This window comes from Janthinobacterium sp. J1-1 (assembly GCF_030944405.1).
Lineage (GTDB): Bacteria > Pseudomonadota > Gammaproteobacteria > Burkholderiales > Burkholderiaceae_D > Janthinobacterium.
The window spans coordinates 401958-517300 of record NZ_CP132339.1; the positions used below are offsets into that span (position 1 = coordinate 401958).

Annotated in this window: 99 protein-coding genes, 2 tRNA genes and 3 pseudogenes (2 of these 104 cut by a window edge); 56 read left to right on the plus strand and 48 right to left on the minus strand. The window is 61.5% G+C overall.

Annotated elements, in window-relative coordinates:
• Positions 1–228 carry the 3' portion of a CoA-binding protein gene (locus tag Q8L25_RS01765; RefSeq protein ID WP_308923282.1) on the plus strand. Its footprint begins 195 nt before the window's first position, so the window shows 228 of its 423 coding nt (coding positions 196–423); its start codon lies off the left edge, out of view; it ends in the stop codon at positions 226–228.
• A complete protein-coding gene (locus tag Q8L25_RS01770) occupies positions 225–1067 on the plus strand; it encodes a PPK2 family polyphosphate kinase (RefSeq protein ID WP_308923283.1) in 843 nt (280 codons plus the stop codon). The genes Q8L25_RS01765 and Q8L25_RS01770 overlap by 4 nt, the downstream gene beginning before the upstream one ends.
• Positions 1068–1071: 4 nt before the next feature.
• Here Q8L25_RS01770 and Q8L25_RS01775 read toward each other — a convergent pair whose 3' ends face one another.
• Complete coding sequence (locus Q8L25_RS01775) at positions 1072–2175, minus strand: poly(3-hydroxybutyrate) depolymerase (RefSeq protein WP_308923284.1); 1104 nt, start codon at positions 2173–2175, stop codon at positions 1072–1074.
• A gap of 169 nt (positions 2176–2344) precedes the next feature.
• On the opposite strand from Q8L25_RS01775, the gene Q8L25_RS01780 reads away from it, so the two are divergent.
• Complete coding sequence (locus Q8L25_RS01780) at positions 2345–2944, plus strand: glutathione peroxidase (protein WP_308923285.1); 600 nt, start codon at positions 2345–2347, stop codon at positions 2942–2944.
• Between the two features lie 111 nt (positions 2945–3055).
• On the plus strand, positions 3056–3415 hold the full coding sequence (locus Q8L25_RS01785; RefSeq protein WP_308923286.1) for a DUF1428 domain-containing protein: 360 nt from the start codon (positions 3056–3058) through the stop codon (positions 3413–3415).
• Here the strand turns inward: Q8L25_RS01785 and pabB are convergent.
• The 3 genes from pabB to Q8L25_RS01800 all read right to left on the minus strand — a co-directional run bounded on the left by pabB (position 3412) and on the right by Q8L25_RS01800 (position 6682).
• Positions 3412–5250, minus strand: coding sequence for an aminodeoxychorismate synthase component I (pabB, locus tag Q8L25_RS01790; protein ID WP_308923287.1), 1839 nt, complete (start codon positions 5248–5250; stop codon positions 3412–3414). The genes Q8L25_RS01785 and pabB overlap by 4 nt on opposite strands.
• Before the next feature lie 19 nt (positions 5251–5269).
• Positions 5270–5845 (minus strand): nucleoid occlusion factor SlmA, encoded by a 576-nt coding sequence (slmA, locus tag Q8L25_RS01795; RefSeq protein ID WP_308923288.1) that lies wholly within the window; start codon positions 5843–5845, stop codon positions 5270–5272.
• Between the two features lie 102 nt (positions 5846–5947).
• The gene (locus Q8L25_RS01800) at positions 5948–6682 is read right to left on the minus strand and encodes an HAD-IA family hydrolase (protein ID WP_308923289.1); all 735 of its coding nucleotides are present in this window, start codon (positions 6680–6682) and stop codon (positions 5948–5950) included.
• A 92-nt stretch (positions 6683–6774) separates the two neighbouring features.
• Between Q8L25_RS01800 and Q8L25_RS01805 the strand changes: the two genes are divergently transcribed.
• The gene (locus Q8L25_RS01805) at positions 6775–7644 is read left to right on the plus strand and encodes a TraB/GumN family protein (protein ID WP_308923290.1); all 870 of its coding nucleotides are present in this window, start codon (positions 6775–6777) and stop codon (positions 7642–7644) included.
• Positions 7645–7807: 163 nt separating this feature from the next.
• Here Q8L25_RS01805 and Q8L25_RS01810 read toward each other — a convergent pair.
• Together Q8L25_RS01810 and argB are read right to left on the minus strand one after the other, a co-directional pair.
• Positions 7808–7882 (minus strand) — tRNA-Thr (locus Q8L25_RS01810).
• A 61-nt stretch (positions 7883–7943) separates the two neighbouring features.
• Complete coding sequence (argB, locus tag Q8L25_RS01815) at positions 7944–8837, minus strand: acetylglutamate kinase (RefSeq protein ID WP_065307827.1); 894 nt, start codon at positions 8835–8837, stop codon at positions 7944–7946.
• Between the two features lie 231 nt (positions 8838–9068).
• Here argB and Q8L25_RS01820 point away from each other — a divergent pair, with 231 nt between their 5' ends.
• The 3 genes from Q8L25_RS01820 to Q8L25_RS01830 all read left to right on the plus strand — a co-directional run bounded on the left by Q8L25_RS01820 (position 9069) and on the right by Q8L25_RS01830 (position 13579).
• Entirely contained in the window at positions 9069–9272 is a 204-nt protein-coding gene (locus Q8L25_RS01820; protein ID WP_308923291.1) for a cysteine-rich CWC family protein, read from the plus strand.
• Positions 9273–9368: 96 nt separating this feature from the next.
• Positions 9369–12434, plus strand: coding sequence for a response regulator (locus tag Q8L25_RS01825; protein WP_308923292.1), 3066 nt, complete (start codon positions 9369–9371; stop codon positions 12432–12434).
• Positions 12431–13579, plus strand: coding sequence for a two-component system response regulator (locus tag Q8L25_RS01830; RefSeq protein WP_308923293.1), 1149 nt, complete (start codon positions 12431–12433; stop codon positions 13577–13579). The genes Q8L25_RS01825 and Q8L25_RS01830 overlap by 4 nt, the downstream gene beginning before the upstream one ends.
• On the opposite strand, the gene Q8L25_RS01835 is transcribed toward Q8L25_RS01830, so the two are convergent.
• Entirely contained in the window at positions 13563–14855 is a 1293-nt protein-coding gene (locus Q8L25_RS01835; protein WP_308923294.1) for a PHB depolymerase family esterase, read from the minus strand. The genes Q8L25_RS01830 and Q8L25_RS01835 overlap by 17 nt on opposite strands.
• Before the next feature lie 62 nt (positions 14856–14917).
• Positions 14918–15331: a CopG family transcriptional regulator gene (locus Q8L25_RS01840; protein WP_308923295.1), complete on the minus strand. Its 414-nt coding sequence runs from the start codon at positions 15329–15331 to the stop codon at positions 14918–14920.
• A 240-nt stretch (positions 15332–15571) separates the two neighbouring features.
• Here Q8L25_RS01840 and Q8L25_RS01845 point away from each other — a divergent pair, with 240 nt between their 5' ends.
• Positions 15572–15796: a DUF1289 domain-containing protein gene (locus Q8L25_RS01845; protein WP_308923296.1), complete on the plus strand. Its 225-nt coding sequence runs from the start codon at positions 15572–15574 to the stop codon at positions 15794–15796.
• Between the two features lie 7 nt (positions 15797–15803).
• Entirely contained in the window at positions 15804–16709 is a 906-nt protein-coding gene (locus Q8L25_RS01850; protein WP_308923297.1) for an MBL fold metallo-hydrolase, read from the plus strand.
• Between the two features lie 6 nt (positions 16710–16715).
• Here Q8L25_RS01850 and Q8L25_RS01855 read toward each other — a convergent pair whose 3' ends face one another.
• Positions 16716–17393, minus strand: a complete 678-nt coding sequence (locus tag Q8L25_RS01855) for a hypothetical protein (protein WP_308923298.1) — start codon at positions 17391–17393, stop codon at positions 16716–16718.
• Positions 17394–17620: 227 nt separating this feature from the next.
• Between Q8L25_RS01855 and Q8L25_RS01860 the strand changes: the two genes are divergently transcribed.
• Positions 17621–18574 (plus strand): nitronate monooxygenase family protein, encoded by a 954-nt coding sequence (locus Q8L25_RS01860; protein WP_308923299.1) that lies wholly within the window; start codon positions 17621–17623, stop codon positions 18572–18574.
• A gap of 306 nt (positions 18575–18880) precedes the next feature.
• Here the strand turns inward: Q8L25_RS01860 and Q8L25_RS01865 are convergent, their stop codons facing one another.
• From Q8L25_RS01865 to Q8L25_RS01900, 8 genes are all read right to left on the minus strand, one after another.
• The gene (locus tag Q8L25_RS01865) at positions 18881–19462 is read right to left on the minus strand and encodes a hypoxanthine-guanine phosphoribosyltransferase (protein WP_308923300.1); all 582 of its coding nucleotides are present in this window, start codon (positions 19460–19462) and stop codon (positions 18881–18883) included.
• A gap of 79 nt (positions 19463–19541) precedes the next feature.
• Positions 19542–20798 (minus strand): AMP-binding protein, encoded by a 1257-nt coding sequence (locus tag Q8L25_RS01870; protein ID WP_308923301.1) that lies wholly within the window; start codon positions 20796–20798, stop codon positions 19542–19544.
• Between the two features lie 87 nt (positions 20799–20885).
• Entirely contained in the window at positions 20886–21731 is an 846-nt protein-coding gene (locus Q8L25_RS01875; RefSeq protein ID WP_308923302.1) for an ABC transporter ATP-binding protein, read from the minus strand.
• 126 nt (positions 21732–21857) lie between these two features.
• Complete coding sequence (locus tag Q8L25_RS01880; protein WP_308923303.1) at positions 21858–23177, minus strand: ABC transporter substrate-binding protein; 1320 nt, start codon at positions 23175–23177, stop codon at positions 21858–21860.
• A 55-nt stretch (positions 23178–23232) separates the two neighbouring features.
• Positions 23233–24291, minus strand: a complete 1059-nt coding sequence (locus Q8L25_RS01885) for a branched-chain amino acid ABC transporter permease (protein ID WP_308923304.1) — start codon at positions 24289–24291, stop codon at positions 23233–23235.
• Between the two features lie 94 nt (positions 24292–24385).
• Complete coding sequence (locus tag Q8L25_RS01890; RefSeq protein WP_308925631.1) at positions 24386–25282, minus strand: branched-chain amino acid ABC transporter permease; 897 nt, start codon at positions 25280–25282, stop codon at positions 24386–24388.
• Between the two features lie 41 nt (positions 25283–25323).
• On the minus strand, positions 25324–26202 hold the full coding sequence (locus Q8L25_RS01895; RefSeq protein ID WP_374694225.1) for an ABC transporter ATP-binding protein: 879 nt from the start codon (positions 26200–26202) through the stop codon (positions 25324–25326).
• Positions 26199–28130: an AMP-binding protein gene (locus Q8L25_RS01900; protein WP_308925632.1), complete on the minus strand. Its 1932-nt coding sequence runs from the start codon at positions 28128–28130 to the stop codon at positions 26199–26201. Before Q8L25_RS01900 ends, Q8L25_RS01895 begins: the two co-directional genes overlap by 4 nt.
• A 173-nt stretch (positions 28131–28303) precedes the next feature.
• Between Q8L25_RS01900 and Q8L25_RS01905 the strand changes: the two genes are divergently transcribed.
• From Q8L25_RS01905 to Q8L25_RS01940, 8 genes are all read left to right on the plus strand, one after another.
• A complete protein-coding gene (locus Q8L25_RS01905) occupies positions 28304–29002 on the plus strand; it encodes a Crp/Fnr family transcriptional regulator (RefSeq protein ID WP_308923306.1) in 699 nt (232 codons plus the stop codon).
• The gene (locus Q8L25_RS01910; protein WP_308923307.1) at positions 28992–31064 is read left to right on the plus strand and encodes a DUF4132 domain-containing protein; all 2073 of its coding nucleotides are present in this window, start codon (positions 28992–28994) and stop codon (positions 31062–31064) included. The genes Q8L25_RS01905 and Q8L25_RS01910 overlap by 11 nt, the downstream gene beginning before the upstream one ends.
• Positions 31061–32311: a glycosyltransferase gene (locus tag Q8L25_RS01915; RefSeq protein ID WP_308923308.1), complete on the plus strand. Its 1251-nt coding sequence runs from the start codon at positions 31061–31063 to the stop codon at positions 32309–32311. Before Q8L25_RS01910 ends, Q8L25_RS01915 begins: the two co-directional genes overlap by 4 nt.
• A gap of 63 nt (positions 32312–32374) precedes the next feature.
• Positions 32375–34186: an aminopeptidase P family protein gene (locus Q8L25_RS01920; protein ID WP_308923309.1), complete on the plus strand. Its 1812-nt coding sequence runs from the start codon at positions 32375–32377 to the stop codon at positions 34184–34186.
• Positions 34186–34434, plus strand: a complete 249-nt coding sequence (locus Q8L25_RS01925) for a hypothetical protein (protein WP_308923310.1) — start codon at positions 34186–34188, stop codon at positions 34432–34434. Before Q8L25_RS01920 ends, Q8L25_RS01925 begins: the two co-directional genes overlap by 1 nt.
• A 3-nt stretch (positions 34435–34437) precedes the next feature.
• Positions 34438–35178: an MgtC/SapB family protein gene (locus Q8L25_RS01930; protein WP_065307809.1), complete on the plus strand. Its 741-nt coding sequence runs from the start codon at positions 34438–34440 to the stop codon at positions 35176–35178.
• A gap of 14 nt (positions 35179–35192) precedes the next feature.
• The gene (locus Q8L25_RS01935) at positions 35193–35780 is read left to right on the plus strand and encodes a DUF924 family protein (protein WP_308923311.1); all 588 of its coding nucleotides are present in this window, start codon (positions 35193–35195) and stop codon (positions 35778–35780) included.
• A 5-nt stretch (positions 35781–35785) separates the two neighbouring features.
• Positions 35786–36613 carry a DUF2520 domain-containing protein gene (locus Q8L25_RS01940; RefSeq protein WP_308923312.1) on the plus strand — a complete coding sequence of 276 codons (828 nt, stop codon included), beginning with the start codon at positions 35786–35788 and terminating at the stop codon, positions 36611–36613.
• On the opposite strand, the gene Q8L25_RS01945 is transcribed toward Q8L25_RS01940, so the two are convergent.
• The gene (locus Q8L25_RS01945; protein ID WP_308923313.1) at positions 36614–38077 is read right to left on the minus strand and encodes a sensor domain-containing diguanylate cyclase; all 1464 of its coding nucleotides are present in this window, start codon (positions 38075–38077) and stop codon (positions 36614–36616) included.
• A 257-nt stretch (positions 38078–38334) separates the two neighbouring features.
• On the opposite strand from Q8L25_RS01945, the gene Q8L25_RS01950 reads away from it, so the two are divergent.
• Together Q8L25_RS01950 and Q8L25_RS01955 are read left to right on the plus strand one after the other, a co-directional pair.
• On the plus strand, positions 38335–38697 hold the full coding sequence (locus tag Q8L25_RS01950) for a hypothetical protein (protein WP_308923314.1): 363 nt from the start codon (positions 38335–38337) through the stop codon (positions 38695–38697).
• A 210-nt stretch (positions 38698–38907) separates the two neighbouring features.
• A complete protein-coding gene (locus Q8L25_RS01955) occupies positions 38908–39489 on the plus strand; it encodes a porin family protein (protein WP_308923315.1) in 582 nt (193 codons plus the stop codon).
• 70 nt (positions 39490–39559) lie between these two features.
• On the opposite strand, the gene ettA is transcribed toward Q8L25_RS01955, so the two are convergent.
• Together ettA and rarD are read right to left on the minus strand one after the other, a co-directional pair.
• Positions 39560–41230: an energy-dependent translational throttle protein EttA gene (ettA, locus tag Q8L25_RS01960; protein ID WP_308923316.1), complete on the minus strand. Its 1671-nt coding sequence runs from the start codon at positions 41228–41230 to the stop codon at positions 39560–39562.
• 78 nt (positions 41231–41308) lie between these two features.
• Positions 41309–42193 (minus strand): EamA family transporter RarD, encoded by an 885-nt coding sequence (gene rarD / locus Q8L25_RS01965; RefSeq protein ID WP_308923317.1) that lies wholly within the window; start codon positions 42191–42193, stop codon positions 41309–41311.
• Between the two features lie 239 nt (positions 42194–42432).
• Between rarD and Q8L25_RS01970 the strand changes: the two genes are divergently transcribed.
• Positions 42433–44316: a potassium transporter Kup gene (locus tag Q8L25_RS01970; RefSeq protein WP_308923318.1), complete on the plus strand. Its 1884-nt coding sequence runs from the start codon at positions 42433–42435 to the stop codon at positions 44314–44316.
• A gap of 163 nt (positions 44317–44479) precedes the next feature.
• Positions 44480–44941 (plus strand): FKBP-type peptidyl-prolyl cis-trans isomerase, encoded by a 462-nt coding sequence (locus Q8L25_RS01975; protein WP_308923319.1) that lies wholly within the window; start codon positions 44480–44482, stop codon positions 44939–44941.
• A 73-nt stretch (positions 44942–45014) separates the two neighbouring features.
• Here Q8L25_RS01975 and Q8L25_RS01980 read toward each other — a convergent pair whose 3' ends face one another.
• The 8 genes from Q8L25_RS01980 to Q8L25_RS02015 all read right to left on the minus strand — a co-directional run bounded on the left by Q8L25_RS01980 (position 45015) and on the right by Q8L25_RS02015 (position 53098).
• On the minus strand, positions 45015–45689 hold the full coding sequence (locus Q8L25_RS01980) for a diphthine--ammonia ligase (protein ID WP_308923320.1): 675 nt from the start codon (positions 45687–45689) through the stop codon (positions 45015–45017).
• Positions 45686–46153 carry a GNAT family N-acetyltransferase gene (locus Q8L25_RS01985; protein WP_308923321.1) on the minus strand — a complete coding sequence of 156 codons (468 nt, stop codon included), beginning with the start codon at positions 46151–46153 and terminating at the stop codon, positions 45686–45688. The genes Q8L25_RS01980 and Q8L25_RS01985 overlap by 4 nt, the downstream gene beginning before the upstream one ends.
• A gap of 117 nt (positions 46154–46270) precedes the next feature.
• Entirely contained in the window at positions 46271–46696 is a 426-nt protein-coding gene (locus Q8L25_RS01990) for an organic hydroperoxide resistance protein (RefSeq protein WP_308923322.1), read from the minus strand.
• Positions 46697–46902: 206 nt separating this feature from the next.
• Positions 46903–48882: a beta-galactosidase gene (locus Q8L25_RS01995; protein ID WP_308923323.1), complete on the minus strand. Its 1980-nt coding sequence runs from the start codon at positions 48880–48882 to the stop codon at positions 46903–46905.
• 30 nt (positions 48883–48912) lie between these two features.
• On the minus strand, positions 48913–49764 hold the full coding sequence (locus Q8L25_RS02000; protein ID WP_308923324.1) for a carbohydrate ABC transporter permease: 852 nt from the start codon (positions 49762–49764) through the stop codon (positions 48913–48915).
• A gap of 12 nt (positions 49765–49776) precedes the next feature.
• Positions 49777–50649: a sugar ABC transporter permease gene (locus Q8L25_RS02005; protein WP_308923325.1), complete on the minus strand. Its 873-nt coding sequence runs from the start codon at positions 50647–50649 to the stop codon at positions 49777–49779.
• A 53-nt stretch (positions 50650–50702) separates the two neighbouring features.
• The gene (locus Q8L25_RS02010) at positions 50703–51944 is read right to left on the minus strand and encodes an ABC transporter substrate-binding protein (protein WP_374694226.1); all 1242 of its coding nucleotides are present in this window, start codon (positions 51942–51944) and stop codon (positions 50703–50705) included.
• A complete protein-coding gene (locus Q8L25_RS02015; RefSeq protein ID WP_308923326.1) occupies positions 51941–53098 on the minus strand; it encodes a sn-glycerol-3-phosphate ABC transporter ATP-binding protein UgpC in 1158 nt (385 codons plus the stop codon). The genes Q8L25_RS02010 and Q8L25_RS02015 overlap by 4 nt, the downstream gene beginning before the upstream one ends.
• Before the next feature lie 187 nt (positions 53099–53285).
• Between Q8L25_RS02015 and Q8L25_RS02020 the strand changes: the two genes are divergently transcribed.
• From Q8L25_RS02020 to Q8L25_RS02030, 3 genes are all read left to right on the plus strand, one after another.
• The gene (locus Q8L25_RS02020; protein WP_308923327.1) at positions 53286–54323 is read left to right on the plus strand and encodes a LacI family DNA-binding transcriptional regulator; all 1038 of its coding nucleotides are present in this window, start codon (positions 53286–53288) and stop codon (positions 54321–54323) included.
• Positions 54324–54441: 118 nt separating this feature from the next.
• A complete protein-coding gene (locus tag Q8L25_RS02025; RefSeq protein ID WP_308923328.1) occupies positions 54442–55698 on the plus strand; it encodes a histidine kinase in 1257 nt (418 codons plus the stop codon).
• Positions 55691–56482 (plus strand): LytTR family DNA-binding domain-containing protein, encoded by a 792-nt coding sequence (locus Q8L25_RS02030; protein ID WP_308923329.1) that lies wholly within the window; start codon positions 55691–55693, stop codon positions 56480–56482. Before Q8L25_RS02025 ends, Q8L25_RS02030 begins: the two co-directional genes overlap by 8 nt.
• A gap of 78 nt (positions 56483–56560) precedes the next feature.
• Here Q8L25_RS02030 and Q8L25_RS02035 read toward each other — a convergent pair.
• The 8 genes and pseudogenes from Q8L25_RS02035 to Q8L25_RS02070 form a co-directional block, all read right to left on the minus strand.
• Positions 56561–57521: pseudogene (locus tag Q8L25_RS02035) on the minus strand (IS110 family transposase).
• A gap of 280 nt (positions 57522–57801) precedes the next feature.
• Positions 57802–58845, minus strand: a complete 1044-nt coding sequence (locus tag Q8L25_RS02040; RefSeq protein ID WP_308923330.1) for a histone deacetylase family protein — start codon at positions 58843–58845, stop codon at positions 57802–57804.
• A gap of 26 nt (positions 58846–58871) precedes the next feature.
• Positions 58872–60464 (minus strand): glutamate--cysteine ligase, encoded by a 1593-nt coding sequence (gene gshA, locus Q8L25_RS02045; RefSeq protein ID WP_308923331.1) that lies wholly within the window; start codon positions 60462–60464, stop codon positions 58872–58874.
• Positions 60465–60682: 218 nt separating this feature from the next.
• The gene (gene prmC / locus Q8L25_RS02050; protein WP_308923332.1) at positions 60683–61513 is read right to left on the minus strand and encodes a peptide chain release factor N(5)-glutamine methyltransferase; all 831 of its coding nucleotides are present in this window, start codon (positions 61511–61513) and stop codon (positions 60683–60685) included.
• Positions 61514–61524: 11 nt separating this feature from the next.
• Positions 61525–61995, minus strand: a complete 471-nt coding sequence (locus Q8L25_RS02055; protein WP_308923333.1) for a disulfide bond formation protein B — start codon at positions 61993–61995, stop codon at positions 61525–61527.
• Between the two features lie 179 nt (positions 61996–62174).
• On the minus strand, positions 62175–63251 hold the full coding sequence (gene prfA / locus Q8L25_RS02060; protein ID WP_308923334.1) for a peptide chain release factor 1: 1077 nt from the start codon (positions 63249–63251) through the stop codon (positions 62175–62177).
• An 83-nt stretch (positions 63252–63334) separates the two neighbouring features.
• Positions 63335–64609 (minus strand): glutamyl-tRNA reductase, encoded by a 1275-nt coding sequence (hemA, locus tag Q8L25_RS02065; RefSeq protein WP_308923335.1) that lies wholly within the window; start codon positions 64607–64609, stop codon positions 63335–63337.
• Between the two features lie 73 nt (positions 64610–64682).
• Positions 64683–65387: a response regulator transcription factor gene (locus Q8L25_RS02070; protein WP_308923336.1), complete on the minus strand. Its 705-nt coding sequence runs from the start codon at positions 65385–65387 to the stop codon at positions 64683–64685.
• 166 nt (positions 65388–65553) lie between these two features.
• Between Q8L25_RS02070 and Q8L25_RS02075 the strand changes: the two genes are divergently transcribed.
• Positions 65554–66057 carry a hypothetical protein gene (locus Q8L25_RS02075; RefSeq protein ID WP_308923337.1) on the plus strand — a complete coding sequence of 168 codons (504 nt, stop codon included), beginning with the start codon at positions 65554–65556 and terminating at the stop codon, positions 66055–66057.
• Between the two features lie 15 nt (positions 66058–66072).
• On the opposite strand, the gene minE is transcribed toward Q8L25_RS02075, so the two are convergent.
• The 4 genes and pseudogenes from minE to Q8L25_RS02095 form a co-directional block, all read right to left on the minus strand.
• Positions 66073–66324 (minus strand): cell division topological specificity factor MinE, encoded by a 252-nt coding sequence (minE, locus tag Q8L25_RS02080; protein ID WP_065307788.1) that lies wholly within the window; start codon positions 66322–66324, stop codon positions 66073–66075.
• A 1-nt stretch (position 66325) separates the two neighbouring features.
• Entirely contained in the window at positions 66326–67141 is an 816-nt protein-coding gene (gene minD / locus Q8L25_RS02085) for a septum site-determining protein MinD (protein ID WP_308923338.1), read from the minus strand.
• Positions 67142–67179: 38 nt separating this feature from the next.
• The gene (minC, locus tag Q8L25_RS02090) at positions 67180–67917 is read right to left on the minus strand and encodes a septum site-determining protein MinC (RefSeq protein WP_308923339.1); all 738 of its coding nucleotides are present in this window, start codon (positions 67915–67917) and stop codon (positions 67180–67182) included.
• A 312-nt stretch (positions 67918–68229) separates the two neighbouring features.
• A pseudogene (locus Q8L25_RS02095) lies at positions 68230–69524 on the minus strand (hypothetical protein); the annotation flags it as partial.
• Positions 69525–69636: 112 nt separating this feature from the next.
• Between Q8L25_RS02095 and Q8L25_RS02100 the strand changes: the two are divergent.
• The 4 genes from Q8L25_RS02100 (at position 69637) to phbB (ending at position 73342) form a co-directional block, all read left to right on the plus strand.
• Positions 69637–70545 (plus strand): LysR family transcriptional regulator, encoded by a 909-nt coding sequence (locus Q8L25_RS02100; protein ID WP_308923340.1) that lies wholly within the window; start codon positions 69637–69639, stop codon positions 70543–70545.
• Between the two features lie 126 nt (positions 70546–70671).
• Complete coding sequence (locus tag Q8L25_RS02105; protein WP_308923341.1) at positions 70672–71145, plus strand: phasin family protein; 474 nt, start codon at positions 70672–70674, stop codon at positions 71143–71145.
• Positions 71146–71338: 193 nt separating this feature from the next.
• A complete protein-coding gene (locus Q8L25_RS02110) occupies positions 71339–72517 on the plus strand; it encodes an acetyl-CoA C-acetyltransferase (protein WP_308923342.1) in 1179 nt (392 codons plus the stop codon).
• An 84-nt stretch (positions 72518–72601) separates the two neighbouring features.
• A complete protein-coding gene (gene phbB / locus Q8L25_RS02115) occupies positions 72602–73342 on the plus strand; it encodes an acetoacetyl-CoA reductase (RefSeq protein ID WP_308923343.1) in 741 nt (246 codons plus the stop codon).
• A gap of 55 nt (positions 73343–73397) precedes the next feature.
• Here the strand turns inward: phbB and Q8L25_RS02120 are convergent, their stop codons facing one another.
• The gene (locus Q8L25_RS02120; RefSeq protein ID WP_308923344.1) at positions 73398–74021 is read right to left on the minus strand and encodes a LysE family translocator; all 624 of its coding nucleotides are present in this window, start codon (positions 74019–74021) and stop codon (positions 73398–73400) included.
• A 156-nt stretch (positions 74022–74177) separates the two neighbouring features.
• Here Q8L25_RS02120 and Q8L25_RS02125 point away from each other — a divergent pair, with 156 nt between their 5' ends.
• The 4 genes from Q8L25_RS02125 to Q8L25_RS02140 all read left to right on the plus strand — a co-directional run bounded on the left by Q8L25_RS02125 (position 74178) and on the right by Q8L25_RS02140 (position 76690).
• Complete coding sequence (locus Q8L25_RS02125; RefSeq protein ID WP_308923345.1) at positions 74178–74660, plus strand: Lrp/AsnC family transcriptional regulator; 483 nt, start codon at positions 74178–74180, stop codon at positions 74658–74660.
• Between the two features lie 27 nt (positions 74661–74687).
• Positions 74688–75644, plus strand: coding sequence for a prolyl aminopeptidase (gene pip, locus Q8L25_RS02130; protein ID WP_308923346.1), 957 nt, complete (start codon positions 74688–74690; stop codon positions 75642–75644).
• Positions 75645–75746: 102 nt separating this feature from the next.
• Complete coding sequence (locus tag Q8L25_RS02135) at positions 75747–76187, plus strand: DUF2721 domain-containing protein (protein WP_094442761.1); 441 nt, start codon at positions 75747–75749, stop codon at positions 76185–76187.
• A 47-nt stretch (positions 76188–76234) separates the two neighbouring features.
• Positions 76235–76690 carry a hypothetical protein gene (locus tag Q8L25_RS02140; protein ID WP_308923347.1) on the plus strand — a complete coding sequence of 152 codons (456 nt, stop codon included), beginning with the start codon at positions 76235–76237 and terminating at the stop codon, positions 76688–76690.
• 15 nt (positions 76691–76705) lie between these two features.
• Here the strand turns inward: Q8L25_RS02140 and Q8L25_RS02145 are convergent, their stop codons facing one another.
• Positions 76706–77302, minus strand: a complete 597-nt coding sequence (locus Q8L25_RS02145; protein WP_308923348.1) for an SRPBCC family protein — start codon at positions 77300–77302, stop codon at positions 76706–76708.
• 176 nt (positions 77303–77478) lie between these two features.
• On the opposite strand from Q8L25_RS02145, the gene Q8L25_RS02150 reads away from it, so the two are divergent.
• Entirely contained in the window at positions 77479–79506 is a 2028-nt protein-coding gene (locus tag Q8L25_RS02150) for an NADPH-dependent 2,4-dienoyl-CoA reductase (RefSeq protein ID WP_308923349.1), read from the plus strand.
• A 22-nt stretch (positions 79507–79528) separates the two neighbouring features.
• Here the strand turns inward: Q8L25_RS02150 and ybaL are convergent, their stop codons facing one another.
• A complete protein-coding gene (gene ybaL / locus Q8L25_RS02155; RefSeq protein ID WP_308923350.1) occupies positions 79529–81232 on the minus strand; it encodes a YbaL family putative K(+) efflux transporter in 1704 nt (567 codons plus the stop codon).
• A gap of 27 nt (positions 81233–81259) precedes the next feature.
• Here ybaL and Q8L25_RS02160 point away from each other — a divergent pair, with 27 nt between their 5' ends.
• Positions 81260–81478 (plus strand): hypothetical protein, encoded by a 219-nt coding sequence (locus tag Q8L25_RS02160; protein WP_308923351.1) that lies wholly within the window; start codon positions 81260–81262, stop codon positions 81476–81478.
• Here the strand turns inward: Q8L25_RS02160 and Q8L25_RS02165 are convergent.
• Positions 81442–82563, minus strand: coding sequence for a beta-ketoacyl-ACP synthase III (locus tag Q8L25_RS02165; protein WP_308923352.1), 1122 nt, complete (start codon positions 82561–82563; stop codon positions 81442–81444). The two genes, Q8L25_RS02160 and Q8L25_RS02165, sit on opposite strands and share 37 nt — an antisense overlap.
• 178 nt (positions 82564–82741) lie before the next feature.
• On the minus strand, positions 82742–84181 hold the full coding sequence (locus Q8L25_RS02170) for a S41 family peptidase (protein WP_308923353.1): 1440 nt from the start codon (positions 84179–84181) through the stop codon (positions 82742–82744).
• A gap of 339 nt (positions 84182–84520) precedes the next feature.
• Here Q8L25_RS02170 and Q8L25_RS02175 point away from each other — a divergent pair, with 339 nt between their 5' ends.
• The 4 genes from Q8L25_RS02175 to Q8L25_RS02190 all read left to right on the plus strand — a co-directional run bounded on the left by Q8L25_RS02175 (position 84521) and on the right by Q8L25_RS02190 (position 91751).
• On the plus strand, positions 84521–85093 hold the full coding sequence (locus tag Q8L25_RS02175; RefSeq protein ID WP_308923354.1) for a hypothetical protein: 573 nt from the start codon (positions 84521–84523) through the stop codon (positions 85091–85093).
• 116 nt (positions 85094–85209) lie between these two features.
• The gene (locus tag Q8L25_RS02180; RefSeq protein WP_308923355.1) at positions 85210–87252 is read left to right on the plus strand and encodes a M13-type metalloendopeptidase; all 2043 of its coding nucleotides are present in this window, start codon (positions 85210–85212) and stop codon (positions 87250–87252) included.
• 369 nt (positions 87253–87621) lie between these two features.
• On the plus strand, positions 87622–89634 hold the full coding sequence (locus Q8L25_RS02185) for a M13 family metallopeptidase (RefSeq protein ID WP_374694285.1): 2013 nt from the start codon (positions 87622–87624) through the stop codon (positions 89632–89634).
• A gap of 203 nt (positions 89635–89837) precedes the next feature.
• Positions 89838–91751 (plus strand): methyl-accepting chemotaxis protein, encoded by a 1914-nt coding sequence (locus Q8L25_RS02190; protein WP_308923357.1) that lies wholly within the window; start codon positions 89838–89840, stop codon positions 91749–91751.
• Positions 91752–91802: 51 nt separating this feature from the next.
• On the opposite strand, the gene Q8L25_RS02195 is transcribed toward Q8L25_RS02190, so the two are convergent.
• Entirely contained in the window at positions 91803–92375 is a 573-nt protein-coding gene (locus Q8L25_RS02195; RefSeq protein WP_308923358.1) for a c-type cytochrome, read from the minus strand.
• A 199-nt stretch (positions 92376–92574) separates the two neighbouring features.
• Between Q8L25_RS02195 and Q8L25_RS02200 the strand changes: the two genes are divergently transcribed.
• The 5 genes and pseudogenes from Q8L25_RS02200 to istA all read left to right on the plus strand — a co-directional run.
• A tRNA-Arg gene (locus Q8L25_RS02200) sits at positions 92575–92650 on the plus strand.
• Between the two features lie 163 nt (positions 92651–92813).
• Positions 92814–94085, plus strand: coding sequence for a site-specific integrase (locus Q8L25_RS02205; RefSeq protein WP_308923359.1), 1272 nt, complete (start codon positions 92814–92816; stop codon positions 94083–94085).
• A gap of 46 nt (positions 94086–94131) precedes the next feature.
• Positions 94132–94353, plus strand: a complete 222-nt coding sequence (locus tag Q8L25_RS02210; RefSeq protein ID WP_308923360.1) for a helix-turn-helix domain-containing protein — start codon at positions 94132–94134, stop codon at positions 94351–94353.
• A 470-nt stretch (positions 94354–94823) separates the two neighbouring features.
• The gene (gene repC / locus Q8L25_RS02215; RefSeq protein ID WP_308923361.1) at positions 94824–95681 is read left to right on the plus strand and encodes a replication protein C, IncQ-type; all 858 of its coding nucleotides are present in this window, start codon (positions 94824–94826) and stop codon (positions 95679–95681) included.
• A gap of 162 nt (positions 95682–95843) precedes the next feature.
• Positions 95844–96393, plus strand: a pseudogene (istA, locus tag Q8L25_RS02220) (IS21 family transposase); the annotation flags it as partial.
• 1046 nt (positions 96394–97439) lie between these two features.
• Here the strand turns inward: istA and Q8L25_RS02225 are convergent.
• Positions 97440–97766, minus strand: a complete 327-nt coding sequence (locus Q8L25_RS02225; RefSeq protein WP_308923362.1) for a helix-turn-helix transcriptional regulator — start codon at positions 97764–97766, stop codon at positions 97440–97442.
• A 128-nt stretch (positions 97767–97894) separates the two neighbouring features.
• Here Q8L25_RS02225 and Q8L25_RS02230 point away from each other — a divergent pair, with 128 nt between their 5' ends.
• The 3 genes from Q8L25_RS02230 (at position 97895) to Q8L25_RS02240 (ending at position 100888) form a co-directional block, all read left to right on the plus strand.
• Entirely contained in the window at positions 97895–98833 is a 939-nt protein-coding gene (locus Q8L25_RS02230; RefSeq protein ID WP_308923363.1) for a hypothetical protein, read from the plus strand.
• A 70-nt stretch (positions 98834–98903) separates the two neighbouring features.
• Positions 98904–100094: a hypothetical protein gene (locus Q8L25_RS02235; RefSeq protein WP_308923364.1), complete on the plus strand. Its 1191-nt coding sequence runs from the start codon at positions 98904–98906 to the stop codon at positions 100092–100094.
• A 164-nt stretch (positions 100095–100258) separates the two neighbouring features.
• Positions 100259–100888 carry a hypothetical protein gene (locus Q8L25_RS02240; RefSeq protein ID WP_308923365.1) on the plus strand — a complete coding sequence of 210 codons (630 nt, stop codon included), beginning with the start codon at positions 100259–100261 and terminating at the stop codon, positions 100886–100888.
• A 33-nt stretch (positions 100889–100921) separates the two neighbouring features.
• On the opposite strand, the gene Q8L25_RS02245 is transcribed toward Q8L25_RS02240, so the two are convergent.
• Positions 100922–101731 carry a hypothetical protein gene (locus Q8L25_RS02245; protein ID WP_308923366.1) on the minus strand — a complete coding sequence of 270 codons (810 nt, stop codon included), beginning with the start codon at positions 101729–101731 and terminating at the stop codon, positions 100922–100924.
• Positions 101732–102881: 1150 nt separating this feature from the next.
• Here Q8L25_RS02245 and Q8L25_RS02250 point away from each other — a divergent pair.
• The 7 genes from Q8L25_RS02250 to Q8L25_RS02280 all read left to right on the plus strand — a co-directional run.
• Complete coding sequence (locus Q8L25_RS02250; protein WP_308923367.1) at positions 102882–103088, plus strand: helix-turn-helix domain-containing protein; 207 nt, start codon at positions 102882–102884, stop codon at positions 103086–103088.
• Entirely contained in the window at positions 103085–106279 is a 3195-nt protein-coding gene (locus tag Q8L25_RS02255; protein WP_308923368.1) for a helicase-related protein, read from the plus strand. The genes Q8L25_RS02250 and Q8L25_RS02255 overlap by 4 nt, the downstream gene beginning before the upstream one ends.
• Positions 106276–107091, plus strand: coding sequence for a DUF4391 domain-containing protein (locus Q8L25_RS02260; RefSeq protein ID WP_308923369.1), 816 nt, complete (start codon positions 106276–106278; stop codon positions 107089–107091). The genes Q8L25_RS02255 and Q8L25_RS02260 overlap by 4 nt, the downstream gene beginning before the upstream one ends.
• 26 nt (positions 107092–107117) lie before the next feature.
• Entirely contained in the window at positions 107118–109121 is a 2004-nt protein-coding gene (locus tag Q8L25_RS02265; protein ID WP_308923370.1) for a site-specific DNA-methyltransferase, read from the plus strand.
• A 10-nt stretch (positions 109122–109131) separates the two neighbouring features.
• On the plus strand, positions 109132–112125 hold the full coding sequence (locus Q8L25_RS02270) for a DEAD/DEAH box helicase family protein (protein ID WP_308923371.1): 2994 nt from the start codon (positions 109132–109134) through the stop codon (positions 112123–112125).
• A 571-nt stretch (positions 112126–112696) separates the two neighbouring features.
• Positions 112697–113770, plus strand: a complete 1074-nt coding sequence (locus Q8L25_RS02275) for an aldose epimerase family protein (RefSeq protein WP_308923372.1) — start codon at positions 112697–112699, stop codon at positions 113768–113770.
• 185 nt (positions 113771–113955) lie between these two features.
• On the plus strand, positions 113956–115343 hold the 5' portion of the coding sequence (locus Q8L25_RS02280; protein ID WP_308923373.1) for an IlvD/Edd family dehydratase. Its footprint extends 355 nt past the window's final position; only the first 1388 of its 1743 coding nucleotides appear in the window; its start codon is at positions 113956–113958; the stop codon falls past the right edge of the window.

The following is a 115343-nucleotide window of genomic DNA, read 5'->3' on the forward strand; positions in this document are numbered from 1 at the left end:
GCCAGCGCACTGGCCCCGCAGCGCATCGATATCGTTGATGTTTTCCGCAAGTCCGAAGACATTGTGCCGATCGCGCAGGAAGCCGTCGCCATCGCGGCCGGCTGCCTGTGGCTGCAGCTCGATGTCGTCAACGAAGAAGCGGCGGCGATTGCGCGCGCCGCCGGTCTCGAGGTGGTGATGGATCACTGCACGAAGATCGAGCACCGCAACCTGGCGGTGACGGCATGAAGGCGCGCACGCAGTTCCGCGCCGGCAAAGGGTTTGACCTGAACGAGGATTTCGCTGGCAAGCGCTTGCTGGGCGCCGCCACCAAGGCCGCCAACAAGAAGCTGACGGCCGCCCAGTGCAAGGCGCTGGACCGCGAGGAAACCGTGGCCCTGACGGCGCAGATCGCCGAGTGCCAGAGCATGCTGTACGCCCAGCGCAAGCAGAAAGTGCTGCTGGTATTGCAGGGCATGGACACCTCGGGCAAGGATGGCACGGTAAAAGCCATCTTCAGCAATATCAACCCGATGGGCATCCGCGCCGTGGCCTTCAAGGGGCCGACCGATATCGAACTGGCGCACGACTACCTGTGGCGCGTGCACCAGCATGTGCCCGTCAAAGGCGAGATCGCGATCTTCAACCGCAGCCATTATGAAGACGTGCTGATCACGCGCGTGCAGGACATGATCACCAAGCCCGAATGCGAGCGCCGCTACGCGCAGATCCGCGATTTCGAGCGCATGCTGAGCGAGACCGGTACCGTCATCCTGAAGATCTTTTTGCATATCTCCAAGGATGAACAGCGCGGCCGCCTGCAGGAGCGGCTGGACGATCCCGACCGCCAGTGGAAGTTCGACCCGAACGATATTGCGCAGCGCAAGAAATGGGACGACTACCAGCGCGCCTACCAGACGGCGCTGCGCGAGACCGACGCCGACCACGCGCCCTGGTATGTGGTGCCGGCCAATTCCAAGACCCAGCGCAACCTGGTGGTGGCGTCCCTGCTGCTGGAAACCCTGCAGGCGATGAAGCTCGGCTACCCGGCGCCGGACCCGAAACTATCGTCCTACAAGGTCGAGTAAAAACCTAGCGCGACCCTCTGCGCGCGGCCAGGCGGTCGAGCATGGCCTTGACCGCTTCCATTTGCGTGCCGCTCTGGCGGTAAAAGTCCGGCTCGAGCGGGTTGATGCTGGTGTAGCCCCAGAAGTCCCAGCAGCCTTTCGGGTTGTAGGGGTAGATCGGGCTCGGTTCCACCTGCGGGTACAGCACGATAATCTTGTTGGTATCGGCGACCTGGTTGTAGCCGGTGCGCGTATAAAACTGGTCGCCGATCGCCTGCGTGGTTTGCAGGCAGCCGTGGAACACCACATGCACGCGGCAGCTTTCGCTGTTGCAGGCGGCGGGAATATAGGCGTAGCCGGTATTGCCCATGCTGGAATACGAACTCTTGATAAAGCCGCGCTGGTTGAAAGCGATCAGCTTGCCCTTCAAGGTGGTCGATGACGGCTGCAGGTCCTGGTACAGATGCTGCAAGATGTCGCGCGCCTGGATAAAACCGCAGTTGTTGATGAACGGCGGCTGGGTGCTGGCGCAGGCCGCGTCCTGCAGGCTGTCGGTGATGATGGCGTGGCCGGCGGCCACCGTGTCGGCAAAGCGGATTTGTGCGGCCGGGGTGCCGGCCAACTGGTAGAACCTGGCCACCTGCTCCACCACCGGCCGCGTCACGGTCTGGTCCCTGGTGCCGCTGAACAGGTAGATGCGCTGGCGCTGCAAATTGCCGGTGTCGTCGATCAGCCGGTCGCGCGCAAAGTCCTGCGCCGCGCGCAGCAGGCCGGCCGCGTCGGGCGGTGATACTTGCGCGTCGCCCGGGTTCATGCAGGTGGTCAGGGCATTGTTCAGGTAGGCGATATATGGAAAACGGCCCGGCTGGCTGGCGCAGTAATACGGCCCGCCGGCGATGATGCCGGCGCCGCTGACGGTGGCCGAATAGGCGACGGCGAACTGCGCCGCCATATAGCCGCCCGACGACAGGCCGGACACCGTGGTCTGGCGCAAGTCCACCTGCAGCGCGGGCAGGGCGGCGGCCTCGCTTTTCGGGACCGTCGGCTTGACGGGGCTGGTAATCGCGTAGGCTTGCGGCGCCAGCAGCACGCTGGCGGCAAGCAGGGCATGGATGGCTGGACGGTTCATGGCATTTCCTGGCAATGGGGTAGGCCGAGCATAGGCAAAAATAATGTGCGGTGGGCAAGCACTGTCCTGGGCTTGATATCGCTCAATCGCCGCAGTGGTATCGGTGCCGCACACGCGCGCGCAAGGATTGGCATAGAATGCTTTTTTATCCTTTCATCATGGTGCCCGCATGTCCAAGACTATTGCCCAGCTGTTCGCGTTGACCGCCCTGTGTGCGGGCCTGCCCGCTGTTGCCGCCCAGCCGGTCGTCGCTGCCGCTGCCGCCCCGGCCGCCGCCGCGCCAGTTGCCTGCCCGGCCATTCTCAAGCAGACCTTCAACCGCCTGCAGGATGAAGCGCCGCAGAACCTGTGCCAGTACGCGGGCAAGGTCGTGTTGGTCGTCAATACCGCCAGCTATTGCGGCTTTACCAAGCAGTACGAAGGCCTCGAAGCGCTGTATGCCAAGTACGGCAGCAAGGGCCTGGTGGTGCTGGGCTTCCCGTCGAACGACTTCGGCAACCAGGAACCGGGCAACAGCAAGGATATCGCCGACCTGTGCTACAACACCTATGGCGTGAAATTCCCCATGTTCGCCAAGTCGGTGGTGTCCGGCTCCACGCCGAACCCCTTCTATGCGGACCTGATCAAGCAGACCGGCAAGACGCCGGCCTGGAACTTCCATAAATACCTGATCGACCGCAACGGCAAGGTGCTGGAAAGCTTCCCCAGCAAGGTCACGCCGGAAGACAAGAAACTGGTGGGCGCCGTCGAAAAGGCGCTGGCGATGTAAGAACAAACCGGCCCGGGCGCCGGTTTTTTTGTAACGCCGGGCTTGTCAATCTGGCATCGCTGTCCTAAGCTGGCTGCTGGAGTCTCTACAACAGCTGACAAGGAGATCATCATGGCGTATGTCGATGGATTCGTGGTGCCGGTGCCCAAGGACCGGCTGGAAGATTACCTGGCCATGTCGCGTGCCTGCGGCGCCATCTGGCGCGACCTGGGCGCGCTCGAGTTTCGCGAATGCGTGGCCGACGATGTCAAGCCGGGCAAGTGGACCTCGTTCCCGCAGGCGGTCGACCTGCAGGACGGCGAAGTGGTGATCTTTTCCTGGATCGTCTACGAATCGCGCGCCAGGCGTGACGAGATCAATGACAAGGTGATGAAAGATCCGCGCATGAAGGAATACATGGATCCGGAAAAATTGCCGTTTGACGGCAAGCGCATGGTCTACGGCGGTTACGAAATGAAAATCGATCTCTAAACGAGTTGTGCTGGCATCGCCCCGCGCAGCGCATTGCACACCACAATCTGCTGTGCGCTGGTCAGCATGGCGCGCGTGATCACGCTTTCCCGGGCATCCCAGGCCGGGTCGGCCAGCATGGCCGCGCGCTGCACGCCGGGCAGCAAGCCGCAAGATAGCGGCGGCGTATGCCAGCGCCCGTCCAGCTGGACGAACACATTGCTGCGCCCACCCTCGGTCAGTTCATCGCGCTCGTTAAAGAACAGCATGTCGAAGCAGCCCTGCGCCTCGGCGGCACGCCAGGCGGCGTCGTAGCGGGCGCGCACGCTGCTTTTATGGCGCAGGAACAGGTCGCCACTGTCCGTTGCATCGGACGCCAGCATCACCGTGACGGTGGCGGGCAGGGGCGCCAGCGCGCCGCTCTGCACGCTGAACCCGCCATCGTATGCCAGGGCCAGGCGCAGGCGGAAGGGCGTATCGTCCGGCCGCTCCGCGCAAGCGGCCTGCAGCGCGGCGATCGCCAGGCTTTCATCCCATGCAAAGCCGAAGTAGCGGGCCGATGCGCTCAAGCGCGCCAGGTGGCGCGCCTGCTGGCGGCAGCCGTCCGCGCGGCTGGCATGCAGGGTCTCGAACAGTTCGAAGTCGTTGCTCAAACCTGTCAGGAAACGCGCCTTGAGCCGGCATTCGGCAAATTCCTCGTCCGCCACGCTGTCGTAAACGATGCCGGCGCCCACGCCCAGTTCACCGCGGCGGGTGCCGCTGGCGGCATCAACAGGCTGCAGGGCCAGCGTGCGGATCGGCACCGACATGCAGAAGTCGCCCACCGCGTGCGCTGAATCTGGCGCGGGCGGATCGAACCAGCCGATCGCCCCGGTATAAATGCCGCGCGGGTCCGGTTCCAGTTCGGCGATGATTTCCATGGTGCGCCGCTTGGGTGCGCCCGTGATCGAGCCGCACGGATACAGCGCCTGGAAGATATCGGCCAGGCTGGCGTCCTGGCGCAGCCTGGCCTGCACGGTGGAGGTCATCTGCAGCACGCTGCTGTAGCGTTTGACGTCGAACAGGGCCGGCACCTGCACCGTGCCGGTGTCGGCGATGCGGCCGATATCGTTGCGCAGCAGGTCGACGATCATCAGGTTTTCGGCGCGGTTTTTCGGATCCTGCGCCAGTGCCAGCGCGCGGCGCGTGTTTTCCTCTTCCTGATCCGCCGGTGCCGCAGGCGCCGTGCCTTTCATCGGCCGCGCCGTCAATTCACCGTGCGCATGGCGCACGAACAGTTCGGGCGACAGCGACAGCAGGGCGCCGCCATCGGGCAGCATGACCAGCGCGCCATACGGCACCGGCTGGCGCGCGCGCAGCCGCGCATACAGGGCGGCGGGCGCGCCAAACGCGTCGAAGCGCAGCCGATATGTGTAATTGACCTGGTAGGTGTCGCCGGCGGCGATATAGTCGTGGATGCGGGCCAAGGCCTGCGTGAACTGCCGCTGGTCGATATTGGCATTGACCCCGGCGATACCGGCCGGTGTCTCGCCAGCCGGCGCCTGGGCTGCCAGCCAATGCGCCACGTCATCCTGCGACAAATGCGCGCAGTGCTTGAACAGCAGCACCTGTGCCAGCGGTGGCGCGTCGCCATCAGCCGCGCGCGGCGGCGTCGCCAGCAGATGCGCGCCCAGTTCGTAGCTGCATACCGTGACGGCATGCAGGCCGCGTTGTAAGGCCGCTTCCAGGCCGTCCAGCAGTGCCGGCCACTGCTCGATGGCATCGCAGCGCAGCACGCCCGCCACGCCCGTGTACAGCCGCGAGCCGGCGCCCGGGCTGGCGGCGTCGTCAAGCAGGGCGTAGCAGTCGGCACTCATGGCAACAGCGGCGATGGAATCAGCCCAGCAGCATGGCGATTTGCAGCGCCGCTTCCTGGGACGGATTGATCTTGAAGCCGCTCTTGGCGTAGCGGTGCCAGCGGCCGATGACGAAGCTGACCAGCAGGGTGGCGCGCGCCGACACTTCGCTTTCCTTGCCATGGCCTTCGGCGGCCGCCACGCGCAAGGCCTGCTTGAGCGACAGTTCGACGCGGTCGTAGAACTGGTTCATGCGCACTTGCAGACGCTCGTCTTCATTGACCAGCGCGTCGCCGATCAGCACGCGCGTCATGCCCGGATTGCTGATGGCGAAATTGAGCAGCATGCCGACGATGTCGCGCGTCTGCGACAGGCCGTCGCTGTGCTTTTCCGTGATCTGGTTGATCAGGCCGAAGACGCTCGACTCGATGAATTCGATCAGCCCTTCGAACATCTGCGCCTTGCTGGCGAAATGGCGGTACAGCGCCGCTTCGGAGACGGCCAGCCTGGCGGCCAGTGCGGCCGTGGTGATCTTTTCGCCTTTCGGCTGCTCCAGCATTGCGGCGAGGGCCTGAAGAATTTGTAGCCTGCGTTGGCCCGGCGGTGTGCTTGCCATGTTTTCTCTTATAGTTAAAAAAAATGCTGCCTTGAGGGGAGTTCGAAACCGCCGCTAGCGGCCCGCGATCCGGGATCAACCGGACGGCGGAGAAGGTCCCCTTCAGCGCAGGCGATGAAGGCGGCGTGCCAAATGCCGGACAGATTTTACTTTGACATCGACGTAAGCGGGGCGATTTAACGCTTTGGGCAGCCGCGCCATGCCGATGGGATCGGCCATTTTCAGGTATTGCGTGACCCACGCCGTGCGCAAACCGATCTTTTTGGCGCCCTTCAGATTGGCCAGCGTATCTTCAACCAAAATACAACGGCTGGCCTGGATATGGTGCTTGCGCAGCAACTTGCGCAGCATCAGGGTCGACGGTTTCGGACGCAGCTGGCGGTGCACATGCATCGCTTCGATCGCCACATGATGGGTAAAATGCCGGCGCAGCCGCAAATGGCGCATCACGTCGCTCGAATAGCGCAGCGGCGCATTCGTCAGCAAAATTTTACGGCCAGGCAGGCGCCGCAGCAAGGCACCCAGGCCCCGCTCGGCGCGTATCATCGACGGCAAATCCGTAAAGGCATGCGTCTCGCTGAGAAAATGCGCGGCCGGCACCTGGTGGTGCTTGACCATGCCCAGCAAGGTGGCGCCATAGCGGCGCCAGTAGGCCGCGCGCGCCGCGTTGACGATGGCGTCGTCGGCCGGCGTCACGCCATCGCCGAGCACGCGCGCAATATAGGTGTTCATATTGGCCGTGATGAGCGGGAAGATGGCGTGCGAGGCGTTGTGCAGGGTGTTGTCGAGGTCGAACAGCCAGACGGGCGAGGAGCGATTAAGATGGAGCACGGGCACGAGAGTCTCTAGCAATCAAAATGAACGACGAAAATTTAACGATCAGGAAAACCATGCGACGCCAGATTATAGTGATGTTCTGCGGATTATTCTTGCTGCCCCTTCCGGCGGCCTTTGCCGAAGCGCCGCCTGCGGCCGTCAACCGGGGCGCGCTGTTCAAGGTGCAGGACGCCAGCCACACCCTGTATTTGTTCGGGACCATCCACGTCGGCGCGCCCGATTTTTATCCGCTGGAGCCCACCGTCACGCGCGCCCTGCACGAGGCCGGCGCGCTGGCGCTGGAGATCGATCCCACCGCCGACCCGCGCCTGGCCGCCAGCGCCGTGCTGAAATACGGCATGGATGCGCCGGGCGGCAAGGCACCTGCCGACTGCCGCCAGGCGCTGGCGCCGCGCGTGGCCCCGCTGTTGCAGAAATACGGGATTCCCGCCGAGGCGGCGGCGCCGATGAAACCGTGGATGCTGGCCAGTGTCTTGGCCATCAGCGAATTTTCCACCCTCGGCTACCGCGCCGACCTGGCCGTCGACAGCTATCTGTCGCAGCAGGCCAAGCAGCGCCGCATTCCGGTGCTGGAACTCGAATCGATGGAAAGCCAACTGGCGCTGTTCGGCGGCATGACCCCGGACGAGCAATGCCGCTTCCTGGAAGACAGCGTCGCCTCGATCGAAGACAAGGATCAAAAAGAAGAAGCGCGCGAAATCGCCCAGGCCTGGCGCACGGCCGATGCCGCCGCCTTCGAGCGCCTGGCCACCAAAGCCGCCACCGACCCCTCCTTCGCCGCCCGATTCGTGCAAAAAGTGTTGCTCGATGGCCGCAACCCCGCCCTCGCCGACGGCATCGCCAACCTGCTCAAGCAAGAAAAATCCAGCCTCGCCGCCATCGGCGTGCTGCACCTGGTCGGCCAGCAAAGCGTCCCCGACCTCTTGCGCAAGAAGGGCCTGAAGGTAGAACGGATTTATTGAACAACAAAGAAATAAGCTGAAGGCAGCCCAGCCGCGCAACACAGGCGGCCAAGTAGATGGAAAAACGTTCAGGACAAGGCGTCGAGCCGAAGACAGTACGCATGTACGGCGAGGCGAGGCAACGCAGTCATGGACGTTTTTTCAGCTACGGGGTATAAATAGTTGGTGCCCTTGACGTGGATCGAACACGTGGCCTCTCCCTTACCAAGGGAGTGCTCTACCACTGAGCTACAAGGGCAAATTGAAAGCGGCGCCAGGTGAGTGCGCCGCCGTGCTGCTCGCGATGTGCTGCGAATTTTTTAGTGCGAACGGATCATAGTACCAAAAGCCTGCTCGGTCAACACTTCCAGCAACAAAGAGTGTTCGATGCGGCCATCAATGATGTGCACGGTGTTCACGCCGGACTTGGCGGCGTCCAGCGCGGACGAGATTTTTGGCAGCATGCCGCCTGAAATCGTGCCGTCGGCGAACATCTCGTCGATCTCGCGCGCCGACAGATCGGTCACCAGGTTGCCCTGCTTGTCCTGCACGCCGGCGATATTGGTCATCATGATCAGCTTTTCCGCTTTCAGGATTTCCGCGATCTTGCCGGCCACCACATCGGCGTTGATGTTGTAGGCCTGGCCGTCCTGGCCGAAACCGATCGGCGAAATGATGGGAATGAAGGCGTCGTCCTGCAGCGCCTTGACGACGGCCGGATTGATGGCGTCGATCTCGCCGACAAAACCGATGTCGAGGAATTCACCCGGCTTTTCGCGGTCCGGCATCTGCATGCGGCGCGCGCGGATCAAGCCGCCGTCCTTGCCGGTCAGGCCGACAGCCTGGCCGCCGTAGTGGTTGATCAGCATGACGATGTCCTGCTGCACTTCGCCGCCCAGCACCCACTCCACCACTTCCATGGTTTCTTCGTCGGTGATGCGCATGCCTTGCACGAAGGTGCCTTGCTTGCCGATTTTTTTCAGCGCGTTGTCGATCTGCGGTCCGCCGCCGTGGACCACGACGGGGTTCATGCCGACCAGCTTGAGCAGGATCACGTCGCGCGCGAAGCCGTGCTTGAGGCGCTCGTCGGTCATGGCATTGCCGCCGTATTTGATGACGATGGTCTTGCCGTGGAAGTTACGGATATAGGGCAGGGCCTCGGCCAGAATCTGCGCCTTGATTTGCGGCGATACGGCCGTCAAGTCGTCATTCATGTCCAGGTTCAATTTAGCGAGTTGATTCATGGCGAGTCCGGAAAATAGATAGGTGGGATTTTACAGGGAAGACGAAAATCTTGGAGGCATTATAGGACGATCCTGTTGTATTTTCCCTGGCGATCCTATAGTCTGGCCCGATATGCACGTCAACCAGCCTTTTTACCGCCAGTTACACCTGCTTCGCGCCCGACAGGCGTGTGTCACACAGTTGTCAATTCATTAGTACTCATGAGCCTCTGCACGCTTTGCGGCGCCCCCTTCAGCTGCGGCCAGGTTGACCCAGCGGCCAGCGGACCATGCTGGTGCGCGGCCCTGCCAGCGGCCGTGCCGCTGCCTGGCAACAGCGCCACCGGCTGCTGGTGCCCGGCCTGCCTGCGCGCGCATATCGCCGGCCTGCCGCTGTCCTCATCGACGTCCGCGCCATCGAAATAAGCGCGGCCACTGGCGGTTTCCTTTGCATTTGATCTTGCTACGGCCGGGGCAATCCCGTCAGACTGTGCTTTTGAGAGTTACCGTAAGGAAATAGTCATGCGTTTCAAGGATATCCGCATCGGCGTGCGCATCAATGCGGGCTACGCCATTCTGATCGTGCTGATGCTGGTGGTGATCGTGCTGTCGGGCAGCCGCATCTACGCCATCCGCGCCGAGACCGACGATATCCTGCAGCGCGACTGGGTCGCCTCCAAGGCGACCAGCAAGATCCATGCGATGGCGCGCGAGGCGGCCACGCGCATCGTCAGCCTGCCGATCCTGCAAAGCGAGGTGCTGCGGCAGGAAAACCAGGCCCGCCTGGAAGCGATCAAGGAGGGCATCGATGGCCAGATGCGCATCCTCGAAAGCCTCGATGCGCGTGCCGAAGAGCGGCACCTGCTGCAGCAGATCCGCCGCGCGCGCGCCGATTATTTTGTCGCGCTGCGCCGGATCTTCGCGCAAGTGGAGGATGGCGAGCATGCGGGCGCCGAAAACACCTTGCAGACGAGCGCCCTGCCGATGCTGGAGCAAGTGCTGCTGTACGTGGGCCAGCTCGACGGCTTGCAGCAGCAGCAGATCAGCGACAGCGCGGCGCGCATCCGCAGCGACATCGACACATCCTTGCTGCTGATGGGCGGCATCGGCCTGGCCGCGCTGCTGGTGGGGCTGGCGTTTGCCTGGTCGGCCCGTTCGATCACGCGCCCGCTGGGCCAGGCGGTGGCGATCGCCACGCGCGTGGCCAATGGCGACCTCAGTTCCGTGATCGACGTCGATTCGCGCGACGAGACGGGCGAATTGATGCAGGCGCTGAAAAACATGAGCATCAGCCTGGCGCTGGAACAGGACCTGCGCCATGCGGTGGAGGTGGCCGAAGACGCGACCAAGATGAAGTCCGATTTCCTCGCCAATATGTCGCATGAAATCCGCACGCCGATGAACGGCATTATCGGCATGACCCACCTGGCCCTGCAGACGGAGCTGACGCCGACCCAGCGCAACTACCTCGACAAGGTCGAATCGGCGTCGAAGAATCTGTTGGCCATCATCGACGACATCCTCGATTTTTCCAAGATCGAGGCCGGCAAGATGACGTTTGAAAAAGTCGATTTTTTCCTCGAAGACGTGCTGGCGCAGATCGCCGACCTGTCCGTGATGCGGGCCCAGGACAAGGGCCTGGAGCTGCTGTTCGACGTAGCCGCCGACGTGCCCAATGCGCTGCAGGGCGACCCGCTGCGCCTGGGACAGGTGCTGATCAACCTCACCAACAACGCCATCAAGTTTACCGACAAGGGCGAGATCGTCGTCACCATCCGCCTGCAGACATTGGAGGACCATGCGGCCGTGCTGCGCGTCGACGTGCGCGACACCGGCATTGGCCTCACGCCGCCCCAGCGCAGCAAGTTGTTCCAGGCGTTTACCCAGGCCGATACCTCGACCACGCGCCACCACGGCGGCACGGGCCTGGGGCTGACCATCAGCAAGCGCCTGGTGGAGATGATGGAAGGCGAGATAGGTCTCGACAGTGTCGCGGGCGTGGGCAGCACCTTCTTCTTTACGGCGCGCTTCGGCCTGGCCGCCGTGCGCCGCGATCAGCTGCCGCACTTGCAGCCACTGCCGCAATTTGCGGGCTTGCGCGTACTGGTGGTCGACGACAACGCCAGCGCGCGCGAGATCTTTGTCAGCATGCTGGCCAGCCTCGGTTTCGACGCGCGTGCGGTGCCCGGCGGCGCGCTGGCGATCGCCTCGGTGGCGCAGGCGCGTGGCGAAGGCCGCCCGTTCGGCCTGGTGCTGATGGACTGGAAAATGCCGGGCATGAACGGCCTTGACGCCCTGGCCGCGATCCGTACCGAGTCGCCCGGCATCGACGCGACGCCGGCCTGCATCATGGTCACCGCGTATCACCGCGAAGCGCTGCTGGAAGCGGCGCGCCAGCGCGAGCTGCCGCTCGACGGCGTGTTGAACAAGCCGGTCAGCGCATCGAGCCTGCTTGACCAGATATCCTTTGTGTTTGGCGGCGTCACCGGACAAAGCCGCAAGACGCAGCGCCAGAGCAGCTACAAGGAAGACGAACGGGCCTTGCGCGGCGCCTGGCTGCTGCTGGTGGAGGACAACGAGGTGAACCAGGAAGTGGCGCAGCAGATATTGAGCGACGCCGGCATCCGCGTCGACATCGCCGGCAATGGCGCCATCGCGCTGGCGAAAATCGCCGAGAACCACTACGACGGCGTGCTGATGGATTGCCAGATGCCGGTGATGGACGGCTACCAGGCCACGCGCAAGCTGCGCCAGGACGCCCGCTATTCCAGCTTGCCGGTGATCGCCATGACGGCCAACGCCATGGTCGGCGACAAGGAAAAATGCCTGGACGCTGGCATGAATGATTTTATCGCCAAGCCGATCGACGTGGCGCAGCTGTTCGGTACCCTGGCGCGCTGGGTGGCGCCTAGCGTGCCGCAGGCCGTGGCCGTCACGGTGGCGCAACCGGAAGCGGCTTTGCCGGTGGTGCCGGGCCTGATGATGGCCGAAGCGCTGCGCCGTGTGGGCGGCAATGCCGGTTTGATGCGAAAATTGCTGGACCGTTTCGTGGAAACCCAGTTCGACGCCATGCTGCGCATCGCCACCGCGATCGAGAACAACCAGCTGGAAACGGCGATCCGCGAGGCCCATACCCTGAAGGGCTTGGCCGGCAATATCGGCGCCGGCGGCCTGGCCGACAGCGCGGCGCGGGTCGAGCATCTGCTCAGCCTCGGTTCGCACGATGGCTTGCCGCAGGCCCTGGAGGCGTGCACCCTGGCGCTCGATGAACTGGTGCCGAAGATCGCGCAGGCGATGCAGGGCAGGAGCACACCAAGGCAAGGTCCGGCGGTGGCGGCGGTGGACCGCGCGCAGCTGGAAGCGCGCTTGCGCGAGCTGTCGCAGCTGCTGTTGCAGGATGATGCGCAGGCGGTCAAGCATCTCGACGGCATTGCCTCCATGCTGGTGGCGGCCGGCCAGGCCGAACATGCGCGCCAGTTGAAACGCATGCTGGGACAATACGATTTTGAAGGTGCGCTGGCGCAGCTGGGCGAAACGGCCGCCGCGCTTGACATGACGCTACCTTCACTGCAGACAGGACAATCATGAAGGCATTGAACAGCAAGCCGACCATCCTGGTGGTCGACGATACCCCCGACAATATCGACCTGCTGCGCGCGGTGCTCGAGGACGATTACCGCACCAAGATCGCCGTCAACGGCGAGCGCGCCCTGAAGATCGCCGCCGGTGGCGACCAGCCCGATCTGATCCTGCTCGATATCATGATGCCCGGCATGAGCGGCTACGACGTGTGCCGCGCGCTGAAAGCCGATCCGGCCACCGTCAACATTCCCGTCATCTTCGTCACCGCCATGAGCGAGGTGGCCGACGAGCAGCTGGGACTGGCGCTGGGCGCTGTCGATTACATCACCAAGCCGATTTCGGCGCCGCTGGTGCTGGCGCGCATCAAGACCCAGCTGGGCATGAAGCGCATGCAGGATTTTTTGCGCGACCAGAACCATTACCTGGAAAGCGAAGTGGAGCGCCGGGTGCAGGAAGTGGCCGCACTGCAGGACGTCACCATCCACGCCATGGCCTCATTGGCCGAAACGCGCGACAGCGAAACGGGCAACCATATCCGCCGCACCTCGCACTACCTGAAGGCGCTGGCCGAGCAGGTGCGCCACTTGCCGCGCTTCCGCGACTTCTTGACCGACAAGACCATCGAACTGCTGTTCAAGACGGCGCCCCTGCATGACATCGGCAAGGTCGGCATCCCCGACCATATCCTGCTGAAACCCGGGCGCTTCGAGCCGCATGAAATGGCCATCATGAAGACCCATACCACGCTGGGCCGCGACGCCATCCTGGCGGCCGAGCGCGAGCTGGGCATCGAGGTCGATTTCTTGAAATATGCGAAAGAGATCGCCTACAGCCACCATGAAAAATGGGACGGCACCGGTTATCCGCAAGGGCTGGCCGGCGAACAGATCCCCATCTCGGCGCGCCTGATGGCGCTGGCCGACGTCTACGACGCCCTGATCAGCTGCCGCATCTACAAGGACGGCATGCGCCACGAAGACGCCGTGAAGATCATCGCGGAAGGGCGCGGCACGCATTTCGACGCCGACATCGTCGACGCCTTCCTGCGCATCCAGCACCAGTTCCAGGCCATTTCCAGCCGCTACGCCGACGGCGTGCGCGAGGTGGCGGACAAGCGGCGCCAGGTGGCGGCGTTCAGCCCAGTGTCGTAAAGAAGCGCATCATTTCGCGGCTGGCGTCCGGCCCCTTGCCGTCGGTATAGCTGCCGCTGTCGCTGCCGCCAGACCAGGCGTGGCCGGCGCCGTGGATGACCCAGTATTCGCCGAGCGGCGAGCCGTCCGCCTGGCTGTGCGTGGTGCGCGTGTAGCGGTGGCCATTCGGCACGCTGCCGTCGATGGAATCGGCGCGCGCATCCTGGCCCCGCACCGCCTGCGCAATCACTTCTTCGCCATTGCGCAGGTTGACGGTGGTGTCGCGGTCGCCGTGGAAAACGATGATGGGCACGCCGCCTTCCGGCGCCTGGCGTCTGGACATGGCGCCGCCCTTCATCGCCGACAGCGCCGACGGCAAGTCCTGCGCCGAGGCAAAGGGCAGGCCCGAATGGACGCCGACGCCGGCAAACAGTTCCGGATACAGGGTGCCTACGATGACGGCCATGGCGCCGCCCGCCGACAGGCCGGCGACAAACACTTCGCGTTCATTGACGGGATACTCGTCGATGATCTGCTGGGTGATACCGGCGATCAGCGACGGTTCGCCCTGGCCGCGCTGCTGGTCGATCGCATTGAACCAGTTCCAGCAGCGCGAGCTGTTGGCGCCCTGGGCTTGCGCCGGATAGACGACAAAGCACTGTTTTTCCTCGGCCACCGCATTCATCTGCGTGCCGGCCGCGAAGTCGTCCGGGTTCTGCGTACAGCCGTGCAGCATCACGATCAGCGGCATGGCCTGGCCATGGTAGCCGCTCGGAATATACAGTTTATAGGAGCGCGTGCCCGCATGGTTGGCATAGCTGCCGTCGATGAACTGCGCACCTTCGGGCAGCGGCGCGCGGGTTGCGGCAGCGCCGCCAAAGCCGGGAATGCCGGACGGCTGGAAATTCGGCAGCTCGAAGCTGGGCATGTCGAAGCTGTGCTGGCCCAGGCCGGCCGGCACGCCCAGGCGCGCCATGAAGTCCTGGGCGAATTCCTGCGCCACCTGCGCGGGGGTAGGCGGCAGCGGGGCAGTCTGGGTTTGCGCCTGGCTCGCTTCGGGCTCGGGCCGGGCTGTTTTGGCCTGGCTGTTGGCCGGCGGCGGATTGATGTCCTGCATCGGTCGCGGTTGCGGCGTGCCGGCCGTGTGCGGCGCCGGCGTTGCTGCACCGGCGGCCGGCATCAGGCCGGCCGCCGACAGCGCTTTCTGGATCGTTTCGGTGGCGGTGTGCGGGCCGTTTTTCAACAGCTTGCTGGTCGCGGCGCGCATTTGCGCCATCATGTCGTGCGGAAGTTTCATGGCAGTCCTTAACTGTTGCATGGTTTGCGCAACGGGTCCGGCAGCTCGCCGCGACCGTCGCGCTAGTGAATTCGCCCTGCGAGCGCCGTCTTGACGACGGTGCTGGCGTGCAGGGCACCTAATACAAAAATCGATTCGATGGTGGCCAATGCCAGTTCCACCGACACGTCGCTGGCAATGCTGGCCAGCCCCAGTACCTGTATCTGCAGGCGCTGGCCGGCCGCCTGGATCGCCTCGAGGTCGGCGCGTGAATAATGCTGCATGCCCAACACCAGGCTGCGCCGCGCCACCGTCTGCTTCACCACGTCGGCATGCGTGCCCAGCTGGTTGCGTATCGCCGTACGGATCAGATCCGTGCGGTTGGAATAAAATCCCTCCTGCACCAGCAGATCAATCTGGCCCAGGTCGATCAGGCCCAGGTTGATGGTAATTTTTTCTGATTCCCCAATTTTGGGCTTGCTTTCTTGCGTGGCCATAGCGCTCCATAAACTCCATGTGGCATCCAATTGCCATCTGTATGGATGGTAGTATAGGCCTGAAATAATACCAGTCAAGTCCTTCCCGTCTGATTTTGGTACTGGGTCTTGTCCTACAGAATGTGAAATCAGTCTCAAAAAGTGCGCACTCTTGCCACTCTGTCAGTGTTTTTGCGACGGTCCCACCCTGCGGGCGTTTCGCGGCATAATGAATGCCTCTCCTGATAGAAGCACTACACGATGGCCCAGACTTCACCCGCACTTTCCGCCGACCTGCCCGCACCGGTGCCATCGCCTTGCGTCAGCCTGTGCAAGATGAACCGCGACAGCGGCTTGTGCGAAGGCTGTCTGCGCACGCTCGACGAGATCATCGCCTGGGGCAAGGCCGACGACGACTTCAAGCGCGCCGTCTGGGCCCAGCTTCCCGGGCGCGAGTCCTTGCTCGATTTCGAGCCCGATTACTGAGCACACCATGACGCTGCTGCCCGACTCTGTGGAGGTGTTCGAGCGCGGCTGGCTGTCGTCGAACAATATCGTGCTGCACGGCCGCGACGAGGTGGCGTTGATCGACAGCGGCTATGTCACGCATGCGCCGCAAACGCTGGCGCTGCTGCGCCACAGCCTGCGGGGCCGGCCTCTGGACCGGCTGTTCAATACCCATCTGCATTCGGACCATTGCGGCGGCAACGCGCTGCTGCAGGCCGAATACGGCTGCCATACGGCGATTCCCGTCTCGGAAGCGGCCAAGGTGCGCGCCTGGGATGTCGATGCGCTCAGCTTCAGGGCCACCGGCCAGCAATGCCCGCGCTTCGGCTTCGACGCCACCACCGCGCCGGGCGACACCCTCATCCTGGCCGACCTGTCCTGGCAGGCGCTGGGCGCGCCGGGCCACGATCCCCATTCCTTGATCTTTTACTGCGCCGAAGAAGGCATTTTGGTGTCGGCCGACGCGCTGTGGGAGCACGGCTTTGGCGTGATCTTTCCGGAGCTGGAAGGCGAATCGGGCTTTGCCGAGGCGCGCGCCACGCTGGAGTTGATTGCCACGCTCGACGTGCGGGTGGTGATACCCGGCCACGGCAGGCCGTTCACGGATATCGACGGGGCCTTGGCGCGGGCCTTTTCGCGCCTCGATTATTTGTCGTCCGAGCCGGCGCGCAATGCGCAAAATGCGATCAAGGTGCTGTTGAAATTCCTGCTGCTGGAACGCCAGCGCATCGCCCTGGCCGACGTATGCGCGCTATTGCAGGCGATGCCGCTGTTCCGCGAGGCGAACCGCCGCTTCCTGCGCCAGGAAACCGCGGCGCTGGCCGAGTGGGCGGTGGCGCAACTGGTGAAGGCTGGCGCGGCGCGGGTGGATGGCGCTGATTTGACCAACTAGGCGCCATCAGCCCTTGGTCGGCACTTTTTCAGCCCAGGCACGTCCTTGTGCATCGAGCGCCTGGCGCCGCGCGGGCGCCACCAGCGGCAGCAGCTGCGCGCGCGTGGTGCGGTCGATGGTGCACGAGATGGCCGTGACGCGCTTGCCGAATGACCGTTTCAGCACGCAGTCAAACTCATACGCGCCAGCCGCGTCCTCATAGCCCTGTTCCAGCAATGCGGGCAGCGCGCTGGCATAGCGCGCCACGGTCTGCGCCGAGATGCTCTTGTAGCCTGGATCGAAGGCGCCCGCCTGGTGGCTGTAGCGCACGGCGTCCTTCAGGCTCTTGAACGCTGCGGCATGCTTCTCGATATTGGCGATCCCGGGTGGCAGCGTGCTTTGCGTGTCGCCGGCGTTCTTGCCGCTGGCGGTCGTGTCGATCACGCTCCAGCCACTGTCGCCGGTCAGTTTTTCTTCATGGCAGGCCAGCAGGTTGCTGGCGGCGGCGGCGCGGTTGCGGATCGCCTCGCGGTCGCCGCCGTCCGCTTCGCGGCCATTGGTTTGCAGCCAGCTCTTGTAGGTGGCGGCGGCCTTGCCGCCGGTCAGGATGTCGCAATCGCCGAGATCGAGGTCGGCGGCATGTGTCAATGGTGCCAGCGCAGACAGCAGCAGGGTGCAGAGCAAGGTTTTGTACAAGGTGGTCATGGAGAATCCCGAAAAAGAACCGAAAGCGGATGGCTGCAAATCATACCTCCATGAAATACCAAAATGGCAATATGTTTCAATCGTGCGCATAGCCTGCGCGATGCTGGCAAGGGCGGACAGTGGAAGAGCGCCTCTAGTCTGGCGGTTAAAAACCAGCACGCTCGTACTTTTTTCGTCTTATAATCGACCGGTGCATCTCCGATCCATCCACTTTCAGCGAGTCCGCCATGGCATTGCCTGTAGCGTTGCAAAACCTGTCCCTTCCCGTTATCGCGTCGCCGATGTTCATCGCCAGCGGCCCGGCCCTAGTCGCGGCGCAGTGCAAGGCCGGCATCGTCGGCTCGTTCCCGGCGCTGAACGCGCGCCCGGCCGAATTGCTCGACACCTGGCTGACCGACCTGCAAGCCGAACTGGCCGCCTTCCAGGCCGCCAACCCCGATAAAAAAGTGGGGCCGATCGCCGTCAACCAGATCGTGCACCAGTCGAACGACCGCCTCGCGCATGACGTGGAAGTGTGCGTCAAGCATAAAATCCCCATCATCATTTCCTCGCTGCGCGCGCCGCCGAAGGAAATGCTCGACGCCATCCACAGCTATGGCGGCATCGTGCTGCACGACGTGATTTCGATCCGCCATGCGAAAAAGGCGCTGGAAGCGGGCGTCGATGGCCTGATCTTGGTGGCGACCGGCGCCGGCGGCCATGCGGGCACCCTGTCACCGTTCGCGCTGGTCGGCGAAGTGCGCAAATTCTTCGACGGCCCGCTGGCGCTGTCCGGTGCTATCGCCACCGGCGACGCCGTGCTGGCCGCGCAGGCGATGGGCGCCGACTTCGCGTATATCGGTTCGCGCTGGCTGGCGACGAAAGAGTCGAACGTCAGCGACGGCTACCGCGACGCCATCGTCGATTCCGCCGCGGCCGACATCGTCTACACGAACCTGTTTACGGGCGTGCACGGCAACTACCTGAAAAAATCGATCGAGGCGGCCGGGCTGGACCCGGAAGCGCTGCCGGAAGCGGACAAGACCGCGATGAATTTCGGCTCGGGCAGCGCCAAGGCCTGGCGCGATATCTGGGGCGCAGGGCAGGGCGTGGGCCTGATGGATGATGTGCCAACGGTGGCCGAGATGGTAGAGCGCTTGACGGCCGAATACGAGGCGGCGCGCGCAAGGTTGAAGTTGTAAAAACCTGATGCCGTCAAATTAAGCTGGTCCACGCATTAAAAGCACAAGGCGTAACAACGGCGGGCAGAAACGCGGGCCTGAGAAAATGCCGATGGCGGCGTTGCAACTCCTTGCCGTACATGCGTACTGTCTGCGTCGCTGCGCCTTGCCCTCGACATTTTTCAGACCCGCTTGGCCCGGGGACCCTGTGCGGGCGACCGGGATTTCAAGACTTTTTGCTGGTGTGCTTGTGGAGCAGGAATGCTCACTTGACGGTTCAGTTCGTAGGTCGGATTAGCGCCTTGCGCGTAATCCGACAACACCCAATCACTCCTGCTTCAGATCCTCGGGCTTGATCGCCCACAGCCCCGGCAGGTTGCGCCAGTAGCCGTACGCATCCATGCCGAAGCCGACCACGAAGCGGTTCGGGATCACCAGGCCGACGATATCGGCCTGCACCGGTTTTTTCTTGCCGATGGCTTTATCGGCAAACACGGCCAGGATGACTTCGGCGGCGCCCATGTCGAGCAGGCGCTGCTTGACGTGGGCCAGCGTTTCGCCTTCGTCGAGGATATCGTCGAGCACGATCACGGTGCGGCCCGCCACGTTCGAGCGCGGGATGACTTTCCACACCACTTCGCCACCCTTGTCGTCGTCGCCGTAGCGGCTCACATGAATGTAGTCGAACTCCAGCGGAAAGCTCAGCTGTGGCAGCAGGTTGCCGGTAAATACGACCGCGCCGCCCATCACGCCCAGCACCAGCGGGAAGTCCTTGGTGCCCTCGGCGTTGTAGCGCGCGTTGAGCACCTCGGCCATGCGCGTGATCGACGCCTGCACGGCGTCCTGGTCGAACAGCAGCTCCGCGTTCTTGAGCAGATCGCGGGCACGGTTGTGATGAAATTCTTGCATGGACTCTTGCATGGCGAGGAACAGGGCTGATGGTTAATGCCGATATTATCCCGCAATTTGGCCCATGCGTGCTATGGCGCTATGTGTAGTCGCGCACGTCGTCGATGATTTTCCCGTCCAGCGGCAAACTGCCCCGGGCCACCAGCCGCACCTCGCCGCGCAGCTTGGTCAGTTCGCGGATCGAGGCGATGATCGCCTCCACCCCCGCGCCATCGTCCAGCTGATCCACTTCGCAATGCAGGGTCATCTCGTCGTTGGCCATGCGGCCCGACACCACCAGCCGCGCCTTGATGATCTGCGGATGGCGGCGCGCTATTTCATGCACCTGCGACGGATGGACGAACATGGCGCGCACTTTGGTGGTCTGGTCGGCGCGGCCCATCCAGCCCCTGATGCGGGTATTGGTGCGCCCGCACGGCGAGGCGGGCGCGTCGACCAGCACGGCCGACAGGTCGCCGGTGGCAAAGCGGATCAGCGGATAGTCGGCATTGAACACGGTGACCACCACTTCGCCCACTTCGCCAGGCACCACTGGCGTGCCGCTGCCCGGATGGACGATTTCCAGCAGCACGTTTTCATCGACCACCATGCCGGGATTGAGCTTGCCGTTGCTGGCCGTTTCATAGGCGATGCTGCCGATATCGGCCGAGGCATAGGTCTGGAACACATGCGGCACGCCGTTGGCGGCGAACCAGTTGCGCAGGGATTCGGGCAGCGCTTCGGCGCCCATCACGGCCTGTCTGACGCTGCTGATATCGGCGCCCATTTCGCGCGCCTTTTCGATGATCAGTTTCAAAAATGACGGCGTGCCGATATAGGTGTCGGGTTTGAGGTCCACCATCGCCTGCACCTGCATTTCCGTCTGGCCGATGCCGGCCGGGATCACGGTGCAGCCGATGCGCGCGGCCCCGCCTTCGACCATGAAGGCGGCCGGCGTGAAATGATACGAAAAGCAGTTCTGCAGCAGGCCGCCGGCGCGCACGCCGGCCGCATACATGGGCCGCGCAAAGCGCCACCAGTCGGCGCCGCGCCCTTCGGGATCGAAGATGGGGCCGGGCGAGACGAACACGCGCGCCAGGGCGTTTTTCGGCGTCGTATTGAGTCCGCCGAACGGCAGTTCTTGCTGCTGCAATTGCTTGAGGTCGGACTTGCGCGTGACGGGCAGCCGCGCCAGCGCCTCGCGGCTGCTGATGTCGCTGGCGTTGACGCCGGCCAGGATGCGCGCCCAGCCGGGGGCCGCTTGCGCGCGCGCGATCAGCTGCGGCAGGCCGGCCATCAATTCGCTTTCGCGCGCCTCGAAGGTGCGCGTTTCCAGGCTGTCGAGCGTATCGGTCATGTCGGTACTTCTCCAATGTCAGTGCGTGTCGGTCCGCACGCCGGCGATCCGTGATGGCCGGGCGCGTTGCAGGTGAGGGTTTTTTGTTCAGGCCAGCCAGCGTTTCCTGCGGCGGTAGAACTTCATGTCGCGAAAGCTCTTGCGCCCGGCGCTGGACACGCCCAGGTAGAATTCCTTGACGTCTTCATTGCTGGCCAGGTCCTGGGCATGGCCTTCCATCACCACGCGGCCGTTTTCCAGGATGTAGCCGAAGTCCGCATAGCGCAGCGCCACGTTGGTGTTCTGCTCGGCCAGCAAAAACGACACGTTTTCCTTGTGGTTCAGGTCCTTGACGATGCCGAAGATCTCTTCGACGATCTGCGGCGCGATGCCCATCGACGGCTCATCCAGTAAAATCATCGACGGCTTGGCCATCAGCGCGCGGCCGATCGCGCACATCTGCTGCTCGCCGCCCGAGGTGTAGCCGGCCTGGCTGCCGCGCCGCGTTTTCAGGCGTGGAAAATAGTGGTACACCTTGTCCAGCGCATCCTTGAGCTCCGCGCGCGAAATGCTGCGCGTGTAGGCGCCCGTCAGCAGGTTTTCCTCGATGGTCAAATGGCCGAAACAGTGGCGTCCTTCCATCACCTGCGACAGGCCCCGTTTCACCAGTTCATTCGGCGTCAGCTGGTCGACCCGCTCGCCCTTGAACTGCACTTCGCCCTTGGTGACGTCGCCGCGTTCGCCGCGCAACAAGGTCGAGATGGTTTTCAGGGTAGTCGACTTGCCGGCGCCATTCGCGCCCAGCAGGGCGACGATCTTGCCCTGCGGGACCTGCAGCGACACGCCCTTCAGGACCAGGATCACATGGTCGTAGATGACTTCGATATTGTTGACCGACAGGTAGGGCGGCGGAATGTCCGCCTTGACCGGGGCTTGCGTGGCAGTGGGTGTCATGGCTGCTTCGTTTTCATAGGGTGTTGGCATGTCGGATTACGGCCTGCGGCCTAATCCGACCTACGATGTATCCAGGTAGGTCGGATTAGCGCGCAGCGCGTAATCCGACACCACCGCGACACCTGCTTACTTCATGCAAGCCGGCGTGATCTTCTTCTCGTCCGCGTATTTGCCGGACGATTCCTCGACCAGTTTGCGCACCAGGGCCTTGTCGCCGACGATCCACTTCGGCGTGATGGCGGTCCATTTCTTGCCGTCCCACTGCTGTACCTTGACGGCGCCCGACCCTTCATGGTCGTCGCAGCTGGTCTTCACGGTGGGGAACATGCCCAGCGCGCCGACGGCTTTCTGGCGCGCGTCGTCGACGTTCAGGTTTTCCAGGCCCCAGCGCAGCTGCTCGCCGGTGACCGGCTTGCCCTTGCCGAACTTGTCCTGCGCCGTGCGGATCGCTTCGACCCACAGGATGGCGGCCGTCACGCCGCGCATGTGATACACGGAACCGATGCGCGACTGGTCGGCCAGGTTGCCCTTGCCGGACGCGTAGAGTTTTTTACGGATATCGTCGAGCACGGGGTAGTTGCCAGGCGTGTTGAAGCTCATGGCGCTATAGCCCTTGGCCGCGTCACCCGACGGGATCGTGTCTTCCTCGGAACCGGCCCACCACACGCCGAGCATTTTCTCGCGCGGGAAGCCGTTGCGCTGCGCCGTCTTGATGGCCACCGAATTCATCACGCCCCAGCCCCACAAGATCACGTGATCGGGCTTGGCCTGGCGGATCTGCAGCCATTGCGACTGCTGTTCGCTGCCTGGCGGCGCGACCGGAATCTTGATCAGTTCGAAGCCGTACTGTTTCGACAGCGCGTCGAGCACCGGCATCGGCTCCTTGCCGAAAGCCGAGTCGTGGTACAGGTGGACGATTTTCTTGCCTTTCAGCTTGTCCATGCCGCCTTCCTTGTCGCCCAGGTATTTGATCATGGCGGCGGCCTGGCTCCAGTAGCTGGAGATGAGCGGATACACATACGGGAAGACCTTGCCGTTGGCCGCATCCGAGCGCCCGTAGCCGATCATGGTCATCGGGATCTTGTCCTGCGCCACGCGGTCGAGGATGCCGTAGGCGACGCCGGTCGACAGGGTTTCGACCAGGGTGGCGCCGCCCTGCTTGGTTTTCAGGCGCTCATAGCATTCCACGCCGCGCGAGGGGTTGTATTCGGTTTCGCATTCTTCCCAGCTGATCTTGACGCCGTTGACGCCGCCGGCCTGGTTGACCAGGTTGAAGTAATCGATGATGCCGCCGTAAAAGCCCGAGCCGCCGGCCGCATACGGCCCCACGCGGTAGGACGGCAGGGCGATGTACTGCTCCTGCACTTGCGCTTGCGCGGTGCCGGCAATGGTCAATGCGGCGGTGGCAAAGGCGGTGGCCAGCATGAGCGATTTGATGTGTTTCATTGTGTCTCCTCTTGTTTTATTGGTTTTCAATTCAAGCGACATCGACTGCAAAAAGTTAGTGCGGGAACGGCCATAAGCGAAGCTTTTCTTTCGCGATCTGCCACAGCCTGGCCAGGCCGTGCGGCTCGACGATCAGGAAGAAGATGATCAGCGCGCCGAACACCATCAGTTCCAGGTTCGAGGCCACGCTGGTGGGCAGCGCCAGGCCGTGCGCGACGATGTTCAGGAACACCGGCAGCAGCACGATAAAGGCGGCGCCGAGGAAGGAACCGAGGATCGAGCCCACGCCGCCGATAATGATCATAAACAGGATGCGGAACGACAGGTCCAGGTTGTACGCTTCCGGCTCCACCGTGCCCAGGTAGGCATAGGCATACAGGGCGCCGGCCACGCCGCAGTAGAACGAGCTGACGGCGAACGCCAGCAGCTTGGTGCGCATCAACCGGAAACCGATCACTTCGGCCGCCATGTCCATGTCGCGCACCGCCATCCACGAGCGGCCCACGTTCGAGCGGATCATGTTCTTGGCCAGCAGCGCCATGCCCGCCACGATGGCCAGCACCAGCAGGTATTTGCTTTGCGGCGTGTCGAACTGGTAGCCGAGGATCTGCATGCCCTGCACCGTCACCACGCCCGAGGAGCTGTAGTTGGTCAGGTACGGGATCTTGGTCAGGCACCAGACGACAAAGAACTGTGTCGCCAGGGTGGAGGCGGCCAGGTAGAAGCCGCGGATGCGCAGGGACGGCAGGCCGAAGGCGATGCCGACCATGGCCGCGCACAGGCCGCCCAGGATGAACGACACCAGCAGCGGCAGGCCGGGCAGGCGCGCCATGAAGTTATACGAGGCAAACGCGCCGACGGCCATGAAGGCGGCCGTGCCCAGCGACAACTGGCCGGCGTAGCCCGTCAAAATGTTCAGGCCCAGCGCGGCCAGGGCGAAGATCAGGAACGGAATCATGATCGCCGACAGGATGTAGGGCGAGGCGAAATACGGCAGCAGGAAGACGGCGGCGATCAGGGTCGCCGTCAATGCCAGGCGGTCCTGGCGGATCGGGAAGATCTGGTTATCGTCCTGGTAGCTGGTCTTGAATTGTCCGGCTTCACGGTAGATCATGGGGTGTGTCCTTTGCGGCAGTGGGGGTGTTTGTCGGATTACGCCTTCGGCCTCGGCGGCCCCGCATAATCCGACCTACGTGTTTTTGCGTGCGTTATATTCGGCGGATGATTTTTTCGCCGAACAGGCCTTCCGGGCGCACCAGCAGGAACAGCAGCGCCAGCACATACGGGAACCAGCCTTCGATGCCGCCGCCCACCATCGGGCCGATGTACACTTCCGCCAGCTTTTCGGACGCGCCGATAATCAGGCCGCCGACAATCGCGCCCGGCACCGAGGTAAAGCCGCCGAGGATCAGCACCGGCAGGGCTTTCAGGGCGATAAAGGTCAGCGCGAACTGCACCCCGTTGCGCGCGCCCCACAGCAGGCCCGCCACCATCGCCACCAGGCCAGCCACGCCCCATACCACGGCCCAGATGCGCTGCAGCGGAATGCCCACCGCCAGCGCGGCCTGGTGGTCGTCGGCCACCGCGCGCAGGGCGCGGCCCACCTTGGTCTTCGAGAACAGCAGGGCCAGGCAGATCACCAGCAGCGCGCAGATGCCGGCCGCCACCACGTCGAACTGCGAGATGATGATGTTGAAGTGATCCATCAGGAACTGCATCGGCACGTCTTCGATCGGCAGGTCCAGTTTATGCACCTGCGAGCCCCACATCAGCTGCGCCAGGCCCTCGATGAAAAACGCCAGGCCGATGGTGGCCATGAAGAGGGTAATCTCGGGCTGGTTGACCAGCGGGCGCAGCACCACCCGCTCGATCGCCATGCCCAACACGATCATGGTGACCATCGTCAGCGGGATGGCCAGCCACAGCGACAGGCCGAACTTGTCCATGATGCCGACGCAGGTGAGGGCGGCAAAGAACACCATGGCGCCCTGCGCAAAATTGAACACGCCCGAGGCCTTGTAGATCAGCACGAAACCGATCGCCACCAGCGCATACATCACGCCCGACAGCAGGCCGCCGATCAGCACTTCAAAGAAAAAATTGATATTCATGAGTTGTCCAATGGGTTGTGCGTAGCCCTGTCCGATTACGGACAGGTCGTTTCGCCGGCAGGCAGCGTGCTGCCTGAATTCCCGGCTACACCACCGAGGTAAGCATTAATCACATCCTGGTTGCTGCGCACCTCATCCGGCGTGCCGTCGCCGATCTTGCGGCCGTAGTCGAGCACCACCACGCGGTCCGAGATATCCATCACCACGCCCATGTCGTGCTCGATCAGCACGATGGTGGTGCCCAGCTGGTCGTTGACGTCGAGGATAAAGCGGCACATGTCCTGTTTTTCCTCCACATTCATGCCGGCCATCGGTTCGTCCAGCAGCAAAATTTCCGGTTCGGCCACCAGCGCGCGGCCCAGTTCGACGCGCTTTTGCAGGCCATAGGGCAGGCGCCCGACCGGCGTCTTGCGGATGGCCTGGATTTCCAGGAAGTCGATGATTTCCTCGGCCTTCTTGCGGTGCTCGATCTCTTCGCGCCGTGCCGGTCCCCAGTACAGGGCCTGCAGCAGGAAGTTCGATTTCATCTTCAGGTTACGGCCGGTCATGATGTTGTCCAGCACCGTCATGCCCTTGAACAGCGCGATATTCTGGAAGGTGCGCGCGATGCCGGACTTGGCGGCCTCGTAGCAGTCCATGCCGCGCCGGTGTTCGCCGCGGTAGATGATCTCGCCCTGCTGCGGACGGTACACGCCGTTGATCACATTGAGCATCGAGCTCTTGCCGGCGCCGTTCGGGCCGATGATGGCGCGGATCTCGTGCTGTTTCACGTCGAACGAGATATCGGTCAGCGCCTTCACGCCGCCGAACGACAGGGAGATATTTTTCAGGTCCAGGATCACGGGGCCGGTCTTGCGCTCGGTGCCGAAGTGGACGTCGGGTTCATTCATTAGCATCGTGCCGTGCTCCATCATGCTGCCAAGCCCAGGGCCGGCCAGGTTTTGCTGCTCCAGATCTGCAGGTCGGCGCTGGTGGAACCAGTGCGGCCGTCCTCGAATTTGACCTGGGTCTCGATGAACTGCGAGGTCTTGCCCTCGTACAGGGCGGATATCAGCACCGCGTATTTCTCGGCGATGAATTTGCGGCGCACCTTGCGCGTGCGGGTCAGCTCGTCGTCATCGGGGTCCAGCTCCTTGTGCAGCACCAGGAAGCGGTGCACCTGGGTGCGGTCCATCAGCGGGTCGGCCGCCAGTTCCGCATTGACCTGCTCGATGCAGTCGCGGATCAGGCCATAGGTTTCCTCGCGCGCGGCCAGGTCGGTATAGCCGGCATACGCTATGCCGCGCCGTTCGGACCAGTTGCCGACCGCTTCAATATCGATATTGATAAAGGCGCAGACCTGGTCGCGGCCATGGCCGAAGGCCACCACTTCCTTGATGAAGGGGAAGAACTTGAGCTTGTTTTCGATATAGTTGGGCGCGAAGATGGCGCCGCAGTTCATCTTGCCGACATCGGCCGCGCGGTCGATGATTTTCAGATGGCCTTCGCTGTCGAACACGCCGGCGTCGCCCGTATGAAAGTAGCCATCGGCGTCGATCACTTCGGCGGTGGCCTCGGGGCGGTGGTAATAGCCGCTCATGGTGGCCGGCGACCTGACCAGCACTTCGCCATTGGCCGCCAGTTTCACCTCCACGCCGGGCGCCGGCAGGCCGACGCTGTCGAACTTGATATTGCCGTCCGGTTGCAGGCATACGTAGGCACAGGTTTCGGTCGAGCCGTACAGCTGCTTGAGGTTGACGCCGATCGAGCGGTAGAAGCGGAACAGGTCTGGGCCGATGGCGGCGCCGGCGGTGTACGCCACGCGCACGCGCGACAGTCCCAGCACGTTTTTCAATGGGCCATAGACCAGCACATTGCCCAATTGGTAGCTGAGGCGGTCCATCAGCGCGACCGGCTTGCCGTCCAAAATCTGCGCGCCGCAGCGCCTGGCGACGTCCATGAAGTGGCTGAACACGCGGCGCTTGATGCTGCTGGCGTCCTCCATCCGTATCATCACGCTGGTGAGCATGTTTTCAAACACGCGGGGCGGCGCAAAATAGCAGGTGGGGCCGATTTCGCGCATGTCGATCATCACCGTATCGCCGGACTCGGGGCAGTTGACGGTAAACCCGGCCACCATCGCCTGCGCCAGCGAAAACAGGCAGTCGCCGACCCAGGCCATCGGCAGGTAGGACAGGATATCTTCGTCGTCGGTCAGCTGGTCGAAGGCGACGCAGCCTTCGCCAGCCGATAGCAGCGCGGCGTGGCTCTGGCACACGCCCTTCGGTTTGCCGGTGGTGCCCGAGGTGTACAAAATCACGGCCGAATCGGTGCCGCGGCCCGCTTCCACCGCCGCTTCGAAAAAGCCCGGATGGGCGCGGTCGTACTCGCGGCCCAGCGCCTGCAGGCCGGCAAACGAAATGAGTTCAGGCTGGTGGTAATGGCGCATGCCGCGTTCATCGTCATAGGCGATATGGGCCACGTGCGGATACAGGTTTTTCAGTTCGAGCAGCTTGTCGACCTGTTCCTGGTCTTCGACGATGGCATACTGGATATGCGCGTCCTGCAGCACATAGGCCATGTCGGCCGCCGGTGCATCCTGGTACAACGGCACCGGCACGCCGCCCAGGCTTTGCGCGGCCAGCATGGCCCAGTACAGGCGCGGGCGGTTGTCGCCGATAATGGCCAGGTTCATGCCGCGCTGGAAGCCGATCGCGGCCAGGCCGCAGGCGAGGGCGCGGACCTCGGCATTGACGTCCTGCCAGGTCCAGGTTTGCCAGATGCCCAGGTATTTTTCGCGAAAGGCGGGTTTGTCGGGACGGACGGCGCCATGCTGCACCAGGCGCCGGGGAAAAGTCGGCATTGCTGTGTTGTTTTGCACCAGTGTCTCCTGTTGCGTGTCTCAGGCGCCACCTCGTTGTGTGGCACTCTGTGTTTTTATGTGTAAGGCGTTTGTGCAATGATAGTAGCTTGCGTAGGAATGACGAGTTGTCTTTTCGGGGACATTTGCCCACTTTTCGATGGTGCATCGCACAAATGAAATCAGCCGATATCAGTCTCAAGGACGCCGTGCGCGCAGCCAACTGGGCGCAGTTGCTTGACGCCGATCAACTGGCGCGCGTGGAAGCCGATACCGTGGAAACGTTCGTGCCGAAAGGCGGCTTTGTCTGCCGCAAAGGCGAGCCGGCCGAGTACTGGATCGGTGTTATCAGCGGCATGGTCAAGATGAATAATTTTTCCGCTTCCGGCAAGGCCATGACCTTTATCGGCGTGCCGCCCGGCAGCTGGTTTGGCGAAGGCTCGCTGCTGAAAAACGAGATCCGCAAATACGACACGATGGCCCTGCGCGACACGCGCGTGGCGCGCCTGCCGGCATCCACTTTTCACTGGCTGCTCGACACCAGTCTGCCGTTTACGCGCTTTTTGCTGATGCAGCTGAACGAGCGTTTGGGCCAGTTTATCGGCATGGTGGAAAACGACCGCCTGCTGGACCTGAACACGCGCGTGGCGCGCTGCCTGGCGTCGATGTTCAACTCGCATCTGTACCCGGGGGTGGACACCCTGGTGCAGCTGTCGCAGGAAGAGATCGGGCTGCTGTCGGGTTCTTCGCGCCAGCGCGCCAACCAGGCCTTGCAGGTGCTGGAAAAACAGGGTTTATTGCGCCTCGATTACGGCGGCATCCGCGTGCTCGATCTGGACGGCTTGCGCCGCTACGAGGCCGACGATGCCACCTGATTTTGCGCGCGCCGACGCCCTGCGCGCCCGCCTCGATGGCGCCCCGGTCGACCATGCGCGTTTTACGGGGCCGCCGGTCGATGTCAAAGACTGGACACCCGAGGAGCTGGGCGTGGTCTGGGGCGCGCTGCACCGTGCGGCGCGCTTTGGCCATGACGATATCGCACGGCGCGCGCTCGCTTCCACCCTGCTGGAGCAGGTGACGCAAGCCTGCCTGGCGCCGCTGCTGGCCGGTGAGGCATTTCTTGACGCGCTGGACGCGGCCGGCGAGTACAACGGGGAATGGGAATATGTGGTCGCTTGCCTGGCCTGCCTGCAGGGCGAGGTACCGGCTGGCACGGCGGCGCAGGCGCGGCGCATTCTGGGGGAAACCTCGGGCTGGGCCGAGCGGCATTACCAGGCGTATCTGCTGGCGCGCCTGGCCGGCGGGGATGCGCCTGCGCTGTTCATGCAGCAGATGCAGGAGCGCCACGCGCGCTATCCGATGCCGCTGACCTTGCAGGAGCTGGAACTGCTGGCGCAACTGAAACACGATTCGCTGCTGGCGCTGGCCGGTTCGCGCCACAGCAGCTTCTGGAACCGCGACAGCATAGGCGAGCCCGATCCTGCCGAAGTGCTGGCCGGCGACGCGGCCTATATCGCATTTGCCCGCGCCATCCTGGAGCAGGCGGCCGGCCATATCGCCGCCATCCATGACGGCCGCGTGCCGTATGCGGCAGATGCCGCCTTTGCCACCCATGATTCGCCGGTGCTGGCGCGCGCCGCGCGGCTGGCCGCCTACCGCGACGAGGACTGGTTCAGGCCTGTCATCGTCACCTTGCTGCCGCTCGTGTGCATCGCGCCCGGCACGGCCAAAAGCGCGCCTTCGCAATCGCTGGCGATGGCCTTGGGCCACGCGGTGGAAACGGTACCGACGCCGGAAAGCCTGCAGGCCCTGCGCACGGCGCTGGCGCAGGTGCGCCATGCGGGCATCCGCAAGAAGCTGGAGCGCAATCTGAAGCCGGCCGAACGGGCGCTGGCCGAGCGTGCCGATATCGCCTGGCGCCTGGGCCTGCCGGGGCAGCCGGGCAAGCGCCGCCAGGCGATGCTGGCGCGCGCGCTGGAAGCGGGGCTGGCGTCCGAGGTGCGCTGGAAAACAGCCACCTGGCGCGCCTTGCAGATGGACGCCGATGGCGAGATCGTGGCGCGCGCGCTGGTCTGGCGCACCGACAAGGGCAAGGCCTTCATGCTGGATGGCGAGGGTGTCATCGATGCACAGGGCGGCGAGGTAGCCTTGCCCGATGACAGTGAGGTCACGCTATGGCATCCGCTGCATGGCAGCGAAGCCGAGCGCGCCGCCTGGCAGGCGCAAATATCGAAGCGTCGCCTGCGCCAGCCCGTGCGCCAAGCCTACCGCGAAATCTATCTGCCGCCACAAGATGGCAGCGTGCCATTCGCCGACCATGCCCTGTCTGTGCGTCCCTTGCTGGGGCTGGCGCGCCGGGAGGGCTGGCGGCTCGATACCGATGAAGGGCTGTCGCGCCAGTTCGGCGCCTGGCGCGTATCGCTGCGCCTCGAAGGTCGCGTGTATCCGGGCGCGGAGGGTGCCTGCACCTCGGACGGGCTGGCGGTGGACCAGCGCGTGGGCAGCCATTGGCAGGCAATTGAAGCGAATCAGATGGCGCCGGTAGCCTACTCGGAAGCCTGCCGCGCGATTGACCTGCTGGTCAGCGCCAGCGCGTTTGCATTGGCGGACGATGATCAAGACGAGCAGCGCGGGCAGCGGCTGGCGTACCTGGCTACGCTGGAAACAGGGCCGATGGTCGGCATGCGGCGCGCCGTGCTGGAGCAGGTGTTTGCAAAACAGCTCGCCGATGGCCGCATGGCGATCGCGACGCGTCATTTGATGGTGGGCCGCCATGCGATCCACCTGGCCACCGCCAGGGTCACGCTGGACGGCGTCGAAATGGTCATCGACGTCGCTGCCAAGGGCGGCAAGCTGGGCGCCATGCCCTGGCTGCCGCACGACGAGGCGCTGCTGGAAAAAATCGCGGGCCTTGCCGGCCAGCTGCTCAAGCGTTGAAGACGATCCGCATTTTGATCCTGGCCGTCGGCAGCGCCGGCGATGTCTATCCATTCATCGTCATCGGCCAGGCGCTGCGCGCGCGCGGCCACGACGTGACCCTGGTGGCCACGGCGAACTTCCAGGCGCGCGTGGAAGCGGCAGGCCTGCGTTTTGTGTCGGGCCTGAGCCAGCAGGAGCTGGACGCCAGCGTGAACGATGCCGACCTGTGGCATCCGGTGAAGGGCTTTGCCACCATCTGGAAGCATATGGCGCGCCATTTGCCCACCGCCTATGCGCAGCAGCTGGCGCTGGTAAAAGAGGCGCCAACCCTGATCGTCGCCAGCACCCTGGGGCTGACGGGACGGCTGCTGCAGGAAGCGCAGGGCGTGCCTTTGGTAACGGTGCACCTGGCGCCATCGTGCTTTCTGACGGCGCATGACACCTCCGTGCGGCGCGGCCTGCACTGGCCACGCTCTTGGCCACGCTGGGCCGTGCGGCTGGCGCTGGCGCTGGTGGAACGGCTGATGCTCGATCCTGTCGTGCGGCCCGACATCAACCGCCTGCGCGCCACCCTGAATCTTGCGCCCGTGCGGCGCGTGATGAGCCGCTGGCTGCATTCGCCGCAGCAGGTGATCTGCGCCTTTCCCGCCTGGTTTGCCGCGCCACAGCCGGACTGGCCGCCCAATACCGTCTGTACCGGCTTTCCGCGCATGCCGGCCAGCGAGGGCCAGTGTGAGCCTGCCCTGCAGCGCTTTATCGACGCGGGCAGCCCTCCCATCGTCGTTACGCCCGGTTCGGCCATGGCGCATGGCGGCCCTTTTATTTCCCGCGCGCTGGCCGCCGCGGCCAGCCTGGGCTTGCGGGTGGTGGTGGTCACGCCCTACCGCGAACAACTGCCGGCCGCCTTGCCCGCCAGCGTGCACCATGCGGCGTATGCGCCATTCGATCTGCTGGCGCCGCTGGCGGTGGCGTTCGTGCACCATGGCGGCATCGGCACCAGCGCCACCGTGCTGGCGGCCGGCAAGCCGCAATTGATCGTGCCGTTCGCCTTCGACCAGCCCGACAATGCCGCGCGGCTGCGGCGCCTGGGCGTGGCCGCCACGGTGCTGCCCGATGCGCCGCCGCGCGCCTGGACCCGCGCCCTGGCGGGCCTGCTGGAGGATCCCGCCGTCGCTGCCGCCTGCGCCAGGGTGGCGGCGGCCATGGCCGCCGAAACACCGGCGGCCGGACAGATCGCCGACCTGATCGCGCAGCAAGCGGTGTGAGTACAGCATCGCCGGCAATCGGAGTATCATGATCGCTTCCCAGCACCGCACCTTTTCGCCGCCATGCAGACATCCGTTCACAGTAATCCCGCCTCCCGTTTGACGTCCTTGCGCGCCGCCATGCGCGACCAGCAGATCGATGCCTTGATCGTGCCGTCGGCCGATCCGCATCTGTCCGAATACCTGCCGGCGCATTGGCAGGGCCGCGAATGGCTTTCGGGCTTTACGGGCTCGGTCGGCACCCTGGTCGTCACGCAGGACTTTGCCGGCGTGTGGACCGATGGCCGCTACTGGGAGCAGGCGGAAAACGAACTGGCCGGCAGCGGCATCGAGCTGAAAAAAATCCCGTCCGGCGCCAGCGTGCTGTTTATCAACTGGTTGGGCAGCACCATGCAAGCCGGCCAGACGGTGGCGGTCGACGGCGCCGTGCTGGGCCTGGCCAATGCGCGCCTGCTGCAGCAGGCGCTGGTGGCAGGCGTCACGCTGCGCACCGATCTGGACCTGCTGAACACCGTATGGACCGATCGCCCGGTGCTGCCCACCGCCGCCATCTTCGAGCATGGCGCGCCGTATCCGGCCCTGCCGCGTGCTGAAAAACTGGCGGCGCTGCGCGCGGCCATGACGGTGCACGGCACCAGCCACCATATGATCTCCACGCTGGACGATATCGCGTACCTGTTCAACCTGCGCGGCGCCGACGTCAGCTACAACCCCGTGTTCCTGGCCCATGCGCTGGTGGGACCGGAGCGCGCCACCTTGTTTGTCGCCGACGGCAAGCTGCCTGCGGCCCTGCGCGCAGTGCTGGAACAGCAGGGCGTCGACGTGGCGCCCTACGCGCAGGCCGCAAACGCGCTGGCGGCCTTGCCGGCCGGTGCCAGCCTGCTGCTCGACCCGCGCCGCGTCACGTACGGCACGCGCCAGGCGGTGGCCGGCGCCGTGCGCGTGATCGAGGCGATCAACCCCACCACCCTGGCCAAGTCGCGCAAGACCGACAGCGAAGCGGCCCATGTGCGCGCCGCGATGGAGCAGGATGGCGCGGCCCTGTGCGAATTTTTCAGCTGGCTCGATACCACCCTGGCCGATCCGCAGCGCGCGCCGCTGACGGAAATCGGTGTCGACCAGCACCTGACGGCGGCACGCGCCCGGCGCAGCGGTTTTGTCAGCCCCAGTTTCGGCACCATCGCCGGCTTCAACGACCACGGCGCCATCATGCATTACCACGCGCAGGAAGGCAGCGAAGCGACCATCGCAGGCAATGGCCTGCTGCTGATCGATTCGGGCGGCCAGTACCTGGGCGGCACCACCGATATCACGCGCGTGGTGCCGGTGGGCGCCATCACCGCCGAACACAGGCGCGATTTCACGCTGGTCTTGCGCAGCATGATCGCGCTGTCGCGCGCGCAGTTCCCGCGCGGCGTGAAATCGCCCATGCTGGACGCCATCGCGCGCGCGCCGCTGTGGGCAGAGGGCATCGATTTCGGCCACGGCACCGGCCACGGCGTGGGCTTTTTCCTGAATGTCCACGAAGGACCGCAGTCGATCTCGCAATCAAGCCTGCCGGAGCCGCAGACGGCGATGGAGCCGGGCATGATCACGTCGGTCGAACCGGGCATCTACCGCCCCGGCCAATGGGGCATCCGCATCGAAAACCTGGTATTGAACGTGCCGGCCGGCTCGTCGCAGTTCGGCGAATTCCTGAAATTTGAAACGCTCACCCTGTGCCCGATCGACACGCGCTGCATCGAACGCAGCCTGATGCGCGACGACGAGGCGGCCTGGCTGAACGACTATCACGCCATCGTGCGCGCGCGCCTGGCGCCGCACCTGGCAGGCGACGCCTTGGCGTGGCTGGAACAACGCACGGGAGCCATCTGATGCGATCGACACGCGCCACCTCCGCCATCGAGCGGCTCAAGGAACGCACCGGCAACCGCCTGTACACCATGGCGCGCACCGGCGACGAGCTGTTTTTCCTGACCGAGGGACCGGGCTTGCCGCCCTTGTGCGCGCCGCTGGAACTGGACGCCTTTGTCGCCTTTGTCAACGCGCTGGGGCCGCAAAAGGCGCGCCGGGTCAGCAAGCTCGATGTGGCGTTTGAAAAGCAGCTGAGCAAGAAACCGTAGGCGATGCCGACCATCGACTTCCTGCGCGCCTACTGGTCGCCGGCCGAGCTGGCGACCAATGGCGTGATCCTGCTGAACCTGCTCGGCGCGCTGGCGCTGGGCCTGCTGGTGGGTTACGAGCGCTCGTATCACGGGCGCGCGGCGGGCATGCGCACCTACGGCCTGGTATGCATGGCGTCGGCCGCGCTGACGGTGCTGGGCGGCTATCCGGAGTTCTGGTACGGCGGCCATGGCAGCATCGTCGGCAGCGACCCCACGCGCGTGATCCAGGGCATTGTCACCGGCGTGGGCTTTTTGGGCGCCGGCGTGATCATGCGCGAAGGCTTCAATATCAGCGGCCTGACGACGGCCGCCTCGATCTGGGCCTCGTCGGTGATCGGCATCATGGTCGGCATCGGCTTTTACCTGTCGGCCATGGGCCTGGCCTTCCTGTGCGCGATGGCGATGATTTTTCTGTCAAAATTGGAGAACTGGCTGCCCTCGCGCCATGCCGTGGCCATTACCATGCGCTTCAAGCGCGACTTCGTGCCACGCGAAGATGCGCTGCGGCGCATGGCCGCCAAGCGCGGCTACGACATCGCGGGCGGCTCGCTGACCATCGGCAGCACCGACGGCATGCAGGAATGGCGTTTCGTCGCCATCGCGCATGGCAAGAACACGGGCGCCAGCCTGTCCGCCATGTCGGCCGAGCTGGCCGCTTTCGACGGCATCGCCGGCTTCCAGCTGTCGCATGCCCGCAACTAAGACAAGGTAGACAAATGATCATGGATGCACAGGCCCAAGCCGTACTCGATTTCTGGTTTCTCGCCCCCGACAATCCCGGCCACGGCCAGTCGCGCGCCGAATGGTTCCGCAAGGACGACGCCTTCGACGCGCAGATCCGCGAGCGCTTCGGCGCGCTGATCGACACCGCCATCGATGGCGGCCTGCGCGACTGGGCCGCCACGCCGCGCGGCGCGCTGGCCCTGATCCTGGTGCTCGACCAATTTACGCGCAATGTGTACCGCGACACGCCGCGCGCGTTTGCCGGCGATCCGCAGGCCCTGGAACTGGCCGTGGCGCTCACGCAAAGCGGCCAGGACCAGCAGCTGGAGCCGACCTTGCGCGCGTTTGTCTACATGCCTTTCGAGCATGCGGAAGACCTGGTGATGCAGGCGCGCGCGGTGGAGCTGTTCCAGCTGCTGGCGCAGGCGCGCGAAGGCTACGAGAGCATGCTCGATTATGCCCAGCGCCATCAGGAAGTGATTGCCCGCTTCGGCCGCTTCCCGCACCGTAACGCCATCCTTGGCCGCGACTCCACGCCGGAAGAACGCGCGTTCCTGCAGCAGCCGGGTTCCCGCTTTTAACCAGCATGAACGTGATCTTCAATATCATCGGCGCCGGCCATGTGGGCCGGGTGCTGGGCCGCCTGTTGGCCGGCGTGGAAGGCATCGCGGTGCAGGACGTGCTGACGCGCTCGATGGAGTCGGCGCGCGATGCCGTCGATTTTATCGGCGCGGGGACACCGGTCGACACTTATGCCGCCTTGCGGCGCGCCGACGTCACCATGCTGGCCGTCTCGGACGACCAGATCGTGCCGGCCTGCGCGGCGCTGGTGGCCGAGGGCGGGCAAGGCGGCGCGATCGTGTTTCACTGCAGCGGCGCGCTGGCGTCCAGCCTGCTGCTGGCGGCCACGCAGGCCGGCGCCTCGGTCGCCAGCGTGCATCCGATCCGCAGCTTTGCCGACCCAGGCCAGGTGGCGGGCAGTTTTGACGGCACCTATTGCGGCATCGAGGGTGATCCGCTGGCGCTGGCCTTTTTGACGCCGGCCTTGACCGCCATCGGCGCGCGCCCGGTGCCGATAGCCGCCGCCGCCAAGACCCTGTATCACTCAGCCGCCGTGTTCGCCAGCAATTACCTGGTGACGGTGCTCGACGCCTCGCTGCGCGCCTACCAGGCGGCCGGCATTCCGGAAGCGGTGGCGCGCGAGCTGGCCGGCCCGCTGGTGACGGAAACGGTGGCCAATGTGCTGCGCCTGGGCGCGGCGCCGGCGCTGACCGGTCCGATCGCACGCGGCGACATGGCCACCGTGGCGCGCCAGCAGCAGGCGGTGGCGCAGTGGGATGCGGCCACCGGCGACTTGTATGCGGCGCTGGTGGCGCCTACCGTGGACCTGGCCCGGCGCAAGCGCGGGCAGTAATCAAGCCGCTGCCACGCGGTTGCGGCCGGCCTCCTTGGCCTGGTACAGAGCGCTGTCGGCGCGTGAAAAGAAGGCCGATTCGCTGTCGTCATGCCGGTATTCGGTCACGCCCAGGCTGATGGTCACCGGCACTTGCGGCTGGGGCAGGCCGAAATCGTGGCCGGCGACGGCCGCGCGCAAGGCTTCGGCCACTTGCATCGCCTGCGCCAGGCTGCAATTGTTCAGCAGCACCAGGTATTCCTCGCCGCCCCAGCGCGTGATGACGTCGCTCTCGCGCACGGTGGCGCGCGCCACGTCGGCCACGCCCAGGATCACCTTGTCGCCCCACAGGTGGCCATGCGTGTCGTTCACGCGCTTGAAGAAATCGATATCGAACAGGATGGCCGACATGGGCTGGGCCGTGCGCTTGGACAGCAGCATGGCGCGCTGGAACAGCAGTTCCAGCGACTTGCGGTTCAGCAAGCCTGTCAGCGCGTCGGTGGAGGCGATGCGCTCGATGCGCTGCTGGTAGCGGTTCACCGTCAGCAAGGTCAGCAGCAGCACCAGCAGGGTCACGCCAAAGCTGATGGCCAGGTTCAGGATGAACACGCTTTGCAGCGACTTGACCTCATCGCTGACATTTTGCTCGACCACCAGGTACCAGCCCAGTTCCGGGATATGGCGCGAGTTGACGAGGATTTGCGCGTGCTCGAACTGGTAGGACAAATGGGTCGGTTCGGTCTGCCGGTTGAGAATCTGGCCGGCGATCTCGCGCACGCCGGGCAGGCTGCGGATATTGCCCTGGCCACGGTGGCTGTCGCGCATGCTTTTTCCAGCAAGCACGATGGCGCCCTTGCCGTCGACAAAATAGATATTGCGGTGAAAGCGCGCCTGGTAGCGGTCGATGATATGGCTCATGGTGGCCAGGGTCAGGCCGATGCCGGTGGCGCCGATAAAGCGCCCGTCGTAGTCATGGACGCGGTGGTTGATGAAGATCGTCATGCTGTCGCGGTTGGCCATGTCGATATCGACATTGGTTTCATAGTCCGCGTTCTTCATGTCGCGCACGCGGTAGTACCAGACGTCGCGCTCGGCTTTCGGGCTGACGGATTTGAGCGTGCCTTCGGCGTAATAATATTTGCTGCTCTTGTCGGAAATCAGGAAGCTGGTGATGGCGCCGTATTTCTTTTTTACTTCGGCCAGGTAGCGCACGATTTGCCGGCTGTCGTTTTCGCCGGCCAGTATCCAGTCGCGCACGAAGGTGTCGTGCGCCATCAGCGAGGAGATAAAGACAGGGCGCAACATGTCTTTCTGGATCTCGGAATAGATATTGTCGCCCGTCAGCGGCAAGGTCTGGTCGGCGATGCCGTGTTCGATGGCCTTGCGCGACGCCAGGTAACTGGCCATGCTGGTGGCGACGAAGCCGGCCGCCAGGATCAAGGTCAGCAGGAGCAGCAAACGGTATTTGTTCGACAAGAGACGCATGGAGGTTCTGAAAGGTCGGGCTGGCGCGCGCAAGGCAAAAGTATGCAGCAGCGTTTGTATTGATGCAATGCTAACGGGCAATCTTGAAAGGAAGAACAGGCAATCAGCGGCCAGATAACCACAACTTACCAAATAAAAGCGCCGCGTTGTCGACAAAGGTGCCGATTGGAAATAACATTTGAAGCTGGGAATCAAGCGCACCGCCCCAGTCATGGCGCCTGCTTCAGGCGCGAGACAGCACGCGCAGGGAGTGTTCCATGTTATTTTTAAAGACGACGTCCAGCAGCAAGGCGCCCGGCATTTATGAGGTCGATATCGCCGCCAAGCCACCCGGCAAGACCTTCGGCGTATTCCTTGCCACCAATCCCGACCATGCGCCGCAAGCCTTGCTCGATCAGCTGGCGGCGCTGGGCTTTGGCAATGTTTACAGTTCGTCGTATCTGCACAAGGATGGCTGCCAGGTGCTGGACCTGCATTTCCAGAAAGACGGCACCGACATCTTCAAGGGCTGGAAAAGCGAAGAATGCGTGCAAAACCTGGCCGACATCACAGCCCTGTTCGCGCAGCATGGCATCGCCATTACGCCGCGCGTGATGACGATGGCGGAAGCGTATTCCTGAAGATCTATTTTTCTTAGTTCTCTTAAGTTTCGCTTAAGTTAGCTTAACTTGGCTCATTTCTGCCTTATTTCCAGTTGGACTGCCTGGCTTACATCTCGTCACATTTCTTACGGAATGGAGACGGACGTGTGTTTTTCACAGTGCTATTGTGGACACATCGCATTTCGCTGAACTGCGAATCCAGGCAATTCAACTTATTTAAGAGAGAACATGATGAAAAAGATCCTGTTTGCAATGATCGCATCCGCAACCGCCCTGTCCGCCATGAGCGCGGCCCATGCCGAAGGTCCCTACGTCGGTGTCGGCGTCACCGCCAACCGTTATGATTTCAGTGTCCCGGGTGCCACCAGCGCCGACAACCACAGCGGCGCCAAGGCCGGCGGCAAGGTCTTTGCCGGTTACGACCTGAACCAGACCTGGGCGGTCGAGGGCGGTTATGCCGACTTCGGCAGCAAGGACTACAGCTACGTCAATGGCGCCGGCGCCGGCGGCAATGTGAAAAGCGATTCGCACGGCTACTACCTGGCCGGCAAGGCCACCATGCCCGTTACTGAAAAAGTCGGCGTGTTCGGCAAGCTTGGTGTCGCCCGCGTCGACAACAGCCTGAGCGGCTCCGGCCTGTCGACCGGCATCCGCGGCGAGAACAAGACCGGCGTGTATGCCTCGCTGGGCGCGCAGTACGCCATCAACGAGAAAGTCTCGCTGACGGCGGAAGTGGAACACTTCGGCAAGAGCGCGGATCAAGGCCACAAGGCTACCGGCCTGGCAGTTGGCGCCCGCTACAATTTTTAATTTGTAGCAGTGCTGAAAAAAAAGGCAGTCACCAAGGTGACTGCCTTTTTGCATTGCATGACCGTAAAACTTAGACGGTCAGCGGCTTGTAGCGGATGCGTTTCGGCTTGGCGCCTTCTTCACCGAGGCGTTTCTTCTTGTCGGCTTCATATTCCTGATAGTTGCCGTCGAAGAATTTCACTTGCGAATCGCCTTCGAACGCCAGGATATGGGTGGCGATACGGTCGAGGAACCAGCGATCGTGGGAAATGACCATCACGCTGCCGGCAAATTCCAGCAGCGCATCTTCCAGCGCGCGCAAGGTTTCCACATCCAGATCGTTCGACGGTTCATCGAGCAGCAGGACGTTGCCGCCCATCAAGAGCGTTTTCGCCAGGTGCAGACGGCCGCGTTCACCGCCCGACAGGTTGCCGACGATTTTTTGCTGGTCGCCACCTTTGAAGTTGAAGCGGCCCAGGTAGGCGCGCGACGGCATTTCAAAGCGGCCCACGGTCAGCATGTCGGCGCCGCCGCAGACGTCCTGGAACACGGTCTTGCTGTCCGACAGCGAGTCGCCGCGATTCTGGTCGACAATCGACACGCGCGCCGTCTGGCCGATGGCCACTTCGCCGCTGTCCGGCTGTTCCGTGCCGGTGATCATCTTGAACAAGGTCGATTTACCGGCGCCGTTGGGGCCGATGATGCCGACGATGGCGCCGGCCGGGATCGTGAAGCTCAAGTCGTCGATCAGCAGGCGGTCGCCAAACGCTTTCGTCACGTTCTTGAACTCGATCACTTCATTGCCCAGGCGCTCGGCCACGGGGATGAAGATCTCCTGGGTTTCATTGCGCTTCTGGTATTCGTGCTCGGACAGCTCGTTGAAGCGTGCCAGGCGGGCTTTCGACTTGGCCTGGCGCGCTTTCGGATTCTGGCGCGACCATTCCAATTCTTTCTGCAGCGCTTTCTGGCGTGCCGATTCGGTGGCTTCTTCCTGTTTCAGACGGGCTTGCTTCTGTTCCAGCCAAGTCGAGTAATTCCCCTTCCATGGAATGCCGCTGCCACGGTCCAGTTCCAGGATCCACTCGGCCGCGTTGTCGAGGAAGTAGCGATCGTGGGTGATGGCCACCACGGTGCCCGGGAAGCGCAGCAGGAATTGTTCCAGCCAGTCGACCGATTCCGCATCCAAATGGTTGGTCGGCTCGTCGAGCAGCAGCATGTCCGGTTTCGACAACAGCAGCTTGCACAGCGCCACGCGGCGCTTTTCACCGCCGGACAGCACGCCGATTTTCGCGTCCCATGGCGGCAGGCGCAGCGCATCGGCCGCCATTTCCAGTTGCAGGTTCAGGTTGCCGCCGTCGGAAGTCGAGATGATCGCTTCCAGGCGTGCCTGCTCATTGGCCAGGGCGTCGAAATCGGCATCTTCCTCGGCATAGGCGGCGTACACGGCTTCGAGCTTGGCCTGGGCTTCGAACACTTCGCCCAGGCCCGATTCGACTTCCTGGCGCACGGTTTTTTCCGGATCGAGTTGCGGTTCCTGCGGCAGGTAGCCGATATTCAGGCCCGGCATCGGCACTGCTTCGCCCTGGATGTCGGTATCGATGCCGGCCATGATTTTCAGCAGGGTCGATTTACCGGAACCGTTCAGGCCCAGCACGCCGATCTTGGCGCCTGGGAAAAACGACAGGGAAATATCTTTCAGGATCTGGCGCTTGGGCGGGACGATCTTGCCCACGCGATTCATGGTGTAGACGTAATTAGCCATTAGAAATCTCGGGTGTTATACAAAGACGAACAGGATACGGTAAACGCCCGCTTCCGGCCAGCGTTGTCCGTCAACAAGCTAAGCCGCCAGGCGGGCCCGGCGCGACATCCACAGCCCTTCGCAGGCATACAGCGCCAGCGCGGCCCAGATCACCATAAAGCCCAGCATGCGCTCCTGGGTGAACGACTCATGGAAGACCCAGACGCCGATCAGCAGCTGGCCGGTGGGGGCGATATATTGCAGCAGGCCCAGCACGGCCAGCGGCAGGCGCCGCGCGCCGGCCGCAAACATCAGCAGCGGAATCGCCGTGATCGGGCCGGAAGCCAGCAGCAGCGCGCGGGTGCCGTTCGAGTCCGTATTGACGAAGCCGCTCTGGCCATGCCAGGTCAGCCACAGCATATAGGCCAGCGCCAGCGGGAACAGGATCATCGTCTCGAACGACAGGCCTTCCAGCGCGCCCAGCGCGGCCGTCTTGCGCAGCAGGCCGTAGCCGCCAAAGGTGGCCGCCAGCAGCAGGGCGATCCATGGCACTTGCCCCGCCTGCCAGGTCAGCCAGGCCACGCCACAGGCGGCCAGCGCGATGGCCAGCCATTGCGCCCGGCGCAGGCGTTCGTGCAGCAGCAGGAAGCCCAGCATCACATTGATCAGCGGCGTAATGAAATAGCCGAGGCTGGCGTCGACCACATGGCCGTTGTTGACGGCCCAGATATAGATGAACCAGTTGGCCGACAATAAAAACGCGCTGGCAACGAAGCTGGCCACCACCTTCGGCTGGCTTTTCAAGGTACGCAGCCAGCCCCACTGGCGGCGCACGGTCAGCATGATGCCGAGGAACAGCAGCGACCAGACCATGCGGTGGGCGAGGATTTCCTGCGGTGCGACTTCTTCCAGGGCATGGAAGTACAGTGGAAACAGGCCCCAGCACAAAAAGGCGAGCGAGGCGTACAACATGCCTGGATTCATGATTGGCTTCACAAAGAGAGTAGACAGTCTGTCATTATCGCTGAAATCAATATGCCCTGCCGGGCGGCACCGGGGCAGCGTAGAATGGCAACAAATCGAGGGCCGCGACGCCGCGCACAAGTGCATCGCAGCCAAAAACAAACGACCTTGGGGCAGCCCGGAATCATGCAAAAATACTCTTGCTATTTGCTAATACCTATCATATTGTGCGATGCAACAAAACAAAAACGGGTGCAACCTTGACGTCGGAACATAAAAAAAGCGGCCTGGCCGGCATGACGCTGGCGGCCGTCGGCATAGTCTACGGCGATATCGGCACCAGCCCGCTGTACACCCTGAAAACCGTGTTCGACCCGGCCCACGGCCTGGCGCTGACCCACAACAACCTGCTGGGCATCGTCTCGCTGATCTTCTGGGGCCTGACCCTGATCGTCTCCCTCAAGTACGTGACCCTGGTGCTGCGCGCCGACAACCGTGGCGAAGGCGGCATCATGGCCTTGATGGCGCTGGTGCTGTCGTCCGTCAGCAAGCTGTCGCGCTGGCATTTTCCGCTGATGGTGATCGGCGTGTTCGGCGCCACCCTGTTCTATGGCGACAGCGTGATCACGCCGGCCATTTCCGTGCTGTCGGCGATCGAGGGCCTGGAAGTGGCCACGCCCGCCTTCAGTCCCTACGTGGTGCCGCTGACGATGGTGGTGCTGGTGGCCCTGTACTCCGTGCAATCGCACGGTACGGCCGGCATCGGCCGCTATTTCGCGCCCATCATGGTGCTGTGGTTTGCCGCGCTGGCCATCATGGGCGTGCTCAACATCATCAAGTCGCCGCACGTGCTGGCGGCGCTGAACCCCATGCATGCGGCCACCTTCCTGATGGAAAACGGCTTTGTCGCGTTTGTCGCACTGGGCGCGGTGGTGCTGGCGCTGACGGGCGCCGAGGCGTTGTACGCCGACATGGGCCACTTCGGCAAGAAGCCGATCCGCCTGGCCTGGTTTTTGATCGCCTTTCCGGCGCTGGCGCTGAACTACCTGGGCCAGGGCGGCCTGCTGCTGGCTCATCCGGAAGCGGTATCGAATCCCTTCTACCAGCAGCTCGGTTCCTGGAGCGTGTATCCGCTGGTGATCCTGTCGACCATGGCCACCGTGATCGCCTCGCAGGCGACCATTTCCGGCACCTTCTCGATGACCAAGCAGGCCATCGCGCTGGGCTTCTTGCCGCGCATGCGCGTGCGCCATACCTCGGAAAGCGAAATCGGCCAGATCTACATCCCGGCCGTCAACTGGCTGCAGCTGTTCGTGGTGCTGCTGGCCGTGGTCGGTTTCGGCTCCTCGGAAAACCTGGCCGCCGCCTATGGCATCGCGGTCACCGCCACCATGCTGTGCACCACCATATTGACCTTCTTCGTGATCCGCTACCGCTGGAAGATGAACCTGGCGCTGTGCTGGGCCGCGACCGGCTTTTTCCTGATCATCGACGTCAACCTGGTGTCGGCCAGCGCCCTGAAACTGTTCCATGGCGGCTGGTTCCCGCTGCTGCTGGGCTCGATTCTGTTCATCGTCATGCTGACCTGGAAGCGCGGCCGCCAGCTGGTGTTCGACAACCTGGAAAAACATGCGATTCCGCTCGACGACTTCCTCGCCTCGCTGTTCATCGCGCCGCCGCTGCGGGTGCCGGGCACGGCGATCTTCCTGCGCGGCGAGAGCGACGGCGTGCCGCATGCGCTGCTGCACAACCTGCTGCACAACAAGGTGCTGCACGAGCGCGTGATCTTTTTGACGGTCTTCATGCACGAGGAGCCCTGGGTGCCGCGAAACGAGCAGGTCAATGTGCTCGACCTGGGTCACCAGTGCTACCAGGTCAATGTGCATTACGGCTTCAAGGACGAGCCTGATATTCCCGCCGCGCTGGCGCTGGCACAAGGGGAGGGTGGCGACTTCACCTTTGAAATGATGGAAACCTCGTTCTTTATCGCCCGCCAGACCATTATCTCGACGCCGGGCGCCGGCATGATGCCGTGGCGCGAACACCTGTTCGTCACCATGTCGCGCAATGCGCGCACGGCGGCCGACTACTACCAGATCCCCAGCAATCGGGTGATCGAACTGGGTACGCAGGTGGAAATCTGAGGGGCAGGGGGCACTTGCCAGCTTGACAGTGTTGCAGGAACCACGCATTTGCCGGCCTGCTTACGTCTGCTTACAAGTTGCCCCAGTGACTCCTGTTAAACTGCAGCCCGCACGGTCCGCATCGTACGGGCTTCAGTCACACTCCAATATTTAAAGGGAAACCATGAAATCGGTATTTCAGTTGATCGCTTCTGTCGCTTGTGCCTTTGCCTTGACCGCTTGCGGCAGCGCCGCGAACGACAAAAAGGAAGTCGTCATCGATCCGGCCACGCAGGTGAAGGAATTGATCGTCACTGACCTGACGGTGGGCACGGGCGCGGCAGCGGCCGTCGGCGACACCCTGATCGTCACCTACACCGGCTGGCTGTACAACTCGGGCAAGACTGACAACAAGGGCACCCAGTTCGACGCCACCAAGCCAGGCGTCGGTTTTGAAGTCGTGCTGGGCAAGGGCCGGGTCATTCCGGGCTGGGACCAGGGCCTGGTCGGCATGAAAGTGGGCGGCACGCGCCGCCTGACGATTCCATCGGACCTGGGCTATGGCCCGACCGGCAGCCTGCCGACCATCCCGGCCTATGCCGGCCTGGTATTCGACGTCAGCCTGGTCACCGTCACCAAGCCTTGATGTAGCGGTTGCTTGAGATGCAAAACGGGCGGCCTGCGGGCCGCCCGTTTTGCATCTTGCGCCTGGCCACGCTTCAAGCGGGCGCCAGCTCCTGGAAATAATAGGTGGCGCCGCCGAGGTCCTGCGGCGCATCGTAGCGCAGCACCTGCGTGCGCCGGAGCGCCACCGGCGCGCCGAAGGCCGGGCCGTCGTAGACAAAGGTGTGGAACTCGCCATTCTCGCCGCAGGCATCCACCCCCGGTGGCAGGTCGGCCAAAAAGGCGGCGTCGAATTCGCGCCCGCAAAAGTCCGGCGATAAATGGTTGCCGTTGATGCACACGACGATGGCCTTGAAGCCGGCCGCCAGGAATTCCTCGACCAGCGCCAGGCGGTTTTCTCCCCACAGCGGCAAATGGGCCTGCAGGCCGGCCGCTGCGCAGACTTTTTCTTCCCAGTCGCGGTGCGGCTGCAGGTCAATATCGCCGAACAGCGCATGGCCGATGCCATCGGCTTTCGCCGCGCGCAGCATGGCGATGAATTGTTCCTCGTAGCTGGCCCAGCTGGCGTGATAGCGCTGCAGGCGCGCACCCAGGCTGGCCGCCTGCGCTTCGAGCAACTCGGGCGGCACGCCGTGCGAACGCGACTTGCGCCCGTCCTCATCCATCGCCGTGATCAACAGCGGCACCGCCATGCCGGCGGCACGCGCGCGCCACAGGGCCAGGCAGGAATCCTTGCCGCCGCTCCAGGAAATCAGCGCGGTGGTGCTCATGGCGCCTCGGCGGCGCGCAGCATGTCGATATGCTGTATGCCGTCTTCATCGTAGGGCGCGCTGACGGTGACGAAACCGAACGACTGATAAAAGCGCTCCAGGTACTGCTGCGCGCCGATGCGGATCGCATGGCCGGCATGCAGGCGCACGGCGCGCGCGATGCCTTCCGCCAGCAGCAGCTTGCCGGCGCCGGTGGTGCGCGCCTCGGGCGCCGTCAGCACGCGGCCGAGCGACATCTCCACGTATTTGGCGCCTGGCGCCAGCACGCGCAAGTACGCCGCCAGCTGCCGCTGGCCATCGACGGTTTGCCAGCCCAGCAGATGCATGGCGGCCTGGTCATGGCCGTCCAGGTCCGGATACAGGCATTGCTGTTCCAGCACGAACACGCGCTGGCGCAGCGCCAGCACCGCATACAGCGAGTGGGGGCCGAGTTCGTCGAAGGTTTGCCATTGCCAGGTGATCATCGCTAGTCCAGGTTGTCGGGGAAAGAGCGCCATTTTAAAGCGGCAGACGAAAAAAAACCGCGCTGCCTTTCGGGCAGCGTGGCTTTTTGATTAGTCATCCTCTGGCTTGCCGTGCCCTCACACGATGGTCAAAGTGACGTCGATATTGCCGCGGGTGGCGTTCGAGTATGGGCACACGATATGGGCGGCGGCGACCAGCGCTTCGGCGGCGGCGCGTTCCACGCCCGGCAGCGAGATTTTCAGTTCCACTTCGATGCCGAAGCCGGTTTCGATGGCGCCGATGCCGACCGTGCCGGTGATAGCCAGGTCCGCTGGCAGGGCGATCTTGTCGCGGCCCGCGACGAATTTCATCGCGCCGATAAAGCAGGCCGAGTAGCCGGCGGCGAACAGTTGTTCAGGATTGGTGCCGACGGCGCCATTGCCGCCCAGTTCTTTCGGCGTGGTCAGTTTCACGTCGAGCACGTTATCGGACGACACGGCACGGCCTTCGCGGCCTCCGGTGGCGGTGGCTTGGGCGCGGTACAGGACTTGTTGGATCGACATGGTAGTGCTCCTTGATTTAAATAGTTAACGACTAAATAGTGTGCTACTTGTTTGCTGGGGTGTTACCCGGGAAGCCCGTCTGCAACATCTGTAATGCGGCGTCCATGCACACAATATATATCGCGCACTATTTAATTGCAAGCGATTTCTTAAAAAAGAATCGGGCCGGCAGCGATGGTTTGCCGCCGGCCCGTGTTTGCGCTCACTTACAGATGCAGTATCTCGACCCCCATTGCCGGCAAGCTGACGCTGTCCTGATGCGTGGCGCCATCGAGCGCGCTGACATAGGCGCGCGGCGCCAGGGCCACCACTTGCGCCTCCTTGCCGAGGTTGATCACGAACAGCAGCTTGCCGGCCGGGCCGCCGCGCACCGACAATTCCACGCCGGGCGGCAAGTCCGGCACATGGGCTATGCCCAGTTCCAGCACCAGCTTGCGCAGCAGCATGGCATACGCTTCGTCATCCAGCACCGTGCCCAGGTAATAGGCGGCGCCCTGGCCGTAGCTGTTTTTCGTCATCGCCGCGCGGCCGGCGAAATAGTCGCTGGCGTAGGTGGCCAGCGTGGTGGCCGTGGTCGGCGTCAGCAGGTCGCACCACTGGCTGCAGGAAAACGCGCCGTCGGCGCCGAAATCGATGCGCTGCGCGTCGCGCCCGACCGGATCGTATTCGTCGACTTCGACCCCGGCCAGTGCGCTCAGCAGGCCCGGCAGGCGCTCGGGCTGGCACACGTTCTGCATGGTTTTCACGCCGCTGCGGGTGGTCAGTATCACCGTGCCGCCGGCGGCGGCAAAGCGCTGCAGCTTGTCGGCGATGCCTGGCTCCATCAGGAACAGATACGGCGCCACCACCAGGCGGTAGCCGTCGAGTTCTTCGCGCCAGTTGATCACGTCGGTGCCGATACCCAGCTTGACGAAGCCCCGGTGCAGGCGCTTGAAGTTGGCCAGGTAGTCAAAACCGTCCGACTGCGGCTGGATGCGCAGCGCGTTGAGCTGTTCGTGCGAGAACAGCAGCGCCACGTCGTTCTTGATGGTGCTGCCGTCGAGCAGTGGCGCCAGCCTTGCCACTTCCCGGCTGAAGCCCGTGAATTCCTCGAAGCGGCGGCCCGGCTGGCCATGGTGGTCGTGCAGGCCATGCCAGAACTGTTCCGCGCCCACGCGCGCCGTGCGCCAGCGGAAATGCACGATGGTGTCGGCGCCGCGGGCGATGCTTTGCCAGGCGTGCGCGCGTATCATGCCCGGATGGGGCGTGCGCGACATCGGATGCCAGCAGCCCGGCGTGCCGCTCAGTTGCTCCATCACCCAGAAGTTGGCGCGTTTCACCCCGCGCGTCAGGTCCAGGGTCAGTGCGCCATGATAGATATTCGCCTTGGCGTCGCTGTTCAGGTCGGTGCTCGGATAGTAATCGACCGAGACGAAATCCATGCTGTCGAACAGGTCGTAATAATCGTTGATGACCGGATAGCCCCACAGATTGTGGGTAATGAACTGGTTCGGACAATTGGCGCGTATCAGGCCCGCCTGGAAGCGGTTGAAGTCGGCCACCGAATCGGAACAGAAGCGCTGGAAGTCGAGCAGGTATGACGGGTTCAGGTGCGGCGAGCCGCCCAGCGGCGTGGTCACTTGCGACCAGGCGCTGTATTCGCCGCTCCACACCACCGTGCCCCAGGCCGCGTTCAGGGTGGCCAGGTCGCCATAGCGCTGCTGCAGCCAGCGGCGGAAGTCTGCCGTGGCGCCGTCGCTGTGGCTTTCATGGCCGATCATTTCATTGTCGGTCTGCCAGCCGATCACGTTCGGATGCCGGCCGTAATGCCGCGTCAGGCGCTCGACGATCAGCTCGGTATGACGGCGCAGCGAGGGGCTGTTGTAGCAGCGGTGCAGGCGCACGCCCGGATACATGGGCTGGCGCTGGGCATTCAGCGGCAGCACGTCCGGGCATTTTTCCACCAGCCAGTTCGGCGGCGTGGCCGTCGGCGTGCCGAGCACCACCTGCACGCCGTAACGGCCCAGGGTCTCGATGGCCTGGTCCAGCCAGGCGAAATCGTATTGGCCTTCGACCGGTTCCAGCCGCGACCAGGCAAACTCGGCCAGCCGCGCCAGGGTAATGCCGGCCGCCTGCATGCGGCGCGCATCGTCTTCCCATACCGCCACGTCCCAATGTTCTGGGTAATAATCGACACCAATTTTCATCTTGTTTTCCTTAAAAGTTAGTTGATGGCTTCAGCCTTTGGTGGCGCCGAACGTCAGGCCTGCCACAAAATGTTTTTGCATCGCAAAGAAGATCAGCACCGAGGGCAGGGCCGCCAGCAGGGAACCGGCCGAGACCAGGTTCCAGGAAGTGGTCCATTGGCCTTTCAGGCCGGCCACGCCCACCGTCAGCGGGGCGGCCGCATCGCCCTGGGTCAGGCACAGGGCCCAGAAGTAATCGTTCCAGACAAAGGTGAACACCAGCACCGCCAGCGCCGCCAGCGCGGGGCGGATCAGCGGCAGCACCACCTTGTGGAACAGCTGCCATTCGGTGGCGCCTTCGACGCGCGCCGCTTCGATCAGTTCATACGGCAGCTCCTTGATGAAGTTGCGCAGGAACAGGGTGCAAAAGCCGGTCTGGAACGACAGGTGAAACAGGATCAGGCCGCTGACGCTGTTGAACAGGCCCAGCTGCAAGGTCAGTTCGCGCACCGGGATCATCAGGATCTGGATCGGCACGAAGTTGCCCGCCACAAAGGTCGCCAGCACCATGGTGTTGCCGCGGAACGGATACGTCGCCAGCGCAAAGCCGGCCATGGCCGACAGCACGATGGCGCCCAGCACCGACGGGAAGGTGATCAGGCAGCTGTTCCAGGCGTAGTGCAGCATCGGCGAATCGAGCAGCACGGTGCGGTAGTTGTCCCAGGCGCCGAACTCGCGCGGCCAGCCCCAGTAATTGCCTTGCACCAGCTCGGCCGAAGTGCGCACCGAGGTCAGCATGACGGCCAGCAGGGGCAGCAGCCAGATCAGCAAGGCCACCGGCAGGGAGAGCTTGTACAGCAGGCGGTTGCCTGGTTTCCATTGAGTAATGGGCATCGGATACATGGTTTCCCCCTATCAGTTTTCTGAGCGCAGCAGGCGGCGCAATTGGTAGACGATGAAGACCAGCATGCACAGGAACAGCACCACCGCGATGGCGGCCGAATAGCCGAAACGGAAGTACTTGATCGCCTGGTCGTACATGAAGTAGGCCAGCACGGTCGAACTGTCGTACGGCCCGCCGCCCGTCATCACGGCGATCAGGTCGAAGCTGCGCAAGGCGCCCACCACCGTCAGCGTGACGGCCATGAACGACACGGAATGCAGCTGCGGCAGGACCACATGGCGCAGCAGCTGCCAGCCTTTCGCGCCTTCGAGCCGGCCCGCCTCGATGATTTCCGGGTTCAGGCTGGTCAGCCCCGTCAGGAACAGAATCATGCAGAACGGCACTTGCGGCCACAGCGCGGCGGCGATGATGCCGAAGGTGGCCATCGATTCCTCGCCCAGCACCGGAATGCCATGGCCCATGATCACTTTCAGTAGGCCGAAAGCGGGGTCGTAGAACCAGCTGAAGACCAGGCCGATGACCACGCCGGAGACCACGAACGGCGCGAAAAACAGCGATTTGACCAGGCGGATGCCGCGCACCGCCTGGTTCAGGTACAGCGCGAACAGCAGGCCGATCGGCGGCGCCAGCAGGAACAGCACCAGCCACAGCACATTGTTTTTCAGGGCCGTATAAAACGTTTCGGAGGCGGCCAGTTCGCGGTAGTTGGCCAGGCCGACAAAGGTGCGCGCGCCGACGCCGTCCCAGTCGTAAAAGCTGAGCACGATGCTGCTCAGGATGGGGTAGATCACGTACACGGCGAACATGGTGCAGGCCGGCAGCAGGAACCACAGGGCGGCACGCCGCCGGCGCCGCGCCAGCGGAGCGTTGAAGGTTGCGGACATAGATGCTTTCGGAAAGGCGCGCCGCCAGATGGCGGCGCGCCATGACAAGGTCTTTATTTGCGATAGATGCGCTTGCGGGCCGCTTCCATGCGCGCCAGGATGTCGTTCAGCTTGGACGGATCGCTGATAAAGCGCTGCATGCCCTTCATGCCTTCGTCGGCCATTTCCTTGTTCATGTCGCGGTCATAGAACTGGGCGATGCCGCCCGGGCTGCTGGTCAGGATGGCCAGCCCCGTCTTGGCGATCGGGTCGTCGGGAAGCGCCGCCTGGTTATTGGCCGGCAGCGAACCGAAGGTCTGCGCCAGGCGCGCATTGACCTCGGGCGTGCTGACAAAGACCAGGAAGCGGCGCGCGTCGACCTTGTTTTTCGCCCGCGCCGGGATATTGAGCGAGTCGGTCGAGCCGTCTTCCGCCAGCGCCACTTTCGGGTCGATCACGGGAAAGCGGAAGTAGCCGGTCTGCGCGCGGGTGGCGTCGGGCAGGCCGCCGGAAATGAAGGTGCCCATCAACATCATCGCGGCCTTGCCCTGGGTCAGCAGGGGCTGGGCCGAGTCAAGGCTGTACGACAGCGGCGCGTCGATGAAATACTTGTTGTCGATCAGCGTCTGCCACGCCTCATAGACTTTTTTCACGCGCGCATCGGTGTAGGCGACTTCGCCATTCATCAGCTGCATGTGGAAGGCGTGGCCGTTCAGGCGCAAATTCAGGTAGTCGAACCAGACGGCCAGGGTCCAGGAGTCGCGCCCGCCGACGCTGATTGGCGCGATGCCGGCCGCCTTGAGTTTCTTGCAGGCGTCCAGAAATTCGGCCCAGGTGGCCGGCTCGCCCTTGATGCCGACCTTGGCAAACAGGTCCTTGCGGTAGAACACGCCCCAGGAAAAATAATCGGTCGGCAGCGAGTACTTCTTGCCATTGAAACTGGCCGCGTCGGCCAGCGCCGCATACGATTTGTCCCAGCCATTTTTCTGCCAGTCGGCGCTCAGGTCTTCCAGCAGGCCGCGCTGCGCGTAATAGCGGATGCGCTCGCCTTCATGCCACTTGATGATGTCGGGCGCTTCGCTGGTCAGCCAGCCCGGCAATTGCACTTTATACGCTTCCTCTTCGATAAAGGCGGCTTTCACTTTCACGTCCGGGTTGGCCTTTTGAAAGGCGGCGATGGTCTGGTCCCAGAAGGCGCGCTGGTTGGCGCCCTTGAAGGCCAGGTTGACGGCGATCTCGCCGGCCTGGGCCATGCCGCCCATCAGCAGTGCGGCGCACAAGGCGGACAAGCGCAGCGGGGTAAGCGAAATTTTCATACTGTCTCCTGTTTATAGTTTTTGAGGTGGGGTACGGCCATGCCATCGGCGCCAAACACATGGCAGCAATCGGCATCGATCTGCAGGCTGACGGTGGCACCGGCGCGCACCGGCGTGTCGCCCTGCACCTTGGCCAGCAGGGTGTGCCGGCCATCGGCCTGCAAGTGCAGATAACTCTGTTCGCCCAGGCGCTCGGTCAGGGTGACCTGGCGCGTCAGGCAGTTCGGCGCACCCGCGTTGTCGCAGGGCAGGAAGTGCTCGGGCCGCACGCCCAGGGTCACCGTATCGCCGACGCTCAGGCCAGCGCCATCGACATGGGCGCGCACCAGCGACGGTGGCGCATCGGGACCGCCGGCCACGCGCAGCAGCACGCCTTGTCCGTCGATATCGGCCACGCTGGCGGCCAGGAAATTCATGCGCGGCGAGCCGATAAAGCCGGCCACGAACAGGCTGTTGGGGCGGTGGTACAGCTCCAGCGGCGCGCCCACCTGGGCCACGCTGCCTTGCTGCGCGTCCGCACCGGTGCGCAGCAGCACGATCTTGTCGGCCAGGGTCATCGCTTCGATCTGGTCGTGCGTCACGTAGACGGTGCTCGACTTGGCGAAGCGCTGGTGCACATGGGCGATCTCGACGCGGGTCTGGCCGCGCAGGGTGGCGTCGAGGTTCGACAGCGGTTCGTCGAACAGGAACACGCCCGGCTCGCGCACGATGGCGCGGCCGATCGCCACGCGCTGGCGCTGGCCGCCGGACAGGGCGCGCGGCTTGCGGTCCAACAGCGGTTCGAGCTGCAGCACCTTGGCCGCGTCGGCCACGCGGCGGCGCACTTCGGCCTTGTCGACCTTGGCCAGGGTCAGGCCAAAACCGATGTTTTCGGCCACCGTCATGTGGGGAAACAGGGCGTAGCTCTGGAACACCATCGCCACGCCACGCTCGGCCGGCGGCACAGCGTTGACGACCTTGCCGCCGATGGAAATGTCGCCGCTGCTGGGGTCTTCCAGGCCGGCAATGATGCGCAGCAAGGTCGACTTGCCGCAGCCCGAAGGGCCCAGAAAAACACAGAATTCATGTTCGCCGATCTCGAGATCGACGTTGCGCAGTACCGGTGCATGCGCACCGTATGCCTTGGAAATGCCCCGCAGGGTAATCGCTGCCACTGTGTCTCCTCAGATTGATTTAACGTTAAATCAAATTCACTCGAAAAACGGCCCGAAGGCCGACACGAAACGGTGAATAGTTATTTTTGTGCCTGAACATTAACACCGTGCGGTACCATTGGCAACAAATTTATTGTCGTGTGCAACAACGCCGGCGGCACCATGCCGCGGCCAGATAAGGATGGATATGAGCAAGCGCCGGGGCCAGATGTTGACCATCAAGGATGTCGCCGAACTGGCTGGCGTGACGCCGATGACGGTGTCGAATGTGTTGCGCGGCAAGGGGAGAGTCGGCGAAAAAACGCGCGAAAAAGTCATGCAGGTGGTCGACGCCAACGGCTACCGGCCCAACCTGACGGCGCGCGCGCTGGTCGAGCGGCGCGCGCCCACCCTGGCGCTGTTGTTGGGTTGCATCACCAATCCGTTTTATCCGGAATTTACCTTGCAGGCCACGCATGCGGCGCGCCGCCACGGCCGCTATCTGCTGGTCTGCAATACCGATTACGAAGAAGACGGCGGCGCGCGTTTCCTCGGCGAAGTGGCCGGTTCGCTGTCGGACGGCATCCTGGTGGCCAACAATGGCGACCTGCGCATCGACGAGCTGCTGGCGATCCAGGCCGGCGGTACGCCGGTGGTGGTGGCCGTGTGGGAGTTTCCCGATGCACCGCCGCCGATCCCGTGCGTGGCCTTCGATTCGCGCATGGCCGGGCGCATCGCCACCGAACATCTGCTGGCGCTTGGGCACCGCCGCATCGGTGCCATTATCGCCAGCGAAAAGGGCGGCATCCACAATGGCCGCTACGACGGCTACCGCGAAGCGTTGCAGCAGGCGCAGCTGCGCCCGGTGCAGGCGAATGTGCGCTTTTGCAGCGACGCCTACCAGAGCGGCTACGATGCGGCGCTGGCGCTGCTGGGGCAGCGGCCCAACTTGAGCGCGCTGTTCGTGTCGAACGACCTGCCGGCGCTGGGGGTCTTGAACGCGGTGGCGGCGCTGGGACTGCGCGTGCCGGAAGATATTTCGGTGGTCAGCATCACCGATATCGAGCTGGCCAGCCAGACCCGCCCGGCGCTGACCACGGTGGCGATTCCATCGGCCGAAATGGCCGAGCAGGGCATCGATCTGCTGCTGAAACTGATCGAGCAGGCGCCCGACGCGCCACAGGTGATCCGCAGCCGCGATCCGGTGCTGGTCACGCGCGCGTCGACGGCGCCACCGCGCGCATGATGTCGACTGTTGAAAATTGCGCTTTCGTCGCCCATCCATGCCTTTCGTCGCATAATGGGCACCGCGGCTGGCCCTGATTGCTAATCTGGGCTCACTTCAACGCCTCCAGGACACCATCATGACCAGCTTCTTCTTTATCTTCCGCCTTGCGCTGGCCAGTCTCGCCGCTTATGCGCTGATCGCCTCGATCGTGCTCAACGGCCTGCTGCCGCATGGTGCCCATTTTGAAGGTTTTGTGGTCGCCACCGCCAGCCTGCTGGGCGCCTTTGCCGCCCTCAATGCGTTTTCGCATGTGCGCCGCGTGCGCCTGATCGCCGGCCAGGTCAATGGCGCCACCCTGTCCTGCCGCCAGCGGCGCCAGATCGAAGTGCCGTTCGAGGCCGGCGAAACATTCGACCTGATCGACGCGGCCATCCGCGAACTGCCGGGCAGCGAGATGCAGGAAAGCGCGCGTGACAGCCTGCAGGTGCAGGCCCGCGTGCGCCGTCCGGCACCCTATACCAATGCGGGTTCGCCGCGCTGGCATCTGCTCAATTTTCTTGAACCGCGCCCGAACCAGATCCTGGCCACCGTCACGCCGAATGGCGAAGCGGGCAGCGTGACCCTGATCTGCGAGCCGGCGCGCACCGCCTGGACCGACTGGTTCCTGGTCGACCAAGGCACCAACCTGGAAAACGCGGAAGCGGTGACGCGGGCGATCACGCGCCGGGTGGCGCAGCGCCGCCGCGGCGAGCAGGCCGAGGCGCGCCAGACGGTGACGGAAAAGGAACTGACGGTGGCCAAGCTGAGCCTGCTGCACGCCCAGGTCGAGCCGCACTTCCTGTACAACACCCTGGCCAGCGCCCAGCTGCTGACGCGCTCCGATCCCGCGCGCGCCGACGAGATGCTGGGCAATCTGATCGAATACCTGCGCCACTCCCTGCCGCGCACCGAAAACGCCATGTCGACCATCGGCATCGAGCTGGATAGGGCCCGCGCCTATCTCGACATTTTGAAAATCCGCATGGGCAGCCGGCTCAATCTGCAGATCGAAGTGCCGCAGTATTTGAAGCAGGTGGAACTGCCGCCGATGATGCTGCAGACCCTGGTGGAAAACGCCATCAAGCACGGGCTGGAGCCGAAAAGCGGCGGCGGCACCGTGTGGATACTGGCGCGCGCCGGCGAGGGCACGGTGGCCATCACGGTGGCCGACGACGGCCAGGGTTTCAGCGACCATGGCGGCGGCACCGGCATCGGCCTGCGCAATGTGCGCGAACGGCTGCGCCTGACCTACGGCGACGCGGCGCTGTTCAGCATCGTGTCGAATTTCCCCGGTGGCGTGGCCGCCACCATCACAGTGCCGGACAGCACGGCCAGGGGAGCGGCATATGGCTAGGTCTTTCACTTGTGTCGTCGCAGAAGACGAAACCCTGCTGCGTGAAGCGCTGCTGACCTTGCTGTCCGAAGTGTGGCCCGAGCTGCGCGTGGTGGCCGCCTGCGACGATGGCGGCGCGGCCTTGGAGGCGATCGCCACCTTCCAGCCCGACGTGGCCCTGCTCGATATCCGCATGCCGGGCTTGAATGGCCTGGAAGTGGCGGCCGGCGCGTTTGAGGCCAGCCCGGCCACCCAGGTGGTGTTCATCACGGCCTACGACCAGTACGCGATCGCCGCCTTCGACAAGGGCGCCGTCGATTACCTGTTGAAACCGGTGGCGCGGCCGCGCTTGCAGGCCTGCCGCGAACGCATCGAGGCGCGCGCGGCCAAGGGAACCATGTCCGGAACTGCGCCCGATGCGGCCCTGGCGGCATTGTTGCAGCAATTGACGGGCGCCTTGCCGTCGGTGGCCAAGGCGCCGCCGCTGGTGTGGCTGACGGCCAGCAGCGGCAAGGACACCAAGCTGATCATGGTCGACGATATCGCCTATTTTCAGTCCGACACCAAGTACACGGCGGTGATGACGGCGGACGGCGAATCCCTGCTGAGGAAACCGATACGCGAACTGCTCGACTCGCTCGACCCGGCCGTCTTCAAGCAGATCCACCGCTCGACCATCGTCAACATGAAGGCGGTGGCGTCGGTATCGCGCGACGAGATGGGGCGCGGCCTGCTGCGCCTGAAAACGCGGCCGGAAACGCTGACGGTGAGCCAGCCGTTTATGGCGCTGTTCCGGAATATGTGAATGGTGCTGACACAGTTGTCGGATTACGGCCTGCGGCCTAATCCGACCTACCGTGCGGCGTAGATACTGTTATCCCCGTCAAGCGTTGTGCAAGGTTGGATCAAATATTTTTCCCGACCTGAGCACGCCGAATGCCACGTGCACCAGCTTGCGCATCATGGCGCCGATGATCAGTTTCGGTGCCTTGCCGGCAGCGCTGAGCCGCTGGCCAAGAGCGCTGACCCCATGGTGTCCTGTATACGGTCACCATGGCTGGCATGTACAGCGCCTTTCGCAGGAAACTGTGACCAATCTTCGACATGCGTGGCTTGCCACGTACGCTCGATCCTGACTCGTGCTGGCGCGGGTCGAGTCCCGCAAACGCCACGGCTTGCTTGGCGTTGTCGAAGCGCTCGGTATCGGCATAGTACGACAGCAACACTGGTATCGTGCGCTCACCCAGACCAGGGATGCTGTCGAGCAGCTCGCGCTTATCGCGTAAATCCGGATCATCGTCGATATGGCGCTTGATGACGCGAATGAGTTTCTTGATTTCTTTGTCGAGCCAGGCAATGTGATCCTCGATACCCTGGCGTACCGCTTCTCGCGCGACGTCGAGCCGATTCGTTTCCTGCAACCGCATCGCTTGCACCGCTTCGAGGCGCAGCACCAAGGCGCGCAGTGCCTGCGCGGCGGGCGACGGCGCTGTCCACGGCTGCGGTTGGCGCTCATGGGCAGAGTCGGCAATCAACTGCGCGTCGACCTTGTCGGTCTTGGTGCGTACCATGCGCGAGCCGCCAAAGGCCTTCATCTGTGCCGGATTGATGACACTGACCACCATGCCAAGTCCGGCCAGATATTCGGCAACCCCTTCCCAGTAAGTGCCAGTCGCTTCCATACATACTCTCGGGTTGCCGGCATCATGCTTGAGCAGCCATTCGCTCAGTGCAGCAAATCCTTTGTGATTGTTCTCTACTACCTTGTTACGGTGCTTGCCATTGGGCAGGCGCAGTGCGCAGTCCAGCTTGGCCTTGGCAACCTCGATTCCTAAATTAAACATGCTGTGGTCCTCTTGCGATCTACCTTGTGAGTGCGGGCTACCGGCGTGCCGGTGCCAAAGATACTGTCCGATCTTGACATGGAGGGTGGGTAACTGGTGCGAGATCTACATCGCTGGCTTTGAGCCTAAGGGCGGATACGGCATCCAGTTACCCGGTCTTGATATGCCTACCAAGAATTTTGACAGCGGTCGATGTTGTTCGCAACACCACCAACCGCATGAGAGGAATAATACAAGGTCGGGTTAGCGCGCAGCGCGCAACCCGACACACCACCGCAATCTATTCCGCCGTCTCGAACCCTTCCAGCACATTGACCACATTGATGCCCAGCTCCTTGACCGCATAGCCCCCTTCGAGGATAAACGCGGTCGGCAGGTTCAGATAAGCCAGCCGTTCGCCCAGGCGCAGGTAATCGCCGCTTTGCAGGGCGAAATGCGACAGCGGGTCGCCGACATAGGTGTCCACGCCCAGCGACACCACCAGCGCGTCGGGCGCGTACATATTGATGCGCAGGCAGGCCGTCTCCAGCGTGGTGAACCACTGCGTGGTGGGGCAGCCGGCCGGCAGCGGCAGGTTGACGTTGTAGCCCAGGCCGGCATCAATCCCGGTCTCGTCGGCATGGCCCAGGTAGAACGGATATTCCTGGCGCGGGTCGGCGTGCATGGAGACGAACAGCACGTCGTTGCGCGCATAGAAAATGCTTTGGGTGCCGTTGCCGTGGTGGTAATCGAGGTCGAGGATGGCGACCCGGCGCGCGCCGTCGTCGAGCAGGTGCTGGGCCGCCAGCGCGGCGTTATTGAGAAAGCAGTAGCCGCCGAAAAAATCGGCGCCCGCATGGTGGCCCGGCGGGCGCGTCAGGGCAAACGTCGCCCGTTCGCCGAGGCGCAGCGCGTGGGCCGCGTTCACGGCGCAGTCGGCGCCCGTCTTGGCGGCGGTCCAGGTGCCGCTTGTGAGCGGCGTGCCGTTGTCCATCGAATACAGGCCCAGCTTGGCCGTGAAATTGTCGGGCTCGATATCGCTGCGCAAGGTGCGCACCGGCCAGACCGACGGCACGGCGTCGCGGTTGGCGTTGTCGGGGTCGAGCGCCAGCCAGTCGTGCCAGGCGTGGCGCAAGAAATGCAGGTAGCGCGGCGTGTGGATGCGTTCCAGGGAAGTCAGCGGCACGCCGTGCGGCGTGACGATGCGGCCCAGGTTGCGCCGGCCCAGTTCGGCCACCACCATGTCGGCCCGTTCCGGGGTCTCGAAGCAGGGCACGATTTCACCGCGAAACATCTCGAAGCGGCCCCGATGCTGGCTGTGCAATTCATTATAGAAGGTCAGCATCGGGCGCTTTGCAGGAGGTTAGAGAGTCAGGAGTGCGCACACAGGGTGCTGGCGCGGTAGGAAGCGACATAGTCGTCAAAGCTGCCTTGCGGCGCCGCTTCCATGGCGCGCTGTTCGGCCAGCGAATCAAACGCCAGCTGGTCGAAGTAGGCGCTCTGTTCGGCCGTTGGCGGCTGCTCGCGGAAAAACGCCGCATGGCGCTCGCTTTGCCGCAGGCCGAAGGCGGCAAACGAGCCGCCGTTGGCGCGCAGTTCGCGCAGCACGCGCGCCGACGGCGTGGCGTCCGGGTCCAGCAGTTTGGCCGCTTGCGCCGCCAGGCTGTCGGCGTGTTCGGTGCCGCCATGGCGCGCGTCCAGCAAGGCCGCCACCGGCGCGATGCGCGCCAGCAGTTCCTGGCCCCAGGCTTGCAGGCCGATCTCTTTGCCGTCGCGGCGCAGGGTGAGACCCGGCTTGCGGCCTTCCTTGACGGTGCGCGCAAAGTTGGCCGTGTAGCAGGCGCTCTGTTCGCTTGAGATCGGCGCGCTCTCGTCGAGGGCGCAGAACAGCAAGAAGGCGTCGAGGAAGCGGCCCGTCGGCAGGCTGATGCCGACCGGCTCGAACGGGTCGACATCCATGCAGCGCACTTCGATATATTGCACGCCGCGCAGGCACAGCGCCTGGATCGGCCGCTCGCCGGTGCGGATCACGCGCTTGGGGCGGATGGTCGAATAGTATTCGTTCTCGATCTGCAGCACGTTGGTCGACAGCTGTATCCATTCGCCGTCTTTTTTGGTGCCCAGTTCAGCATACGGCGCATACGGGTCGTTGACGGCGTGCGTCAGCGCGTTGACGTAATCGTCGAGGCTGTTTTCGTGCGGACGCAGGCCCGACTGGGCGTCGTTCTGGTAGCCCAGGTCGCTCATGCGCAGGCTGGTCGCATACGGCAAATACAGGGTGTCATCGGACAGGGTGTCGAGCTTGTGCGGGCGGCCGCGCAAGAAGCCGGACGCCAGCGCCGGCGAGGCACCGAACAGATACATCAACAGCCAGCTGTAGCGGCGGAAATTGCGGATCGTCGCCAGATAGCTTTCCGATTGCACGTCTTTTACCGTGGCCGCAGTGGTGGTGCTGGTGCCGGCATCGGCCGCCAGCAACTGCCACAGGCCTTCGTCCAGCGAGTAGTTGTAATGGATGCCGGCGATGCATTGCATGGCCTTGCCATAGCGCAGCGCCAGGCCGCGCCGGTACACATGCTTGAGCATGCCCATGTTCGAGGTGCCGTAGTTGGCGATCGCTATATGGTCTTCATCGGGCAGCTGGCCCGGCATCGACTGGCTCCACAGCAGTTCGTCGCCCAGGCGGCTGTAGGCATGGCGGTGCACGGTGTCGAGTTTATCGAGCGTGACGGCGATGTCGGCTTCGGCCGGGGTGATGAATTCGAGCAGCGCTTCGGCGTAGTCGGTGGTGATTTCAGGGTGGGTCAGCGCCGAACCCAGGGCGGCAGGATGGGGCGTGGAAGCCAGATGGCCGGCGTGATCGACGCGCAGGGTTTCACGCTCGATGCCGCGCAATCCGCCCAGCAGCGCGCGGTTGGCATCTTCGGTCAGCAATGCCAGGCGGCGAGTCAACAGGTTGGGCAATTTGAGCTTCCTTTCTTGTACAGCAAATAAAAATGTGGTGCTGAGATTAACCGAAAATGCGCAACTGCGTCGGCGGCCTCCCAAAAAGCGCCGCGCCGCCCGCCTGCGCCCGGGGGACAGGGCACAGGCGGCGCTCAGGAATCGCTTGATATTTTAGCAAACTGGACGCTCAACGGCGCGTTGCGCGGTCAAGCGGGTGAGAAGGTGTGGAAAATATGTCAGCCGTGGCGGGCGCCACTCACGCGCTCGATATCGGCCAGGTCGCGCCAGCTTTGCGACTGGTTGAAACCGGCGTTGCTCAGCAACTGGCGCACCGAAGCGGCCTGGTCGTAGCCATGTTCCATCAGCAGCCAGGCCTTGGGCGCCAGGTGGCGCGCGGCGCCGGCGACGATGGTGCGCAGCGCCGACAGGCCGTCGGCATGGTCGGTCAGGGCGCCGGACGGCTCGAAACGCAAATCGCCTTCGGCCAGGTGGCGGTCGCCGCTGGCGATATACGGCGGATTGGAAACGATCAAATCGAATTTTTCCGTGCCCAGCGCGCTGAACCAGTCGCTGGCCATGAAGGTGATATTGACGCCGTTGGCGCTGGCGTTGCGGCGCGCCACGGCCAGCGCCGCGCTGCTGACGTCCAGCGCCGTGACCACTGCGTCGGGCCGGGTATGGGCCAGGGCGACGGCGATGGCGCCGCTGCCGGTGCCCATGTCGAGCACGCGCCCGCCCGGCGGCAAGCGGTCCAGCGCCAGTTCCACCAGCACTTCGGTATCGGGGCGCGGTATCAGCACGGCGTCGCTGACGGCAAACGGCAGGCCGAAAAATTCGCGCTGGCCGACGATATAGGCCACCGGTTCACCGCGCAAACGGCGTTCCATCAAGTTCGACAGGCGCTGCGCCTCATCGCCGGTCAGCACGCGTTCGGACTGCGTGATCAGGCCCACGCGCGACAGGCCCAGCGCATGGCTGAGCAGGATGCGGTTATCGACGGCGTCGAGTAGCGGACGCTGCTGCAGGGCGCCGACGGTGCTGCCGGCGGGAATCAATGTTTCAGACATGGTGCTTTCGTTTATTTTTTGCGGCGCAGCAAGGTCCACAACAGGCCGAGCGCGAAGATGGCGAACCAGACAAACGCCCATTGCGGAATCGACAGGCCCATAAAGGCCTCGCCCGCATTTTCGCAGGCGCCGTACGATTCAAACATGAAAGGCATGGTTTGCGCCGTGAAAATCTTGTTCAGCACCGTTTCCACCGGATCGATGCCGCAGGAATAGCCCGGATTGGCCAGCACATACAGATGCTTGCCAGCCACGCCCAGGCCACCCAGCGAGGCCAGCAAGCCGATGGTGGCGCCGATCGCCGGTGTTTTCGAAGCCGCGCCGATCAGGCAGCCAATCGCAATCGCGATGAACAGATAGCGCTGGATCACGCACAGCGGGCAGGGCGCCATGTTCATCACATGCTGCAGATACATGGCCACGCCCAGCATGGCGAAGCACAGGGCGGCGATAATCAGTAAGACGGTGCGGGAGTTTTTCATGGGCGACACGGTAAGGTGGATCGGATTTTCAGCCATGCATTTTCGCACAGGCGGAAAATGTTGCTGCTTAACCTATACTTAAACTTGTCGGCTTAGGCGCTGCGCGCCAAGCCGACCTACAGAGATGCAGCGTAGGTCGGATTAGCGGAGCGTAATCCGACACCACCACCAGCATCAATTCAATCCCCCAGCGCCGCCAGCAATTCCGCCTGGTGTTCCGCCGCCAGTGCATTGGTCAGCTCCGTCAAATCCCCATCCATGATGAAATCGAGCTTGTACAAGGTCAGGTTGATGCGGTGGTCGGTCATGCGCCCTTGCGGGAAATTATAGGTACGGATGCGCTCGCTGCGGTCGCCCGAGCCGATCAGGCTCTTGCGGGTGGCCGCCTCTTTCGACTGCTGTTCGCGCAGCTGCACGTCCTTGATGCGCGCCGCCAGCACCTTCATGGCCTGCGCCTTGTTCTTGTGCTGGCTGCGGTCGTCCTGGCATTCGACCACGATACCGGTCGGCAAGTGGGTAATCCGCACGGCCGAGTCGGTCTTGTTGATGTGCTGGCCGCCGGCGCCCGAGGCGCGGTAGGTATCGATGCGCAGGTCGGCCGGGTTGATATTGACGTCTTCCACCTCGTCCGCTTCCGGCATCACGGCCACGGTGCAGGCCGAAGTGTGGATGCGGCCCTGCGTTTCGGTGGCCGGCACGCGCTGCACGCGGTGGCCGCCCGATTCGAATTTCAGCTTGGAATACGCGCCATTGCCGACCAGGCGCACGATCACTTCGCGGTAGCCGCCCAGGTCGGAATCGGAGGCCGATACCAGTTCCACCTGCCAGCGGTTGCGCTCGGCAAAGCGCGTGTACATGCGCAGCAGGTCGCCGGCGAACAGGGCCGACTCGTCGCCGCCGGTGCCGGCGCGAATTTCCAGGAAAATATTGCGCTCGTCATTCGCGTCCTTGGGCAGCAGCATGGTCTGCAGTTCGCGTTCCAGCTGCGTCATGGTGGTTTTCGCCGACTCGATTTCATCCTGGGCAAATTCCTTCATGTCGGGGTCGGCCAGCATTTCCTGCGCCGTGACGATGTCATTGCCCGCTTCCTGGTAGGAATGGTACAGCGCCACCAGCGGACCGAGTTCCGCATGCTCGCGCGTCATCTTGCGATAGCTGTCCATATTCGAGGTGGCGTCCTGGTGCATCAACAGTTCGTCGAGTTCAACCAGGCGGTTCGCCAGTTGATCGAGCTTGGACAGCATGGATGGTTTCATAGCAATTCGGGATAAAAGTGAACGGGGAGGGCGCACGTGGGCGCGCCTGGAAAGCCGGGCCGGCAGACGGCCAGCGCTCTGCGCTAACGGCGTGGACGGAACAGTTTCGGCAGCAGGGTGGCCAGTTGCTTGCGCTCGTCGCCTTGCGCGCGGTGCAGGGCCTGTTGCGGGCCGTGCATGAACTTGGCCGTCAGGCCTTTCGACAGCGCTTCGAGCACGGCGTCGATATCGGCGCCCTTGGCCAGCATCTTGCGCGCGCGTTCGACTTCCATCTGGCGCAGGGTTTCGCTGCTTTCATGCAGATCCTGGATCACCGGCACCATGGCGCGGTCGTCGACCCAGGTCATGAACGATTGCACGCGCGTCTCGATGATGGCTTCGGCCTGCGCCACGGCCGCCTGGCGGCTTTCCAGGCCCGTCTGCACCACCTTGCCCAGGTCGTCGACCGTGTACAGGAACACGTCGTTCAGGCGGCCGACTTCCGTTTCGATATCGCGCGGCACGGCCAGGTCGACCATGAACATCGGCTTGTGGCGGCGCGCCTTGATGGCGCGCTCGACCAGGCCCAGGCCCAGCAGCGGTAACGATGAGGCCGTGCACGAGATGACGATGTCGAACTGGTGCAGCTTTTCCGGCAGGTCGGCCAGGCGGATCGCCTTGCCGTTGAAACGGTGGGCCAGCGCCTCGCCCCGTTCCATGGTGCGGTTGGCGATCGTGATGCTGTTCGGATTCTGCGCCGCAAAGTGCGTGGCGCACAGCTCGATCATTTCGCCGGCGCCGATGAACAGCACATTCTGCTCGGCGATCTTGTCGAAGATGCGCTGCGACAGGCGCACGGCGGCGGCCGCCATCGACACGCTGTGGGCGCCGATCTCGGTGGTGCTGCGCACTTCCTTGGCGACCGAAAAACTGCGCTGGAACAACTGGTGCAGATACGTGCCCAGGCCGCCCACTTCATCGGCCGTGCGGATCGCGTCCTTGATCTGGCCCAGGATCTGTGTTTCGCCGAGCACCATCGAATCGAGCCCGGAGGCGACGCGGAAGGTGTGGCGCACGGCGTCGTGCTGCGGCAGCATGTACAGGTGGGGACGCAGCTCGCTGTAGCTGAGCTTGTGATAGTCGGCCAGGAAATGCGCGCCGGCGTCGAGCGGATTCGGCACCCGGCTGGCCGCATACAGCTCGGTGCGGTTGCAGGTCGACAAAATTGCCGCTTCATCATTGTCACGCAAGTCGATGCGCTGGAACCAGGTGCGCGCCGCGACCACGGCCTGACCCAGATGCTCAGGCGAAAACGCCAGCTGTTCGCGGAGCGACACTGGTGCGGTGGTGTGATTGAGGCCGACGGCTAACAGTTGCATGTGAGGGCAGTGGGATGACTTATGCCGACATTATAGCGCTTTGTGCCCGCCGATTGAGCAGGCCCGCCACGGCTCAGGCATTTGCCGGCTGGGCGTTCAGCTTTTCCAGGCGGTAACCATAGCTGTAGACGGGCACCAGCCGGTAGCCGTGCTCGGGTTTCAGCTGCAGCTTGTTGCGCACGCGCGAAACGTGGGTATCCATGGTGCGCGACGGCAGGGCCGTTTCGCGTTGCCACACGGCTTCATGGATGTAGGCGCGCGACAAAGGCCGGCCCAGGTTGCGGAAAAACAGCAGCGCCAGGGCAAATTCCTTGTGCGTCACGTCGAGCGGTTCGCCATCCATCAGCAGCCGGCCGGCGCGCGTTTCAAAGGTGTAATTGCCAAATTGCAATTGCTCGGCACTATTTTGCGTGGGATAGGCCAGCCGCAGCAGGGCCTGGGCCCGCAGCGCCAGTTCGCTGCGCCGCAGCGGTTTTATCAGGTAGTCGTCGGCGCCCGCCTTGATGCCGGCGACGATATCGTCTTCGCCCGAGCTGTTGGTCATAAACAACACCGGCGCCTTGGGCGCCAGTTTTTCGCGTGCACGGCGCAATACTTCGGCGCCATCGAGGTCGCTGACCTGCCAGTCGAGGATCAGCATGTCGCAGCTGTCCTTGCGCAGTTGCCCCAGCATGTCCTTGGCGCTCTGGAATTCATGGCAAGCATGTCCTGCCGCAGTGAGCACCTGGCAGATCAGTTCTGCCTGGCTATGGTCGCTATCGAGTACGGCAATTCGCATATTTGGCTGGAATGTGTAACAACAAACAGACGGGCAGCGCTGCTTATCGTAATGTTAAGGAATGCTCTCATGAAATATAACAGAGATTGCAACTGTGTCCAGTGAAATCGAAAGGGCGCCCCTTTCCGCTACACTTGGGCTTGCCTTTACCGCGTGGAGAAACCGTATGCCAGACAATACCGTCACCGATTGGAATCTGATCCCGGGCAGCCTGGCCGAAATCGAGCAGGCGCGCGAGCGCTGCCGCCGCCTGGTGGGCCGCCGCGCCCTGATGTCGGCCGGCACCTCGGCCATTCCGATCCCGGGCATCGACCTGATGTCGGACGTTGGCCTCTTGTCGATGCTGATCAACGATATCAACCATGAATTCGGCCTGACGCCGGAGCAGATCGAAAAACTGAACCCGCAGTTCAAGCTGATGGCCTATCGCGTGGCGATCGGCATGGGTGGCATGCTGGTAGGGAAATTGGTGACGCGCGAACTGATCATCCACCTGCTCAAGCGCAGCGGCGTCAAATTGGCCAGCAAGCAGGTAGCCCGCTTCGTGCCGTTCGCCGGCCAGGCCGTGGCGGCCGCGCTCGGCTACGCCGTGTTCCGCCAGATCGGCAACCAGCACGTCAACGCCTGCGCCGCGGTGGCGCAGGAGCTGATTGCGGTACGGCCGAGCTGAGGGCCGGGGAAGAGGTCAGGCGTCCGGCAGCACCACGTTCACGTCCAGCACTTCCAGGTTGCCCTGGCGGTCGAGCGAGATCTTGATGTCTTCGGCGTTGACCTTGGTGTACTTGGAGATAACCTCGATCAATTCCTTGTGCAGGGCGGGCAGGAAGTCGGGGCCGTCGCGGCCGCTGCGTTCGCGCGCGATGATGATCTGCAGGCGTTCCTTGGCCGCGCTGGCCGTTTTCGGTTTGGGGGGGAACAGGAAAGAAAGCAAGGCCATGTCACTTCGTCCCAAAAATGCGCTGGAGCAAACCAGGCTTTTCATAATTGGTGAAGCGCAACGGCACTTCTTCGCCGAGGAAGCGCGAGACCACGTCTTCGTAGGCTTGCGCCACGTCGGTGCCCTTGAAATGGATGGCCGGGTTGCCCTGGTTCGAGGCGGCCAGTACCTGTTCCGATTCCGGAATGATGCCCACCAGCGGGATGCGCAGGATTTCCTGCACGTCCTGGTAGGACAGCATTTCTTCCGATTCCACCCGTTTCGGCGCGTAGCGGGTAATCAAGAGGTGCTCCTTGACCGGCTCGGCGCCGGTCTGCGCGCGGCGCGACTTGGCTTGCAGGATGCCCAGGATGCGGTCCGAATCGCGTACCGACGATACTTCCGGATTGGTGACGATGATGGCTTCGTCGGCGAAGGTGAGCGCCATCAGCGCGCCATGTTCGATGCCGGCCGGCGAATCGCAGATGATGAATTCAAAGCCCATGTTGATCAGGTCGTTCAACACGCGTTCCACGCCTTCCTCGGTCAGCGCGTCCTTGTCGCGCGTTTGCGAGGCGGGCAGGATGAACAGGTTGTCGCAGTGCTTGTCCTTGATCAGCGCCTGGTTCAGGGTCGCTTCTTTATTGATCACATTGATCAGGTCATAGACCACGCGGCGTTCGCAACCCATGATCAGGTCGAGATTGCGCAGGCCCACGTCGAAGTCGAGCACGGCTGTCTTGTGGCCGCGCAGGGCCAGGCCAGTGGAAAAACTGGCGCTGGAGGTGGTTTTACCGACACCGCCCTTGCCGGACGTCACAACAATAATTCTTGCCACAAATAATCCTTTTCAGATATCTCTCGGAGTGGTCCAGCTCAAGAGCGGTTGACGGGGGGAACCGGTTTGACAGAGTGTATCTCGATTCTGTCGCCAGCCAAGCGAATTTGCGCCGGCCCGCCCTTCATCTCCGGCGTAAAGCCATCCTCGAAGGTACGGTACACGCCGGCGATCGACACCAGTTCCGGCTCCATCGCCAGCGCGAAGATGCGCGCCTGCGGATTGCCCGAGGCGCCGGCCAGCGCGCGCCCGTACAGCGAGGAATACACATGGATGCTGCCGTCGGCGATGATCTCGGCGCCATTGTTGACGACCGCCGTGATGATCAGGTCGCAGCCGCGCGCATAGATGCGCTGGCCTGCGCGCACCGGCGTGTCGATCACCATCACCTGCGCTTCGGCGCCGGATTCGGCGGCCAGGGTCGGACCGTCCTTGGCCGGCGCATCGTCGCGCGTCTTGCCACTGTCCAGGCTCAGGCCCTGCGCCAGGATGGCGTCATGCATCTCCGGCGCGGCATTGCGCACGGCAACGGCGTTCAGCCGGTATTTTTTCAGCAAGGCCACCAGCGCGGCCCAGTCGACGGGGGTGTCGCCGGGCGCCAGGTCCGCCACATCGAGCACCGCCAGGTCGTCCTCGAAAAAGTCGGCCACGCCGCCCGTCATGTCGTGCAGGGCCGCATCGAGCGCCTGCGTATCGGCGCCATGCACGATGGCCGAGACGGCAACGACAGTGGAAATCTTGATTTCAATCGGCTTCTGCGGCAGGCTTTTGGACATAAACGTTGTTCAGAGTGAAACTGCGGAAGGCCCGGTGACCGATAGGCGCACATGGAAAGCAGTAAATTTCTTGCATTCTACTGCAAAAAAATCGCCGTCAGGGGCCGCACGGATGCTATTCCGTAGAGCAACATGTGCTTGATGTCAAAAAATAAGGGCGGCGCCCGGAAAACCTGTGGCGTCGCCCTGAAAACAGCCGTGCATGCGGTCTGAAGCCTGCCTTGGCGCTTATGCCGCCGCTGGCGCGCCGGGCGTATGTCGTGCTGTCGCCTGGGCTTGAGGCTGAAATGCGAAACGCGCGCGTGACCCGGCCACCGTCATGGCGGCTGGGCGCTGCACGTCGCCGTAGAGGACGGGTGGCTTGACGCAGCGCGAACCGTACGATTGCGCCCAGCCGTAACGGGTAGACAAGAAGCCGTCGAGCTGCCCGCCAAAGTATTTGGCTATGTCGTTGCGCTCGGCCTCGCCATGCACCGGCTCGTCCAGTCGCGGCGATTGCAGGGGCTCGCTGGCGCATGGCCGGCCAGCGCATCTTTCAAGATCGCCAGTTCCGCCAGTTTTTCGGTGGCAAATGCCAGCCATGATGTGATCTCGGGTACCAGATCCGTTTCTTGCGCCAAGCTAAATGGCGTATGCAGCAGGGAGCACGAAGCTGCCAGCCACAGCTTGCCGCGGCGCTTCTCGAGCAGTGGCTGCAGCACTTCGATGGCGGCATCGAGATCGGTGCGCCAGATATTGCGGCCGTCGACGATGCCGATCGACAGCACTTTATGGACCGGCAGCCAGTCGGCGATGCTGATCAGCTCATGCGGTGCGCGGATGCCGTCCACGTGCAGGCCGGCCACCGGCAGGCGGCAGGCCAGGCTCAGGTTTTCCTGCAGCGGTGAAAAATAGGTCGCCAGTAAGATATTCACGCCGACCTGGTTCAGCTGCCAGTAGCTGCGTTCAAACGCGTTGCGCCAGGCGTTCGGCAAGGCCAGGCCCAGGATCGGTTCGTCGACCTGCACCCAGGCCACACCTTGCTGCTTCAAACGGTCGAGCAGGGCGCCATAGACGGGCAGCAATTGTTCCAGCAGGGCCAGGCGGTCGAAGCCGGTGGTGTGTTCCTTGCCCAGCCACAGAAAGGTCAACGGGCCGATCAGCGCCGCTTTCACCGGGTAGCCCAGGGCTTGCGCTTCGGCCACTTCGTCAAACAGGCGGTCGCATGCCAGCGAGAATTGCGTCATTGATGAAAATTCCGGCACCAGGTAGTGATAATCGGTATCGAACCATGTGCTTGTTTCCAGCGCGTCATTGTTCGCGCCGTGCGCCATCTGAAAATAGCGCGACAGTGGCGACTGTTGCTGGTCGAACGCGAAGCGGGCCGGCGCGCAGCCCAGCAGTTGTATATGGTTGGCGACCTGGTCATGAAAGGCGAAGTCGCCCACGGTAACGTAGTCGAGACCGGCTTCGCGCTGCAAGGCCCAGTGGCGTGCGCGCAGTTGCTTGCCGGTGTCTTCCAGCGCGGCCTCCGACACCTCGCTACGCCCATGGCCTTCGAGCGCACATGTCAGTTCGCGGTCAAAGCCGAGACGGGGAAAACCGAGGATATGGGAGTGGATCGTCATGATGTCATCGAGATTTAATGTTGATAGGCTAGAGTGTGCGGCAATCTGATTTATAATAAAAACGAAACCTTTTGACGATTAACATGAAAAATATTCACCATAACAAGGGCCCATGCTGGAAATCCGCCATCTGCGCACCCTGAGCGCCTTGCGCTCGTCCGGCAGCCTGGTGCGCGCCGCGCAATTGCTGAACCTGACCCAGTCGGCGCTGTCGCACCAGATCCGCCTGCTGGAGGATCGCTACCAGGCGCCCCTGTTCGAGCGCAAGTCGATGCCGATCGCGTTTACGGCCACCGGCAGCCGCCTCTTGGCCCTGGCCGACAAGCTGCTGCCCGAGATCGACCTGGCCGAGCGCGACGTGGCGCGCCTATCGCAGGGCGATAGCGGCCAGTTGCGCGTGGCGCTCGAATGCCATACCTGTTTCGACTGGCTGATGCCGGTGATGGATGCGTTTCGCCAGCGCTGGCCGGAAGTGGAAATCGACCTGGTGTCGGGTTTTCACAGCGAACCGGCCGAGCTGTTGCGCTCGGGCGAGGCCGACCTGGTGATCGGCTCGCCGTACGGCCCCGATTTCACCGTGTTCCCGTTGTTCCGCTTTGAAATACTGGTGGTGATGGCGCAAAAGCACCGCTTGCAGGCGCAGCGCCGGCTGGCGCCCGACGATTTCAGCGGTGAAACGTTGATCACCTACCCGGTGCCGGAAGAACGCATCGACCTGATCCGTGAAGTGCTGCGCCCGAACGGCATCGCTTTCGAGCGCCGCACGGCCGAGCTGACGGTAGCGGTGCTGCAACTGGTGGCCAGCCGGCGCGGCATTGCCGCTCTGCCGAACTGGGCCATCAAGAACTACGTCGATTACGATTATGTGGTGGCGCGGCCGGTGGGCGAGCATGGCCTGTGGAGCGACCTGTTTGTGTCCGTGCCGCCCGCGCTGGAGGACAAGGCCTATGTCCGCGATTTTGTCAGCGTGATACGTGAACAGTGTGCGGCTTCGCTGGACGGTATCAAGTTGCTGTCCTGACGATCGTTCACTTGGAAACAATCCAACAGAGAGCTTGAGCCAGATCAAGGGATTGCAAGGCGGCGCCGCTTAAAGTTGAGCACTGTGCGGCGCAACATGCACCGCTGTCATTTGAGGAGGTATGCAATGTTTTCATTTTCCGAACAGCTGTCCCAAGCCGGCAAGGCCATCTACGCCGCTCAGGTGAGCAGCGCCCAGGCCCTGGCCGAAGCGGCGTTTCAAGGCGGTGCCAGGCTGATCGACCTGCAGCTCGATGCCGCCCGCTCGTCGCTCGCTGCCAGCACGGTAGCGGCGCAGCAATTGTTGTCGGCACGCGATCCGAAAACGCTGTTGGAATTGTCGCGCACGCAGTCGCAACTGGCCATGGAACGCATCGGTTCCTATGGGCGCCAGGCAAAGGACGTTGCCCAAGAAAACCAGGAAAATTTCACGGCTGTGACAAAGGGTGAGTTTGCTGCATCGCGTCAAAAATTCGGTGAACTGTTGCAGGTCGTGAAGGAGACACCGTTCCCTCTGATAAACCCGTTCAATAATTTTCTAAAAAGCCCTTTCGGCGCTGCCGATGAAGGGTATGATAAAAACACGCGTCCTGATCATTGACAGGAACCGCGCGGCCCGGCAGCGGCTATCCGCCGCGCCAGGCCGCCCGCCATCACCGCCAGGCCGGCCGCCATCATTGCCGGCCACGCCAGTGGTGCGACTGAAGCAAAAACGCATGTAGTGATGCAGCTGGTTGCGTCTTCCCGGATTCATCAACACCTTGGCCGTCATGGCCAGCATATCGGAGAAATAAATGGATGATGTCGTAATCGTGGCCGCCGGCCGTACCGCAGTGGGCAAATTCGGTGGCAGCCTGGCCAAGATTCCTGCGTCCGAACTGGGCGCACATGTAATCAAGGGCTTGCTGGCGCAAACCGGCATCGACCCGAACCTGATCAGCGAAGCGATCCTGGGCCAGGTACTGACGGCCGGCGTCGGCCAGAATGCCGCGCGCCAGGCCGTCATCAAGGCCGGCCTGCCGAGCGCCATTCCCGCCTTCACCATCAACAAGGTGTGCGGCAGCGGCCTGAAAGCCACCCACCTGGCGGCGCAGGCGATCAAGTGCGGCGACGCCAACATCATCATCGCCGGCGGCCAGGAAAACATGAGCGCCTCGCCCCACGTGATGAACGGTTCGCGCGACGGTTTCCGCATGGGTGACTTCAAGATGACCGACACCATGATCGTCGATGGCCTGTGGGACGTCTACAACCAGTACCACATGGGCATCACGGCGGAAAACGTCGCCAAGAAATACGAAGTGTCGCGCGCCGAGCAGGATGAATTCGCGCTGCAGTCGCAACTGAAGGCCGAAGCGGCGCAAAAAGCGGGCAAGTTCAAGGATGAAATCCTGCCGCTGGAAATTGCCAACAAAAAAGGCACGGTCGTGTTCGACAGCGACGAATACATCAAGCCGGGCTCGACCCTGGAATCGCTGGCCGGCCTGCGCCCCGCGTTTTCCAAGGAAGGCAGCGTCACCGCCGGTAACGCCTCGGGCCTGAACGACGGCGCCGCCGCCGTCATCATGATGTCGGCCGCGCAAGCGAAGGAACTGGGGCTGAAACCGCTGGCACGCATCAAGGCCTACGCCTCGTCGGGCCTGGACCCGGCCGTGATGGGCATGGGTCCCGTCTCGGCTTCGCGCCTGTGCCTGAAAAAAGCCGGCTGGACGCATGAAGAGCTGGACCTGATGGAAATCAACGAAGCGTTTGCCGCGCAGGCGATCGCCGTCAACAAGGAAATGGGCTGGGATACCAGCAAGATCAACGTGAATGGCGGCGCGATCGCCATCGGCCACCCGATCGGCGCCTCGGGCGCGCGCATCCTGGTCACTTTGATTCACGAAATGATACGCCGCGACGCGAAAAAAGGCCTGGCCGCCTTGTGCATCGGCGGCGGCATGGGTGTCGCTTTGGCGATTGAGCGCGATTAATTTTCGGCGCATCAGCTCCGGCAGGCGGCGCCTGCCGGTATAACGACAAAATTCAAATAGCAGCACGACACTGAGGGGATGAAAATGGCAAGAGTTGCATTAGTAACCGGCGGCATGGGTGGTCTGGGCGAAGCGGTGTGCTTCAAGTTGGCGGCGCTGGGCTATCGCGTGGTGACCACGTATTCTCCGGGCAACACCAAGGTCGATGAATGGCTGGCGACCACCAAGGACCAGGGCTATGACTTCAAGGCCTACCCTTGCGACGTGGCGGACTACGATTCGGCCGCCGCTTGCGTGGCGGCGGTGGAAAAGGAAATCGGCCCGGTCGACGTGCTGGTCAATAACGCCGGCATCACGCGCGACATGACTTTCAAGAAGATGGACAAGCCGAACTGGGACGCCGTGATGGGCACCAATCTCGACTCCGTTTTCAACATGACCAAACCGGTTTGCGACGGCATGGTCGAACGCGGCTGGGGCCGCATCATCAATATCTCGTCCGTGAACGGCCAGAAGGGCGCCTTCGGCCAGACCAACTATTCGGCCGCCAAGGCCGGCATGCATGGTTTCACCAAGTCGCTGGCGCTGGAAGTGGCGCGCAAGAACGTCACCGTCAACACCATTTCGCCAGGCTATATCGGCACCAAGATGGTGATGGCGATTCCACAGGAAGTGCTGGACAGCAAAATCATCCCGCAAATCCCGATGGCGCGCCTGGGCAAGCCCGAAGAAGTGGCCGGCCTGGTGGCCTACCTGGCCTCCGATGAGGCAGCCTTTGTCACGGGCGCCAATATTTCGATCAACGGCGGCCAGCACATGTCGTAAGCAGTACGCTACACCATCAAAAAAGGCAGCCTCGGCTGCCTTTTTTGTTGTGCGGTCAGCCCAGCACCAGCCGCCCCGCCAGCAGCATGAACACGGTCGGCAGCACGAACTTGCCGTAGGGCGAAGGCTTGCCGCGCAGGCGCTGCGCCAGGCGCGCGGCCAATACGGCGTAGACGGCGTCGAACAACAGGCCGACCAGCACCAGGGCGGCGCCCAGGCGCAGGTATTGCAGGCCCATGCTGTCGCCATTGATGACGACGAATTGCGGCAGGAACATGCTACAAAACAGCAGCGCCTTGGGATTGAGCAAATTGGTCAGGAAGCCGCGCACGAAACTGGCGCGCGCGCTGTGCGTGGTGGCGGGCGCTACCGTCTCCTCTGCGTCGCGCCTGGACAGCGCCGCCTGCAGCAGCCGCGCCGCCAGGTAGAACAGATAGGCGGCGCCGGCCCATTTGACCCACCGCAACGCTTCCGGATGCGTGACCATCAGCGCCGCCAGGCCGGCGCCGGACAGGGCCACGTGCATGGCGCGCGCGCCGGCGATGCCCAGCGCCGTCACCAGGGCCGTGGCCACGCCGCGCGCCGCGCCGGTCGCCAGCACCAGCGCCATGTCGGGCCCGGGCAATAAAAACGCGCCGGCCAGTGCCAGCAGGTACATCAAAAAGGTAGAATCGGACATGGTGGCGGCAGGCAATCAGGTGAACAGGGAAGTGGCAACGGCAGCGGTGTGCGCACGGCCTCATTATGTTCTTGCCCAATTGAAATGTGCTTGCTATTGCTGCCTGCCATGTTCTAGTATCTGGGTAGATTCCACCCGTAATAAAACAATAAATAGATGAAAATTTCAGATGTAAGCCTGGATGCCACGGATTTGCAGATACTCAGGCTGTTGCAGGAAGAAGGACGGTTGTCGAATGCGCGCCTGGCCGATCGCCTGAAGCTCAGTGAAACGCCGGTCTGGCGCCGCTTGCGCCGGCTGGAAGAAGAGGGTTTCATTACCGGCTACCAGGCGCTGCTCAACCGCAAGAAGCTGGGCATCGGCCTGGTGGCGTTCGTGCGCATCGTGTTTGCCAACCATGGCAATGAACAGCCGTCGCAGTTCGAGCAGGCGATCGCGTCCATTCCTGAAATTTTATCGTGCCACAATGTGGCGGGTGAAGCCGATTATTTCCTGCAAGTGGTGGCGCGCGACCTGGAAGCGTATGGCGAATTCGTCTCCAACGTCTTGCGCCGCCTGCCTGGCGTGGCGGAAATCCAGTCCAGCCTGTCGATGCGCGAGATCAAGTCGTCGAACCGGCTGCCCTTGCCGCTGGCCTGAGGCCGGTCCAATATAGTGAGTACCGCCATGCCCGATACCTTGTCACCGTTGTTTCCCGCCTTGCTGCCAAACCGGCACGGCATGCTGGCCGTCGATGCGCTGCACACCATTTACTGGGAAGAGTGCGGCAACCCGGACGGCATTCCCGTGCTGTTCCTGCATGGCGGCCCGGGCGCCGGCCTGTCGCCGCAGCACCGCCGCTTTTTCGACCCGCAGCGCTACCGCGTGATCCTGTTCGACCAGCGCGGCGCCGGCAAGTCCACCCCGCTGGGCGAATGGCGCAACAACACCACGCAGCTGCTGATCGACGACATCGAACAGCTGCGCGCCCAGTTCGGCATCGCGCAATGGCTGGTGTTCGGCGGCTCCTGGGGTTCGACCCTGGCCCTCGCTTACGGCGAAGCCCATCCCGAAGCATGCCTCGGTTTCGTGCTGCGCGGCATTTTCCTGTGCACGCAGGCCGAGATCGACTGGTTCATCGAAGGCGTGCGCTGGTTTTATCCGGAACTGTACGAAGAATTTGCCGCCCCGATTCCCGAGGACGAGCGCGGCGACCTGCTGGCCGCCTACGTGAAACGCATCCTCAGCGCCGACCCGGCCGTATATTGGCCGGCCGCGCGCGCCTGGAGCCGCTTCGAAGGGCGCCGCGTCTACCTGATGCCGCAGCCGGAGGATAGCCCCAACGATGCGCTGGACCTGGGCGTGGGCCGGCTCGAGTCGCACTATATGGCCAAGCTGGGTTTCCTCGAGGAAGACCAGCTGATCCGGCAATTGCAGCGCATCGCGCATTTGCCGGCAGTCATCGTGCAAGGGCGCTACGACGCCATCTGCCCGCCGCTGTCGGCGTACCGGCTGCACCAGGCCTGGCCCGGTTCGCAGCTGGAGATGATCCCGGACGCGGGCCATGGCGCGCTGGAACGGGGCATCGCCTCGGCGTTGGTGAACGCCACACAACGTTTCCAGCCGGGCCGCGGCTTCGTCTAGCCCTGCGGGCGCGGCAGCCTACCGTTGCACCGCCCGCGCCTGCTACACTAGCGCCTGTGCCGGCACCGGCGTCGGTGGCAGCCTGAACCATTACCTTTATCCATGAACATACAGATCGGCGACATTGGCCACATCATCCAGCTGGCGATTGCGCCTGTATTCCTGCTGACCGGCATCGGCACCATGCTGGTGGTGCTGACCAACCGCCTGGGCCGCATCATCGACCGCACGCGGGTGCTGGAAGACCGGCTCGATATCGGCTACAACGACTTTTACATGGATGAGCTCGATACCCTGTACCGGCGCACCCATCTGATCAATTATTCGATTTCCCTCAGCACGGCATGCGGTTTCTTCGTCTGCGTCATTATCGCCATGCTGTTTTTGGGCGATATTCTGAACCTGACCCTCGATAAATACATCGCCGTGTTTTTCGTGCTGGCCGTGATCTGCCTGATCGGCTGTTTCACTTACCTGCTGCGCGAGATTTATCTTGCCGCCACCGCCCAGCGCATCCGGCGCCATATCCGTCCGCCACGCTAAGCGGCCTGCGCCGGTTTTTACCCTTATTTTGAAGATTGAGTCTGAGCATGCACGATTACCAACGTCCCCCCACACTGCACCGCTACGGCCAGCGCAGTGAACTCGAACTGGCGCTGAGCCTGGGCCAGTTCCGTTTGACCCCGGCCGGCAACTGCCTCACCTTGAGTTTTTCGCAAGTGTGGGACAAGAAACTGTTTGACCTGTTCGCGCCGGCCGACAGCTGCCTGATCATCCATAACACGGAAGAGTTCGGCGAACGCCTGCACCGCGCCGTGCAGCGCACCCTGCCCAGCTGGGCAGGCATCGACGGCCTGGTCGAATACGGCCAGCGCGCCGCCCTGGGCGCCGCATTTACCAAGACGCGTGAAGAGGCCGTCGAGCAGGAATGGCTGTTCGCCTGGCGCTCGATGCAGCCGCAGGCCAGCCTGAATCCGGTGACGGTCAAGCTGGGCAACCTGGAAAACTACGCCGAGCTCCGCGACCGCGACACGTATCTGGCCTGAGTCTGGCCTGATTCCTTATTTGGCGGCAGTGGGCGCCGGCTGGCTGTCGATGCGCGCCATCACGGCGCCCATCATGCGCTCGATATCGCCGCGTATCATGGTCGTGCCCAGCATGCCGGGCACATAGAAGCCCGGCATCAGCCGGCTGGAAAAGACGATGCGCGTGCCGCCCGTCTCGGGCATGGGCGTCAAGGCCCAGCGTGATTCGTAGTGGCGCATGTCGCCGGAAATCAGGTCGATGTCGATCGCCGTCATCGGCGTTTCCATGGCCCGCACCACCAGGTGAATCGGGTGGTTCATGAACAGGAAGCGGGCCATGCCCTGCTGTTCGATGATGACTTCATTGCCGTTGCGCGACAGCACGCGGCAGGAACTGAGGTCGGGCACGAATTCGCTCATGCGTTCGTAGCCGGTCAGGGTTTTCCAGACGGCGGCGGGCGCCGCCTGCACCACGGCATTCGCGTTGACTTCATACATGCGCTGGGCGTCGACCTCGATGCGCTTGACCTCGACCTTGAGGCGCGGCGTGTCCAGGCGCGGTGCCTGCGCCAGCGCCGGGGGGGACCAGGGCGCGGCGCACAGCAGCAGCAGGCTAAAAAATAATCGCATCATGCAAGCTAGCGTACGGGAAACTATCTCCCGGCACAAGCTGCGCGCGCCGCCAAGGTGCGCTTGCGTACATATTTAGAACCCTCGGTCTACAGAAAAGCGCTGCGCCCGCCGGCAATGCTTGCTACCGTACGCCTGCTGAACGTCGCCGCCGCACGTTGCATTTCACCGAGTACGCCATGACCGCCTATCCCCACCTGCTGGCCCCGCTCGACCTGGGCTTTACCACCTTGCGCAACCGCGTCATCATGGGGTCCATGCACACGGGCCTGGAAGACCGTTTTTATCACTACGGCAAGCTGGCCGCCTTCTACCGCGAACGTGCGCGCGGAGGTGTCGGGCTGATCGTCACGGGCGGTATTTCGCCGAACCGGCAAGGCTGGCTGCTGCCGTTCGGCGGCACCATGAATTTCCTCGGCGACGTGTTCAATCACCGCAAGGTGACGCGCGCCGTGCACGAGGAGGGTGGCAAGATCGTCATGCAGATCCTGCATGCGGGCCGCTATGGCTACCAGCCGTTTGTCGTCTCCGCCTCGGCAAAAAAATCGCCGATCTCGCCATTCCGTCCGCGCGCGCTGAGCGAACGCGGCATCGAGCGCACCATCGGCGCCTATGTGCGCTGTGCGCGCCTGGCGAAACAGGCCGGCTATGACGGCGTCGAGGTGATGGGCAGCGAGGGATATCTGCTGAACCAGTTTTTGTGTGCGCGCACCAACTTGCGTAGCGACCGCTGGGGCGGCGATATCGCCAACCGCATGCGCCTGGCCGTCGAGATCGTGCGCCGCATCCGCGCCGCCGTCGGGCCGGACTTCATCATCATGTACCGCCATTCCTTGCTGGACCTGGTCGAAGGCGGCAATACCTGGGACGAGGTGGTGACGGTGGCCAAGGCGCTGGAACAGGCCGGCGTCACCATCCTCAACAGCGGCTACGGCTGGCATGAAGCGCGCGTGCCGACCATCGTCACTTCGGTGCCGCGCGCCGCCTTTGCCAGCGTGGCGGGCCGGTTGCGGCGCGAAGTGAGCATCCCCGTGGTGGCCTCGAACCGCATCAACATGCCGCAGGAAGCGGATGCCATCCTGGCGCGCGGCGACTGCGACCTGGTGTCGATGGCGCGCCCCTTCCTGGCCGACCCGTATTTCGTGGCGAAGGCGGCGTCCGGGCGCGGCGATGAAATCAATACCTGCATCGGCTGCAACCAGGCCTGCCTCGACCATACGTTTGCGAACCAGCGCGCCAGCTGCCTGGTCAATCCGCGCGCCTGCCACGAGACGACACTGGTGTACGCCAAGAAAGCGCTGGCCAAGAAAGTGGCGGTGGTGGGCGCCGGCCCGGCCGGCCTGTCGGCCGCCACCGTAGCCGCCGAATGTGGCCACCAGGTGACCCTGTTCGACGCCAGTAGCAGCGTGGGCGGCCAGTTCAAGGTGGCCATGCAGATTCCCGGCAAGGAAGAATTCGCCGAAACCATCCGCTACTTTGAACGCCGGCTGGCGTTATTGAGCGTCGATGTGCGCCTGGGCCAGCGCGTCACGCGCGAGCAATTGCTGGCCGGCGGCTTTGACGAGGTGATCGTTGCCACCGGCATCAAGGTGCGCCTGCCTGGCATTACCGGCATCGACCACCCCAGCGTGCTGACGTACCTGGACGTGCTGCAGCACAAGGCCCCGGTCGGCAAGCGGGTGGCGGTGATCGGCGCCGGCGGCATCGGTTTTGATGTCAGCGAGTATTTGCTGCATGACCCGGCGCATCCACTGCCGCAGCCGGTGGCGGCCTGGGCCGGCGAGTGGGGCGTGGATCTGAACGCGGCCACCGGCGGCGGGCTGGTGCCGGCGCTGGCGGCACAACCCGTGCGGCAGCTGTTCCTGCTGCAGCGCAAGGCCAGCAAGGTGGGTGCGGGCCTGGGCAAGACCTCGGGCTGGGTACACCGCGCGGCGCTGGCGCGCAACGGCGTGTCGATGCTGGCGGGCGTGACGTATGACAGGATCGACGACCAGGGCCTGCACATCACGGTCGGTGGCGTGCAGCGCTTGCTGGCGGTCGACAATGTGATCATCTGTGCGGGGCAGGACAGCCTGACGGAACTGATGCCGGCGCCGGAAGCGAAGGGCGGCCCGCGCTTTCATGCGATCGGCGGCGCCGCGCTGGCGGCCGAGCTGGACGCCAAGCGGGCGATACGGGAAGGGGCGGAATTGGCCGCCAGATTGTAAAAACAGCGTATGCGGGACAATATCAATGTCCCTTTTTCTCGCTATCAAAACTGTGCAGCACATGGTCGATCATGCCGTTGGCCAGTTCGTGCTCGCCGATAAATACCTTGCCGGCGTTTTCCGCGCGCAGCAGTTCGGCTTCTTCCTCGCTGTGGGTACGCACCACCGTCAGGATGGCCGGGTTCAGCGCGCGTGCCGTTTCGATCATGGCGCGCACGTGGAAGGTGTCCGGCGTGGCGATCACCAGCATGGTGGCGTGCGTGATATGGGCCTGGATCAGCACGGCGGGTTCGCCCGCGTTGCCGGCCACGGCGGGGATGCCGTCCTTGCGCAGCTGGTCGACGATCTCGCGGTTTTCTTCTGCCACCACGAAGTGGATGCCGCGTTCCATCAGGGCGGCGGCGATGCGGCGGCCCACGCGGCCGTAGCCGACCAGCACGATCTGGCCATGCAGTTTTTCCTGCGGCACCGTCATCGGCAGTTCGGCCAGCGGGTCATTCGTGCGCTCGAACTTGCGGGCGAAATCGCTGTTGCCGATTACGCGCAGCAGCGGCTTGGCCATGCTGAACACCACCGGGTTGAGGGCGATCGATAAAATCGCGCCGGCCAGGATCAGGCTTTGCCCTTCCTGCGGCATCAGGCCCAGCGACAGGCCCAGCGCGGCCAGAATGAACGAGAACTCACCGATCTGCGCCAGGCTGGCCGAGACGATAATCGCGGTCTTCGGCGGATAGCGCAGCGCCATCACCAGCAAGAAGGCGGCGATCGACTTGCCGAAGATAATGATGGCGCACACGGCCAGCACCTGCAGCGGTTTTTCGACCAGGATATTCGGCTCGAACAGCATGCCGACCGAGACGAAAAACAGCACCGCGAACGCGTCGCGCAGCGGCAGCGATTCTTCGGCGGCGCGGTGGCTCAGTTCCGATTCACGCAGCACCATGCCGGCAAAGAAGGCGCCCAGCGCGAACGACACGCCGAACAGCTTGGTCGAGGCGTAGGCGATGCCGACGGCCGCCGCGATCACGCACAGGGTGAACAGTTCGCGCGAACCGGTGCGCGCCACCTGCCACAAGATCCACGGGAACAGTTTGCGGCCGACCACCAGCATGAAGGCGATAAAGCCGGCTACCTGGCCCAGGGTGATGGCCAGGGTGCGCCACAGGCTGACTTCTTCCGAACCGGGCGCGACGGTGCCGCCCAAAGTCCCCGCAAATGCCGGCAGCAGCACCAGCACCAGCACGGTGACCAGGTCTTCCACCACCAGCCAGCCGACGGCGATGCGTCCGTTGAGGGAGTCGAGAATGCCCCGCTCCTCCAGCGCGCGCAGCAGCACCACGGTACTGGCCACCGACAGCGCCAGGCCGAAGATCAGGCCGCCGCCAAGGCTCCAGCCCCACCAGTGGGCCAGGCCCATGCCCATCGCCGTGGCGACGGCGATCTGCAGGATGGCGCCCGGCAGGGCGATCTTGCGCACATCCCATAAATCCTCGATGGAAAAATGCAGGCCGACTCCGAACATCATCAGCATCACCCCGATCTCCGCCAATTGCCCGGCGATTTCCGCATCGGCCACGAAACCCGGCGTGGCCGGTCCGATGACGATGCCGGCGGCCAGGTAGCCGACCAAAGCAGGCAGCTTCAGGCGGGCGGCGATAAAGCCAAAAACGAGGCCAACCCCGAGGGCGGCGGCAATGGTGGTGATCAGACTGATGTCGTGGGGCATGCGTTATGGGTTCCTTACAGGAAAAGGATGAAAAAAGATGTTGCTCAGCGGGTAAGTATAAACGCAAGAAAGCTTCAACTGGAAACTTTCCTGGCGCTTTTTTGCAAAAAACTTGTGCTGCATCTTCGCCCAGGTGGCCGCGAACGCACACCCATCCACCTGGAACTGCGCCCAATTTCGTCGATCAGGCTTTTTGAACCGACTTTCGCTCAGACCTTTTTGACGACCACGCAGCCGATCGAATAGCCGGCGCCGAACGAGCAGATCACGCCCAGGGCACCCGTTTCCAGGTCGTCTTGATGTTTATGGAAGGCAATAATCGAGCCGGCCGACGAGGTATTGGCATAGGTGTCGAGGATCACCGGCGCTTCGCCCGGCTCGGCGTCGCGGCCCAGGATCAGGCGCGCGATCAGCAGATTCATGTTCAGGTTGGCCTGGTGCAGCCAGTAGCGGCGCACTTGCGGCACCTCGACGCCGGCCTTGGCCAGGGTGGCCTTGATCATCTCGGCGGCCATCGGGCATACTTCCTTGAACACTTTGCGGCCCTGCTGGCGGAACAGTTTGTCGGCCTGGCCCACGCCGGACTCGTCAAAACGGTTCAGAAAGCCGAAGTTGTTGCGAATCGCATTCGAAAAACGGGTTTTCAGTTCGGTGCCGATAATCTCGAACTGGTGTTCCGACACGGCCGTCTCTTTCGCTTCGACCACGATGGCGGTGCAGGCGTCGCCAAAAATGAAGTGGCTGTCGCGGTCGCGCCAGTTCAGGTGGCCGCTGGTGATTTCAGGATTCAAGACCAGCACGGCGCGCGCCTGGCCGCTCTGCACGGCGGCCACCGCCTGCTGGATACCGAAGGTGGCCGACGAGCACGCCACGTTCATGTCGAAGCCATAGCCGTCGATCTCCAGGGCATCCTGTACTTCGACCGCCAGCGCCGGGTAGGCGCGCTGCATATTGCTGCAGGCCACCAGCACCATGTCGATCTCGGCGGCGGTGCGACCGGCGCGCGCCAGCGCATCGCGCGCGGCGGCCACGGCCATTTCTGCCTGGATGGAAATCTCCTCATCGGCGCGCTCGGGAATGCGCGACACCATGCGCGCCGGATCGAGGATGCCTTCTTTTTCCATCACATAGCGCGACTTGATGCCGGACGCCTTTTCGATGAATGCCACGCTCGACAAGTCCAGCGCCGTCGCGGTGCCGGCGGCGATCGCCTCGGCGTTGTCGGCATTGGCTTTTTCCGCATAGGCATTGAAGCAGGCGACCAGCTCTTCGTTGGAGATCGAAAATGGCGGCGTGTACAGGCCGGTACCGCTGATGACGACTTGTTTCATGGGGTAGCTTTCAAATTGGGCAATCGGCGCGATGCCGACAAGTGAAGCAAATTCTACACAAACAGGGTCGGCTTGAGAGAGTTTCGTTGCGGGGAAGGGCGGGATAGTTTGCGCAAGGCGGCGCAAGGTGGGATGAAAAGAACAAAGGCAGGGGGCTGGCCCTGCCTTTGTTTGTAAATTATTTCTTCTGGTCTTTTTTCACATCGGCCTGCACCACCACCGGTTCCGCCTTGGCCAGTTGCACCGGCAAGCCTTTCAGGTGATTGAGCGCCTGGGTCAATTGAAAATCGTCCTTGCTGCCAAATTCCAGCGGCTTGCGGTTCTTTTCCAGCGCCATGATGCGCAACTGTTCTTCCATCTCGTCGTTGACGGGAGCGGCCTTGGCGCTTTCCTTGTCGCGGTCGTTGCTCAAATGCTTCTGCAGGTCCGCTTCGCGCATGCGCAGGCTGTTCAGGCCGTCGCCTTCCGCCGTTTCATCGACCAGCAGGTCGGGCACGATGCCCCTGGCCTGGATCGAGCGGCCTTTCGGCGTGTAATAGCGGGCGGTGGTCAGCTTGACGGCGGTGTCGGCCGTCAACTGGCGGATGGTCTGCACCGAGCCCTTGCCGAAGGTCTGGGTGCCGATAATCGTGGCGCGCTTGTAGTCCTGCAGGGCGCCGGCGACGATTTCCGAGGCCGAGGCCGAGCCCGTGTTGACCAGCACCACCAGCGGCACGTTTTTCACGGCGGCCGGCAATTTGGCCAGCGCGTCGCCGTCGGAACGGAAGGCATAGTATTCAGGGCGGCCATAAAACACCTGTTTCGATTCAGCCACCTGGCCATTGGTCGAGACGATGGCCGCATCCTTGGGCAAAAAGGCCGCCGAGACGCCGATCGCGCCTTGTAGCACGCCGCCCGGATCGTTGCGCAGGTCCAGCACCATGCCCTTGATGTTCGGGTCCTGCTGGTACAGGGTGGTGATCTGCGCCGCCAGGTCGTCCACGGTCGGTTCCTGGAACTGCGACACGCGCAGCCAGGCGTAGCCCGGCTCGACCATTTTCGACTTGACGCTCTTCTGGTGGATTTCTTCGCGCGTGATGGTAAACGACAGCGGCTGCGCTTCGTCCTGGCGGGCGATGGTCAGCGTGACCTTGGTGCCCGGCTCGCCGCGCATGCGCTTGACGCTGTCTTCCAGGCTGACGCCTTTCACGGGCAGGCCATCGAGGCGCGTGATCAGGTCGCCTGCCTTGATGCCGGCGCGAAAGGCCGGCGAATCCTCGATCGGCGAGACGATGCGGATATACCCTTCGTCGCTGGGGCCGATTTCAATCCCCAGGCCGACAAACTTGCCTTCCGAGCCTTCGCGCAGCTCGGCGTAGGCTTTCTTGTCGAGGTAGGCCGAATGGGGATCGAGCGAGGCGACCATGCCGGAAATGGCTTCCGTCAGCAGCTTCTTGTCTTCCACGGGCTCCACGTAATCGGACTTGATCAGGCCGAACACATCGGCCAGCTGGCGCAATTCCTCGAGCGGCAAGGCCGGCTCGACGCTTTTTTGCGCCATCGCCGAAAACTGCAGCGAGACGGCGATGCCGGCCACCACGCCCAGGCCGATCAAGCCGGTATTTTTGAGTTTGCCCATGAATTTGCGCCTTCGTCCAATGTGTTGCTGCGGCGCCAGTCCCCATGGAGCGGCGCCTGTCTGAAAGTATAGTCCTGAATCACCTCTGGCGCAGGAGGCGCGCAGGCGATCACCAGTGTAGGCGCAAAAAACGCCGCGCAGCCTTGCCAAATGTAGCGATTATGTACGGTCGTGTAGCGATACTCTTGAGGGGAGTAAGCATTTGTAAGAGTCGAAAAAAAGGGTGGCCGGCCGCCCTATAGTCAATCCGCATTCTCGACACGAAGTGGTTTGCCTGCGTCTTCGGACGCAGGCTTTTTTTTATCCGGAGCATCCGACGTGACAACCTTGACAAGCTTGATGAAACTGCCTTCCCTGCGCCTTTGCGCCGCCCTCGTGCTGGGCACGGCGGCCGCCACCGCCTCGGCCGTGCCGATCGCCGAAATGCGCTTGCAGGACCTGCTGCCGATGGCGCCCGATTTCAAGACCGAATTGAAGCTCAATCCCAACCAGCAGATCCTGTGGCAGCAGGTGGAGAACAAAACCCGGCAGTTGCTGCGCGAGCGCCAGTCGCGCCGCGAACGCCTGCAGGCCGGCGTGCAGCAGGCGTTGGCATCACCCCAGCTGGAGCTGCGCGAGCTGGTCGGCGGCATGGACAATGAAAGCACCGTCAGCCTGGCCGAAGAAAAGCAGGTACGCGAATGGTGGCTGAGCGTCAACGATGCGCTCGATGAACGCCAGCGCCAGGCCGTGGCCGTGTTTATCGCCGGCCAGATGGCGCGCGTTATGGATGGCGGCGCGCCGCATGGCGAATCGCGCGGCCGCGAAGGCGGCGAACCGGGCGGGCGCAAGGGCGGTGGCAAAGGGGGCATGGGCGGCATGGGAGTGGGCATGGGCAGCGGCGGCGCCAGCATGAATTTCCCGGGGAATTAACGCCTGGGGCAACATCAGGGATGGTCAAGCCAGGCCTTCGCGTGCTACATTCGTTGACGCGCCCGGCGCGGCGGGCTATCCGCCCGTTCTTTCTGACCAGCCCCATAAGGACTTTCGTGAACCGATATCTCTTGAGCAGCCTGACCCTGACCCTGTTGGCTGCGTTCGCGCACGCCGCCGAACCTGCCACTGCGGCCGCTGCGGCCGCCCCCGTTTCCGGCATCGACGTGCAATACATCGACCCCGCCGTGCGCGTGCAGGATGACTTCTTTACCCATTTGAACGGCAAGTGGCTGGCCACGGCTGAAATTCCGGCCGACAAGTCGAGCTGGGGCTCGTTTGCCAAGCTGCGCGACGACACCACGCCACAATTGCGCGGTATTATCGAAGCGACGCAGCAGGACAAGAACAAGAAGGCCGGTTCCGAAGCGCAGAAGATCGGCGACCTGTACGCCAGCTACATGGATGAAGCCCGCCTCGATGCGCTGGGCGTGAAACCACTGGCAGGCGAGCTGAACCGCATCCGCTCGCTGCGCGACAAGAAGGGCGTGCCAGGCCTGATCGCGCACCTGAGCCAGACCGGCGTTTCGACACCGTATGCGTTCTACGTGGGGCAGGATGCGCGCGCGTCGACCAAATACGCCGCCTACGTCAGCCAGAGCGGGCTGGGCATGCCGGACCGCGACTATTACCTGGAACCCAAGCAGGCCGAAGTGAAGGCCAAATACCAGGCGCACGTGGAAAAGATGCTGTCCATGGCCGGCGACAAGAATGCCGCCGCACACGCCAAGGCCGTGGTGGCGCTGGAAACGTCGCTGGCCGAAGTGCAATGGACCAAGGTCGAGAACCGCGACCCGGTCAAGCGCTACAACAAGACAGCCGTCGCCAAGCTCAATGAGCTCACGCCAGGCTACGACCTGAAAAGCAGCCTGGCCGCCGCCGGCATCGCCAACAAGGTCGACTATGTAATCGTCAACCAGCCGAGCTACCTGGCCGGCTACAGCAAGGTACTGGCTGCCGCCGAGCTCGATACCGTGAAAGCCTATTTCGAGTGGCAGCTGCTGCGCGCCTATGCGCCCTACCTGTCGAAAAACTTTGTCGATACCAGCTTTGATTTCTATGGCACCGTGCTGAGCGGCGTGAAGGAAAACCAGCCGCGCTGGAAGCGTGGCGTGGGCGCCGTCGACAATGTGCTGGGCGAAGCCGTCGGCAAGCTGTACGTGGCGCAATACTTCCCGGCCGAGCGCAAGGAACACATGCAGGGCCTGGTGAAAAACGTGCTGGCCGCCTACAAGGAGAGCATCGATACCCTGGACTGGATGAGCCCGGAAACCAAGAAAGAGGCGCAAGCCAAGCTGGCCAAGTTCACGCCGAAAATCGCCTACCCGAACAAGTGGCGCGATTACTCGAAACTGCAGATCGCGTCCGGCGACCTGGCCGGCAACATGATGCGCGCGGCGAACTTTGCCTCGGCGCGCAATGTGGCCAAGCTGGGCAAGCCGATCGACCGCGAAGAGTGGGGCATGACGCCGCAAACGGTGAACGCCTATTACAGCTCGACCATGAACGAGATCGTCTTCCCGGCGTCCATCCTGCAGCCGCCGTTCTTTGACGCCAACGCCGACGACGCCGTCAACTATGGCGCCATCGGCGCCGTGATCGGCCATGAAATCAGCCACGGTTTCGACGACAAGGGCAGCCAGTCCGACGGCGACGGCAACCTGCGCGACTGGTGGACGGCCGAAGACCGCAAGAACTTCGCCGCCAAGACCGACGCGCTGACCAGGCAGTACGACGGCTACAGCCCATTGCCGGGCTATAACGTCAACGGCGCGCTGACCCTGGGCGAAAACATCGCGGATAACTCCGGCGTGGCGATCGCCTACAAGGCGTATAAAATTTCGCTGGGAGGCAAACCGGCGCCCGTGCTCGACGGCTTGACGGGCGACCAGCGCTTTTACATGGGCTTTGGCCAGGTATGGCGCAGCAAGATGCGCGAAGCGCAACAGATCGTGCAGATCAAGACCGACCCGCATTCGCCGGGCCAGTACCGCGCCAACGGCACCATGGTCAACCAGCCAGGCTTCTATGAAGCGTTCGGCGTGAAACCGGGCGACAAGATGTATGTAGCCCCGGAAAACCGCGTGATTATCTGGTAACGGCGCTGGAAAAATACCGGTGGCGCCAACAATGTTGTCGGGTTACGCCCGCAGGGCTAACCCGACCTACGTGATGGTAACGTTGTTGGCATTGCGTAGGTCGGATTAGGCCCGCAGGGCCGTAATCCGACATTCACCGCCAACAATATCGCGCGTCATGTTACAACAACAAAAAAGACCACCCTGCGTGGTCTTTTTTGCATTCCCCCGCAAAGTTTTTTATACCGTTTCCGCCGGTATGCTACAGTCGAAAACCGGGCCAGAAGCCTAGGGCGTTCTGACCCTTATATTCCACACAATACAAGGACTACCGTGAATCGACATTTGTTAAGTGCATTGACCTTGAGTTTGCTGGCCGGCGTCGCCGGCATGGCCAACGCCGCCGAGACCAGCAAGAAAGCCGCACCGGTCGCCGCCACCGCGCCTGCGGGCCTCGCTTCCGGCATCGCCATCGAATACATCGACCCGGCCGTGCGCGCCCAGGACGACCTGTTCCAGCACCTGAACGGCAAATGGCTGGCCGAGACCGTGATTCCCGCCGACAAATCGAGCTGGGGCAGTTTCGCCAAGCTGGCCGATGACACGCAAACCCAGTTGCGCGGCATCGTCGAAGGCGCGGCCGCCGACAAGGCCCGCGCACCGGGTTCGAATGCACAAAAAATCGGCGATTTCTATAACAGCTTCATGGACGAAGCCAGGCTGGAAAGCCTGGGCCTGACCCCGCTCAACGCCGAACTGGCGAAGATCGCCGCGCTGCAGGATAAAAAAGAATTGCCGGCCGTGATCGCCCACTTCAGCAAACTGGGCGTGACTTCCCCGTACGACTTCGCCATCCACCAGGACGCCAAGGACTCGACCAAGTACGTGGCCGACATCGTGCAAAGCGGCCTGGGCCTGCCGGACCGCGATTACTACCTGGAAGCGGCCAAGGCCGACACCCTGGCGAAATACACGGCCCACGTGGAAAAAATGCTGGGCCTGGCCGGCGACAAGAACGCTGCCGCCAACGCCAAGGCCATCGTGGCGCTGGAAACGGAACTGGCGCGCGTGCAATGGAGCAATGTCGAAAACCGCGATCCGGTGAAAGCCTATAACAAGGTGGAACTGGCGAAACTGGCGGAAGTGGCGCCTGGCTACGACTGGAACCGCTACCTGGCGGACACCGGCATCGCCGGCAAGGTCGGTTATGTGATCGTCAGCCAGCCCAGCTATCTGAAAGGTTTTACGGCGATTGCCGAGAAAACCCCGCTCGACACCTGGAAAGCGTATTTCCAGTGGCACTTGCTGCACGCTAACGCGGCCTATCTGCCAAAAGCCTATGTCGACGAAAACTTCGCGTTTTACGGCACCACCCTGACCGGCGTGACGGAAATGCGTCCGCGCTGGAAGCGTGGCGTGGGCGCCGTCGAAGGCGCGCTGGGCGAAGCCGTCGGCCAGCTGTACGTGGAACAATATTTTCCGGCCGACCGCAAGGTGCGCATGGAAGCGCTGGTGAAAAACCTGATGACGGCTTACAAGCAGAGCATCGACAAGCTCGATTGGATGAGCCCGGTTACCAAGAAACAGGCGCAGATCAAGCTGTCCAAGTTCACCACCAAGATCGGCTACCCGAACAAATGGCGCGATTACTCGAACCTGACGGTCACGCCCGATGATTTGATCGGCAATATCCAGCGTTCGCACCTGGTCAATTACAACCGCGAACTGAACAAGCTGGGCCAGCCGATCGACCGCGACGAGTGGGGCATGACGCCGCAAACCGTCAACGCCTATTACAACCCGGAAATGAACGAAATCGTTTTCCCCGCCGCCATCCTGCAAGCGCCGTTCTTTGACGCCAAGGCCGACGACGCCGTCAACTACGGCGCCATCGGCGGCGTGATCGGCCATGAAATCAGCCATGGCTTCGACGACCAGGGCGCCCAGTACGACGGCGACGGCAATCTGCGCGACTGGTGGACCAAGGCCGACCACAAGAACTTCGCGGCCAAGACCCAGCAGCTGGTCAAGCAGTACAACGGCTTCAGCCCGGTCGCAGGCCACCATGTGAATGGCGAGCTGACCCTGGGTGAAAACATCGCCGACAACTCCGGCGTGGCGATCGCGTATAAAGCGTATAAATTGTCGCTGAACGGCAAGAAAGCGCCGGTCATCGACGGTTTCACGGGCGAGCAGCGTTTCTATGCGGGCTTTGCCCAGGTATGGCGCATGAAGATGCGTGAAGCGCAGCAACTGGTGCTGCTGAAAACCGACCCGCACTCGCCAGGCCAGTTCCGCGCCAACGGCACCATGAGCAACCAGCCGGGTTTCTACCAGGCCTTCGGCGTGAAACCGGGCGACAAGATGTATCTGCCACCGAAAGACCGCGTCATCATGTGGTAATGCCTGAAATGTAATATTTGAAGCCGCCCCGCTGTCAAAGCCGGGCGGCTTTTTTTCATGGCGCGAATGTTTTGAAGCTACATATGTTTTTGGCAAGCTTGATGTTTAGCGGATTGACTTTGCTTGTTGGAAAGTCTATACCTCGCACCAGCATGGCGCCGCATCCGGTGGCACCGGCGTTTTCTCTGCTCCAGGAGTCTATCTTGAACAACTTGTTGCGTACCAGCCAGGCGCGCTTTACCGCCTTGTTCAGCCTGATTTTCCTGCTGCTGCTGGGACTGACCCTGGCGGTGATTCATTTCTTTGTCACGCCTGATTTGAAGCGCACCGAGTCGCTGGTGGTCGCTTCCAGCGTCAATGCGATTGCCACCCGTATCGGCGAGCAATTGCGCCAGGTCGAGGCGCAGTCGCGCAGCATCACCCAGACCATCCCGCTGGTCGACAGCGCCACCATCGATGTCGTGCTGCCTGGCCTGGTCGACCAGTATTCCGACCCGAACGTGTTTGGCGGCGGCATCTGGCCCCTGCCGAACCAGCGCGAGCCGGGGCGCGAAAAATTCTCCACCTTTGTCGCGCGTGACAGCGCCAACAAACTGGTCTTCAATACGCACTGGAATTCGCCGGAATCGCTGAAATATTTCGAGCAAAGCTGGTTCCTTGGCGGCCTCAAATCCCCGCGTGGCCATTGCACCTGGGCCAACGCCTACCAGGACGACGCCAGCCCGCAGCCGCGCACCAATTGCGCCATGCCGATCTACAAGGGCGACCAGCTGTTCGGCGTGTCGACCATCGACGTGACCCTGGGCTTTTTCAACCGCCTGGTGGCCGACATGGAGAAACAGTTGAACGGCCAGATCCTGATCGTCGAACGCGACGGCAAGATCGTCAGCAACAGCACCCATATCAAGAGCGATATCGTGCTGAAAAAAGTGGCGGACCTGGTCAGCGCTTCGCCGATGGCGGCCGAACTGGCGCGCCTGCTGCCGACCTTCGACAAACAGACCAGCATCGAGTCCGATTACGACAGCAACGGCGAAGCGCGCACCATGCTGGTCACGGCGATCCCCGGCAGCCCATGGCTGCTGGCCACCTCCTTGCCGACCAACACGCTGACCCAGCAAAGCCGGCGCATCCTGGGCAAGCTGGGCGCGGTGCAGATCCCGGTCGCCATCCTGCTGTTCGTCATGTGCGTCGGCGGCATCCGCGTGTTCATGAAACGCTTGACCGGCCTGAAGGACAATATCGACGCCCTGTCCGCCGGTGACGCCGACTTGAGCCGCCGCCTGCCGGCCGGCGGCGGCAGCGAGTTCGACGCCGTCGCCACCAGTTTCAACGGTTTTATCGCCCGCCTGCAGACCATGATCGGTGAAATCGGGCGCAGCACCGGCTCGATCGCGCTGGCCTCGCGCGAGATCGCCAGCGGCAACCAGGATTTATCGAGCCGCACCGAAAGCCAGGCCAGCGCGCTGGAAGAAACGGCCTCGTCGATGGAGCAGCTGACCAGCACCGTCAAGCAGAACGTCAGCAGCGGCACCCAGGCCAACCGGCTGGCGCTGGACGCCTCCAGGGTGGCCGCGCAGGGCGGTGCGGTGGTGACGCAGGTGGTGCAGACCATGGGCGCGATCGAAGCGTCGTCGAAGAAGATCGTCGACATCATCAGCGTCATCGACGGCATCGCCTTCCAGACCAATATCCTGGCGCTGAACGCGGCGGTGGAGGCGGCGCGCGCCGGCGAACAGGGCCGGGGCTTTGCCGTGGTCGCCTCGGAGGTGCGCAACCTGGCGCAAAGGTCTAGCCAGGCGGCCAAGGAAATCGGCGCCCTGATCGCCGAATCGGTGCACAACGTCGACGCCGGCAGCAAGCTGGTTGGCCAGGCCGGCGCCACCATGAAGGAGATCGTTGCCGGCACCGACAAGGTGGCCGCCATCCTCGGCGAAATCATGCTGGCCAGCCAGGAGCAGGACATCGGCATCGGCCAGGTCAACCAGGCCATTGCCCAGCTCGACGACGCCACCCAGCAAAACGCCGCCCTGGTCGAGCAGGCCGCCGCCGCCGCCCATTCGATGCAGGAGCAAGCCGGCAAGCTGGAGCAGATCGTTTCCGCCTTCAAACTGTAGGGACGAAAAAAAACCACCGGCAAGTGCCGGTGGTCTTTCTGCAGCGGGGAATTACTTGGCTGGCGCCGGTGCGGGTTCGGCCGCCGGTGCCGCGCCATCGGCGGCTGCCGCCGGCGCCGGCACTTCCGGCTCCTTGAACTTGCCGCCCGAGGCATTGGCCATGTAGACCACGGCGCGTGCCACTTCCACATCGTCCAGGTCCGGATTGCCGCCCTTGGCCGGCATCGCGCGCAAGCCTTCGAGCGCGTGTTTCAGCACCGTGTCATAACCTTGCGCCAGGCGCGCCGTCCAGGCGCCCGCGTCGCCAAATTTCGGCGCACCGGCCACGCCGGCGCCATGGCAGGCCACGCAGGTGGAGGTATAGATCGCTTCGGCGCTTTGCAGCACTTTCGGCCCGCTGGCGTCCTTGAAGGTATAGCCGGCATTGGCCACCGGACTCAGGCGTTCGGCAATGGCTTCCGCCGACTGGCTGTCCGAACCGGCCCCGGTCAGCTTCTGGGCCGTGACGAATTGCACCAGCAGGATGATGCCGATGACGGTGACGAGGAAAAAGCCGGCTACGGCGGCTATCAGTTGTTTAGGCGTTTTGATCGCTGATTGTTGTTCGTTATGTGCGTCGCTCATGATGTCCTTAGTCCAGATTCGAAGCTGTGGGCCGTGTGTGTTGACATTTTTACATGCCTTGATGCAAACCTTTATAAAACCATCGATTATAGGCACAAAAATTGAGCAGTGACATGCAATTGCCAGCGATACGACAGTTTCCGTAGACGCAGGTAAAGAAAAACGGTATCCTTCGCTTCACTTCAGAAATTCCCCCTACGCGGCTGTAGCTCAGTGGATAGAGTATTGGCCTCCGAAGCCAAGGGTCGTGGGTTCGATCCCCGCCAGCCGCACCAGCATTCATGCGCCTTTCAAGCAGATTAGCGTAATGGAACTTAGCTTCGAATCGTTTTTGGGAAAAGTTTTGGGAAAAATCCCGTAGAAACCTTCCTGATTTTGCGTACGCGGAGACAGCCAATTTTTTCCTATACGTAACTCCTACAACTCTGGAGTTACGCTATGTCAAAAAAGCAAAACGGTCGCCTGGAAAAGCATATCTACGTTGAAGAGCGGAGCGGCTCGCTCCGCTTCAAGGTGGTTGTCCCTCCGTTCCAAGATTCTGCAACCTTCTCAACCATGGACGAGGGCGCGCGTTGGGCTCGTCGCCGACGAGTAGAACTGTTGGAAAGCAGAGCCTCCAACAAGGAACTGGCCTTGCCAGAACGGGTCCATGTTGTGTTGGCATCTTCCGGTTTCCCACATGTCCCTAAGGCCCCGCTTTCCATCAAACTGTCGGATGTGTTCGACTCTTATCAACAGAATGATCTTCCAAAGCTTACAGGCAAGGACGCAGAGGCATCGCGTCTGGAAAGGCTGCGCAAATGGTTTGGCGAGCGAACTGTCGATCAATTGGATGAGACCCTCATCGACAAATGGAAGGCGAGCCGCCTTGCCGGCAAATTGGGCTCCGGACGCGATCCCAATCGTGCGGCTACCATGTCCACTTCCGACGGTGCAAAGCCGCTTACAAAGCATCAACGTTACGCGCGCAAAAAGGCTGGGAAGGAAGTGCCGGGCCTGCCAATCTATCCTATCAGTACCCAAACCGCACGACATGAATTGAACCTGCTACGTAGGGCGGTGACGAAATACTTAGATAAAGAAAGCCGTTGGCCTATCTACGGAGCTTGGTGGCAAGCCCATTCCTTGATGCGGATGCAGCTTCCAGACGCTGCAGAGCCCCGCAATCGGCGCGTATCGGATAATGAATTGCTGAAAGTGTTTAACAGTATCGAGGACATGACCTTGAAGTCGGCCATTCTGTTTGCGATATTGACGTCATTGCGTCGTGGTGAAATCGTTTCGTTGCAATGGGAAGATGTTGACTTCCAGAGGATGGTGGTACGCTTGAGAAAGCCGGGATTCCTCATCAAGACGAAGGTCCACGCGAGAGAGGTTCCGCTACTGCCTGGTGCTGTAAAGCTTCTGCAAGACCTGATCCCCAAAAAAAGTGGTCGTATCTTTCCCATGCCTGCAACTGATCTTAGTCATGGTTGGCGCGATGCAGCTGACAAGGCCGAAATTTATGATGCCAGGCTCCATGATTGCCGGCGCGAAGCGATTAGTCGGCTTGTTGAGACATGCCAACTGAGGATGCATGAAGTCGTTTTGTTTTCCGGACATTCTGATATGCGTACCCTGGAAAAGCATTACCTGCGTTTGGACTCAGGCCGTATGGCGGCGCGGCTGGCAGAAAACCCGGATGCGATCAACATGGCGCCTTCTCTGTAACGTACATCACGAGTTTTCTTCCTATATTCCAATTTAGGGAGAAAATATGTACCTGACCAAGAAGGAAGTCGCTGAAGTGCTGCGTGTTTCCGTTCGTACCATCACTACCTACATGCAGCAAGGCGCGATTCCCAATCCGAAAAAGATCGGGGGGATTTTGCTCTGGGAGGAGGTGGAATTGCATCGCCGTATCAAGCATGCTTCGCCCAGTGCAGTCGAGCCAGAGCGCATCAAGCGTGGTCGCCCAAGAAAAGTGCGATTTGCATAATACTGAGGGCAGTTGAACGTTGAGCGTGGCCGGCGATGTGCCGGCTAGCTTACTGTTTGAATTAATGCTTGCCCTACGATGTAACTGCCGACCTATGCGATCTGGCTGGCGGCGGTCGATATGCGTACCGTGCTCAATTGCTTGTCGCTGCATGTGCAGCAATCGAGGCGGATCACTCAGTGCCCGTGCGGTTGCTCTGCCTACGTGCTTGCCAACCTGTGCTGCATGTGCCTGAAGCTGGACAGGAGTAGCGCCTGGATGGCGTGGGTACCAGCCGCTGTGTCGGATCGAACCGCCCGTCATCGTTTTGGGAAACAAAAAAATATATTTAACTCCTATATTTAGCAGGGAGTTTTTGCGAACTTTGGCTTCTCGTCTCTTCTTATCTTTTAGCCTTGGCGGTATACGCCAGAGCACTGCAACACAACCTCATGTCGAGGCAGTGGTAGTTGCCTACAAGGAGTTAAAGAATGAAGAAATTTGAGGTCCATCACGACCATGCCTGTTTGGAGTCGTCGCCCATGAACCACCTGCCGACCTTCGTAAAGATGGCTCCCGCGATCATTCACACCCCTGGGCTGTTTATTAGCCCCGCCAAGCGCAGTTTGGCTCGCCCCATGATGCTGAGGCACACGATGGGCAATGTGATGTTTACGTTCTCTGGGCCTCAACTCGGCCCGGTGGAATTGCGTGTGTTGCAAGGTCTCGCCGGGTTCGCAGCCTTGCGGCGGCCAAGCCTGCCCCGGACCGGAGAAGATAAACTGGCGGATGATGTGCAAAAACTGCTGCGGCATACTGCGGCAGTCTGTACTACCAAAAACGACTTGGCCGAGGTAATCGGTTATTCACGTGAGTCTGGCTCCGCGCAAACTGCGATCAGTAAAGCTTTACGAAAGCTAGCCGCCGTGAGCGTCTCGATCCGTCGAGCAAACTCATTTGACGCGCTCGACCTATCCGCAGGCCATCTGATTTGTGACGTGCTCGATAGCCGTCATATTGAGGTCGAATTAAGCCCGATTCTTGCTGCCGCTGTGTATGGTGGGCCGGGCACTTACTTGCGTTTGGACCTGCTGGAGGCGCGGCAGCTAAATTCTGACCCCACTAGGCTACTACATCAACGTTTGCACTGGGTCAATAGCGGTAGCAACCGTGATGTATCGTTGGATAAGATGATCGGGTACGTTTGGTCTGAGGAAGTGTCTGCCTCTGCCCATCGAACACGCCGACAAGTTTTAAAGCAGTCCCTGAATGAACTGACGCGGGTAGGCTGGTCTGTCATGCGGCACGGCGAACTGTACCAAATTGGACGTCCAAGAATGCTTAGTTGACAGCTTGTTGGCCTTCTCTCAGATGATGCTAAGTTGATAATTGAAAACTGACACATAGCAGCGATTGAAAACTGATACACCGATTTGAGAAGAAGGCCGCTTTGCGGAGCAGCCAAACCCGACGAGGTGTGTTTGGAAATTCAGTTATTGAGCAAGCATGGGATGAGTCTGCGGCGGAGTGCGGTTGAACACGGTACGGCGGCACCTGGCATTGAAGGCGGTGCCGAAATACGAACGCAAGGCAAAGCGGCCAAGCAAGCTGGCGCCATACGAGGCCTATCTGCGGGAGCGGCAAACGGCGGCGCAGCCAAACTGGATACCGGCGAGCGTGTTGCACAGTGAGATCACCTAGCGCGGTTACCAGGGTGGCCTTAACCAGTTGTGCGCGTCTATGCGCTCGCTGCGGCCGAGCTTGCCGGTTGAGCCGGTCATTCGCTTTGAGACAGAGATGGGCGAACAGTTGCAGGTCGATTGGGTCGAGTTTCGCAAAGGCAGTGCACCGCTGCATGCGTTCTGCGCCACCATGGCCTACAGCCGTGCCAGCTATGTCGAGTTTGTCAGTGACATGAAGGTGGGGACGCTGATCGGCTGCCATGAGCGCGCCTTCGCCGCATTCGGCGGTGTGCCACGCAAGCTCCTGTACGACAACATGAAGATGGTCGTCATTGAGCGCGACGTTTACGGCGCGGGCGTTCATCGCTACCACGCCGGCTGATAAAGGGGGTAAAGAAACCGCTGGTTTGTCACCTGCACCGTGATTTGTGTATATATGGCAAAATTTTCAATCTGCCGAAACGCAGACGGCGACTCTGCCGAATCGCAGACGAATTCTGCCATATCACAGACGCTTTCTACCTTAACGCAGACGCTGAATGGCTGTGTTATATGAAAATTTCCCAGTGAGCTAAGGGATATTTCCAAAAATATGTTGCCTCCGCAGTCCGTACAAAGAACTGTTGTAAGAGGAAACTTGGAACTCTTTTTTTAAAAACTAGATGGAGTCGCTCCAGCTGGATCGTGGCAATTGCGAGCTGGAATTACATTTCGCCTTTCGGGCGAAGCGCCATGAAGGATACGCTCGCAAAGCGTTTCTTCAACTCAAGCCAAGGCCCCCAACCACGGCGCCGCTGGGCGGCGCATGGCGCTATTAAAGCCAGGCGTCGACGCTTGTGGAGGGAGCCTACTTTGCAAACCCCATCTACGAGTTCGCGATTGCTTCCGCACACCGGCACTTTGCTTCGCTAATAGTGCTTACTCTTTCCGCTGGCAAGTCGTCCACCTGCCAGCCCCGAGCGTTGGCCTCTTCGTCCTAACAAATTACCTAAACCCCAGTCTCCATGGTCACTTGAAAAAACCAAGACGGGCAAAGCTAATTTTGTGACCAAGTTGACACCCGGATACCGGTCTTTAAGCCTTCTTGGTCTCAATCAACCAGTAGACAATGCTCACGCATCGTCTACGGAGTCATCCTTGAAAGCCGGAACGCCTATGTATCGGCCCGGTTGCGGGCGGATGACGCAGCATATAGCGGCGTTTAGCAGTGAAATCCCCAACCAGGGCGGACAGGGTCCGCTGCTTTTCAGTAAGTGTCATTCACTGATTAAAGGTATCGCAGTACCTCAGACCGGAGAGTGCGCGGACCCTGTCCGCCCTGGTTGTCATATCTGACTACAAGACGTGACAATGTGTGAGTATTTCCTCTGTGAAATATGATACCTTGGATAACTAATAGGGCACGAGCAAAGTTAGATTTTAAGATTAATCCGTTTTCTCACGAAGAAGCGTTAGCAGCCGATGTCGTTCAATGTTTGAAAGGTGATGCCAGGCCTGGATAACCTCAGCTAATTCATCATCTTCACAGTAAAGAAATGGTGTTGGCACATTGAGTGCCATCGCTAATTGAGTTGCTATTTCCACCGGTGGCGCATGCACTCCCGTTTCGTACCTGCTTAACCTTGCGCTCGCTGTCGTTTCGTCCAGGCCAATCGCTACACCTAACTTATCCTGCGGAATACCAGCAAGAAGCCTTGCTTCGCGTAAGCGCCGTCCAAAAAGTGACGAGGGAGGTTTGGAACGAGGAGGCATACTTCGATATTCGTAGAATATGCTTGCGCCGTCTCTACGAAATTCGTAGAATTCCCTATGGCAATATTTTGATGAATGAGTAGAATCGAATCCCCCCACGCGAAATTGCTATATAGGAAACATGCTGCATGTCACTGCCATCCGCACAACTTATCACCTATCTTTCTCACGTTGATCGCCCTCATCATGACGCGGTGCTCGCCTTGGCAGAGAGAGCCATTTTGCTTCCCAAAATCATTCGACCACTGGCGGCGGCGATCCTGGCTTATTTGTTGCTGGCTTACCTTGCTGGCTTGAGCACTAAAGCAATGCCGCTTGCCGCAGCTGTCGGCGCCCTGACGCTGCTTGTTACCTTCCTTAACAACAATGTCATGGGCTGGGCGGAGCGAAATAGTTCACGAATTGCGATGGTGTTCGCGGTTCTTGCTTTGTTTTTCGGCCTTGCTGGCGCGCTCCTTACTAAGAAGGAGCCGTTGGTCGTTCTCGCGATCGGTGCCGGCGGATTTTGCGTGACGTGGATTGTGGTCACTGTTGGTTTGGTATTCCTGTCGCTGTTGATCAGTATGCTTTCTTTGCTCTTGCAAGCATTTGCATCACCCATCGCAGCACCTGTGTTGGCAATATTTGCAAAAATCCATAATCGGCTCTTGCGTACGAAATATAAAGGTTGGGTAACATCGCAAGGAGCGCCCATCATTGAATTTGACAGCGAGGGCGTGAAAAATTTTGCACCTGGCAATGAGGCGATTTTTGTGTCGTCTCCGCGTTTTCGTTGCGGTGGTGCGGCAATGGCAGCGGGGATTCCTCTGTTCACCTTCTATGAACTCGGGGATAGCGCCATCATCAATCAGCGTGTCAGTGCTGCTTACGACGCACTAAGCACCACTGCTGGCGAGAGGCACGACGACATTGCAACTCATCCACTCATGGACTTGAATCCTGCAAACGGACTCCCCATGATTGCTGGGATAGGCAGCGTGGATGTGATGGGCAACGCTTTTGGCACCGACAGTCATCAGTTCTATCACACCACGGATATGGGACATGACAGCTTCAACAATCACTGATCGCATAATTTTTCTGGCTTCAGCGGAAATTTGTTGATCGATATCAATTACTAGATATTTAGGACGAAATATGGGCAAGAAAGTAGTTTTGAAAACCGTGATGGCCGGCTTGCTCATTTCCGTCGTGCATGGGGCTGTCGCTGCGGATATTCGTGACCAGTTCAATGTGCAAACCTCAAAAGCTGAACTCGTGGTGCCCAATGCGCGCGCCCAGGATGTGGCAGCGCAAGTCAAGGATGCCTTGTCACAGTTCGCTATTCCTTCCTCATATAACGTGCACAGTCTTCCGGCGGCGTTGCCTGCTCGCCCGCTGGAACCTGCGCTTCAGGATTTCCTGGTCCAGGGGCAGCCTGTCAGTGAGTACCAGTGTCGCAACGGCTACGCGGAAGTCACCAAGACCCCAGCACCGATCAAAAATCCATTCATGTTTGCCGCTGAACGTGTGCAGGCGTGTCTGTACCCGTTCCAGGGTGGCGTGAAGATTTACCTGATCTTTGCTTCAGTCAAGAAGACTGAATCGCTGACAGCCGGATTATTCAATGGCATTACCAGCGCTATCCGAGGCAAGGACGAAGACTACAATGCCAAGCGCCTGAAAGAAGAAATTGCGGCCATACGCAAGAATTTGCCCCAGTTGCTGGTTGAGAAAATTGATGTTCCTGGCGCTACGCTTGAGGAACCGGATAAGGATACCGTGGCCAAGTTGATGCCGGCCAGGAGCGAGATAGGTGCCCAGCCATATGTGGCAGCATTGCCCGCTGCTTCGCCATCGGTATCGGGGACGGGCGGCGTGGCATCACAGGGCAACAGTAAAGTGGAAGCGCGCAAAAACCTTGCAGGAATGGGGTTGACGTACCACTCGACCGAACAGTTTTTCGCAGCAATTCGCCGTGACGATGAAGTGGCAGTTCAGCTCTTCCTGGCTGCTGGTTCCATGAAAATACTTACCAAAGACGCCGATGGCAAGACTCCGGAGCAAGCGGCGCTGGAATCGAGTGCATCGGCCGCTTGGGAAGCGATCAAGCAGTTTGCAGCTGCTAACCCTCAGGCAGCGGCCAAGGAACCGAACAATCCGGCCGCAGACCCTGCACAAGCGCTTGCCGCAGCCCGCGAGTCCTTGTCTCCGGAGGTGCTGGCGGGGATTGAGAGAATGATCAAAGAGCAGCGCCTGAGTGGAGCTGAGGCGGAAGCTTTCCGCACCAAGGCGACGCTCCAGCTTGCGATTCAATTCAAAGGCATACCTAAGTCGATGATGCAGTAGCAGAGCGGGGGGGGGCGGCTTTCCGAATGGATACCAGCGCATATGGCTCATCGTGAAACGGCGATGGCGCGGTTCAATTTTGGTTAGGCTTGCGGCGAATCCCGCAAGAAGCGGGCGGCGCTTTTTTGGCGCTTCCTTGCATATTTTTAACATGAGGAAAAAGCATGTTCGATTTTCTGAATGTCGTCTATTTGGCATCTATTCTGATTTCCAGTATTACGATGTATCCAGTCGGTGAAACCGCCGTGCCTGTTAGTCTGGATGGCGCAGTGGAAGTGCGTTTTGTGCGCGAATGGTGGCGTGACGATGGCGATGGCAAGTGTTTTTATACGGGCATGGTAGTTCCGTTCGAACGTACCTGGCCAGAAGAGATTGAACGCGGTGGCGAGAAAGTTGTCCTGCCTCCTGAGCCAGGCAAGATCGCCGGCTATGTCGCCCTTATTAACCGCAAGGAGTGCAAGGGGTTGGAGACCGAAGCAATCTTACGCGCAGGTCTCGTGCGATCACGAACACTTCTGTTCGGCAGCCGTGGTCCCCAGGTGGACAAGCACACCTTTTTCCCAGCTGGCGATATGCTGGAGACACCAGCGGAGAAGGTGCAGCCTTGGTTCCCGCAAGTTGTCGAGCGCATGGAGCGCCTGAGTGTGCAAGATAAAGTGGCCAAGGCATTTCTAGCTGCCAGCGCATCAGAACTGGTCACAGTTCTGCCTGGTCGTAACGGCAAGCCGCAAGCTGCGGCCTTCGTACCTGAAGGTCCTATCCCAGATGTGAGCGGCGATCAGCGAGAGAACTGATCTTGTCGCGGGGGGACGTCGGACAACATACTCTTAGTCCTGCTGCAAAGGGATTCGCGTAAGCTCCAACAGGTCAGCGTCCAGTTGAAAAATAGCAAGGCGCTCGCTCAGAATCCTGGCGTCGAGTTCACGGATTTGGCGCGGATATCCGCTCTCTGGCCCATGTGTCAAAGCCGCGTGCAGACGCTTGCCGATAGTCTTAGCGCCAGAGGCGGTAACTACAAACCACAGTTTGTCGATCAAGGGTGCTGGATGCTCAAAGATACTCCGTAAAAACCAGACAAGCTTCTGCATGTCTCGTGCTCCTCGCCAGCCGTTCTCTACCTCAACCCAGATTGGGCCGGCGAAACCGTGTAGCAGCAGGTCTGGAATCTTTTGAAGACTAATACCATCGTCGTCGCTGTAGCTGAAAGCCGACAGATTAGCCGGAGCGCTACCGGCCCGAATTTCTAACTCTGACCAGCCAATGTCCTCGTCAAGCCCTCGGGTCACAGCGGCATAAACGGAATTGCATGCAGTGCGGTGTTTGTGTGCGTGACGAAGCCAATCTCGTGCATGAGCACGTCCATGCGGCATCTCGACTAGCTCCGCGAGCGCTGCGACCCCGGCACGATTTAATGCCAGCATCATCTCACCTGCCACAGAGTCTCCATCGCGTTTTTTTACCAAATAGCCAAGTGCGAATAGGCTGCGAATTGTACGGCCGGCCATTTTTCGACCGCTCATGTCGCACGAGCCCAATACGGCCATTGCGATCTGCCGGGTGGTGGCGTACCCCACGTGAGCTAAGAATTTGAGCGTCTTTGCACGATACTCGCGCCCAATTTGTTGTTTGCTTTTCATTCGAGAGTTCCTTCATGTTGTTACCTTGTATAGCGGATTATTTGAAGGTGGCAGCGAGTATGTGTTTAGGCACACTTGATTCTTGCTTTCTGATCGTTCAGTGAGCTTTGTTTTGTTGTTTCCTCGGATAGCTCCGCTGGTGGAAACAACGCATGCTTTGGATTCGACGCGTACTTGCAAGCACACGGCCTTCGCCCTCTGGGCTGCGCGGAGTTGAGAACTCCTTGCGGGACAGCGTATTTGGCTTCACGGGCTGGACGCCCTACCAAATACTTCGGGCCAGTGCCCGATGTCCTGCGGCCCCGAGCTGCGCTCGGGCTACCCGCTTTCTGCGGCGCCCAAAGCTTACGCTGTGGGCGGTCCCGAGGGACTCGACCTTGTTCCTTCGGAATGCGGTCGCCCTTGAAACCAGGTAGCCCGACCGCTGTCGGGGCCGGGGGCTCTCGCCCCCCGGTGGACGGTCAGCGCTCGGGGCGCTTCAATTTGACCTGGACGGTCAATTGCCCTTCCACCGGCTCCCCCGATGGCACTGTCCCGCGTGGGCGCGGAACAGTCGCTCCGGCCGTGTGGCCTACGCGCCCCTTCGGGGGCGAAGCCTTCGCTGGCTTAGGGGCATCGTGTTTAGATTGTGGGTGGCATCTGTCCAAAAGCGTTCCGAGTACATTTTCTTCGTAAATGTACTCGGGATGAAGAAGCGCGCGCGAAGTAGCACTTATGATTGTTTGTCAAAAGGGCTTGCGGTATCGGCAGAATTCGATGGAGCAAAAGAACTCTGCAACTATTCGTTTTTTTCTATACTTGAAGGAGGGCATATGTTGCCGCAATTCTACGGCGGTGTGGGATTTGCGAAAAGGATATAGAAAAACATTCTCGCGGGGGGAGGGGGGCGCGCCCAATGCCTCTCCCCCCGCACCCCCTCCAAAAAAATACAAGAAACGCTTTCACTTGTAGCTCATTCCTATATGACGGACTTCGCTTTATTCTTCATTCTTGAACCAGACGTGAGCCAATTGAGGTTGGACGATTTTGGAAAATGGGCGCAGGTAGGAACTCCTGCCAAGCAGTCGCGTGTTAGACTCTCTTGCACTGTCTTGTACTGGAATTCAACTTAAAAGTTACTGCCCATATGTCGTCCTTGATTGAAAGCGTTATGACCGTCAAAGAAGTCGCCGATTACCTTCGGGTTAATCAACGCACCGTATATCGTCTTGCTGTCGAGCGCCGTCTACCTGGCTTCAAGGTCGGGGCGATCTGGCGGTTCAAACGAGATGACATTGATCATTGGATCGCGGAACAGTCAGTCGCAGGGCGTCAAGCCGCCGGAACCAATCCAAAGGGCGAGGGTGAAAATACGTGAAGCTGATTCAAAACAGCGGCTCAGACCGCGTCATTGATCTTATCCGCCCACATCTAAAGCAAGGACATCAATTCGGCTGCGTGACTCCTTCGTTCTCACTGTTCGCATTTGCAGAGCTGCAAGAGGCGCTTGCAAAGCTTGAGCGTGTGCAACTCATACTCCCCCCTGCCGATGATAAGCTTGACTTCCTTGGTTCTGAGGGTGATCGCGCTGCGCGTAATCGTCTGCAAGCCAGGTGGCTAGCTAATCAGTGTGCGAAATGGTTGGATGAAAAGGTCGAGCTACGCAGAGCGCTGGGACGCGTCCCGCAAGGCACGGCTGTTATGCGTGGTCCAAATGGCGTAGCCAATCAGGTAGTTTTAGGTTCGTTTGCATTTAGCACAGACGGTTTGGGCCTGACGCCTGGCAACCCTCTGAGCCTAATTCAAGCATCTGAGTCAACAGAGGAAGCCGCGCAACTCGCCCGCTGGTTGGAGCTGCAATGGGCAACCTTGCAGACGCAGCCCGATAGCCGTCCAGCGCTTATTAAAGCCTTACAGGGTATGGGCCAACACCATGCACCGTTCACGCTCTACACCTTGATCCTGAAACACATGTTCGGGGACAGGGGCGACGAGATGGATGAGGAGCGCATTGTTAAGTCGGCTACCGGTATTCGTAACACAGTCGTTTGGAACAAGCTCTTCAAGTTTCAGCGCGACGGTGTCGTAGGTGCTATCGACAAACTAGCTCGTTTCGGTGGTTGCATCATTGCTGACTCCGTGGGCCTGGGCAAAACCTTCGAGGCTTTAGCGGTCATCAAGTACCACGAGCTGCGTAATGACCGCGTGCTTGTACTGGCGCCCAAGCGCTTGCGCGACAACTGGACGCTTTATAAGGCCAACGACAAGCGCAACGTACTTGCGGCCGACCGTTTCAACTATGACGTCCTGAATCACACCGACCTGTCGCGGGATAGTGGCATTTCGGGTGACATCGACCTGGCCAATGTGAATTGGGGTAACTACGATCTAGTGGTCATTGATGAGAGTCACAACTTCCGCAACAAGGCGAGTAACAAAAGCAAAGAGACTCGCTACGACCGGCTCATGCGCAAAATCATTAAGGAGGGCGTCAAGACACGCGTGCTGATGTTGTCGGCCACTCCGGTGAACAACCGCCTAGCTGACCTGAAGAACCAAATCGCTTTCGTCACTGAAGGAGACGACACTGCGCTGGCAGAGCATGGAATAGGTAGCATTGAGGAAACTACGCGCAAGGCCCAAAGTCAGTTCAATCGTTGGCTGGAAATGGACGAGGCCGAGCGGACGCCTGGCCATCTGGTGGAAATGCTGGGCTTTGACTACTTTACGCTCTTGGATCACCTGACTATCGCGCGGTCGCGCCGGCACGTCGAAAAGTATTACGGTACGGCCGAGACTGGTAAGTTTCCAGGCCGTTTTCCTCCCATTAACATCAAGGCCGATGTGGACATAGCGGGCGAGTTTAGGGCCATCAAGGATATCAACCTAGAAATCCGCCGCCTGAACTTGGCGAGCTATGCTCCTCTACGTTACGTGCTCCCGCATAAGCAGGCCGCATATGATGCCAAGTACAGCACCGAAATTCGGGGTGGTGAGAGTTTTTTCCGTCAGGCTGACCGCGAAGAGAGCTTGATCCACTTATTGAGGGTCAACGTGCTCAAGCGAATGGAGAGTGCCGTGTCTTCGTTCGCGTTGACGATCCAGCGGCAGCTCAAGGACGTTGTAGCCGTTCTGAATCATATCGAAACCCATGACGAGAGCGTCGAGGAAATTGATATTGCTGGCGTAGACATTGACGATCCTGCGTTCGAGTCCCTGCTGGTTGGACGTAAAGTTAAGGTGCTGCTAACAGATGTGGACCTCATCCGCTGGAAACAAGACCTTATAGAGGACCGAAACCGCTTGGCTACCCTGTTGGCAGCGGCGCAGCAGGTAGATGCTTTGCGCGATGCCAAGCTGGCCAAGCTGCGCGCAATGATTGAGCAGAAGTGCCGTGAACCGATAAATGCAGGCAACCGCAAGATTATCGTATTCACCGCGTTCTCAGACACAGCCCAGTACCTCTATGCTAGCCTCGCGTCGTGGGCCAAGAGCACTTTGGGTATTGACGCTGGATTGATTACCGGTAGTGCTGGTATCCAGACCACCCTACCCGGTTTGCGTAAAAATATGAGCAGTGTCTTGTCGGCCTTCGCTCCACGTTCAAAGGAACGCCCGGCCGACCTGGTTGCGGAAGGCGAGATCGACTTGCTCATTGCTACCGACTGCATCTCTGAAGGTCAGAATTTGCAGGACTGCGATTGGCTTGTTAACTACGATATCCATTGGAACCCCGTTAGGATCATCCAGCGCTTCGGTCGTATCGACCGCATCGGTTCGCCTAACCAGAACATCCAGCTAGTTAACTTCTGGCCTAATATGGAACTGGAAGAGTACATCGGTCTGGAGCAGCGCGTTAGTGGGCGCATGGTGTTGCTAGATGTCTCAGCCACTGGTGAGGAAAACCTTATCGAGCAGCAGTCGGGCAACCCAATGAACGACCTAGAATACCGGCGCAAGCAGTTGCTCAAGCTTCAGGATACGGTCATTGATATGGAGGACCTGAGCAATGGCGTCTCCATCACTGACCTGACGCTGACCGACTTCCGCATCGACTTGGCGCAGTACCTGAAGGAACACCCAGGCCAGCTCGATACCCTGCCGTTGGGAACCTACGCAGTCACGACCAGCATTGACGCCGACATAGCTCCTGGCGTCATCTTTTGCTTACGGGCGGAAGGCGCCGTTGCGGCCAAGGGCCAGCACTCCGACTATCCACTCGCGCCGATCTACTTGGCCCATGTTGGCGATGATGGCGCTGTGCTGTTGCCGTACCCCCAGGCCAAGCGTATCTTGGACCGGCTCAAGCGCTTAGCCCTCGGGCGCGAGCTGCCCGACGATGGTGCTTGCGCTAAGTTCGATAAGGACACGCGTCAGGGCGAGGACATGCGCCACGCGCAGAAACTGCTCGCCGCCGCAGTGGTATCAGTGGTGGGCAAGAACGAAGAACGCGCCGTAGCAAGCCTGTTTTCGCCGGGTGGCACCCATGCTATGAAGGGTGAGTTTGCCGGCAGTAATGAGTTCGAGGTGCTCGCCTTCATGGTTGTGTTGCCGGGAGCCGCTGCGTGACGGAGCAGTCGCTGACCGGCATGTTGCTTTCTGCGCTGAGTCTTCCGACCAGTTGCCGCGTGGATCAGCGTGTTCCTAAAAAGATGCTGGTCGAAAACGGCGCACCGACCAGCGCAGACAAACACCTCATCAACGACACTGTCGAAGAAATTCAGTGGATTGCGGCCTTGAAGCCCAACACAGTGGGCGTGGCCGAATACCGGGACGATTGCCGCGATTATGCAGAGGTCGCAGTGTTGTGCATCACCGTGCGCAATGCCCCTCAGGGTGACGGCGTTGGCGTAGCCCGTGCAGGTCAACACACCCGACCAGTTAAAATTACACGCCTGGCTGAATTAGTACACCGTGCCGTGCCTTATCCATTGCTGCTTCTGCTTGCTGCGCCGCAGGGCGTGCACCTCTCCCTAGCACACAAACGCTGGGCACAGAATGAGGCTGGCAAGGTAGTGCTGGATGGCGAACCGGCGACGGTTGACATGGCACTTGACCTGACAGCCGATCATCCGTTCGTTCATGCGCTGGCCCTATCCCGGCAACCGCAAACCAGTTTGCTTGCCCTGTACCAAGGCTGGATGAACTGCCTGACTGCTTTGCAGGCGTCGCAATATACCGGCACCTTCAATGAATCCGAAACGCCGGACTTGGTTGCCGCACGCCGCCAGACCTTGCGCACCTGCCAACGTTTGGAGCAAGAAGCAAATCGCTTACGCGCGCTTGCGGCCAAGGAAAAACAGATGGCAAGGCAGGTGGACTTAAACCTCGCGCTTCAGCGCATCAGCACCGAGCTAGCATCGGCACGTAAACAACTTTGATTACCCTGCAAATGACGGAGATCCAGATGCAAAAAATAGAAGCAACCCAACCGGCTGCCAAGTCAGCTGACTTGGTGGCGGGCAACATCGAACAACTCAAGGCCCTGTTCCCCGAGCTAATCACCGAGGGAGCAGATGGTGTGGCTGTCAACGTGGATGTGCTTAAGGCTTTGGTGGGTGACCAGACAGCTACAGATGCCGAAGAGAAGTACGGCCTGAATTGGCACGGTAAACGCCGGGCGCGTCAACTGGCACTTACGCCCAGCAACGGCACGCTGCGCCCCCACCCAGAAGAAAGTGTTGAATGGGATAACACCCGAAATGTGATGATTGAGGGTGATAACCTAGAAGTGCTCAAGTTGCTGCAGAAGAGCTATGCGAACAAAGTTAAGCTAATCTACATCGATCCACCATATAACACTGGCAAGGACTTCGTCTACCCCGATAATTTTCATGACAATATTAAGAATTATTTGGAGCTGACTGGTCAGGCGGAAGGCGGAAAAAAAGTTAGCAGCAACACGGATGCAAGCGGTCGCTTTCACACCGATTGGCTAAGTATGATCTATCCGCGGCTGAAGCTCGCGCGGGGGTTGCTTAGGGATAACGGCGTGATATTCATCTCGGTCGACGAACGGGAATACTCCTCTCTTCGTCTAATTTGCTGCGACATATTTGGAGAGGAAAATATTGTTGGTACAATCGTTTGGAAAAATGCCACTGACAATAATCCAACAAACGTGGCCACCGAGCATGAGTACCTGCTGGTTGTGGCAAAGAAGAAAGACGAGATAGATTCCGAATGGAAATCCTCGATTTCTGACGTAAAGGATGTGCTAATCCAGATCGGCGAAACGCTATCAAAAAAGTACAAAGACCAGGCTCTTCGAGATGCGTACGATGAGTGGTTCCGCGAACACAAGGCGGAACTATGGCCACTTGATCGATACAAGTATATAGATGAAGGTGGCGTGTATACCGGAAGTCAAAGCGTCCATAACCCAGGAAGGGAAGGGTATCGTTACGATGTCATTCACCCCGGCACTAAACTTCCTTGTAAACAACCTTTGATGGGGTATCGTTTCCCGAAGAAAACGATGGATGAGCTGCTGGCTGCCCGCCGCATATTATTCGGAGAGGACCATTCTAAAATTATTGAACTAAAGGTATATGCATCGGAGTTTAAGGAAAAGCTCTCCAGCCTGTTGGAGTTGGACGGCAGGCTGGGTGCGTATGATCTCAAGGAAGACTTCCCCAAAGAAGGAAAGGTTTTTACCAACCCGAAGCCTGTTCGACTATATGAGGCATTTTTGCCATTTCTGTTGAAGGATTCTGGTGATCTCATTGTCGATTTTTTTGCTGGCTCTGGGGCGACGGCTAAAGCGGTATGGAAATTGAACGCCAAAGATTCTGTTCATCGTAAGTTTATTCTGGTCCAACTACCTGAACCGCTGAATGACTCAGATAAGGATCAGAAGGCAGCCGTTCAGCTCTGTGATGCTTTGGGCGCCCCAAGAAATCTTGCTGAAATAACTAAGGAACGCTTGCGTCGAGCCGGGAAGAACATCCAGCTCTCGGCCCCTTTGCTTATGCTCGATTTTGGCTTTCGAGTCTTTAAGCTCGACTATTCAAATATCAGAGCCTGGAATCCCGCGCCCGTCGATCTTGAGCGGTCGCTGTTCGACCATCAAGATAGCATCGTAGTTGGTCGATCTGAGGACGATGTCCTGTACGAGTTGTTAATTAAGCTGGGACTGGATCTTTGCGTGCCAATTACTCAGAGGGTGGTAGCGGGCAAGAAACTGCATTCAGTTGGCGGCGGCGTTCTCATCGCCTGCTTGTCTACGACAATTGCAGCCGGGGACATTGAGCCATTGGCCCAAGGCATTATTGATTTTCACAAAGAAGTCATGCCAGCTGGCGACACGACCTGCGTGTTCCGCGACAGTGCATTTGCCGATGACGTTGCCAAGACCAATCTTGCGGCGATCCTGGCGCAGAACGGTATCCAGACCGTTCGCAGTCTTTGAAGGGCCGCTAATGAAACTTCACTTTGAGGCGAACCTCGACTATCAGCTTCAGGCCATTGAGGCAGTCTGTGACCTATTTCGCGGTCAAGAGTCCTGCCGCACGGAATTTACAGTGACGATGAAGCTACCTGACCAGCAATTGACACTGGGCGTGGCCGATACCGATCTCGGCGTTGGCAACCGCCTGACGCTGCTGGACGACCAACTTCTTCAGAACCTGCGTGATGTCCAGTTGCGCGGGGGCCTTGCACCTTCCGGCGTACTGGCCTCGGGCGACTTCACCGTCGAAATGGAAACCGGCACCGGCAAGACCTATGTCTACTTACGCACGATTCTCGAGCTGAACAAGCGGTACGGCTTTACCAAGTTCGTCATCGTGGTGCCCTCGGTTGCTATCAAGGAAGGCGTCTACAAGTCGCTGCAGATCACGGAAGACCACTTCAAGGGAATTTATGCCGGCGTACCTGTGGACTTCTTCCTCTACGACTCCAGCAAGCTGGGTCAGGTGCGTAACTTCGCCACCAACTCCACGATTCAGGTGATGGTTGTTACGGTTGGTGCCATCAACAAAAAAGATGTGAACAATCTCTACAAGGACAGCGAGAAGACCGGCGACAGCAAGCCTATCGACCTCATCAGGGCTACGCGACCTATCGTTATCGTGGATGAGCCACAGAGTGTGGACGGTGGCTTAAATGGCGCTGGCAAGACTGCCCTGGACGCTATGAACCCCCTATGCACGCTACGCTATTCGGCTACCCACGCCAACAAGCACCACATGGTGTTCCGGCTCGATGCGCTAGACGCTTACGAGCGCAAGCTAGTCAAGCAGATCGAAGTGGCAGCGGCCACTATCGAGGGCGCGCACAATAAGGCCTTCGTACGGCTGGCTTCAGTCAACAACAAGAGCGGAAGCATCAGTGCAAAGGTCGAGCTGGATGTCAAGACCGCCACGGGCGTAAAGCGTCAGGAGATGACTGTCTGCGACGGCGATGATCTGCAGCAGACCGCCAAGCGAGACATCTACTCTGACTTCCGCGTAGGCGAAATTAGCACTGCCAAGGGCAAAGAGTTCCTGGAGCTGCGCTACCCCGGTGGCGAAGCCTTCCTCTCCGTGGGCCAGGCCTACGGCGATGTTGATGGCCTGGCGGTGCAGCGCGAGATGATTCGCCGCACCATCCGTGAACACCTTGAAAAAGAGAAGGTACTTCGACCTATGGGGATCAAAGTACTATCGTTGTTTTTTATCGACGCAGTGGGGCGATACCGCCAGTACGACGCTGATGGCAACCCAGTGAAAGGTGACTACGCTCACATCTTCGAGGAAGAGTACCGACGTGCTGCGAAGCTGCCTGCCTACCAGAGCATGTTCGCCGAAATCGACTTAGCCAGCGCCGCAGAAGAAGTGCACGATGGTTACTTCTCTAAGGATAAGAAAGGAGTTTGGTCGGACACCACCGAGAACAACGTCGGCAACCGCGAGAACGCTGAGCGAGCCTACACCCTCATCATGAAGGAGAAGGAAAAGCTGCTTGCCTTCGATACGCCGCTTAAATTTATCTTTTCGCATTCGGCATTGAAGGAGGGTTGGGACAACCCCAACGTCTTCCAGATTTGCACGCTGCGGGAAATGGGCACTGAGCGCGAGCGCCGGCAGACAATCGGCCGGGGTCTGCGGCTGTGCGTGAATCAATATGGCGAACGGGTGCGCGGTTTCGAGGTCAATCGGTTGACCGTCATCGCCACCGAGTCCTACGAGCAGTTCGCCGAGAACTTGCAAAAGGAGATCGAGGTCGACACGGGCATCCGGTTCGGCATTCTGGAACAGCACCAGTTCGCAGGCATCGCCATCAAGGGGGCCGATGGCACGCTCTCCCCGTTTGGTGTGGATCAGTCAAAAGCCTTATGGGAGCACTTGAAGGCGACGGGGTACGTCGATGCCAGAGGTAAGGTACAGCAATCGCTGAAGCTGGCCCTGAAGGACGGCACCTTGGTGTTGCCCGAAGCGGTTGAGGTGCAGCGCGGCCAGATCGCCGAAGTGCTGCGCAAGGTGTCGGGCCGGCTCGAAATTAAGAACGCCGATGAGCGCAAGGCTGCTCCGTTGCGCAAGGACAAAGACGGCAAGGCCGTCTATCTGTCGGATGATTTCAAGGCGCTGTGGAACCGCATCAAGCACCAGACCACCTACCGAGTTCAGTTTGACAATGCCAAGTTGCTGCAAGACTGCACCGCCGAGCTGAAGAAGGCCCCGGTCATAGCCAAGGCGCGGCTGCAGTGGCGCAAGGCCGACATTTCTATTGGCCAGGCGGGCGTACTGGCTACTGAGAAGGAAGGCGCCGCGACCGTGGTGCTAGAAGAGGGCGACATCGAGTTGCCAGATTTGCTGACTGATTTGCAGGATCGCACCCAGCTCACGCGTCGCAGCATCATTGCCATCCTGACCGGCAGTGGTCGGTTGGACGACTTTAAGCGCAACCCGCAGCAGTTCATCGAGCAGACGGCCGAGGTCATCAACCGTTGCAAGCGCCTCGCTCTGGTAGATGGCATCAAGTACCAGAAAATTGGAGACGAGCATTTCTATGCCCAGGAGCTGTTCGCTAAGGATGAGTTAACCGGCTATCTGCGTAACATGCTGCTGGATACCAAGCGGTCGATCTATGAGCACGTTATTTACGACTCGGATATCGAGCGCGACTTTGCCGATGCCCTGGAGAAGAACGATGGCGTAGTGCTATATGCGAAGCTGCCGAGCTGGTTCAAGGTGCCCACGCCACTAGGGCCTTACAACCCGGACTGGGCTATCTTGTTCGACCACGATGGCACGCAGCGTTTGTATTTCGTCGTCGAGACCAAGAGCAGCCTGTTCACCGACGACCTGCGCAGCAAGGAAGATGCCAAGATCGAATGCGGCAAGGCGCATTTCGCGGCGTTGGAGGGGGGCGCGAACCCAGCCCGCTACCTTGTGGCTACGTCTTTTAGCGATGTGCTCAAGACGATTGAGTGAGATTGGCATATTTTGCTAATGGATTGCTACGAGAGATACTTGTATTCTCGAGACGTCCTTAGCATGCTAGTCACTGCACGTTTTCCTGGGCATGCGACTGGATGACAGCGATGAGCTTGGGAAAAATCTTGGGGAAAATTATCCCCGATTTTCTTCCCAAACTTTCCTTCGCTTGCCTAATTCTGCAAGTGGGAATATGATGTAAATTCAAGGAGTTACAGTAAAATAAGCCAGTTTTCGTAGTCGTCTAACGAGCCTCCGAAGCCAAGGGTCGTGGGTTCGATCCCCGCCAGCCGCACCAAGTTTCCTTCCTGTTTTTTGCTTGAATGGCAGTTGTTGCGCCAGCCTCAGTGCGCCTAAAGCTGTGCTGGCTGCTTGTGCTTTTGCAATGTCGCGCAGCGCCTGGCTTGCGGCATTGCAGGCGAGCATATCCAAACCGGTATCGAAGCGCTGCAAAAAATGATTGGCGCGGCTTTCGTTGACCCCCTAAGATCAACGCAGGCACGCGCACGACTTTCTATATGGCATGCGCTTGATCGACCGATAAAAAACATACCGAGACGACACCTCCATGCACACTGACGCTGCTGTTCTTTCCGTGACCTCCGCGCCTTTCGGCAACCTGCCCGATGGCTCTCCCGTGACCGCCCATACGCTCGCCAACCGCCACGGCATGCAAGTCAAGGTGCTGGACTTCGGCGCCATCATCAGCGAAGTCCATGTGCCGGATCGCAACGGCGTGCTGGCCGATGTGGTGCTGGGTTTTGACCATATCGAACCGTATCTGGCCAACTCGGCCTTCCTGGGGGCGGTAATCGGGCGCTTTGGCAACCGGATTGCCAAGGGGCAGTTCAGCCTCGATGGCAAGAGTTATCAGCTGGCGATCAACAATGCGCCGAATCATTTGCATGGCGGCGAACAAGGTTTTCACCAGGTGTTGTGGCAGGCGGCGCCGTTTAAAACGGACGATGCGGTGGGCATTAGCTTTACGCGCAGCAGCCCCGATGGCGAAGATGGTTATCCGGGCAAGCTCGATGTCACGCTGGTGTATGAGCTGAACAATGACAATGCCTTGAGCCTGCGCTATCACGCCGTGACCGACCAGGCCACGCCCGTCAATCTCACCAACCACAGCTATTTCAACCTGGCGGGGCAGGGCGATATGCTGGCGCACGAGATCGTCATCCATGCGGACCGCTACACGCCGGTGGACGCCGGTTCGATACCCACCGGCGAACTGGCCGATGTGGCCGGCACGCCGTTCGACCTGCGCACGCCGACCGCGATCGGCGCCGGGATTGCCTTTGATCACCCACAGATCGGCATCGGGCGCGGCTATGACCACAACTTCGTGCTCAATAAACAGGCAGGGCAGGCATTGAACCTGGCGGCACTTGTCCGCGAGCCGCAGTCGGGGCGCGTGATGCAGGTGTATACAGAAGAGCCGGGTGTGCAGTTTTACTCGGGAAACTTCCTCGACGGCAGCCAGCCGGGCAAGGGCCGCGCCCACGGCCAGCGCAGCGCTTTTTGCCTGGAAACCCAGCATTTTCCCGATAGCCCCAACCACCCGCACTTCCCCAGCTGCATCCTGCGGCCGGGCCAGGAATACCGCTCCGCCACGGTCTACCGCTTTTCAGCGGAGTAAGCCCCCATTCCCATCCCTGCTGTCACGCCCTGCTTGCAGGGCGTGATTGTTGCCACTGTCGATATTCATTTCGGTATCGAAACGCTATAAAAATTGATTGGAAAGGCATGGCGCCTTTCTTTAGTATCGCCACATCGCTGCCCGGGGCGCTGGATTGTCGGGCATGGCACACACAGGAGAATGGCATGTCTGACACAAAAAAGAAGGTAACCCTGCGCTCGGCCGAGTGGTTCGGTTCCCAGGACAAGAACGGTTTCATGTATCGCAGCTGGATGAAAAACCAGGGCATTCCCGACCATGAATTCCAGGGCAAACCGATCATCGGCATCTGCAATACCTGGTCCGAACTGACGCCGTGCAATGCGCACTTCCGCAAGCTGGCCGAGCACGTCAAGCGCGGCATCCTGGAGGCGGGCGGTTTTCCGGTCGAATTCCCCGTGTTCTCGAACGGCGAATCGAATCTGCGCCCGACCGCCATGCTGACGCGTAACCTGGCGTCAATCGACGTCGAAGAGTCGATCCGCGGCAATCCGATGGACGGCGTGGTGCTGCTGGTCGGCTGCGACAAGACGACGCCTGCGCTGCTGATGGGCGCCGCTTCCGTCGATATCCCGACCATCGTGGTGACTGGCGGCCCGATGCTGAACGGTAAACTCAATGGCAAGAACATCGGTTCCGGCACGGCCGTGTGGCAGTTGCACGAGCAGGTCAAGGGCGGCGAAATTTCCATGCACGAATTCCTGGCCGCCGAAGCGGGCCACTCGCGTTCGGCCGGTACCTGCAACACCATGGGTACGGCCTCGACCATGGCCTGCATGGCCGAGTCGCTGGGCACCTCGCTGCCGCACAATGCGGCGATTCCCGCGGTGGACGCGCGCCGCTATGTGCTGGCGCATATGTCGGGCATCCGCATCGTCGAAATGGTGCGCGAAGACCTGAAACTGTCGAAAATCCTGACCAAGGAAAATTTCGAAAACGCGATTCGCGTCAACGCCGCCATCGGCGGTTCGACCAATGCCGTGATCCACCTGAAAGCGATTGCCGGCCGTATCGGCGTCGACCTGGAACTGGAAGACTGGACCCGCGTGGGCCGTGGCATGCCGACCATCGTCGACCTGCTGCCATCGGGCCGCTTCCTGATGGAAGAGTTTTATTACGCGGGCGGCTTGCCGGCCGTGATCCGCCGCATGGGCGATGGCAATCTGTTGCCGAACCCGGACGCGCTGACCGTCAACGGCAAGTCGCTGTGGGAAAACTGCAAGGATGCGCCGATCTATGACGACGAAGTGGTGCGCACCCTGGACAACCCTCTGCTGAAAGACGGCGGCATCTGCATTCTGCGCGGCAACCTGGCGCCACGCGGCGCCGTGCTCAAACCGTCGGCCGCCACGCCGGCGCTGATGCAGCACCGCGGCAAGGCCGTCGTCTTCGAAGACTTCGAGCACTACAAGTCGCGCATCATGGACCCGGACCTGGAAGTGGACAAGGACTCGGTGCTGGTGATGAAGAACTGCGGCCCGAAAGGCTATCCGGGCATGGCCGAAGTGGGCAATATGGGCCTGCCGCCGAAGCT

Excerpts from the sequence above, each read along its gene's own strand:
- Q8L25_RS01875 (WP_308923302.1), bottom strand. The coding sequence starts at position 21,731 with ATGACACCCACTGCCACGCAAGCCCCGGTCAAGGCGGACATTCCGCCG.
- pip (WP_308923346.1), top strand. The coding sequence starts at position 74,688 with ATGCCCGATACCTTGTCACCGTTGTTTCCCGCCTTGCTGCCAAACCGG.
- argB (WP_065307827.1), bottom strand. The coding sequence starts at position 8,837 with ATGAATGACGACTTGACGGCCGTATCGCCGCAAATCAAGGCGCAGATT.
- Q8L25_RS01770 (WP_308923283.1), top strand. The coding sequence starts at position 225 with ATGAAGGCGCGCACGCAGTTCCGCGCCGGCAAAGGGTTTGACCTGAAC.
- Q8L25_RS01835 (WP_308923294.1), bottom strand. The coding sequence starts at position 14,855 with ATGAAACTTCCGCACGACATGATGGCGCAAATGCGCGCCGCGACCAGC.
- Q8L25_RS02030 (WP_308923329.1), top strand. The coding sequence starts at position 55,691 with ATGGCTAGGTCTTTCACTTGTGTCGTCGCAGAAGACGAAACCCTGCTG.
- Q8L25_RS02150 (WP_308923349.1), top strand. The coding sequence starts at position 77,479 with ATGACCGCCTATCCCCACCTGCTGGCCCCGCTCGACCTGGGCTTTACC.
- Q8L25_RS02010 (WP_374694226.1), bottom strand. The coding sequence starts at position 51,944 with ATGAAAATTTCGCTTACCCCGCTGCGCTTGTCCGCCTTGTGCGCCGCA.
- Q8L25_RS01895 (WP_374694225.1), bottom strand. The coding sequence starts at position 26,202 with ATGATGGAGCACGGCACGATGCTAATGAATGAACCCGACGTCCACTTC.
- Q8L25_RS02005 (WP_308923325.1), bottom strand. The coding sequence starts at position 50,649 with ATGTCCGCAACCTTCAACGCTCCGCTGGCGCGGCGCCGGCGGCGTGCC.
- Q8L25_RS01935 (WP_308923311.1), top strand. The coding sequence starts at position 35,193 with ATGATCATGGATGCACAGGCCCAAGCCGTACTCGATTTCTGGTTTCTC.
- Q8L25_RS01885 (WP_308923304.1), bottom strand. The coding sequence starts at position 24,291 with ATGATCTACCGTGAAGCCGGACAATTCAAGACCAGCTACCAGGACGAT.
- Q8L25_RS02075 (WP_308923337.1), top strand. The coding sequence starts at position 65,554 with ATGCCAGACAATACCGTCACCGATTGGAATCTGATCCCGGGCAGCCTG.
- Q8L25_RS02195 (WP_308923358.1), bottom strand. The coding sequence starts at position 92,375 with ATGAGCGACGCACATAACGAACAACAATCAGCGATCAAAACGCCTAAA.
- Q8L25_RS02070 (WP_308923336.1), bottom strand. The coding sequence starts at position 65,387 with ATGCGAATTGCCGTACTCGATAGCGACCATAGCCAGGCAGAACTGATC.
- Q8L25_RS01820 (WP_308923291.1), top strand. The coding sequence starts at position 9,069 with ATGAGCCTCTGCACGCTTTGCGGCGCCCCCTTCAGCTGCGGCCAGGTT.
- Q8L25_RS01775 (WP_308923284.1), bottom strand. The coding sequence starts at position 2,175 with ATGAACCGTCCAGCCATCCATGCCCTGCTTGCCGCCAGCGTGCTGCTG.
- Q8L25_RS01950 (WP_308923314.1), top strand. The coding sequence starts at position 38,335 with ATGTTATTTTTAAAGACGACGTCCAGCAGCAAGGCGCCCGGCATTTAT.
- Q8L25_RS01830 (WP_308923293.1), top strand. The coding sequence starts at position 12,431 with ATGAAGGCATTGAACAGCAAGCCGACCATCCTGGTGGTCGACGATACC.
- hemA (WP_308923335.1), bottom strand. The coding sequence starts at position 64,609 with ATGCAACTGTTAGCCGTCGGCCTCAATCACACCACCGCACCAGTGTCG.
- Q8L25_RS02110 (WP_308923342.1), top strand. The coding sequence starts at position 71,339 with ATGGATGATGTCGTAATCGTGGCCGCCGGCCGTACCGCAGTGGGCAAA.
- pabB (WP_308923287.1), bottom strand. The coding sequence starts at position 5,250 with ATGAGTGCCGACTGCTACGCCCTGCTTGACGACGCCGCCAGCCCGGGC.
- Q8L25_RS01955 (WP_308923315.1), top strand. The coding sequence starts at position 38,908 with ATGATGAAAAAGATCCTGTTTGCAATGATCGCATCCGCAACCGCCCTG.
- Q8L25_RS02025 (WP_308923328.1), top strand. The coding sequence starts at position 54,442 with ATGACCAGCTTCTTCTTTATCTTCCGCCTTGCGCTGGCCAGTCTCGCC.
- Q8L25_RS02145 (WP_308923348.1), bottom strand. The coding sequence starts at position 77,302 with ATGATGCGATTATTTTTTAGCCTGCTGCTGCTGTGCGCCGCGCCCTGG.
- Q8L25_RS02020 (WP_308923327.1), top strand. The coding sequence starts at position 53,286 with ATGAGCAAGCGCCGGGGCCAGATGTTGACCATCAAGGATGTCGCCGAA.
- Q8L25_RS02245 (WP_308923366.1), bottom strand. The coding sequence starts at position 101,731 with ATGAAAAGCAAACAACAAATTGGGCGCGAGTATCGTGCAAAGACGCTC.
- ybaL (WP_308923350.1), bottom strand. The coding sequence starts at position 81,232 with ATGCCCCACGACATCAGTCTGATCACCACCATTGCCGCCGCCCTCGGG.
- Q8L25_RS02250 (WP_308923367.1), top strand. The coding sequence starts at position 102,882 with ATGACCGTCAAAGAAGTCGCCGATTACCTTCGGGTTAATCAACGCACC.
- Q8L25_RS02175 (WP_308923354.1), top strand. The coding sequence starts at position 84,521 with ATGAAACTGCCTTCCCTGCGCCTTTGCGCCGCCCTCGTGCTGGGCACG.
- Q8L25_RS02055 (WP_308923333.1), bottom strand. The coding sequence starts at position 61,995 with ATGAAAAACTCCCGCACCGTCTTACTGATTATCGCCGCCCTGTGCTTC.
- Q8L25_RS01825 (WP_308923292.1), top strand. The coding sequence starts at position 9,369 with ATGCGTTTCAAGGATATCCGCATCGGCGTGCGCATCAATGCGGGCTAC.
- Q8L25_RS02125 (WP_308923345.1), top strand. The coding sequence starts at position 74,178 with ATGAAAATTTCAGATGTAAGCCTGGATGCCACGGATTTGCAGATACTC.
- Q8L25_RS02140 (WP_308923347.1), top strand. The coding sequence starts at position 76,235 with ATGCACGATTACCAACGTCCCCCCACACTGCACCGCTACGGCCAGCGC.
- Q8L25_RS01850 (WP_308923297.1), top strand. The coding sequence starts at position 15,804 with ATGACGCTGCTGCCCGACTCTGTGGAGGTGTTCGAGCGCGGCTGGCTG.
- Q8L25_RS01865 (WP_308923300.1), bottom strand. The coding sequence starts at position 19,462 with ATGCAAGAATTTCATCACAACCGTGCCCGCGATCTGCTCAAGAACGCG.
- Q8L25_RS02185 (WP_374694285.1), top strand. The coding sequence starts at position 87,622 with ATGGCCAACGCCGCCGAGACCAGCAAGAAAGCCGCACCGGTCGCCGCC.
- Q8L25_RS02160 (WP_308923351.1), top strand. The coding sequence starts at position 81,260 with ATGAAAAAAGATGTTGCTCAGCGGGTAAGTATAAACGCAAGAAAGCTT.
- Q8L25_RS02265 (WP_308923370.1), top strand. The coding sequence starts at position 107,118 with ATGCAAAAAATAGAAGCAACCCAACCGGCTGCCAAGTCAGCTGACTTG.
- Q8L25_RS01855 (WP_308923298.1), bottom strand. The coding sequence starts at position 17,393 with ATGACCACCTTGTACAAAACCTTGCTCTGCACCCTGCTGCTGTCTGCG.
- phbB (WP_308923343.1), top strand. The coding sequence starts at position 72,602 with ATGGCAAGAGTTGCATTAGTAACCGGCGGCATGGGTGGTCTGGGCGAA.
- Q8L25_RS01945 (WP_308923313.1), bottom strand. The coding sequence starts at position 38,077 with ATGCGTCTCTTGTCGAACAAATACCGTTTGCTGCTCCTGCTGACCTTG.
- Q8L25_RS02275 (WP_308923372.1), top strand. The coding sequence starts at position 112,697 with ATGCACACTGACGCTGCTGTTCTTTCCGTGACCTCCGCGCCTTTCGGC.
- prfA (WP_308923334.1), bottom strand. The coding sequence starts at position 63,251 with ATGAAACCATCCATGCTGTCCAAGCTCGATCAACTGGCGAACCGCCTG.
- Q8L25_RS02120 (WP_308923344.1), bottom strand. The coding sequence starts at position 74,021 with ATGTCCGATTCTACCTTTTTGATGTACCTGCTGGCACTGGCCGGCGCG.
- Q8L25_RS02040 (WP_308923330.1), bottom strand. The coding sequence starts at position 58,845 with ATGCTGACCTTCTATAATGAATTGCACAGCCAGCATCGGGGCCGCTTC.
- Q8L25_RS01925 (WP_308923310.1), top strand. The coding sequence starts at position 34,186 with ATGCGATCGACACGCGCCACCTCCGCCATCGAGCGGCTCAAGGAACGC.
- Q8L25_RS02135 (WP_094442761.1), top strand. The coding sequence starts at position 75,747 with ATGAACATACAGATCGGCGACATTGGCCACATCATCCAGCTGGCGATT.
- minE (WP_065307788.1), bottom strand. The coding sequence starts at position 66,324 with ATGGCCTTGCTTTCTTTCCTGTTCCCCCCCAAACCGAAAACGGCCAGC.
- Q8L25_RS01870 (WP_308923301.1), bottom strand. The coding sequence starts at position 20,798 with ATGACCGATACGCTCGACAGCCTGGAAACGCGCACCTTCGAGGCGCGC.
- Q8L25_RS02165 (WP_308923352.1), bottom strand. The coding sequence starts at position 82,563 with ATGAAACAAGTCGTCATCAGCGGTACCGGCCTGTACACGCCGCCATTT.
- Q8L25_RS02000 (WP_308923324.1), bottom strand. The coding sequence starts at position 49,764 with ATGTATCCGATGCCCATTACTCAATGGAAACCAGGCAACCGCCTGCTG.
- Q8L25_RS01780 (WP_308923285.1), top strand. The coding sequence starts at position 2,345 with ATGTCCAAGACTATTGCCCAGCTGTTCGCGTTGACCGCCCTGTGTGCG.
- Q8L25_RS02225 (WP_308923362.1), bottom strand. The coding sequence starts at position 97,766 with ATGCCTCCTCGTTCCAAACCTCCCTCGTCACTTTTTGGACGGCGCTTA.
- slmA (WP_308923288.1), bottom strand. The coding sequence starts at position 5,845 with ATGGCAAGCACACCGCCGGGCCAACGCAGGCTACAAATTCTTCAGGCC.
- Q8L25_RS02105 (WP_308923341.1), top strand. The coding sequence starts at position 70,672 with ATGTTTTCATTTTCCGAACAGCTGTCCCAAGCCGGCAAGGCCATCTAC.
- Q8L25_RS01860 (WP_308923299.1), top strand. The coding sequence starts at position 17,621 with ATGGCATTGCCTGTAGCGTTGCAAAACCTGTCCCTTCCCGTTATCGCG.
- Q8L25_RS02100 (WP_308923340.1), top strand. The coding sequence starts at position 69,637 with ATGCTGGAAATCCGCCATCTGCGCACCCTGAGCGCCTTGCGCTCGTCC.
- Q8L25_RS01785 (WP_308923286.1), top strand. The coding sequence starts at position 3,056 with ATGGCGTATGTCGATGGATTCGTGGTGCCGGTGCCCAAGGACCGGCTG.
- Q8L25_RS01975 (WP_308923319.1), top strand. The coding sequence starts at position 44,480 with ATGAAATCGGTATTTCAGTTGATCGCTTCTGTCGCTTGTGCCTTTGCC.
- minC (WP_308923339.1), bottom strand. The coding sequence starts at position 67,917 with ATGTCCAAAAGCCTGCCGCAGAAGCCGATTGAAATCAAGATTTCCACT.
- Q8L25_RS02205 (WP_308923359.1), top strand. The coding sequence starts at position 92,814 with ATGTCAAAAAAGCAAAACGGTCGCCTGGAAAAGCATATCTACGTTGAA.
- prmC (WP_308923332.1), bottom strand. The coding sequence starts at position 61,513 with ATGTCTGAAACATTGATTCCCGCCGGCAGCACCGTCGGCGCCCTGCAG.
- Q8L25_RS02235 (WP_308923364.1), top strand. The coding sequence starts at position 98,904 with ATGGGCAAGAAAGTAGTTTTGAAAACCGTGATGGCCGGCTTGCTCATT.
- Q8L25_RS02170 (WP_308923353.1), bottom strand. The coding sequence starts at position 84,181 with ATGGGCAAACTCAAAAATACCGGCTTGATCGGCCTGGGCGTGGTGGCC.
- Q8L25_RS02270 (WP_308923371.1), top strand. The coding sequence starts at position 109,132 with ATGAAACTTCACTTTGAGGCGAACCTCGACTATCAGCTTCAGGCCATT.
- Q8L25_RS02230 (WP_308923363.1), top strand. The coding sequence starts at position 97,895 with ATGTCACTGCCATCCGCACAACTTATCACCTATCTTTCTCACGTTGAT.
- Q8L25_RS01985 (WP_308923321.1), bottom strand. The coding sequence starts at position 46,153 with ATGATCACCTGGCAATGGCAAACCTTCGACGAACTCGGCCCCCACTCG.
- Q8L25_RS01940 (WP_308923312.1), top strand. The coding sequence starts at position 35,786 with ATGAACGTGATCTTCAATATCATCGGCGCCGGCCATGTGGGCCGGGTG.
- Q8L25_RS01905 (WP_308923306.1), top strand. The coding sequence starts at position 28,304 with ATGAAATCAGCCGATATCAGTCTCAAGGACGCCGTGCGCGCAGCCAAC.
- Q8L25_RS01880 (WP_308923303.1), bottom strand. The coding sequence starts at position 23,177 with ATGAAACACATCAAATCGCTCATGCTGGCCACCGCCTTTGCCACCGCC.
- Q8L25_RS01845 (WP_308923296.1), top strand. The coding sequence starts at position 15,572 with ATGGCCCAGACTTCACCCGCACTTTCCGCCGACCTGCCCGCACCGGTG.
- Q8L25_RS01900 (WP_308925632.1), bottom strand. The coding sequence starts at position 28,130 with ATGCCGACTTTTCCCCGGCGCCTGGTGCAGCATGGCGCCGTCCGTCCC.
- Q8L25_RS01995 (WP_308923323.1), bottom strand. The coding sequence starts at position 48,882 with ATGAAAATTGGTGTCGATTATTACCCAGAACATTGGGACGTGGCGGTA.
- Q8L25_RS02240 (WP_308923365.1), top strand. The coding sequence starts at position 100,259 with ATGTTCGATTTTCTGAATGTCGTCTATTTGGCATCTATTCTGATTTCC.
- rarD (WP_308923317.1), bottom strand. The coding sequence starts at position 42,193 with ATGAATCCAGGCATGTTGTACGCCTCGCTCGCCTTTTTGTGCTGGGGC.
- Q8L25_RS01980 (WP_308923320.1), bottom strand. The coding sequence starts at position 45,689 with ATGAGCACCACCGCGCTGATTTCCTGGAGCGGCGGCAAGGATTCCTGC.
- Q8L25_RS02210 (WP_308923360.1), top strand. The coding sequence starts at position 94,132 with ATGTACCTGACCAAGAAGGAAGTCGCTGAAGTGCTGCGTGTTTCCGTT.
- Q8L25_RS01840 (WP_308923295.1), bottom strand. The coding sequence starts at position 15,331 with ATGGCCACGCAAGAAAGCAAGCCCAAAATTGGGGAATCAGAAAAAATT.
- Q8L25_RS01920 (WP_308923309.1), top strand. The coding sequence starts at position 32,375 with ATGCAGACATCCGTTCACAGTAATCCCGCCTCCCGTTTGACGTCCTTG.
- repC (WP_308923361.1), top strand. The coding sequence starts at position 94,824 with ATGAAGAAATTTGAGGTCCATCACGACCATGCCTGTTTGGAGTCGTCG.
- ettA (WP_308923316.1), bottom strand. The coding sequence starts at position 41,230 with ATGGCTAATTACGTCTACACCATGAATCGCGTGGGCAAGATCGTCCCG.
- Q8L25_RS01910 (WP_308923307.1), top strand. The coding sequence starts at position 28,992 with ATGCCACCTGATTTTGCGCGCGCCGACGCCCTGCGCGCCCGCCTCGAT.
- Q8L25_RS01930 (WP_065307809.1), top strand. The coding sequence starts at position 34,438 with ATGCCGACCATCGACTTCCTGCGCGCCTACTGGTCGCCGGCCGAGCTG.
- Q8L25_RS01990 (WP_308923322.1), bottom strand. The coding sequence starts at position 46,696 with ATGTCGATCCAACAAGTCCTGTACCGCGCCCAAGCCACCGCCACCGGA.